Below are 115,343 nucleotides of genomic sequence, written 5' to 3'. Positions count from 1 at the left end.
CCACGCCCTGGGCTACGCCCTGGTGGCCAGCGGCAGCCTGCGGGAAGTGTTCGAGCGCATCGTGCGTTATCACCAGGTGGTCAGCGACGCCCTGGAACTGGCCCTGACCCGGGAAGCGGACCGCTACCGGTTCTTCCTCAAGGTGCCCGAAGGCGCGCCGCAACCGGCCTTCGAAGCCATCGACGCCTTTGCCGCGATCTACGTGCGCACCTGCCGCAACCGCCTGGGCCGTGACTACGCGCCGCTGGCCGTGCAATTGCGGCGCCCGGCCCCGGCGGACCCGAGCCAGTGGCACAAGGTATTCCGCTGCCCGGTGCAGTTCGCCGCTGTGGACGACTGCCTGGAGTTCGGCCTGCACGATTTCGACAGCCATCTGGACGACGCCAACCCGGAGCTGGCCGAGCACAACGAAGCGGTGCTCAAGCGCACCCTCCTGCAACTGCGGCCCCTGACCTGGGAGCGCAAGGTACGCGGGGTGATCGAAGCCCAATTGCCCGAAGGCGAACCTTCGGCCGAGCGAGTGGCCCAGGCCCTGCACCTGAGCCTGCGCAGCCTGCAACGGCACCTGGCGGATGAAGGCACGCGCTTTGACACCCTGCTCAACGAATGCCGGGAAAACCTCGCCCTGCTGCACCTGCGGGACCTGGAATGCTCCCTGAGCGAGATCAGCTACCTGCTGGGCTTTGCCGATGCCAGCAGTTTCAGCCGGGCATTCAAGCGCTGGACCGGGATGACCCCGGGGCAATTTCGCGACGGCCTGCGCTAAGCCCCAGCAGCCTTGTAGCCGCTGCTGAGCCTGCGAAGCTGCGAACGACCGCAACACGGGCGCAAATACTGCAGGCCGCTGAAGGCCTGGCGGCCTTGTCGCAGCCTCGGCAGTGGCTACAGGAGGGGGAAGCCCAGTTCGAATACCGTGGCCTGCTCATCGCTCGTGACCCGCACCTGGCCGCCATGCAGCAGCATGATCGAGTGCACGATGGCCAGCCCCAGGCCCCCGGAGTCCCCCGGCTCGGCTCGGGACGGGTCGACCCGGTAGAAACGGTCGAACAGCCGGGGCAGGTGCTCGGGGGCGATCGCCGGGCCCTGGTTGTGCACCTGCAACCAGCACCAGCCCGCTTCGTCGTGGCGCCGCAGGCGGATCAGCGACCCTGCATCGGCATGACGCACGGCATTGGCCAGAAGGTTGCCCAGGGCCCGTTGCAGCAATTGCTGGTCAGCCCGCAGCTCGCCGGAAAAACCGTTCTCCAGGCGCAACTGGCGGTCGTCGGCCAGGGCTTCGAAGTAGTCGCACAGTTGCGCCCCGACACCGGCCAGTGACAGTACCTGCAGGTCCAGCACCGCATCGGCCTGCTCGGCCCGGGCCAGGAACAGCAGGTTCTCGGCCATGCGCCCCAGGCGCTCGAACTCTTCCATGTTGGAGGCCAGCACTTCCTGGTACTCCGCCGCACTGCGCGGCTGGTTCAAGGCCAGGCCATTGCTGCCCAGGAGGTTGTGCAACGGCGTGCGGATCTCGTGGGCCAGGTCGGCGGAAAATTGCGACAGACGCTCAAAGCTCTCTTCCAGGCGCGCCAGCATGGCGTTCAGGGCCTGCACCGGCTCGTGGAATTCCGCCGGGATGCCGTTGGTGTGCAGGCGCCGGTCGAGGCTGCGCAGGTCGATCTGGCGGGCCGCTTCGCTGAGCTGGCGCAAGGGCTGCAAGCCCCGGCGCAACAGCAGCAGGCCCAGGGCGAAGGCCAGCAAGGCCCCCAGCCCCACCGCCAGGTACAGGCGCAGGCGGTAACTGGCGAGCATCTGCTCGCGCTCGCTGAGAACCTTGCCGGCCACCACGGTCAGGGCTTCGCCCTTGGGCCCCCGGGCCTGGCCCGCCAGCAGCGCCACCGGCACATCGTCCGGCCCCGGCCAGAGGCGGACATCGGTGCGTTGCGGCGCCTGTTGCAGCGCAATGGGGTCGAGCGCGGGCAGGGGCTGCCGGCGCGGGTTGATGTCGATCACCGTCGAGCCATCGGCCCGCAGCACCAGCAGCAGGCTTTCCTGGTTGCCCAGCATGTTCTGGTACAGCCGGGGCCGGGCTTGCAGGGCATCCAGGCTGTCGCTGTCCTGCAGCAGGGCCCGCACCTGTTCCAGGCGGCCGAGCAGGGCCAGGTCGTCGCGGTAGGCGATTTCCCCGGCCAGGGAACGGTAGAGGAACACCCCGATCACGCTGAGCACCAGGGCGCAGACCGCGGCAAAGGCCAGGGCCAGCCGCCAGGCAATGGAACTAGAGCGCTTCATCCGGGGCTTCCAGCTGGTAGCCGACGCCACGCACGGTGTGGATCAGCTTGGGCATGTAGGGGTCGTCGACCTTGGCCCGCAACCTTCGTACCGCCACTTCCACCATGTTGGTGTCGCTGTCGAAATTCAGGTTCCACACCTGGGAGGCGATGAGGGTCCGCGACAGCACTTCGCCCTGGCGGCTGGCCAACAGGTGCAGCAGGGCGAACTCCTTGTTGGTCAGGGCGATGCGCTGGCCGCCACGGCTGACGCGACGGCGCAGCACGTCGATCTCCAGGTCGGCGATGCTGAAGGACTCGGCCTCACGCAGCGGTCCGCGGCGCAGCAGGGTGCGCACCCGGGCCAGTAGCTCGGCAAAGGCGAAGGGCTTGAGCAGGTAGTCGTCGGCGCCCAGTTCCAGGCCGCGGACCCGGTCCTCGATAGCGTCGCGGGCGGTGAGGAACAGCACCGGGGTGGCACCGCGCTGGCGCACCAGTTGCAGCAACTGCCAGCCGTTGAGGCCGGGGAGCATGACGTCGAGGATGATCAGGTCGTACTCCTGCTGCTCGATGAAATAGCGCCCGTCCAGGCCGTTCAGGGCCACGTCCACGGCAAAGCCGGACTCTCCCAGGCCCTTGGCAAGGAAATGGGCGGTCTTGGCTTCGTCTTCAACTACCAGCAAACGCATGGCGCACCTCGGAAATGATCGGCACAGGCTAGGCGCCCGGCGCGCGCTTGCCCATTACAAACTTGTAATCAAGACGACGGAGTTCTGACGGAGTGCGCTGGCTAAGGTGGCCACCGGTCTTTATGGAGCTCGTTCGATGATCTGCAAACCTCTTGTCCTGGGCCTCGGCCTGAGCCTCGCCGGCACGGCCCTGGCGGCGCTCGAACTGCCGCGCCATGCCGAACTGGACCTGGCCGCCGCCCGCCAGTTGGCCGATGCCAGCCTGGCCCAGTGCACCGCGGCGGTATCGGTGCTGGACCGTGGCGGCAACCTGCTGGTGGCGATGCGCGGCGATGGGGTGGGCCCGCACAACGGCCCGGCCAGCCAGCGCAAGGCCTACACCGCGCTGTCGACCAAGACTTCGAGCCGGCTGTTCGCCGAACGGGCGCGCAACAACCCCGAGGCGGCCAATCTCAATACCTTGCCGGAGCTGTTGTTGCTCGGTGGCGGCCTTGCGTTGTTTGCCGGCAAGCAGTTGGTGGGGGCCATCGGGATTGCCGGGGCCGGTGGCGCAGCGCAGGACGAGGCGTGTGCGCTCCAGGCCGCGCAGCGGGTGGGGTTGGCTACCGAGGCCGGGCGTGAGTGATCGTGAAAGCCTGCGCCCGCGTTGCGGTCGTTCGCAGCCTCGCGGGCTCGGCAGCGGCTACAGGTTGTGTTGTTTGTTCAATCGAGGAAGGAGTGGGGCATGAATGTTTTGCGTAATAGTCTGGCGGCCATCGGCCTGTGTGGTTTGTCGAGCCTGGCCCTGGCGGCAGGCAATCCGTTGAGCGTGCACGTGCTGAACCTGGAGAACGGCCTGCCATCGCCGGGGGTCAAGGTGACCCTGGAGCAGCAGGTGGGCCAGGACTGGAAGCCCTTGTCCGAAGGGGTGACCAATGAGCAGGGGCGGATTGCCGAGCTGTTTCCGGCGGGCCGGGCGCTGACGGCCGGCGAGTATCGGGTGGTGTTCAAGACCGGCGAGTACTTCAGGCAAGCCAAGCGCGAGACCTTCTTTCCGGAGATCCCGGTGATCTTCGAGGTCAGGCAGACCGAGCAGCATTACCACATTCCGTTGTTGCTCAGCCCTTATGGGTTCTCGACCTATCGTGGCTCGTAGGAACCGGCTGCCGGCGAAGGCGATCTCGCGGGCCTCTTCGCTGGCAAGCCAGCTCCTACGGGAGGCAGGAACAACGCGGGGGTTTCTGTAGGAGCCGGCTTGCCGGCGAAGGCAATCTCGCGGGCCTCTTCGCTGGCAAGCCAGCTCCTACGGGAGGCAGGGACATCGCGGGGGCTTCTATGGCGAGGTCAGGGCGCGCAGGCGCTCGGTGTCGAGGATTTCGATCTCGCCATAGCTCAGGCGCAGGATGCCCTGGTGCTGCAGCTCCTTGAGGATCTGGTTGGTGGTCTGGCGCGACAGCGAGAGCATCAGCGCCAGTTGTTCCTGGGGCAGTTGCAGCACGCGGCGGGCCTGGGCCACTTCACCGTAGCCGGCGGCCATCGCCAGCAGGCGGCTGGCCACCCGCGCCGGGGCCGGCATCAGGCTCAACTGCTCCAGGTTGATAAAGGCCAGGCGCAGTTTATGGCTCATCAGCAGGGCGAACTGGCGCCAGTATTGCGGCTGCTGCTCCAGTAGTTGCAGCAGGTTCGCCTGCGGCACCTGGAGCAGGGTGCAGGCGCCCTCGGCGTAGGCATCGTGGGTACGGGGCTGGCCGTCGAACAGGCAGATCTCGCCGAACCAGTGGGGCGCTTCCATCAGGCTCAGCAAGGCCTCCTTGCCCTGCTCGCTGACCGCGCCCACCCGCACCGTGCCCTCCAGCACCGCGTACAGCCCGCAGGGCGGATCGCCGCGCCGGAACAGGCACTGCCCCGCCGTCAGCCGGCGCAGGCGCGCACTGTCGAGCAAACTATTCTGTAAGGAAGCCGGCAGGTGGCTGAACCACTGGCCGGTCATCAGGCATTCACGCCACTGGTGCAGGTCCATGAACAGGTCTTTCCCTCAGGGCATCGCAATGATTGTCGCCTAGCTGACAGAGCCGAGCACCGCCGCCGGGCATGATCGAGCCACCCTAACGGAGGAACAACAATGAAAAGCCTCGTTGATCATCTCAGTCAATACGCCGCCTACCATCGCGATCCGCGCAATATCGCCAGCCACTTTATCGGCATTCCGATGATCGTGGTGGCGGTGGCCGTGCTGTTGTCGCGTCCCGCCTGGAGCATGGCCGGGCTGTCGTGGTCGCCGGCGTTGCTGCTGGCCCTGGCCGCGTCAGTGTTCTACCTGCGCCTGGAAGTGCGCCTGGGGGTGCTGATGACGGTGCTGATGGCGCTATCGGTGTGGGCCGGCCAGGTGCTGGCGGCGCAAAGTACCGGGCTCTGGCTGAGCAGCGGCCTGGGCCTGTTCGTGATCGGTTGGGTGATCCAGTTCATCGGCCATTACTACGAGGGCCGCAAGCCGGCCTTCGTCGATGATCTGTCGGGTTTGATCGTCGGTCCGCTGTTCGTGGTGGCCGAACTGGCGTTCCTGCTGGGGCTGCGCCACGACTTGAAACAGGCCATCGAGCAGCGCTCGGGCCCGGTGGCCCTGCGGCACAAGAAAGCCATGATCTGAAGCCCGGGAACGCTTCGGGAATATTGGGCCGGCCCCCGCAGGAGCCGGCTTGCCGGCGAAGAGGCCTTCGAGCCAGGTGCAAACCTGAAGGACGCTTTCGCTGGCAAGCCAGCTCCTACAGCGAGCGTGATGTCGGCGGGGTCAGAGGCTGGCGTGTTTCTGCCAGACCTTGGGCTTGAAGAACAGGGTTTCGCCACGGGCCAGGCCGATCAGGCTGTCGTGGTCCTTCACCACTTCGGCTTCGATCAGTTCGCTCTGCCCTTCCACCTTCAGGGTCACCCGGGTGGTGGCCCCCAGCGGACGGATATCCCGCACTTCGGCGGCGTGGTGGTCCTCCAGTTCGGAACGCGACAGCGACACTTCGTGAGGCCGGAACAACACGTGGTTGTCCTCCCCCAGGTGCAGGCGGTTGGAGTCGCCGAGGAAGTGGTAGACGAAGTCGCTGGCCGGGTTCTCATAGACGTCCCCCGGGGAGCCGATCTGTTCGATCACGCCCTTGTTCATCACCACGATGCGGTCGGCCACTTCCATGGCTTCTTCCTGGTCGTGGGTAACGAATACCGAAGTCAGGTTGATGTCTTCGTGCAGCCGCGCCAGCCAGCGCCGCAGCTCCTTGCGCACCTTGGCGTCGAGGGCGCCGAAGGGTTCGTCCAGCAGCAGCACCTTGGGCTCCACCGCCAGGGCGCGGGCCAGGGCGATACGCTGGCGCTGGCCGCCGGAGAGCTGTTCCGGGTAACGGTCGGAGAGCCAGTCCAGCTGCACCATGTTCAGCAGCTCGTGGACCTTCTCGGCGATCTTGCTCTCGCTGGGGCGCTGGTTCTTCGGCTTCATGCGCAGGCCGAAGGCAACGTTGTCGAACACGCTCATGTGGCGGAACAGGGCGTAGTGCTGGAACACGAAACCGACGTTGCGATCACGCACGTCGTGGCCCGAGACATCCTCGCCGTGGAACACGATGCTGCCTTGGTCCGGGGTTTCCAGCCCGGCGATGATCCGCAGCAGGGTGGTCTTGCCGCAGCCGGACGGGCCCAGCAGGGCCACCAGCTCGCCGCTCTGGATGTCCAGGTTGATGCTGTTCAGGGCCTTGAAGGCGTTGAAGTTCTTGCTGACGTTACGGACTTCGATCGACATGACTTATTCCTCCGCGGCGCTGGCGCGCAGGCGGTTGATTCGGGATTCGCTCCACTGCTTGAGCAGCAGGATGAACAACGCAAGGATCAGCAACAGGCTGGCGACGGCAAAGGCGGCGACGTGGTTGTACTCGTTGTAGAGGATTTCCACGTGCAGCGGCAGGGTGTTGGTGACCCCGCGAATATGCCCGGAAACCACCGACACCGCGCCGAACTCACCCATGGCCCGGGCGGTACACAGCACCACGCCGTAGATCAGGCCCCATTTGATGTTGGGCACGGTGACGTGCCAGAACATCTGCCAGCCATTGGCCCCCAGCAACCTGGCGGCCTCCTCTTCCTGGGTGCCCTGCTCCTGCATCAGCGGGATCAGTTCCCGGGCAACGAAGGGCACGGTGACGAAGATGGTGGCCAGGACAATGCCCGGCAAGGCGAAGACGATCTGGATGTCGTGGTCCGAAAGCCACGGGCCGAACAGGCCCTGGGCGCCGAACATCAGCACATAGACCAGGCCGGCGATCACTGGCGACACCGAGAACGGCAGGTCGATCAGGGTCACCAGGATGCTCTTGCCGCGGAACGAGTACTTGCTCACGCACCAGGCCGCGCTGACCCCGAACACCAGGTTCAGGGGCACCGAGATCAGCACCGCGATCACCGTGAGTTTCAGCGCCGACAGGGCGTCGGGCTCGAAGATCGCATCGAAGAACGCCCCCAGGCCGAGCTTCAGGCCCTGGGACACCACGATGAACAGCGGCAGCAGCAGGAACAGGGCGAAGATCAGCCAGCCGAGGCCGATCAGCAGGCGCCGCGAGGTGGCGCTGCCACGGCGGGCGGCGTTGGCGGAGGACGCGGCGGAAATGGACGATTGGGACATGGTCGCGCCTCCTTAAGGTCGTTCGATGCGCCGCTGCAGCAGGTTGATCAGCAGCAGCAGAATGAAGGAAACCACCAGCATCAGCACGCCGATGGAAGTGGCGCCGGTGTAATCGTACTGGTCGAGCTTGACCATGATCAGCAGGGGCAGGATCTCGGTCTTCATCGGCATGTTGCCGGCGATGAAGATCACCGAACCGTACTCGCCCACGCCGCGGGCAAAGGCCAGGGCAAAACCGGTGAGCCAGGCCGGCAGCAGGGCCGGTACCAGGATATGGCGGAACACCTGCCACGGCTTGGCACCCAGGCAGGCGGCGGCTTCTTCCACTTCACGGGGGATGTCCGCCAGCACCGGCTGCACCGTGCGCACCACGAATGGCAGGGTGACGAAGGTCAGTGCCAGGGTGATGCCCAGGGGGGTGTAGGCGATCTTGAAACCCAGGTCGGTGGCGAACTGCCCCACCAGGCCGGTGGGCGCGTAGAGCGCAGTCAGGGCAATGCCCGCCACGGCGGTGGGCAGGGCGAATGGCAGGTCGATCATGGCATCGATGATCTTGCGCCCGGGGAAGCTGTAGCGCACCAGGACCCAGGCCAGCAGGGTGCCGATGACGCCGTTGATGATGGCCGCATACAACGCGGTACCGAAGCTCAGCTTGAGCGCGGCGAGCACCCGTGGCGCCGAAATGATCGCCCAGAACTGTTCCCAGGTAAGTTGCGCGGCATGCACGAACATCGCCGCCAGGGGGATGAGCACAATCAGGCTGAGGTACACCAAGGTGTAGCCCAGCGTCAGCCCGAAGCCGGGTATGACGGGGGAGATACGACGCGACATAAGAGTCCTTGGTTAACGGAACGGATACGCAAAACCCGCAACTCAATGCGGGCTCTGCCTGGTAGGAGCCGGCTTGCCGGCGAAAGGGCCCGCAAGTCGTGCATTGCCCTCAGGGGCGCCTTCGCTGGCAAGCCAGCCCCTACAACAGGGTTATTGCGCCGTGTAGATCTGGTCGAACACGCCACCGTCATTGAAGAATTTCGGTTGGGCAGTTTTCCAGCCGCCGAAGTCCTTGTCGATAGTTACCAGGTCCAGTTTCGGGAACTGCTGGGCATATTTGGCGGCGATGTCCTTGTCCCGTGGGCGGTAGAAGTTCTTCGCGGCAATTTCCTGGCCGGCCGGGCTGTACAGGTGCTTGAGGTAGGCCTCGGCGATCTGGGTGTTGCCTTTCTTCTCGGCGTTCTTGTCCACCACCGCCACTGGCGGCTCGGCGAGGATCGACAGCGAAGGTACGACGATATCGAACTTGTCGGCGCCGCCGTCTTCCTTGAGGGCCAGGAAAGCTTCGTTTTCCCAGGCCAGCAGCACGTCGCCCTGACCGTTGTTGACGAAGGTGATGGTCGAGCCGCGGGCCCCGGTGTCCAGTACCGGTACGTGCTTGAACAGCTCCTTCACGTATTCCTGAGCTTTGGCCTCACTGCCACCGGCCTTCAGGCCGTAGGCCCAGGCGGCGAGGAAGTTCCAGCGTGCACCACCGGAGGTTTTCGGGTTCGGGGTGATCACCGAGACGTCTTTCTTGATCAGGTCGCCCCAATCCTTGATGCCCTTGGGGTTGCCCTTGCGCACCAGGAACACGATGGTCGAGGTGTAGGGGGTACTGGCATCGGGCAGGCGTTTCTGCCAGTCCGCCGGCAGGGTCTTGCCGAGCTTGGCGATTTCGTCGATGTCACCGGCCAGGGCCAGGGTCACCACGTCGGCGCGCAGTCCGTCGATCACCGCCCGGCCCTGCTTGCCGGAGCCACCGTGGGATTGCTGGATCTTCACGTTGTCGCCCGGGTGGTCCTTCTTCCAGAAGTTCACGAACTCGGCGTTGTAATCCTGGTACAGCTCACGGGTCGGGTCATAGGACACATTGAGCAGCTCATAGTCCTTGGCAACGGCGGAACCGGCGAAAACGGCGCTGGCGAGGGCGGCCAGGGCATAACGGCGAATCGACGACATGGTGAAGCTCCTGAAATTTTTTAAGGTGCTGGCATTTTTCTTATGGCGATTTCAGCCCGCATTCGAAAAGGAACGCTGGGATTCGTGCAGGGGGTCATGGATGACGCCCTCCGGTTGACCAGTCGGGCCTCTCGTTCGCGAGAGGGTGACGCGGTGTTCAGCGAGGTACTTTCAACTCGGTTTGTGGCCGGGCTGCTGCAGACGGAATTTTTCCTTGCGTTCGATCTGCACGACCTGGGCGTTGTGCACGGTGATTTCCACCGCACCGAAGCGCAGGTCGCGCAGTGCGCTTTGAATTTCCCGCAAGATGGTTGCTTCGTCCTGGCCGTCAACGCTACGTAGAGATGCGCTCATGGTGTTGCTCCTGAGTGGGATGTGCCTGGCAGTGGCGGCACTGCTTGCGGCGTGGGAGCAATACTAGATAGGGCCGGATATTCTTAAAAATACTATTTAAGAATGTTTATATAACCAGAAGAAATTATTCGAGCTGACAGCAGCTTAGCCCCAACCCTGTAGCCGCTGCCGAGCTTCAGCGAGGCTGCGCAAAGGCCCCCAGGGCCTTGCCTGGCGCCCTTGCGCCAAACCTCAACACCGCGCCTGCCACGTCGGTATGCCGCCCAAACCGTTCGCAGCCTGCGCCAGCGGCTACAGGGATCAACGGATCTGCGGGGCGTTGCTCCAGACCAGTTGCGCCGCCGGCATCGGCCGGCCGAACCAGTAGCCCTGGCCCAGGTCGCAGGCGTGTTCCAGAAGGAAACGCGCCTGTTCCACCTGCTCGATACCCTCGGCATGCACCTGCATGCCCATGCTCTGGGCCAGGGCAATGATTACCCGGGATATCGCCGCATCGTCCTCGTCGAACGGCAGGCCGGCGACAAAACCCTGGTCGATCTTGAGCTTCTGCACCGGCAGGCGCTTGAGCCGCAGCAGGGAGGAGTAGCCCGTGCCGAAGTCGTCGATGGCCAGGCGAATACCCAGCTCGCGCAAGCGGTGCATCTGCTCCAGGGCCACTTCGGGATCGTCCATCACCGCGCTTTCGGTGACTTCCAGCTCCAGGTAGGCCGGGTCCAGCCCGGTCTCGTGCAGCACCTGGGCCACCTGCTGGTACAGCTCGCTGCGGGCGAACAGGCGGGTCGAGACATTTACCGCGATAAACGACAGCACCACGCCATCGGCCTGCCACTGGCACATCTGCCGGCAAGCCTGCTGCATGACCCAGGCATCGATCTCGGCAATCATCCCGGTGCGCTCGGCAATCGGTATGAACTCCGCCGGCGACACCAGCCCGCGCTCGGGATGCTCCCAGCGCACCAGGGCCTCGACGCCTACCAGGCGGCTGGTCTTGAGGTCGTGCACCGGCTGGTAGTAGACCCGCAGTTCCTGCTGGTCCAGGGCGCGGCGCAGCTCGAAGGCGATTTCCACCCGCTGCTGGGCATGGGCGGTGAGCTCCTCGGTGTACAGGGCGTAACCGTTGCGCCCGGCGCTTTTGGCCTTGAACAGCGCCGCATCGGCGTTGCGCAGCAGTTGGCTGGCACTCAGCGCGTCGCTGGGAAACAGGCTGATACCGATACTGGCGTTGATCACCACCTGCTGCTCGCCAAGCTGGAAGGGCTCCTTGAGGCCGTCGATGATGCGTTGGGCCAGGGCCGCCGCCTGCACCAGTTGCGGGCAGCTTTCGGCCAGCACCGCGAACTCGTCGCCGCCCAGGCGCGCCAGGGTGATGCCCGGGCCGAACATCCCGCCCAGGCGCTCGGCCACCGCCTTGAGCAGTTGGTCGCCGACGTTGTGCCCCAGGCTGTCGTTGATCATCTTGAAGTGGTCCAGATCGATCATCAGCATGGCGCAGCCGCGCTTGTGGATCTGCGCCGAAGCCAGGGCCTGTTCGGCACGGTCGGTGAACAGCAGGCGGTTGGGCAGGTCGGTCAGCGGATCGTGATGGGCCAGGTGAGCCAGCTCGTGCTCGGAATCCTTGATCGCGCTGATGTCGGAAAATACCGCAACGTAATGAGTCAGCTCGCCCTGCTCATCGCGGATCGCGCGGATGGTCTGCCATTGCGGGTAGATCTCGCCGCTCTTGCGCCGATTCCAGATTTCACCGCTCCACTCATCGGTCTTCTGCAACGAGTCGAACATCGATTGATAGAACTGCGCCGAATGATGCCCGGACTTGAACAGGCTCGGCTGGCGGCCCAGCACCTCTTCGCGCTGGTAGCCGGTGATTTCGATGAAGGCGCGGTTGACGTGGACGATCTGCCCCTGGGTATCGCTCACCAGCACCCCTTCGCGGGTGCAGTCGAATACCGCCGCCGCCTGGCGCAGGCGCTCGCGGTCCTTCTGCTGGTGGCGCAGCCAGCGATCGGCCCCCAACACCCGCAGCAGTCGGGCCCGGGCGAAGAAGATCAGCACCGCGCTGACCACCGCCCAGGCATAGCCGCCAACCAGTTGCCAATGGGCCCGATCGGAAAACTCATCGAAGAAACTGCTCAATAAGTAACCACTGAACTGCAACCAGACCAGCGACAACAGCAGATAGAGCAGCGCGGCACGCAAACCATTGCGATAAGAAACCGACATAAGTCCGTCTATTTCCACACGAAAAGTTTGGGATTATAGAGGAAGAAACATTCCGCCACTCTTATCTGAAAGGGCGACTGGTTTTCTCAGTGGGCTTAGTGATAATGCCTGGGCTGTTTTTTTCTTTATCGAGGGCCTTATCGCCTATGTGGTACGAAGGTTTACTTGGCTTGTCCGCCTGGCAACTGGTGGCAGTCACCCTGTTGATGACCCACGTGACCATTGTCGCGGTCACGGTCTATCTGCATCGCTATTCCGCGCACCGTTCCCTGGAACTCAACGCCGGCCTGAAACATTTCTTCCGCTTCTGGCTGTGGCTGACCACGGCGCAGAACACCCGCGAGTGGACCGCCATCCACCGCAAGCACCACGCCAAGTGCGAAACCGCCGACGACCCCCACAGCCCGGTGGTCAAGGGCCTGTCCACCGTGCTGCGCAAGGGCGCCGAGCTGTATCGCGAAGAGGCGAAGAACCCGGAGACCCTGCGCATCTACGGCAAGAACTGCCCGGAAGACTGGATCGAACGCAACCTCTACAGCCGCTACAAGCTGGGCGGCGTGGCGCTGATGGCAGCCATCGACCTGCTGCTGTTCGGCACCATCGGCATCACCATCTGGGCCATCCAGATGATGTGGATTCCGTTCTGGGCCGCCGGGGTCATCAATGGCCTGGGGCATGCGGTGGGCTACCGCAACTTCGAATGCCGCGACGCCGCCACCAACCTGGTGCCCTGGGGCATCATCGTCGGCGGCGAAGAGCTGCACAACAACCACCACACCTACCCCAACTCGGCCAAGCTCTCGGTGAAGAAGTGGGAGTTCGACCTGGGCTGGGCCTGGATCAAGGTCTTCAGCTTCCTGCGTCTGGCCAGGGTCCAGCGCGTGGCGCCCATCGCCCACCGGGTCGAAGGCAAGGGCCACCTGGACATGGACACCGCCATGGCCATCCTCAACAACCGGTTCCAGATCATGGCCCAGTACCGCAAGCTGGTGATCGGCCCGCTGGTGAAACAGGAACTGGCCAAGGTCGATCATTCGGTGCGCCACCAGTTCCACCGCGCCAAGCGCCTGCTGTCCCGGGAAACCAGCCTGCTGGAAGACCGCCACCACCTGCGCATCCAGAGCATGCTGGAGCACAGCCAGGCCTTGAAGGTGATCTACGAGAAGCGTCTGGCCCTGCAGCAGATCTGGGTCAAGACCAGCTCCAACGGCCACGACATGCTCGCGGCCATCAAGGATTGGGTACACGAGGCCGAGGCCAGCGGCATTCAGTCCCTGCGTGATTTCGCCCATCAGCTCAAGACCTATTCCCTGCGCCCCACCACCGCCTGACCCCAGCCCCTCGCCACTCCCGTGGCGAGGGGCTGCCCTTCTGAAATCAAGCCTTGCAGGCCCCTCTCGACCGTCTGGCGGGCGCTCGCGCTATCGCTGTAGCGGCCGGGAACTTAGCGCCCGATCCCCTATCTCAAACAACACTTCGCCACCCAGGCGGGCTTGGTTGTAGCCGCTGCCTAACGGCGCGCGGCACGCCCTTTGAGATCTGTGCCGATGGTCAACAAGAACCCACACACTCCCTCTGCGCTTCCACAGTGGCCCGAAGCCGCGCAAACCCTGATGGCCCTGATGCATGCACAGGGCGAAGTGGCCCGCCTGACCGAACGCGAGCAGCTGTTCAGCTCGCTGCTGGTCAGTGTCAACGCGGTGCTCTGGGCCTTCGACTGGGACAGCCGCCAGGTGCTGTACGTCAGCCCGGCCTATGAACGGATCTTCGGTCGCCCCGCAGGCCTGCTCCTGGCGGACTGCAATCAATGGCGCGACAGCATCTACCCCGATGACCTGGAGTACGCCGAGCGCAGCCTGGCCCAGGTCCTGGAAAAGGGCGCGGTGGAAGATCGCGAATACCGCATCATCGATGCCCAGGGCCAGGTGCGCTGGCTCAGCGACAAATGCTTCATCAACCGCAATGCCGAGCCCGGGCAACGCCTGATCGTGGTCGGCATCGCCGAAGACATCACCGAAAAGAAGCAGCTGGAAACCGAGTTGCAACGCCTGGCCACCACCGACGTGCTGACCCAGAGCAGCAACCGTCGGCACTTCTTCGAATGCGCCAACCGCGAGTTCGAGCAGGCGCGCCTGCAAGGCTCGTCCCTGGCCTTCCTGCTGCTGGATATCGATGACTTCAAAGTGATCAACGACACCTACGGCCACCCCGAAGGCGACATCGTCCTGCAGCGCATCGCCGAAAGCGGGCGCGCGGCCCTGCGTCGCGGCGACCTGTTCGGGCGGATCGGTGGCGAGGAGTTCGCCGCGGTTTTTCCCGGCTGCACCGCGGACATGGCGCGCCAGGTGGCCGAGCGCCTGCAACGGGAGATCCAGCGCCAGAATTTCAGCCACCAGGGCCAGACGTTCACCATCACCGTGAGCCAGGGCCTGACCGGCCTGCTGGCGGAAGACGAAAGCCTGGACAACCTGTTCGCCCGCGCCGACAGCGCCATGTACGAAGCCAAGCGCCAGGGCAAGAACCGCATCATCACCGGATAAACCCGCGACCACTCGCCCGTAGGAGCTGGCTGGCCCGCGAAGGCGCCCGCAAGGCTTGCACAAGACTCGAAGGCCTCTTCGCCGGCCAGCCGGCTCCTACAGTGGTTCAGCCCTTGCGCAGGCGGGTCAGTTCCGGCAGCCCGACCTTCAGCAGCCGCGCGGTCTTGCAGCGCGCGATCTCTTCCACCCCTTCGTGCTCGGTCAGCCGCGCCAGCTGCGCCGCCAGGTTCATCACCAGCGCCTCGCGGGAATACACCCCACCGCCCAACTGGTAGATCGAGGCAATCAGTTCCCGCAGTTCAAGGGGCATGCGCCAGCGGGTCCGCAGCGCCGAGCCGTAGGCCGCGCCAAAGCGCTCCAGGGCATCGCCGATTTCTTCCTGGTCGTCCAGCTCGCCGCCGGCCTGTTTCCACTCCTGCAGGCAACGCAGCAGCGCCAGGTCGCCCAGGCGATGCAGTAGCCCGGCGCAGTAGCAGCGCTCCTGGTCCAGGTCCAGCAGGCGCGCCAGGGTCCGGCCGTATTCCGCGGTATGCAGGGACAGCTCCCAATAGCGCTCGGCATAGTCGGCCAGGGCCGGATCGCTCAGGCGCGCGCTGCGCTTGAGGGTCAGGCCGAGGATCAGGTTCATGCTCTGCCCGGTGCCCAGCCGATGCAGGGCCTGGGACAGGGTCTGCACGCCGTCGCCATGGTGCTGCGCGGCGCTGTTGGCTGCAGCGATCAGCACCGCGGTGACCTGGGGATCGGTGCGGATCTCTTCCTCCAGCACCTTGAGATCCAGGCCTTCGGGGTTGAGGCTGCGCTTGACCGCCAGTTGCACATCGGTGAGCAGCGGCGCGCCGTCGGCCACATCGCGCCGGCGTTCGAGAAAGGGCCACAGGGTCATGCCCGGCGCCAGGGCCGGCACCTCGCAGGAGACTTCCTGGCCGGCGTCCAGCAGCAGGCCCTGCAGGCGCTGGGTCAGCCCCTCCATGTTCAGGGGCTTGGTCAGGTAGGCAGTGGGCGCCAGGGGCAAGGCCTCGCGCACGCTGGCGCTGTCGCTGCGCACGCTCAGCAGGATGAACGGCTGCACCGGGTTGCGCTTGCGCTGGCGCACCGCGCGCAACAGCGACAGGCCATCGATGCCCGGCAGCTCCCAATCGGCAATGATCAGGTCATAGGGTTTGGCGCTCAGCAGGTCCATGGCCTCCTGACCGTCGGCACACAAGTCCAGACGCGCATCACAGCGCACGTTCAACAGCACTTGCTTGAGCAAATCACGAGACCAGGGATCAGCCTCGGCAATCAGCACGCGAGGTACAGCGGGTAAATCAACAGCGGTCATGCAGCACGCTCCCTAGGCAATCCCTTGCACCTTAGTCAATGCACGGGCTTCCATACAGCGCAAATCCCGCTGGAGCCGCCTGAGGACGAAAAAAAACCCGCCGAAGCGGGTTTTTCTGTCGATCAGGTCACAGCGTCATCAGAGTTCAGCGAAGCACTCTTCGATGATGGCCAGGCCTTTGTCCAGCTGCGCATCCGGCGAGGTCAGCGGTACCAGAACCCGCAGAACGTTGCCGTAGGTGCCGCAGGACAGCAGGATCAGCCCCTTGTCGCGAGCCTTGGCCACGACCTGGGCCACGGCAGCGGCGTTCGGCTTGTGGCTGTCGCCATTCTCGAACAGTTCCACCGCGATCATCGCGCCCAGGGCACGCACTTCACCGATCACCGGGTACTTGGCCTGGATGGCCTTGAGGCCGGTCACCAGGCGCTCGCCAACAGCCTTGCAGCGATCCAGCAGGTGCTCTTCCTCGAACACTTCCATCACCGCCAGGGCCGCGGCACAGGCGATCGGGCTACCGGCGTAGGTGCCGCCCAGGCCGCCTGGAGCGATGGCGTCCATGTACTCGGCCTTGCCGCAGACACCGGCCAGCGGGAAGCCGCCGGCGATGGACTTGGCGAAGGTGGTCAGGTCGGCGGTAACGCCCATCTGTTCCATGGCGAAGAAGGTGCCGGTACGGCCAGCGCCGGTCTGCACTTCGTCAGCGATCAGCAGGATGCCGTGCTGGTCGCACAGGGCGCGCAGGCGCTTCATGAACTCTTTGGGCGCGACGTAGAAGCCGCCTTCGCCCTGCACCGGCTCGATGATGATCGCGGCGATATCACGAGGCTCGGCGTCGTTCTTGAAGATGCGCTCGATGCTGGCGATGGAGTCGTCGATGCTCACGCCGTGCAGTTCATTCGGGTACAGCGCGCGGAAGATGCCGCCTGGCATCAGGCCCATGCCGGCCGAGTAAGGCACGACCTTGCCGGTCAGGCCCAGGGTCATCATGGTGCGGCCGTGGTAGGCGCCGGTGAAGGCGATCACGCCGGCGCGGCCAGTGGCGGCACGGGCGATCTTCACGGCGTTCTCTACGGCTTCGGAACCGGTGGTCACCAGCAGGGTTTTCTTGGCGAAATCACCTGGCACCTTGGCGTTGATTTTCTCGCACAGCTCCACGTAAGGCTCGTAGGCCAGGACCTGGAAGCAGGTGTGGGTCAGCTTGTTCAGTTGCTCGGTCACCGCGGCGATGATCTTCGGGTGCACGTGACCGGTGTTCAGTACCGCGATACCGCCGGCGAAGTCGATGAACTCGCGGCCTTCAACGTCGGTGACGGTGGCGTTCTTCGCGCTGTCGGCGAAGATCGGGTGAATCTGGCCAACACCGCGCGGTACAGCGGCTTCACGGCGTTTCATCAAAGATGCGTTGGTCTTGCTCATAGTGTCCTCATTCACCGCTGCGGCAGCGGTGTGATTCAAGGGTTGCGGGGCGGGGAAGCGCCTGCGACAGCATGCGATGATCGACTGTCGGAGCGGTCCCGGGCCACCTTGAAAAGTGCGTTTTTTAAAGCTGCGCAGGGGGACAGCGCTCTCGTGCCCCCGGCGCTTGAAACCGGATCAGATACCCAGGCAGAGGTATTTGATTTCCAGGTAATCCTCGATCCCGTACTTGGAACCTTCACGGCCCAGGCCCGAGGCCTTGATGCCGCCGAACGGCGCCACTTCGTTGGAGATCAGGCCGGTGTTGACCCCGACCATGCCGTATTCCAAGGCCTCGGCCACACGGAACACACGGCCCAGGTCACGGGCATAGAAGTACGAGGCCAGGCCGAACTCGGTGTCGTTGGACATGGCGATGACTTCGGCTTCGTCTTTGAAGCGGAACAGCGGCGCCAGTGGGCCAAAGGTTTCTTCCTTGGCCACGGCTGCATCCTTGGGCACGTTGACCAGGATGGTCGGCTCGAAGAAGTTGCCTTCCATAGACTTGCCGCCGGCCAGCAGGGTCGCGCCTTTTTTCAGGGCGTCGGCGATGTGTTCCTGGACCTTGGCCACGGCTTTTTCGTCGATCAGCGGGCCAGTGGTGGTGCCTTCTTCCAGGCCGTTGCCGATCTTCAGCTTGGCCACTGCTGCCTTCAATTTCTCGGCGAAGGCGTCGTAGACCGAATCCTGGATGTACAGGCGGTTGGCGCAGACGCAGGTCTGGCCGTTGTTGCGGTACTTGGAGATGATCGCGCCTTCGACGGCCTTATCCAGGTCCGCGTCGTCGAACACGATGAACGGCGCGTTGCCGCCCAGCTCCAGGGAGACTTTCTTGATGTCCTTGGCGCATTCGGCCATCAGCTGGCGACCGATCTCGGTGGAGCCAGTGAACGACAGCTTGCGCACGATCGGGTTGCTGGTGAGCTCGCCGCCGATGTCGCCGGCGCTGCCGGTGACCACGCTCAGCACGCCTTTCGGGATGCCGGCACGGTGCGCCAGTTCCACCAGGGCCAGGGCCGAGAACGGGGTTTGCGAAGCGGGCTTGATGACCATGGTGCAACCGGCGGCCAGGGCCGGGCCGGCTTTACGGGTGATCATCGCCGCCGGGAAGTTCCACGGGGTGATGGCCGCGGTCACGCCGATCGGCTGCTTGATCACGATCAGGCGCTTGTCGGGCTGGTGGCCGGGAATCACGTCACCGTAGATGCGCTTGGCTTCTTCGGCGAACCATTCGATGAAGGAGGCGGCGTAGGCGATTTCGCCCTTGGCTTCGGCCAGCGGCTTACCCTGCTCCAGGGTCATCAGGCGACCCAGGTCGTCCTGGTTCTCGATCAGCAATTCATACCAGCGGCGCAGCTTGGTGGCGCGCTCCTTGGCAGTCAGGGCACGCCAGGCCGGCAGGGCCTTGTCGGCGGCCTCGATGGCGCGGCGGGTTTCGGCAGCGCCCATCTTTGGCACGGTACCGAGGATTTCACCGGTAGCGGGGTTGTTGACCTTGATCGTCTGGCCGTTGTCCGCGTCGACCCAAGCTCCATCGATGAAGGCTTGTTGGCGGAACAACTGGGCGTCTTTGAGCTGCATGTCGGCTTCCTTAACAGCACCGCGCATACGCGGGGCGAATTGTGATTGTAGAAAGGCGCCAGGTCAGGAGGAGAGCGCCGGGGCGCTGTCACCAGCCCGTGGCCAGGCTGCCGTCAGGAAAATCGTTCACTGGGTAAAAGCACGAAAAAGTCGCACACAAGAATAGACGTGCGTTTGGGCACCCAGGCAAGAGCGTTTGAAATCTCAAACGAATCCTAGGGTCAACGGGGGTAAAGGACAATAGGCTGTTCGAAAAAAAGAACGTAAAGGCGCCTAGCGGTAAAAAATCCGCTTCAACCTCCCATGCCGCCGGGCAAAAGACAACGCCCCCGCAGCCTATGGCAGGCGGCGGGGGCGCTGGCATGGCGCCTGGGGAACGGTCAGCTACTGAACGACTTGAGCACCGTCAACAGGCTGGTGAGGTTGTCGGCCACACCGCCCTGGGCGACTTTCTCGGTGGCCGACGCACCGGCGGTGGTGTCGACGCTGTAGATCTGCATCACGCCCTGGTTGGTGGCCGCCTGGGCCAGGGTGTTTTGCTGCTGCTGCGCCGAAACCGAGTTCTGGAACAGGATGGCCACGGACTGGCCCATGGACTGGTAGATGGTGCCCATCGACATGGCTGGCGCTTCGGCGACGACCTTGACGTTGGTCTGGGTGACGGCATCGGTGATTTGCGGACTGACTGTGCTCATAAAAACTCCATTTTTTCAGCAGGTAGGTTCAACGGAAAATCAGGCTTTCAGCCATCAGCTCTGAAAGGACTTGAGAACCGTCAGCAGGCTGGTGAGGTTGTCGGAGACCCCGCCCTGGGCGACTTTTTCGGTGGCCGCCGCCCCGGCGGTGGTGTCGACGCTGTAGATCTGCATCACGCCCTGGTTGGTGGCCGCCTGGGCCAGGGTGTTTTGCTGCTGCTGCGCCGAGACCGAGTTCTGGAACAGGATCGCGGTGGCCTGGGCCATGGATTGGTAGATGGTGCCCATCGCCATGGCCGGCGCTTCGGCGACGACCTTGACGTTGGTCTGGGTGACGGCATCGGTGATTTGTTCGTTTACAAGTGGCATGGCTCAACTTCCTTTGTTAGGCACACGGAGCATTCCGTGTCATTGAGTGAACGTGGCAGCCCTGATGCTGTGAAGCGGGGCTTGAACGGCCTTGCGGTTATTTCAGGGGGCCCTTATTGCCCACTGCCGGCGGTCAGTTGCTGGAGGGTGTCTTCGACTTTCTGCGACAGCCCGGCCATCCGCGCCTCGACCGCGGCTTTCACCTCCTGCTGGACCAGGGCGCTGATCATTGCCTTGAGCTGCGGGTCGTCCGCCGGGAAGCTGGCCGGGGACAGTGCCGGCGCCAGCGCCGCCGCGGCGGCTGCAGCGGCGGCGGTCGTCACCAGGCCGGCCCCGGGGGGCGATACCGACAGCGGCTCCTCGGACTCGGCGGCCGCCAGCAATTGGCGCAGCACCAGCTCCCGCGCCTGGGGATCGGCCTTGCCCGCGGCGGCGGAACCGGCCAGTTGATCGATGATCTGCCGGGTGCGCAGCCCATCGGACTGCATCAGCTCCGTGGCCCGCTGCCGCGCCTGATCGACGCTCTGTTGCGCGGCCCTGGACATGTCCAGCGGCTTGTCCTGGGCAAATGCCTCCAGTACCTGGCGCTCGACCTGGGTCAAGGGGCGTTTCAGATACTTCTCGGCAAAGCCGAATATCGTCGCCATCGGGGTCTGCTCTTCATTCGCCATTGCATGCTCCTTACTCAATGAATGACGTTGAAGGGCTGGGCACCGGGTCCGTCGAACTTCAACGCCAGGGGGAAAGCCTGTGTCGCGGTCATGCTCCTGGCCGTGCAGGCCCCGGGCACCTGGCGCGCCCGGGGCGCTTGCTCAGGAGGACGGTGTGCGATTGGCCAGGGTGCTGCTGTACTTGGCGATGCTCTGGTCGATCTTGTCGATGGCCACGCCGGCCGCGTCGGCCTCCATGGCCCCGGCAGCCGCCGCCACCGCTGCCGCCGCGCCCACCAGCAGATCGGTGACCAACGCGCCCAGGGCATCCTCGGCAGCCCCCTTGACGTTCTCTTTGACGATGTTCTCGGTCATCTGCTTGAGCAGCACCGCCTGGGCCGCCAGGGCCAGCTTGCTGACCCCGTCGAAATACCCCGCCGCCGACTGCGCCACCAGGCCGGCGGCCTGGCTGATCATCATGTCCGGCGCTGCTGCGATCTGCGCCGGGGCATAGCTGAAGGTCTGGGCATTGCTGAACTGCACCGCCTGGACAATCTGGCTGTTCAGGGCATCGGTGCTGTCGCTGCTGGGCGTGCCGGCCTGCTTGAGCAGGTGCGCGTTCATCGTCTGCATCATCGAGGGCTGCGCCGGGCCTGCAGGCGATGGCGCAGGATCGGGCGCCGGCGCGCTGGCTGTCGAGGCGGCGTCACCGGCCATCGCCGAGGGTGCCTCAGGCTCGGCGGCTACTGCAGCGGCGCCAGGGTCGGCCGCCGCGCCGGCGCTTTCATCGACCGCGGCTGCGGGTGGGGTTTTCTTCTTGAACCAGGCCATGACGATTCTCCCGGGCGATCAGCCCTACTCGCCGATCGCCATGATCAGCGCCACGGCCTTGGACACCACCGCATTGGAGATCTGGTTGAGCGCCTGCTGGCTGTTGACCGCGTTCTGCAAAGACAAGCCGGCCGAGTGGCTGGCCACCTGGTACAGCGAGGCGATGGCCTGGGCCGGAGCCTCGGCCACGACCTTGACGTTGGTCTGGGTGACGGCATCGGTGATCTGCGAGTTGACCATTGGATCGGGCATACATCTCTCCTTAGATGGAATGGCCCACCGCAGAAGGCGGCGGCACCGGCTACAGCATCGAAAACAGGCTCACTGAACAGGAACGCCCGAGCGAGCCGGCTGTGAAACCTCAGGCCGCATCAACGCAACTGCGCCCGCAACAGCTGCACATACTTGCGCGCCAAGGGCTGGTTCATGCCCAGCTCGGCGGCGATGTGGGGATAGGGCAGGTCGTCGACAAACTTTAGTTCAAACAGGCGGCGCTTCTTCGGCGGCAGTTGCGCCACCCGTCGACTGAGCAGGGCCAGGGTCTCCAGCAATTCCACCTGGTCGAGCACCGACATCTGCGGGGCCTCCAGCTGCTGCAGCGGGTCATCCTCGAGCCCGGCGAAATCCACAAACAGGCGCTGCTCCCGGGCCTGCCGGCGGCAGCTGTCGACAAACACATGATCGAGCACCAGGAACAGAAAGCCCTGGGGATCGCGAATCCGCTCCGGCGAGCGACGAAAGAACAGCAGCGCCTTGATCGCCGTGGCCGCCAGCCACTCTTGGGCACCATCGGCGTTGCCCCGCGCCAACTGCCGGGCGCGGCGCTGCAAACCGGGCAATACCGCCCTCCAGCTGGCTTCGAACAGTTGGTCCGGCAGGCCCGCTTGCAGGCCGCCCGGCATGGAACAGTTCATCTCCTGCACCTCCCTGTGCCCCGTGATTGCACGGTTCTGGCTGCAGGTTGCGCGCAGGTACGAAGAAGCTTCAGCAGGAAAAACTGCCACTACGGCCCGGGTTTCCTGGGGTTGCGACGGACAAGCACCAGCCGATGAAAACCGGCGTGGACGCCCCGAGTCGACATAGGTATGATGTCGCCCGCACTGCACTCGTAGCTCAGCTGGATAGAGTACTGCCCTCCGAAGGCAGGGGTCGTGGGTTCGAATCCCGCCGAGTGCGCCATCTTCAGCGAAAAAGCCCCAGGTCTTACGGCCTGGGGCTTTTTTGTTGATCCGCGATGCAAAACGGCGCGATGCCCGGACGGCACCCCGCACACATGACGGCCCCGGGCTGTCCTGGCGAAGCGCAACTTGCTACATTCGCCGCCCCCGGACAGGAGGTCCCGATGCTGCGCCATCCCCTGCACAATCAACCCTTCGAGCCCCAGATACGCGACTGGGTCACCTGGTTCATGGGCTATGACATGCCCCCGGCCCTGGATGCCGAACTGAACCGCTACAACCCCAATGACCCGGACGACCGCGAATACCTGGTCCGCCACTACGGCCTGATGCGCCACGGTTCCCGGGAGAATTTCCGGCATCGACAGCGGCTGGTGGAGGTGCTGCAAGCGGCCCTGGATGATCCGGACTACGACTTCGAACAGATCTGGGAGCCCATCGAGGACGACTACGAATACGATCAGTGGCCCAGTAACTGGCCAGGGGTGATCGACAACAGCCGGGACCTTTTCCAGCGCCTGCTGAACGCGGCACGGGAGCGCTGGCAGGAAGACCTGGTCCGCGCGCAATTGCCTTCGCTGGCAGAGTGCCGGGCAATCCCGCACCGTGAGCGTTTCGGCGGGGATTGGCTGTTCGGCATCGACAACCCTGAAGCCTGGCGGGCCGAGTTCGATGTGACCGCCACGCCCTATGACCTGGAGACCCAGGGCCCGCAGTTCCAGGGCGAGCAACTGAGCCTGCACCTGAGCGGTGAACTGCCGCGCTTGTCTGTGCCTGCCAGCTGGCCGGTGATCGAGGCGGCGACCCACTGCAGTTTCGTGCTCAAGGTCCAGGGCATCAGCGAACTGGCGGTCAGCGGCACGCGCTTCGACGGGCGCATGCGCACCCAGCTCACTCGCCTGGACCCCGGTTATCACCTGCGCCTGGAAATCGGCTTCGATTGCGTGATCGAATGCGTGGCGTTATCTGTGAGCATCGCCGACGTCAAGGGAACACCCGATGAAAAGCAACTTTGAAGTGGCTCTGGAGCGCGAGGAAGTGCTGCAGTTCTTTCGCGGCCAGGGCCAGTACCTGACACGGGACGGCGATTGGGACGAGCACCTGTACTGCATCAATTGGCCGGGGATCTTCGCCTACCTGCGGGACAACGCCGACGGCGCACAGCAACTGAGTGCCAGCTTCGAGCGCTACGCGTACAGCGTCGAGGAAAGCATTGAGGACTGTTTCGGCCTGCGGGAAAACCTGTTCTGCTACTACTCGACCCGAGCCCGCTGGGCGCCCGAGAGTGTCGACCTGCTGGGGCAATTGCCGGAGCCCTGCCGGCGGCGGATCGTGCAGCGCCTGAGCTGGTATCGCTGGCAAGTGGAAAACCACGCCCGGCTGCTGCCGGAACGGGCTCGGCGCATGACCGCGGACGGTGCCTGCGCCGAGTTCATCGAGTTGCCCGCCACCCCCTACGCCTGAGCGCCGGGGCTGCCGGATCACTCCTCCTCGACGGCGTCGGAGTGCGGGTCCGCCTGATCGTCTTCGTCGTCGGCCTGCTGATCGAGGTCCTCGCCCTCTTCAAGGCCAAAGTCCTTGCGGCTTTCCTTGATGGCCTGGCGCAGCTCCGCGCCCTTGATCGGGCAGTTCAACATTGCAGCAATACGGTCGATGCGGGGTGCCATGACCGGCCTCTCACTTTCTGGAAACTGGGCAGATAGTGCGCGTTTTCCGCTGCGACAGCCAACCCCCGCACCTTATTGACGACGCAAGGCTTGCAGGCGCGCGTCCAGATCCTCCTGTGGATAAGTTTCCTGCAGCTGGAGCAGCAGCTCGGCCGCCGCGCGGTTCTGGCCCTCGTCCCATAGACGCAGCACTGTCTGCAGTTGCTCATTCAATCGCTTGATCGCCCGGGGAGCGACCGGCGCCGACATGCGCTTGGCCAGCTTGCTCGACTCGGCCCTGGGCTTGGCCATCGCAGGTGGCGCTGCATCAGCGGACGCTTCCATCTCCGGCGCCGCGGCAAAACTGCCGACAGGGGCCGCCGGAGCGATGGGCGAAGGGGCAGCCGGCTCAGGGACGCTCAAGGCCCCGGCCAACTCGGCGGAACGTGGCGCCGCCTGGCGTGCCATGGGCGCAGCTGGGGCTGGAGCGGGCGCAGGGACAAAGGCCTGCTCTTGTGGATAGTGCTCCGGGGAAGGCCGCAGCAAACCGATGACCAGCGCCACGCCAAACAGACTGGCAAAAGCCAGTTGATAACGCGGCCGCAGGCAGGCCTGCATCCAGCGTTGCCAGAAGCCGGGCTTGGGCGCCGGGGCTTCGCGGCGGGCAGTGGCCAGGATCAGGGCGTCGAGATGGGCCGGTGGCTCCTGGGTACTGTGTTGGCGGATATGCGCCAGCATCTGCTCTTCGGGGGTTGGGGTCTGTCGGGCGTCAGTCATGTGAGTACCTCCTCGGCCAGGAGCCGACGCAATTTTTTCAACGCATAGCGGAAACGGCTTTTCACCGTTTCCAGGGGAGCCTGGGTCAGGCTGGCGATTTCTGGCAGTTCCAGGTCGCCGTGGGCCCGCAGCAGGAACACCTCGCGCTGGTCTTCGGGCAGGTCCTGCAGGGCGGCTTCGATACGCTGCTGGTCGCGGCACAGGCTCAGTTGCTGTTCGGGGCCGGGGGCTTGGTCGGCTTCACCGTGCAGTTGTTCGTCATAGCTGTCGTGCAACGGGTTGCGCTGGCCGTGCTTGCGCCAGTGGTCGATCAAGCGGTTGCGGGCAATCTGGTACAACCAGGTCCGGAAGCTGGCCCGGCCCTGGGGCTGGCTGGTGCTGCGGATCAGGCTGAGCCAGGTTTCCTGGTAGACCTCATCCGCCAGCTCGGCCTTGCCACACAGGCTCAGCACAAAGCGATACAAGCCCTGGCGATGGCGCTGGTAAAGCACCTCGAAGGCCGCGGGGTCTCCGGCACGGTAACGCGCCAGCAGCGTTTCATCGCTGCTGGCGTCGCTGGTGGATTGGGCAGCAGACATAGGGCGGTTGAACTCCTGTTCACTGCGGGTCTGAGGTCTACTCAAGGCGGCTCTGCACTTGGCTCAAGTCCACGGGCTGCGCCGCCTGGGCTTTCGGCGCCTGAGTTTGCAGGCTTTGCGCCAGCTCCACCAGCTGTACGAACTCGCCTCGCAGGCCGTAAGGGTCGGCACCCTTGGCGCCCTGGGCCAGCTTGACCGTGTCGGCCAGGCTGAAGTTGCCGGTGTAGCGGCCGTCCTTGAGCTGCTGGGAGAACGCCGCCACGGCTGCGGCGAAGCGCAGGTCGGGGCTGGCCGCCGCCAGGCTGCCCGGCTGCTGGGCACTGATGGGCCGTTCGATCAGGCGGCTGCTGCCGCCTTCCGGCGCCTTGTAGCGCAGCCGCAGCATGGCCAGTTCGCCCTGCTTGCCACTCTGTTGCGGCGCCTTGGCCTGGGCATAACGCAGCGGCTCCAGCCAACCCTTCTCGCCAGCCGGGACAATTTCATACAACGCGGTAACCGTATGCCCTGCACCGATTTCCCCGGCGTCGACCTTGTCATTGCTGAAGTCTTCTCGCTTGAGTGCACGGTTCTCATAACCCAGCAGGCGGTATTCGCTGACCTGGGCCGGGTTGAACTCCACTTGCAGCTTCACGTCCTTGGCCACCACCGCCAAGGTCGAGCTGAGCTGGTCCACCAGCACCTTGCGCGCTTCGCGCAGGTTGTCGATGTAGGCGTAGTTGCCGTCACCGGCATCGGCCAGTTGCTCCATCAGGTGCTCGTTGTAGTTGTCCACACCGAACCCCAGGGTGGTCAGGGAGACACCACTCTTGCGCTTCTCGGCGGCCATGGCCTTGAGGCTGTCGAAGTCGCTGACGCCGACGTTGAAGTCGCCGTCGGTGGCCAGCAGGATGCGGTTGATGCCCTTGTCGATAAAACCCTGCTGGGCCATCTGGTAAGCCAGCTGGATACCCGAGGCGCCCGCCGTGGAACCACCCGCGGTGAGCTGGTCGATGGCAGTGCGGATCTTCGCCTTGTCACGACCGGACGTGGGCTCCAGCACCACCCGTGATTCACCGGCGTAGACCACCAGCGACACCCGATCCTGGTCCCGCAGTTGATCCACCAGCAGCTTGAGGGTGCTTTTCACCAGGGGCAGGCCTTCACGGCGATCCATGGAGCCGGAGACATCCACCAGGAACACCAGGTTGGCCGGGGCCAGCTCCGCCACCGCGCGATCCGATGCCTTGATGCCGATGCGCAGCAGGCGGGTATGGGGGTTCCACGGCGACGGCGCCAGCTCGGTGGTCACGCCGAAGGGCGAGCCGTCCGTGGGCAGGGCGTAATCGTAGGGGAAGTAGTTGACCAGTTCCTCCAGGCGCACCGCGCCCTCCGGCGGCAGGCTGCCCTGGTTGAGCAAGCGGCGGACGTTGGCATAGGCACCCGTATCGACGTCGGCGCTGAAGGTCGAGACCGGTGCTTCGGCGACGCTGTGGATCGGGTTGTCCGGCAGTTTCTGGTACTGCTCCCGGGGCTCGTCGCGGTAACCGGCCACCAGCGAATCCCGTGAGCTAATGGGCGCCGGCATCGGCGCTGACAACCTCATGGGATGCACAGCGCGCTTGGCCATGGTGGCATCGGCATGCTGCACCTCGTACTGCGGCAATGCTCCCTGGGTTGACGAGCCGGCAGCGGATTCGGGCTTGGACGACACACCACAGCCGGCAACTGCCAGCAACAGGCCGGCGGCAAAACCCTGGGCGGCCGGACGAAGGAAATGCACGGGAAGGGACATGGGGCTGACCTCGGAAAGAAATGATCCATTCCCCCCTTCAGACGAAGCCCCTGGGCGATTCGGGTTAAGCCTTCGAAAAAAATTTCACTCAGCGGGAATAGCGGCGCACCACACTGCTGTTGCGCAGTACGTGACCGTTGATCTTTTCCAGCAGTTGGGCGCGGGTCAGCCCGGCGGGCAGGGCTTCCGGCGGCAGGTCCAGAGCGTAGATCTGGATGATGTAGTGGTGCGCGCTGTCACCCACCGGCGGGCACGGGCCCATATAGGAAGTACCGTTGCGGCTGTTGAGGCCGGCCAGCCCTTCCAGGTTCGGCTTGTTGCCGGCACCGGCGGGAATCTGCCGGGTGGTGGGCTTGATGCCGTAGTGCACCCAGTGATCCACGCCCTGGCCCTTGGCCCCGTCCGGGTCGTGCATGACGATGGCGTAGCTCAAGGTCCCGGTCGGGCCGGCGGTCCAGTTCAAGGCCGGGGAATTATTGTGCCCGCCACAGCCCTTGGCATCGCTGGCATTGCCCGTAGTGAACAGCCGGTCATCCGAAACCCCGGGAATGTTCAGGGTAAAACGCTCCTGTGCCTGCACGGGCAAGTGCAGGCACAGCAACGCGGCACCAACGGCCAGCCAAGTATTGCGGGAGGCAAAGCGAGACATACGAAAGCACCTTATTTGCGGATGAGGTCAGGGTGAGCACAAGACTATAGCCTGCACGAAAGAGCGCACTCCTTCGCACCAGGCAAGGGAGCAGATTGAGCTTGAGGACGGGGGTAGTTGTAAATGAATATTTCAGACAGGAATCGCAATGGCAACCACCCTCCACGGCCGGCCGGAAAGAGCGGCGGGCCATCCGCCCGCCTCCTGAAATGATGCACAGGCCTCAGTCCCGGTGGGCCTGCATGTACTGGCGCAGCAATTGGTTGATCCGCGTCTGGTAACCCGCGCCCTGGCCCTTGAACCACTCCAGCACATCGGCATCCAGGCGAATGGTCACGGCCTTCTTGCCCGGCAGGTGCACCTCGGCGCGGCGAAAGAAATCGTCATCCAGCTCGGGAATATCAGAAGTATCGATGCCCTCGTCATCGGTTTTCGCCAGGCGATCCCAATCAGTTTTCGATCCGTTGGACATAATATTTAGCCTCCCGCTTAGTGGCTTTTCGCGCCGAGATAATGCGCATCGCTTGGCCTCGCCGCTCGGTATGGACCACCACGCCCACCAGGGTCCTGATCCAACCGAGGCTGATCCAGCGCTCCTCGCCGTAGTCCAGGCGCTCATCGCGCAAGGACAGCACCGGGCCACCGCATCGTTGAAATCGATGCCGTGCTTGAGCATGTTGGCGTGGTTCTTGGCCTCGTCCCATGCAACGTACATAAGCAATTCCGTATTTACAAATGTACATACAGGCTAGCCGACCGTTCGCCAAAAGCGCCCTGGCTAAACACCTGGAAATACAGTCGCAAGCGGGATGGATGTGTACGGAAAAAGCCCTACAACGCTCTCGGAAAAGACGCCACCACACTTGCCTTGCACCCTCGCAAGCCCGCGGCTTATAGTCCGGCCGTCGCCCATATGGCGACCTGGTTTGGCGACCGGAGTAACGAGTACATCGATCCATTAAGCGAGGTGTACTAATGAACCGTTATATATCCCTAACCGGCCACGACTGCCTGATTCCTTCCCTGCTGATCGACACCCAGGCGCCCATCGATGTATTGCACGACGCCGCAGCCTTTCGCATCCGCGCCGCGACCCAACTGCTGGAGAACTTCGCCGCCGAGACCCTGCGCAGCGAACCGGTGCTACTGCAGGAACTGACCCTGGTGTGCAGCATCCTGCTGCGCGATGGCTGTGATCTGCTGGATGTGACATCACGGCGCCTGCAACCGCAGGCCAAACTCTAAACACCCCAGGGCGGCTTCCCGGCCGCCCATTCTTCATAAGGAAATGCCATGCATAAACCCGCAACAGAAATCCCCGAGCGCCAGATCCGCGCGCTCTACGACGCCGACACCATCCGCGTCTACCAGGCCTACTCCGACAGCATCGCCGACGCCGCCCTGGCCCACGGCACCTTCGTCTCCCCACCCTTCAAGATGGAGCGCATGACCTGGATAAAGCCGTCCTTCCTCTGGATGATGTACCGCGCCGGCTGGGGTTTTAAGGACGCCGGACAGACCCGCATCCTGGCCATCGACATCAGCCGCGAAGGCTTCGAATGGGCCCTGGCCAACGGCTGCCTGAGCCATGTCGACGAGTCCATGAGCAAGGAAGAGTGGTTGAAGTTGAAAGACCAGTCGCCGGTGCGGATTCAGTGGGACCCGGAACGGGATCTGTACTTGCGGCCACAGGAACATCGGGCCATTCAGATTGGCCTGAGCAAGGAGGCCGTGCAGTTGTATGTGAACCAGTGGATACAGCGGGTTACCGATATCACGCAGTTGGCGCACTCGATTTATCGACTCATTCGGGAAGGGGACTTGGAGGGGGCCAGCAGACTGCTTCCGCAGGAGCGGGAGTATTCAAGGGAGGTTGATGTATAGCCTGTACTTTCGGAAGTTGCAGCTAAGTTAATAAAAGAACTAACTTATTCACTTTAGAGGCTTAGCAAACAACAATCGCCACCTGATCAATCCCACTTAAAATCAGGTGTGATGGTACATAAAACCCCTGCGTGACCAAGCATTTTCCTGACCCGCGAGACCTCAACAGCCTGCCCGGAGAACAGAAGAAATTGGCCTTTCTGCAGTGCTTTTCTGGACATCAAAAAATTATAACCTGCCACCTCGGATACAACTCGCACATGTGCTTCGCTTTTATAATTACCGCTACAAAAAATTTTATATTCTCGCTCATCGATTTTAATGTCTGAAATATGTGTAGTAACCAAGGACCAGCCACAACCGGAACACCTTAACCCTTGGGTAGAACCCTCGTTAAACACATCGAGCTGTTCTTCACACGATGTACATATTAGAGGAGATACTTCTTTCATCATGGCTTACCAGATTAAAACACTTTGAAAACCGTGGATTACTAGGAAATCATCTACTGCTCAACGGTCACCAGTTCCTTCAAAGAAACACAAAAGTCATCTACCGCTAAAAAATCAATACCAGCCTCGAACCCAAAATATACATTCGAAGATTCTTCGCAACTACTTCCAAGGTTAAATAAAAAACCTATGGAAAAGTATCCATCTTCCATGCTTTCAGCCTCCCCGGCCATGAACCTTATTTGAAAGTCGCTTTCCAAAGGCATATAAACCAGTGACTCATTAACCTGATTAGTAAGCACTGACAATTTATGCCTATAGAAATAATCAACAAGCCTATTTATATCATCAAAATTCAAACTACAAAAGAAATCAGCCGGTAAACAGCCAGAATATTTATCATACCAAATACTGACAATATCGAAGTCAAAAAAACTATCCTTAGCCTTCATATTTTTGACAATAAACTCTAACACTCCCGCCTCTGTCTTAAGTTTAATGCTCATGCTACATCTCACTAAAAAATGCAAAATACATGCATACATATCTCTGTACCACGCGCGATTACACCATAATATATTTTCTTCTTCACTCTAAAAACTCATCACTTACGTGACTCTTACTTAATATATAGCCCACTATGATCCGAAGGCTGACAAACTAGAAAAAACAAACTTGATGCAGGTCACAGCAGAGCTTTTTTTCAAACCTTCTTTCAATCTTGAAAAAATCAAAGACTCAGGAGTTAGTGAAAAATCATCTGAGTCATCATGCAGCCCATGAGCTATCCTTCACCTACAATGATTTTTCGCAACCCAACTAAAGCAGTTCTTATCAACTTAACTTCATAATCCGCATTCAAAGTTATCTTTACGCCTGCCAGCATCGAGCTCAATTTCTCTTTCGGATAAACATCCGCTATTGAATACAACTCTTGGATCACCCTATCAATCAAGCCTACAACTACATCAGCATACTCTTGGCTTTTCAGAAATTTATCTAGCTGCAGATCAATACAACCAGGGCCGCCATACGAAATCGAATCGACCCAAGAATCAAACATATCGTCCAAAGCTTCCGAGCTTACATATTTTCCGGACTCTATTACTAGAAAGCAGGCACTACTCAAGTCCAGATCATGAATCCGCGTAAACTGCCCAGAAAACTCTAAATTCGAATAAGCCAAATCAAACTCTCACTCATTGTAAATATGAAACAGAGCCCTGCCATCTTGGGATTCTTTATTCCGCTCTAATAAACCCAAGCCACCCTACACCAACAACCAGGTAGCTAGTCAGAAGAATTTCAACATCAGCCTCTTCGGAAAACTAGAAATCTCCGATACATAAAGGAAATTTTACAAACTCTTGTCGATGCAACTTAAATATTAGACGATGCATATTTTTTGCTTCCCCAACGTTTCTATGCAGAATTTCCTGCAGACTTGATCCATATTCAGCATATAACACAGCGCCTTCACATACCCTCACTTCCCTCACAAGCTTCCGCGCACCATACTTCAAAAGAACCGAATAGACTCCTTTACTTTTCGCTTCGAAACCAACAACTATTAGTTTCATAAACTACTGCTCAAAAATTAAATGTGAATTCCCTGTCCCTTGAGGCCCTTTCATTTCCATTTTTTGCTAGTCCCTTTACACAGCCCATAAATCATCACACATCCGCAGCTATTCAAACCATCGACTAAAATTCAGCATCCTATTTCATTACCTCCTTCCCAAAGCTGAACAACCACGAGCCTGTTGAGCTCAGCGCATACCCCCCATACTTTCCGTTTCAACATAAGAGCAAGTCCTCTTACAAGAGCTAGACAATGTAACCTCTAAAAAACAAAATAACTTATTTTGCCCTCCTCCTCATAACGCCAAGACTTTATAATACCCTCTTTTGAGATAAGTATTGAGTAGCGACAATCCATAAGCCACGCAATGTAGTAGAGCTTTTCACCTGCCACCTCATCCCAAACCTTATCAAAGGCTGCATTCTTATTGCTGGGCGACCAATATTGATGCAAACAATCTGGCAGACATCTAGGGGGTCAAAAGTGCGACTCAAACGGAGTACCAACCAGCCCATTAGTGACACTAATCCAAGTCGAATAAAATGGTGAAGAGCATCCTATAGCAAATTTCTGCTCTATTCATTTCGGCACCAAATTGACCTTATTAAACAAATCATAAAACCCTGGAAACTCATAAACATCTATGCCAAGCCTTTTCCTTGAAGAAGGATGAGAACACCTGACTGCTACCTATCCAACTCACGTAAACATAAGGAATCATGACCAAAAAAACATTGCAAGACAGCAACTCACACTCAAATACAACAAAACAGTAGAAACTCTCTATTCGTGACAGCCGGACCTCAATTTTTCTTAAATTCCTTATCAGCTCAGATCTCTAACAAATCACCAACAATCCCAGCTTTAATATCGTTGCCGTTTTCATACATCAACATTTTCAAAAAGCCGCGCAAGTCCCACTCGGTTTTTACAACACGTTCCACATTGGAGTCGTAATGATAAACTGCATCATCTCCCATTAAAGTCTGAATAAAATAGTACTGAGTCTCAGAAACCCAGGCTAAGACAAATGGCTTATTCAGAAACTCATAATGCCCGGACTCTTGCATCTGACTCAAGAAGTTAACCTGAAAAAGCAAATGAGTACGTACCCGCCAAGACGGGCGATACAATTGGATAAATGAGTCCCCAATCAACCCTCCATCACTTCGCCCCATTTCAAGTAAAAATGACTGTAGTTGACCACTGATACGGATATCGTAAAGCCTCTTGAGTTTCTCCAACTCATCTAGACTATAGCCTAAGAAAACAATATCACCCTCAAGAACATCTTCACTTATAAAAGATCTAACAAATTCACCAATCATGGGGTAACTCTCGAAGCCCCCTGAAAAAACCTCACATTCCAAAGAAGGTTATTTTCAGAAAAAAATTTACTTGCCACCAAAGACCTACTACACAAAGCTGGTTTGGCCACGAAATTTTCTATACACCATTTGATAAATCACCCAAAGCTAAAGTTGTACTACAGGAACTGTCGCTGGTGTGCAGCATTTTGCTGCGAGATGGGTGTGATTTGACGGATGTGGCAGGGCGACGGATGCAAGGGCAGCTATCCGCATAAGCAGACAGAGACATTATAAGTCCGCCTCCTTTAGTCAACCGCTGCGGGCGCTCTACCAGAGACGCCCGCACTTCAACTCCGGTCTTCCGCATTCGTGGCAGCCTTACCTCGATTTCTCTTAAGTTCCTTATCAGCTCAGCCCCCTAACAAATCACCAACAACCTCAGATTTAATTCAGCATCAATATAGCCGCCGCATGCACACATCATAATTTTCAAAAACCACTTACAACATCACTCTTCTTCATTAGCTCGCGCACGCTGCCCCTTCTCAGGACTAGTCGACAACATCAACATCAAATCCGTCACTATCGCCTTTCTCAAAGCCAAACTTTCTACTCCCATCGGCTTGAAAAACAATAAACCTATCATTAACCACATCAGCCTTATGAAGGTAATCACCGACGGCAACTTCTGTCCCAAAGTTTTCAGCAAGATATTTTGCAAACCCAGCCAGAACCTCATCAACAACTTCAAAATAGCAATAGAATATAGCCAACGTCCTATAACCTACGCCATTGTATTCCAGCCTAATTCCGATAGATTCCTCCCGCTCGATCTCTGACAACTCCCAAAAAGCATCGACACTTAAAACATTCAAATCCGACAACTCAAAAAAAAACGTAAGCGCAGCCGAAACTTCGCTTATATGGAGTTCTTTCCTGATCGACATTTCAAACATTGAAATATTCATTTTCTGCTACTGAATAAGTCTATTAGTTTTTGACGAGAGGCTTCACTCAATCCAGGGTTGCCACCCTTCAACATCCCCTCAAATGCTTTTAGCGCTCCACCTTGAAGGCCACCATTTTTAACCATATCTGTGTAGATTCCAAATTCCGCTTGCGACAACTGCACAAGTCCAGGCCCCGTTCTCGGAAAAATAGTTGAGCTTCCAGGGTGTGTCCCATAGACCCTTCCTGAAGAAGTCAAAATATCCCCACCACTCAGAAGAGTAGCTTTTCCAGAGTTGATCTCCGCAATATCGACTCTCAAATCAATTCCACCTATCGCAACCGTTTTGGGAGTATTTCTATCTCCAGCACCAAATCTTGTAGAGCTGGTTATCGTATCCACACTATGAGACTTAGAAACGCTCACAGGAGCTTCAGGAGTAAAAAAACCATTATTTTTTGGGAGCTTACTATTTCCGCCTACTGCTCTACCAAAAGCGGTAATCATGGCAAACTTTACAAGTTCTTCCTTTGAAGCACCATTATTGAGTAGGTTCGTAACACCATTGATATCTATTGGAGCGAGAACCGAGCTAATCACACCATCCTTAAGAGATAACTCGCGAATTTTTTCGTCACTTAAACCCTGTTTTTTCCACTCGGAAATCTGCTCACTGCTTCTGACTATAGCCAGATACGGGTTGCTGATGGTTCCAATGGGAGTCCAGTCATTTCCGTTGAGGGTGTAAATATTCCCAAGAATCCCGCCCCAACCCGAATTTAATTGCCCTTCTTTCGCACCCTCCATCATGATGCGTGCATATTTCCCAAAAAGGAGATTCAGCTCCTCTTGGCTGAGTCCCCCTGCCTGATACAACGCAACCAGGTTTTCTCCAGACTCTTTTTCTCGCTGCCGGTACTCATTGTGCACCGCACGCTCACAACCACCATCCCCAGCACAAGCAGAAAACTTCTCCTGCAAGTCATTCATACCGCCGATTTTTGCGGCCACCAGTTTTTCATGAAGCGCTACCAAGCTGGTTTCATTCAACTTCTCAACGCCGTACTTATTCGCTAATAAGTTGTTCTCCACAGCATTCTTGCCAGCTCCGGCCCCCGCAATAGCACCCGCGCTATCGCCTTTCGCAATTCCCCCCGCAAGCCCAGCGGCTAACGTCGATAGCGCAGCCACTGTCTGCTTTTGTTCTTCACTGAGGGAGCTGGTATCGCTGGTGCCATACAGCTGCTGGGTGATCAGTCGAGCAGCCAGCTCTCCACCTGCAGCACCTGCAGCGCCCGCTATTGCCGAGTTACCTTGGGCCTGGGCAACGGCAGCTCCCAGCACAGCGTGAGCCATTGTGTTGAGGGCTGGATTGTCACCTGTGGATTTCTTGATCAACTGCGCCAGATACGGTGCCGAGGCGCCAGCCAGGGCAGAGCCGATATCCCCACCGGCCAATCCTTGCAGGGCGGCGGTGACGGCTTGGGCTACTCGCTGGTAATCACCACCCGTACCGTATTTGCCCATGATCTGCTGATAGGCATCAGTAGCAATCAGCTTCGTCTGGTACTTCTCAACCTCCTCTTTGCTGGCATTGCTTCCTGGTCGATAAATACCTTTCTCTTCAAGTTCCTTGCTCGCCTCTTGATCGGCCTTCAACTGCCCCTCGGTCCGAACAATGTCCGTCACCTGAGTGCCAATCTCGCCAATCAGCTGCACCTCTCGCAGGCGCTTCTGCTCCTTCTCCTTGTCGAAGATCGGGCTGATGCTGCCATTGGCGTGTTCGACGTCGCGGCTGAGGGTGGCAACGTCCTGCTTCTGCTGGCCTGGATCACGAATGTCCAAAGTGCCGTTGGAGATTGCCGATGAGGTGGTGCCGCTGGCACTGCCGCCGTGGTTGTAGGCGATCAACATGCCGCTGGGCATGTTGCTGGTGAAGCCATCAGCACCGCCGTTACCGCTGCTGACGCTGGCGCTCTGCATCTGGCTTTTGTATTCGGCCTCGTTCTTGAGATCGCTCCAGCCCAGGGTGCCCGTGCTCAGGCGGTTTTTGTCGGTTTCTGCGGTGCTGGCGATGACGCTGCCATCGAGCTGGGTGTGCTTGCCCACTTCAACCTGATAGCCGCCCTTGCCGGCGAACAACCCGGTCTGTTCCTGCACGCTCTGGTACTTGGAGTCGATCTTGCTCTGGCTGACGCTGACCGAAGCGCTGCCGGTCATCGTGCCGAACGTGAAGCTGGCACCGCCGCTGACATTGCTCTGCTTGGACTTGTAGTCGTCGGTGTCTTGCAGGCTTTGCAGCGTGAGGTCGCGCCCGACCTTGGCCGTGATCTCGTCCGCATTGACTTGCGCACCCTTGAGAACGGCGTCCCGCCCACTGATCAGGCTCGCCTGGTTACCGGCGTCCAGGGTGGTCTCGGTCCAGGTGGTGCCGGTGCCCTTTTCCTTGCCCACACCCTTGTTGCCGTTGGCGAAGATACTCAGGCCTGCGCCGTTGGGGCCAACGCCCAAGCTGACGCCAATGGCACCGCCGCTGCTGCTGTTCTTGCCATCAAGCTTTTGCCGGTTGGCCGCGGCCTCAAGCTGGATGTCACGCTCAGCGGCCAGCAGCACGTTATTGCCCGCCTTGAGTTGGCTGCCTTGCACGCGAATGTCGCCATCTGCCCCAGCGGTACCGCTACCGGCAGCCACAATGGAGAGGTTGTTGCCACTGGTCAGGCTACTGCCCTGACTGACCACCTGCTCCTGAGTCTGCTTGGAACTGGACTGCTGCGAGCCCAGGGAAATGCTGATACCGACGAACTGGCCAATGTTATCGCCGTTCATCCCGCCGCCCTGTTGGGCCGCTTGCCAGGCCTGAACACCAGTCAGGCCAGCCTTGATGCCTTGCAGGGCAGAAAGGCGGCTATCGTCCTCCTCCCTGGCTTGCTTGGTGGTCTGGTACGCGGCGTCGACAGCACTGCCGACGGTTCCGGACAGCGCCAGGGTCAGGCCGCTGGTCTTGGTCTTGGAGGTTTGCTCGCTCTTGTTGTGATTTTCCGCCGCGAGGATGCTGACGTTCTGCCCGACGAGACTGATGTCCTTGCCCGCGATGACGTCGGAACCTTTAAGAGTCAGGTCCTTGCCGGCCTGGATATCGACGTTGCCCAGCACACTGCCAATGGTGCTGGCCTTGGCGTTTTCGGTGGTGCTGGACGAGGTGTTCTGAGCGCTAGTTGAACCCAGGGTGAAACCAATCCCGCCACTGCTCAACAAGCCGGACTTTTTCTCCGATGTCGAATGGCTTTGCTCGTAGGTTTCGGTGGCGCTATCGATCTCGACATTGCGTCCTGCAACCAGGCTGGTGGAGTGGGTGGAGACAATATCGCTGGCGGTCGCGCCAATATCCTGGCCGGCGCGGATGACCACCGTATCACCACTGACGGAAGAGCCCTGTTGAGTGATGGAGTTGCTGCTATCAATCCGTGTTTTTTGGCTGCTGGACAACCCGGAGCTGCTGGTCTTGGTCTTGCGGTAATAGCTGTAGTCGCTGTTTTGCGCGGCGCTCAGATTCACATCACCGCCCGCATAGAGATACGCCTCATCCCCCGCCGTCACCCGACTGGCCGTCAGCGCAAGATCCTCACCGGCCTTGAGCGCCACATTGCCGCCGGCAACCAAGGTGGTGCCCACCTGCTGAACATGATCCTCCTGGCTGGTGACCTTCTTGGTCTTGCTATACGCATGCTGCTCATTGGCCGCTGAAAACAGGCTCAGGTTTTCCGTGGCGGTCATCGCCACATCGCGCTTGGCCTCGATCTGGCTGGCGATGGCCGTGATGTCGCGCCCGGCGCTGATGGCCAGGTCGCGACCGGCCTGCAGGCTGGAGCCGTTCTGGGTCACGCTGAGGTCGTTGTAGCGCACGCCGCGGTCATTGCTGACCACCTGTTCCACAGCGCTCAGGTTGACGTCGCGACCGGCCTTGAGGCTGGTGTCGGCTCCGCTCTTGAGTACGCTGCCGTTGTTGTTGATGTCGCGCCCGGCACTGATCACCAGGCTGTTCGCCGCTTCTACCCGGGCGGCGTTGTCGACGAAGTCGCGCTGCTGGGCGTAGCTGCCGTTGCTGCTCTGGTGCGAGGTCAGGGTGCGCTCGTTGATGACGTCGCCCCAGGTTGCGGCGAGGCTCACGTCACGCCCGGCGACGATGCCGCCGGCCTTGTTCACCAGGTCGTTGCCGGCCAGCAGGTCAAGGCGATTACCGGATTCCACCAGGCCGCTGTTGATCAGGTTCTGCCCGGCCTGGGCCGACAGGTTGTTGGTCGCGCGCAGGGTGCCGACGTTGTTAAGGTCCTGGCCGGCGATCAGGTTGACGTCGTTACCCGCGATCAGGACGCCGTTCGGGGCGAGTCGGTTCTTGGCCTGGGCCAGGTAGAGCACGGGCACCAGCACTTGTTCGCCGTTCACTTCATGGCTTTCCAGCCAGACGATGTCGTGAGTCAGGGCCGCCACCTGCTCGGAGGTCAGGGTCACGCCCACCGACAGGTTGAGCTGTTGCCGGCTCTGGATGGCGTTGTCCATCAGGTACTTGAACAGCTGTTCGTCGCTGTTCTGGCCGTCGATAAAACGCTGGCCGGTACGGGCTTGTACCGCTTGTTGAATCAGCTTCTGCTCGTAGAAGCCATCCCCCAGGCGTTTGGCGCTGTCGTCCGGGTTGTAACCGAGGCTGGACAGCAGGTAGTCCGAGCTCATGAACTGCTTGAGGTCGGTGAGTACCGGGTTGGTTTCTATCAGGTACTTGTGCGGCCGGGTAAGGTTCGCGGCATCCGGCAGGCCGGCGATCTGCGCCGGAGCTGGTGCAGCGCTGCTGCTCTGACCACTGAGGCGGAACAGACCGTTCTGCCCAGCGGGCAGACTAAAGCCAGGCAGGGCCAGGGGGTTGACCTGTTGCTGGGTCAGGTCTGGGGGCAGTTGCGGGTTGAGGCTGATGCGAGTGGCGAAGGCGGTACCCGGTACTTGGGTATCGGTACGCGCACCGCTGCCGACATAGGTGTAACCCGGACGGACCACGCTGCTGTCGAAGCCATTGCCGGCCTTGATGCTCACCGCTCCCCCGGCCTGGATCACTGCGGCATAGCTTTGATCACCACCGGCGAGTTTTTTCGTCGTCCCCAGGCCGACCCACTCACGTTCGGTCATGCCGATAAAACCGGCCAGCGCGCCTTCCAGACCACCCAGGTCATCAGGCGTATAACCCGCACTCTGGAACCAGTATCGGTTGGTGACAGCGTTAGCGACGTTGTACCAGGCACTGGCATTTTTGGTCCGCGCCGACATGAACACCCGGGTGGTTTCGGTCTCGCCGGTTTCCACGCCGCTGTGGGTCAAGTTGTTGACCGTGGCCATCAGGTTGCCGGCCGCGCTGATACTGCTGCTCTGGTTCAGCAGGTCGCCAGCGTTGATATTCAGGTTGACGCCAGCGGCAATGCTCGACGCCGCACTCGCTTCGGTGACTTCGAATTTGTCGCGCTGAACGATCTCCCACACGTGATTGCGTTTGCCGCCACAGTCACCGGCGTTGTAGCCCTCGATGCAGGCGACTTCAGCGATTCTGGCGGTGTAGATGCCGCCGTTGTTGGTGGCCAGCACATCGCGCATGTTCTCAAGGGTGCTGGCTGCAAGCGTCATGGAACCATCGCTTTGCAGGGTGCCGGAACGGTTGGCGATGCGGCTGGCCAGAGCCCCCTGACCATCGCGATCGATCGTCAGATGACCGAGGCTGTAAACGTTGCCGTAGCTGTTGGTCAGGGTGTCGACCCGCAGCCCCATGTCGTCGCCACTGAACACCAGCCCGTGATCGTTGAGCAGGCCGCCGGTGCTCAAGGTCAGGTTCTGGGCAGCGCCAAGGGTGCCCTGATTGTTGATGCCACCCGCGTTGAGCGTGAGCCGGGCCGCAGCGCTCAGGCGCCCTGCGTTGTTCAACTGGCCGAACACCGAGACTGTGGTGTTGCCGCCGCCAGCAATACTGGCACTGTCTGCCAGGTCCACTTGGGCAGCTTTTAGGTCCAGTTGCCCAAAGCTGCTGAGTCGGCCCTTGCTGCTGTAATGACCACTGAGGTCGATATTGACGCCTGCATCACTGCCGATCAGGCCGTCATTGATCCAGTTCACGCCGCTGCCTATCAGGCCATTGCCGGCTAGGAGCTGGCCCGTACGGGCCTGTGTCAGGTGGTTGACGTTGACTGTCAGTTTCCCGGCCTGGATCGAGCTGCTGTTGGTCCAGCGTTCGCCTTCCAGGGTCAGCTGGCCGGCGGTTTTCAGGCGCCCGCCCACATCCTCGAGGTTGGCCATGGACAGGCCGAACAGGCCGTTGCCGCTGTGCAGCACGCTGCCGCCACGGTTGTTGAAGCTGCCAGCGTCGAAGGCCAGGTTTTGGTTGGCGGTTTCCAGAGAGCCATCGCGGTTGTCGAACAATCCTCCGAGCTCCAGCCGTGTATCGCCACCGTCTCCCAGGGCGCGCAATTGGCCGGTCTGATTGTCGAGGCTGGCGGCCTTGATCGTCAGGCTGCTGTCGCTTTCGATGATGCCCTTGTGGTTATTCAGAGCGCCGCTGAGGTCGAAATTAATCTGCTGGCCGGCGATTTGCCCGTTGTTGCCGCTGTTGTCGAAATGGCCGCCGCTAACTTTGACAAGGCCCTTGGCGTAGAGGCCACCGTTGCGGTTATCGAAATCGCCGGTGGTGATCAACGCATCGCCGCTTTGCGCGGAAATCCGCCCGCCGTCGTTGTCTATGCCAGCCAGGGCCTTGAGGGTCAGGCGCTGGGCCTGGGTCACGCCGCCCTGGCGGTTGTTGCTCGGGTCGTAGCCGTTTTTCAGCGCGCCGCGAAGATCGGCGATCATCGAGCCTTGCACGCTAGAAAGCACGCCCCCACGGTTATCCAAGTGGCCGGCGCCGATGTTCAGGTTACCGTTCCTGGCCAGGATGCGACCACTCTGGTTGTCGATGTCGCCGGTGCTCAGGTTCAGAGCGCCTTGGCTCTGCAGGGTGCCCTTGCCATTGGTGAGGCTCCCGGCCTGAACGTGCAGGCCGCCGGTCTGGCTGTAGATCAAGCCATCACCGCTGTTCTGCAGTGCGCCGTCCAGGGTCAGGGTCAGTGGGTCGTTGGCCATCAAGGTCCCACGGTTACGATTGTCCAGGCTGGCAGCGAACAGGCTCAGCAGGCCCTGGCTGGCCATCTGGCCACCCCGATTGTCGATCTGCCCAGCGCGTTCGATGCGCAGCGGGCCGCCGCTGGCCAGCTTGCCGTGGGTATTGCTCAACGCGCCCAACAGATTAAGGGTGACGGCGGTTTTGCCGGTGAAAGTGCCGGTGCCATTGTCCAGGTCGGTGCCGGTAAAGGTCAGGTCACCCGCGGCGTCAAGGGTGCCGCCGTTGTTGCCCAGGGTCATGGCCTGCAGGGTCAGGGTCGCGGCGCTGTCGATGGAGCCGCCCTGGCTGTTGTCCAGCAGGTCGCTGATTTTGAGGCTCTGTGCACCCGCGCTGGAGATCATGCCCTTGAGGCTGTTGTCGAGGCTGGCGGCCTTGACGTCCAGGGCCTGCTGGCTGACCAGGCCACCGCCCTGGCTGTTGTTCAAGGCGTCGCTGAGGGTGACCTCGACACCGCCTTTGAGGCTGGAGACGGTGCCTTTGTTGCTGTTGTTCAAGCCTGTGCCGTTGAGGGTCAGGCCCTGCCAGCCCGACAGCAGCCCGCCCTGGTTGTCCAGCTCAGCGCTGCCGGTGATGGTCAGGGTCTGTTGCGCCAGTACCACGCCGGTGAGGTTGTCCATCCCGGCCAGCACCAGGTTGCTGCTGCCCTGGCTCGACAGCTCGCCGCCGCTGTTGCTCAAGTGGCCCAGGGTGGCATTGAGGGACTGCTGGCTCTTGATCAGGCCGCCCAGGCCGTTACGCACTTGCTCGGCATCGAGTTGCAGGCGCTCGGCGCTCAGCAGCTTGCCCTGACGGCTGTTATCCAGAGCCCCGGCACTGACCGTCACCTGGCGCTGCCCGCTCAGGGTGCCGCCCTGGTTGTCCAGGGTCTGGGCCATGTTCAGGGTCAGGTCGCGACTGGCGACAATGCTCTTGCCGCGGTTGTCGAGATCCCGGGCGTTGAGGCTGATGTCGCCGTTGGCGTTGCGAGAGTTATCGGCATTGACCCCGGCTTCGATGATGCCCTTGTTGGTCAACTGGCCACCGCTGTCGAGGGTGATGCGGTCGCGGGCGGCGAGGGTTTTCTGGCTGCTCAGGTCGCCCCGGGTCTGCACCTTGAGTTCGCTACCGGCGTAGACCCCGCCCTGGGCCTCCAGGCTGCCGGCCTTGATCGCCACCGCGCCCTTCTCGGCAGTGGCGTCCGCCATGCGCAACTGGCCATCGGCGTCCAGTTGGATATCACCGCCACTGGCGATCAACTTGCCGTCGAGCTTCACCCCCACCCCGGCCTCGGTGCCCACCAGTTTGATGGCCCCGGCGTACATGCCGCCCAGGGCTGATGAGTCGATGGCCAGTTGCGGTGCATCCGCCGGGTTGGCGGTGCGGGCCGTGGCGTTCAAGGTCTTGGCGTCGACGTCGTTGGCCCCGGCGATCACCGCCAGGTGCCGGGCCTGGATCTCGGCGTTGATCTTGGCGCTGCGGGTGATGATTTCGAACTGGTCGATATTGCTCGCGTTGAGGCCCGCGCCTTCGATGGCGACGCTGCCCTGGTCCACCTGGTAACGCTGGACCTGGCCGTTCTCGATCACCGGCTTGCCGGTGGTCAGGGTGGCCTTGGGGGTGTTGATGAAGCCGCAGCCGTTGCAGGTCACGCCGTAGGGGTTGGCAACGATGACATGGGCCGCTTGCCCGGCCACTTCGGTGTAGCCCTTGAGCTGGCTGGGGCTGCCGCCGTTGACCTCGTTGAGGATCATATTGGCCGCGCGGCCACCCAGGTTGGAGTTGCCGAGAATGATTCCGCCCAGTTGGGTTTCCTGGGTGCGGCCGGTGGCGTTGTTGAGGATCACCCCCTGCTGGCCGACGTTGTAGTCGCTGAACTTGTTGTGCGACAGGCCGCTGCCATTGGGCGTGGCAATGTTGACGATGGGCACGCCATTGCCGGCCTGTCCCAGTGTTGTACCGCTGCCGTTGACCACGATGCCGTCGGCCATCGCCACCAGCGGCTGCCAGAACATCACGTTGGCCAGGATGAACGCCAGACCGCGTTTGGACAGCCCCCAGAACGAATCCCGCGCTTGCAAGGTGGCGGAAGGCTGGCGGGCCAGAAAGGCGAGTTGGCGAACGTCCATGTCAAAAGCCTCAATGAATCAGTGCAATCAGAGATAGAAATCCAGGCGGAAATGGGTCGGGGTTTCCCGTTCACTCAAGGCTTCGAGACGTTCGAGGGAATGGGCAAAGCTCACGCCGGTGACAAGGTGGTTGCCCATCGGGCGAGTCCAGCGCAGGTGGTTGCGCCAGCAGTAGCCGCTGTCGCCGTTCAGGCTCGGGTCTTTGTAGCCGCGGATGAAGGACTGGGCGCCGAGGTTGAAGGTGGTACCAGGCATCGGCGCGACAGCGGCGCTATGCAGCGCGCTGAACAGCAGCAGGCAGGACAAGGCACAGCACAACCTCATCCCGAGCGTGGAGAGAGACATATCCGATCCTTCGAAAGCGTGACGACAAGAGCTACGAAGGGCGTGACGCTAATAAGCTATTACTGCATCGTCAAATGACTGCCGCAGAATCGCCAATAACAATCAAATCGAACTTTCAAGCAACTTTACGAGATAAAAAACATGCAATTCCATCATGGAGCCGCCCATTTTAAATCTTGAAATATTTAAAGGAAAAATCATCTTAAAGCCTTTTAAATCAAGGCTATAGAGTTTTAAAAAGTTTTAGCAAAAATTTGAGATTGCACACTTAGAAGAGCCAACGCCCGTACGCAAGAACCCTGGCTCTCACTCTCTCGCTACCATTAAAGAACAACTCACCCACAACCACATCCGTAGCGACAAACCCATGCAGAAACCCCAAATAAATCAATAACCCATTGATTTATTTACTGAAAATAGAATCAGACAATTCCCTCTGCAAATTCAGAAGAGCCGTACCCCCCCAGGGCTCATCCCCCCTGGGCAATCAATCTTCTCCTGTCTTCTTGCCTTCATCCCCTTCCGAACGCAGATGGATCACCCGCGGTGGCGGTTCCACCCTCAGCGGCGGGTGCTGCTGGTCTTCGGGAAGAATGCGATAGAACTGCGTGGTGACGTGGCTGATACCGCCTTCCTCGTCGTTGTGCACGATCATGGTGCCGGGCTGGCGCATCTGGGCGAAGGTCGCGTCGTTGAGCTTGAAGGTTTCGCTCAGGCGCTTGTCGTCCACCACGGGTGCCGGCAGCCGCGGCGGGTAGCTCTTGTTGCGACGCTGGCGGTAGCGGGCCCAGGAAATCAGCAGCACCGCATTGAGTACCGCCACCCAGGCATAGAACTGCAGGGTGGTCAGGGCATCGAGCATGCCCGCTTCGATCCGCGGCCCTTCATGGCTGTCCAGCAGCGGAATGAGCCCACGAACCAGCAAGTACAGCAGGCCTACCCAGGCCAGTACGGTGAGGACAACGTCGACGATCACCATGAACGGACGCTGGCGGGTTCGGATGATTTTCATCAGCGCACCTCCTCTTCGTCATCGATGGGTTTGATGCCGCGGTCCGGGCTGACCCAGCGCGCGCGTTTCTGGTGTTCGCCAAACAGCACCCGGGGAAAGCTCACCAGGGTGGTGAACAGGCTGATGAACCAGAACACCAGCGGGTACCAGACCACCCAGAACATGGTTTTCCACAGGTCTTTTTCATAACGGCGGTCGATCAGGATACTCACCGCGAACTGGGTCAGGCAGACCATCGCCAGCACCAGCCCGGTGAAGGCCGGCGGGACGATGGTGTGCACCGCGATGGCCTCGGGCATGACGATGAACTTGCCCAGGGCCCAGAAGATCACCGACAGCAGGAAGGTGAAGGCCCAGCCGGTGGACAGGCAGTAGTCGAACAGCAGGGTCCAGAGGTAGCGGTGGCGCCACTCCCAGATCCCGCGGATGTTCTTGAACAGCACCTCGGCGCCGCCCTGGGCCCAGCGCAGGCGTTGCTTCCACAGGCCGCGCAGGGTCTCCGGCATGAGGATCCAGCACAGCGCCCGCGGCTCGAAGAACACGTACCAGTGGTCCAGTTGCAGCTTCCAGCTGATGTCGATGTCTTCGGTGATCATGTCCGGGCTCCAGTAGCCCACCCGGTGCAGGGCGGTGCGACGGAAGGCGACGATCACCCCGGAGACGGTGAAGACTTTGCCGAACACCCGCTGGGTGCGCTTGATCAGGCCGATGATCGAGGAGAACTCGCCCACCTGGACCCGACCCACCAGGGTCGAACGGGTGCGGATCCGCGGGTTGCCGGTCACGGCGCCCAGGCGCGGGTTGTCCAGCATCGGCGCCACCAGGTAGGCCGCCGTGTTGGGCGCCAGCAGGGCATCGCCGTCGATGCACACCAGGTATTCGCTGTGTGCCGCCACCGCGCCCATGCGCAGGGCCACGGCCTTGCCCTGGTTCTGCGCCAGGTGCAACACCCGCAGGCGCGGGTCCTGGGCGGCAAGGCGGTCCAGCACCTCGGCGGTGTTGTCCTTGGAGCCATCGTTGATGGCGATCACTTCGATGTTCGGGTACTGCTGGGCCAGGGCCGCATGAATGGTGTCGGCGACGTTGTCGCCTTCGTTGTAGCAAGGAATGAGGATGCTGATCAGCGGCTCACCGGCCAGGGGCGGCGGCAGGGTGTCGTCGCTCCACGGCCAGTGGCGCTCCCAGTGCATCCAGTAATACAGGCCGCCGGCGATCCACAGCGCCGACATGAACAAGGGGTAGTAGAAGACGAAGTCCATGAGGAATTCGCCGGTCAGCACGAAGATCAGCCCCAGGGGCACGCCGAGAACGAGCGCCAGGACCACCAGCGCAAAGATACGATCCACCATGATTCAAGGGCTCCATTTGTTGGAGAGCGCGGGCCGCAGAGTCTTCAGGTCCGGTGAGTTCTCGAGGAAGTTGTCCGGGTAGTAGCCGAAATTGGTCGCGCCCTGGCGCTTGAGGCGGCCCATCCAGTCCGCCAGTTGCTGGGCGGAGAGGTCGCTGGCGGGCTTGCGGGCCCAGTCCCGGGCCTGCAGCTCGAACACCGTGCGCTGCAAGGCACCGGGGCGGGCGCGCACCTGGTCCACCAGGGCTTCGAGCCAGGGCCCGGAATGCCGCTGGCTCTGGCCTTCCATCAGCGGCATGGCCATGGGCGCGGTCCAGTCGTAGCTGACCAGGAAATCATCGAGGTTCTGGGCGAACCAGGTTTCACTCTGCGGGTTGATGATCGGCTCGGCGAACAGGTTGCGCGCGGTCTGCACCTGCGGCCCGCGAATCGCCCGGACCTTGGCGGCCAGCTCATGGGTGAAGTCGATCAGGTAGCGGCTCTTGAAGCGGGTCCAGCGCTGCAGGGTGGCCGGATCGTCGCGCAGGGCGGCCATGGAACCCGGCAGGCCCTGGGCCACATAGGCGCGCAAGGCCCCGGGGCTGGCATCTTCGAAATCCGAGAGCACGGCGTCGTCGTGGAACAGAATGCCGTCCACCGACGTCATGCGCGCCACGTCCTCGTAAAGGTCACCGATCTGCCGGCGCACATTGGGGTCGAAGGGCGACAGCCGCTGGTACTGCTTAGGATCGATGGTGCTCTGGCCGGTGGCCGGATCCCAGCGCGTGACCCGGGGCAGCCGGGCGTCCAGGGCGAAGCTGAGCACCGGCATCCAGGCATAGACCTTGACGTGGGCCCGGGTGCGCAACTGCCAGGCGACCCGGTCGAACAGGTCGGCGCGCATCGGCAGGTGCCGGTTGGGGAAATACAGCGACTGCACCAGGCCGTCGCCCTTGGGGTCGGCGAAGGCCTGGAGGAATACGGTGTTGGCCCCCAGGTCGGCCATGCGCTGCACCAGCTTGCCGAGGTTGACCTCCTGCTGCTTGGGATCCGGGTCGTAGACGTTGTCCAGGTCCACGTGCACCACGCGCATGGGTGCGGCGGTCTCGGCGCCGACAATGCTGTTGGAGAAGTGCATGCCGTCCGGGTCCGACACCACCAGGAAACGCGGGCTGCTCATCAGGTTGTCGAGTGTGTCCAGGCCGTCGTCCAGGGTCAGGGCCAGCTTGAAGCCCTGGCTGTCCACCACTTGCAGGGTGGAGCCGTCGGCCGTGCCGTAGGGCCAGACCCAGATCCGCGGGCGATAGCCGGCCACGGCCAGGATCTTGTTCGAGATGGCGGTCACGTCCTGGCGCATCCGCGCCTGGAAATCCGCCTCGCTTTCATAGCGCCCGGAGGCGGCGTCAAAACGGCGGGTCGCCGCCGCCGGCTGCAGGTTGCCCTGAGGGTTGGCAAGAATGCCCAGGTGGCTGTGGTCGGTATGGGCGGCGATTTCCACCAGCCCGGAACGGGAGATTTCCCGGACCTGCGCCCAGGTCAGGAACTGAGAGCGGGGCCGCAGCTCGCCGGCGAAGTTCACCGGCTGGTCGGCCGGGGTGTCGATCCAGGTGCCCACCGGCGCCAGCACCGCAGGCCAGTGATAGCTGCGCAGCACCGGCAACACCCGGGTGTAGAAGCTCGAATAGCCGTCATCGAAGGTCAGCAGGATGGCCTTGGCCGGCAGTTCGGGGCCGCCGTTGCGCGCCGCCAGGATCTGGTCCACGGTCACGGGCCGGTAGCCGTTTTCCCGCAACCAGGCCAGTTGCTCGATCATCCGCTCGGTGCGCACCGCCACCACCCGTTGGTCCGGGTCGCGATCCTCGATGTCGTGGTAGGCAATGCCCAGCACGTGGTTCTTCGGCCAGGGTGCCTCGGTGTTGGGCAACGGCCGTTGCGCCGGGGCGAGAAAGTCGGCGGCGGGCTGGGAACAGGCGCTGAGAACCAGGGCTCCCAGCAGGAGGATGCAACGGTTGATCAGGCGCATCGTCACACTCTTCTCTAGAAGCGATAGGTAAGGTCGACAGCCAGGCGCAGGTCGGTTTCCCGATCGCCGTCGTAAGGCCGGTTGATCACGCTCAGGACTCCGCCGATGTCGAACACGTCGTTCCAGCTGTAGCGCTGGCCGTAGCTGAGCAGCCCCACCGCTCCAGTGGAGTAGCCGCGTTCGCTGTAGGTACCGGCGCCGGCCTGGAACTGTTGGCTCCAGGAGGTCTGATAGCGGTGATAGAGCACGTGGTTGACGGTGACGGTGGGCAGGACGCTGAGGTCCGCCTCGGGGTTGTAGTAGGGGGTGTCTTCCAGGGTGTTGTGGCTGGCGCCCACTTCCAGGCCGAGGTCGACCTGCACTTTCGGCGAGCGGTAGACCCCTTCGCGGCCCGTGAGCAGGGCCTCGAACCGATTGTTGCCGTCGCTGAAGTGCGATGGGCTAAGGGACAGTTTCCACTCGCGGCTTTCATTGGCCCGCCAACGCAGGAAGGCGCTGCCGCCGTTGGCGCTGATATCACTGTTGAGGGCCCGCAGCGGGGTGTTGGCAGAGAGGTAGTCGAGGCTGCCGCCGTATTGCCAGTGATCGTCGATGTCCCGCGCCAGCGACACCCGGGCACCGGTCTTGTCGCCGTAGCCATAGGAATGGTTGGAGACTTCCGCTTCCAGGGTCATGTCGCGGGTGCGCCGCTCGACCCCCAGGACCTGCCAGCGGTGATGGCCGATCCCTTCCGAAAAGTCCCCCATGGCATAGCCGATGCCGCCGAACAGGCGCCAGTCCTCGGCGATCGGCGGCGTGTAAAGCCGGCTTTCGATGCCGAAATCACGGCTGCCGGATACCGCGCCGGCGCCATTGCTGCCACCGCCGTAACTTTTGCCGCCATAGGTCATGACCCGCAGTTCGGCCATGTCGTGCACTTCGCGCTCGCGGGCCAGGCGCTGCACCTGGCGGCTCTCCGGAAAGCGCTCCACCACGTCGTCGGTCAGCGCATCCAGTTGCCGCCATTCCTGCAGGTCCTGGGCCGTATGGCCCTGGGACACTTCCAGGCTGACATCGCGCGGGGCCACACTCTCGGTTTCCTTGAGCAGGCTTTCCGAAAGCCGGGGCCAGTCGCGCACCCGGTACAGATCGGCCTGGGCCAGGCGTACGCTGATGTTGCCCGGGGCCTGCCCCGCCAGGGTCTCCAGGCGCTGCTCGGTGCCCGGCAGGTCAGCCCCGGCCGTGCCGTCGGCACCGGCCTGGGCCGCCAGCAGTTGGGCATCGACCCAGTCGTCATTGGGGTCGCCCACGGTTTGCCCGGTGAGCTGAATTCGCTGCGGCACACTGCCGGCCAGGTCATTGGCGAGTTTCAGCGCCTCTTCCGGGCGTTCACTTTCCAGCAGCGCGTAATACAGCGCGGTGGTGTCTTCCAGGCGGTGGTCGGCATCACCGTCCGGTGCCGAAAACACACGCCGATACAGGTCCGCGGCGATTTCCGGCTGGCGCTGGTCGAGGTAGGAGGCCGCCACCCAGCGCAGGGCATACGGGGGAATGGCCACGCCGGCAGCGGTGAGCTGCTCGTATTCGCTGATCACCTCTGCGGTGCGCGCCCGGGACTTGAGGGCGCCCAGGCGGTCGATGCGCCAGCGGGTCAGGTCGTCCTGGGCTTGAGGGTCCTTGCCCCAGGCGGCGAACAGGGTGTCGTAGTCGGCCAGGGCACGGTCGGCCACCACAAAGCGCTCTTTCTCACTGCGGCTGGCCAGCTCCGAGAGGCGCACCCGTTCGGCGGCGAGGTCGGCCTGGATGCGCCGCTGGATCACCGGGTCGATCAGCCCGGGGTGCTGCCGGGCCAGGCGCAGGGCCGGTTCCGGCAGGCGCGCCCGCTGCAGGGCGTAGATGTATTCGCGGATGACTTCGGGCTTGTCGCCAGCGCGGATAAACGCCTGGTCGTATGCGGCCAGGGCGTCATAAGGCTGGTTGGCGCGGGTCAGCGCGTAGCCCAGGGCCAGGCGCCGGTTCGGGTCATCGGGCTTGGCCGCCACCAGGGCCTTGGCCCGGGCCACGGCTTCGGCCGGCTGGCCGGCATCGGCCTGGGTCAGGGCCAGCCCCAGCTGCAGGTCGGCGTTCTGCGGGTCGCGCTGCAGGGCCAGGCGATAGACCTGGGTGGCGTTGTCCCACTGCTTGAGGTTGCGATAGGCCCGAGCCGTGGCGGCCAGCGCCTGCGCCGGCAGCACCCGGTTGCGGCCCTGGGTCTCGTAGACCTTCACCACCTCGGCATCGAGGCCCGCCCAGCTGGCGATCTGCAGGTGGTCGCTGACCAGCCCGTTGTTCAACCGGTCCGCCGGCACTTGGCGCAAATGGTTCAGCGCCGGGGCGTAGCTGCCGGCCCGAGCCTGGATGATCAACTGGTCATAGGCCGCATCGGCGAACGCCAGGCCCGGCCATAACAGTTGGCTGCACAATGCCAGGCGAAACAGCGGACGAAGGCCGTAGCGGCGAGCGGGATGAACAGTGCGTTGCATTTCGTCAGCATCCTTACGTGGCTAGCCGGAGTTATGCGCCCCGCCCTAACACCCCAGCCCGGACGATCAGAAGATCGACAGAGCGTCTGGGAGAATTCTTCCACGAAGGTTAGTTCAGAATTTGCAGCGCCATATTTATTCAGAGTCAGATTCTGCGGGGCCTGCAGCCGCCCACACCGCCTTGCTCCAGACAGCACAACGCCCGACCTGTGGGCTGCACAGGCCGGGCGTCAGGGGTTGCACAAGAAGGGCCGCGCAAAGCGGCCCGTGCACCTTTACTGCTGGGCGCCTACGCCCCCCAGCTTGCTCATGACCAAACCGATGAACTGCTCAACGGTCATTTTCTGGCCATTGAAGTTCACTTCGTTATTGGCATAGTGCAGGGCCGACACCACGTCATTGCCTTCCAGCTTGGCCAGTTGGGTGGACAGGGCCATGGCACTGAGCATTTCTGCAGTGGCCGCGCTTTGCTCGGCGATCAGCTTGGCATCGGTCTGGCCTTCGGCCTGGGCCTGCAGGGCGGCGATGTCTGCCACCATCGGCTTGGACAGCGACAGCTTGGCATCCAGCTGGCTGACCAGTTGCTTGCCCAGCTCAGCCGGCGGCAGCTCCAGGCTCTGCGGCTTGGCCAGATCCAGGCTCAGGCTGAAACGGCTTTCACCACCGGCGGTCTTGAATGCCAGGCTTTCCAGGGCGATCTGCGGCTTGGCTTCCAGGACCTTGTTCACGGCAGCCCGTACCTTGACCTGCTCGGCGTCGGACATTTGCAGTTCCGGAGCCGGTTCACCCTCGGCAGTGGCCTCGGTGGCGGCCTTCTGATACGGCTGCAGCACGTTCTGGTAGACCTGGACCAGATCGAGCATGCCCTGGCTGTCGAGGCTCTTCATGCTCCAGAGCATCTCGGCCGAACCCACGGTCTTGCCGTCGAAGGCGATTTCGCCCACTCGGTAATCCGCACGGCCCGCCACTGTGCTGCCGGTTTCTTCGCTGAAGGTCTTCTGCTCGAAGTGCTTCAGGGTCAGCACCGACTGCTTGTCGCCGAAGGTGGCCTTCAGGCCGCTGAGCTCCAGGGTGTTCTGGCCCAGGAAGTAGTCGAAGCTGCTTTTCTGCAGGTTGCTGGCCAGGGTCAGGCCGTTGATTTCCAGTTTGAGCGGGGCCTTGTCCGGCGAACTGAGGAACAGGCTCAGGCTGTCCATATAGCCATCGACCTTGGCCTTGCGGCGATTGTCGCCGACGCTGAAAGTGGCATTCAGGCCGGAGAACTTGAGGTTGTTCAGCTCATCCAGGGCCAGTTCCATCGGAGCGAAATCCAGGGTGCCCTCCGCGGACAGGTCATAGCCGACATTGACCACGCCCTTGAACGGTGCAGCACCCTTGGTGGCGGCAAACCACTTGTCGGTCTGCCCGTTGTTCTCCAGCTCGTAATGACTGGACGCCATGACTGGCAGCCACTTGAGGCGGATCAAGCGCGAGAAAGGCAGCGGGCCGTGTTCGATATGGTCGGCGATCATCAGTTCCAGCCCACCGTTGAACACCTCGCCCTGGGTCTTGAGGCGGTAGCGGGCATTGCTGCTGAACACGCCACGCTCCAGGGACACCAGCTCCAGAGTGGCGGTGGCGTCATAGCCGATCAGCGCCGCTTGCAGCTCCTTGTTGCTTTCAATCACCTGCTGCTGCAGGACCCCTTCCAGCTTGGTGCCGGTGTACCAGGCACCGCCGGCACTGATGGCACCTACTGCGACGACGATTCCTAACAGTACGCCTGCTGATTTATTCATGTCTGACCCGATCAATATCCGTTGTTTGAAGGTGTGGTCGTCTTCCCTGAACCCATGACGGGTTGCGGCTCGACTCCGCGTAAAACCGGCGCAGATTACCACTGGCGGCTAGGGCGAGCCCAATCTTTGAATGTGAAAAACCGTGGAGCGCGGGGAGATGGCCCCGGCAGCGGCTGCCGCAAACCGGCAGCCGCCGCTGTTACAGGGCCAGGGGAAGGGGCTTTTAGGAGTATTCGATTTCCAAGGCATCGAGCTGATGATCGAAGCTCTTGAGCCGGGCGCTCCAGGTGTACACCAGGACCTCGAAATCCCGGTCGATCACCGCGCTGTTGCCCCGGGATTCGCCCCGTGGGTCGCAGAAATCCAGCTGGTAGCGCTCCCGCGCCATGGCGGTGGCGACATCCGACAGCTCCCGGGCATTGCTCAGCCAGTGGTGACCGTCCTCGGCTTGCTTGTCCAGCAGCATGCACTGCTTCTTCAGGGCCTCCAGGCTCTTTTCCAGCGGGGTGCCGGTGAGTTCGCCCATGACTTCGGCGAAGGTCCGCCCCGGTTGCCAGTAACTGCCCCAGAAGTAACGGTCGAATACAGTTTCGACCCGGCGCAAGGCCACCTTGGTGTCCCAGATGACCACCAGGGTCTTGCTCTGTTCGAGCTGTTTCTTCTTGATTTTCTGGCCCTGAAAGGAGGCCCAGGCCACCACACCGATGGCCATCACCGCGATCAACGCGCTGGCGCTGTCGAGGAACACCAGGGCCTTGTCGATCTGATGGGCCAGCATGATGCCGTAGAAGTAGGTGGCAGACAGCAGCACCAGGGCGCAGAGCGCGCACCAGAAGCCCGGAGCATAAGGGTTTTTCATTATTGGAATCCCCATGACCATCACATGCTTTGATCGGTTGGAAGGCACGTTGCACAAGGCACTTTTCCAACTGATCAAAGCATAGCAACCGCCTCAGGGTTTCGCGTGCTCCGGGCCTTGCGTTCGTCCGCTTTCCCAACCGCCGCCCAGGGCCAGGAACAGATCGATCTGGCTCATGGCTACCTGGGTGTTGGCCGCCGCCAGTTGCGCGCGCATATCGGTGTAGGTACGGGTGGCCTGCAGGTCGGCGAGGAAGGACGCGCGCCCGGCCTGGAAGAAGCGGTGGGTCTGGTCCGCCGCCAGTTGCGCCGACTGCTCGGCATCCGCCAGGGCATCGCGGCGCTGCAGTTGCGCGCTGTACTGGGCCAGGCCGGTCTGGGTTTCGCGGATGGCGTTGAGCACCACCCCATCGAAATGCGCCAGGGCGCCCTGGCTGGCGGCCTCGGCTTCATGAATGCGCTCGCGGGCGCCATTGGCCGGCACCGTCCAGCTGATCAGCGGGCCGAAGCCCCAGCGATTGGTGGAAGGCTTGCCGAGGTTGTCGAGGATGCCCACGGTGCCGACCGTCGCGCCGATGCTGATATCCGGATACAGGGCCCCGGTGGCCACGCCGATTCGCGCGGTGGCGGCGGCCAGCTGGCGCTCGGCCTGCCGTACGTCGGGGCGGCGCTTGAGCAGCGCCGCGCCATCGCCCACCGGCAAAAGCTGGGTGATATGCGGCAACTGGGCGCAACTGTCAGTGCCGGCGGGCAATTGATCCAGCGGCTTGGCCAGCAGCATCGACAGGCGGAACAGGCCCGATTGGCGCGCCGCCTCATAGCGCGGCAGTTCGGCACGCAGGGATTTGAATTGGGTCTGGGAACGGGTGACCTGGGTTTCGTCGCCGCGCCCCGCATCGCGCAGGCGCTGGGTCAGCTCGGTGCTCTGGGCTTGCAGGCTCAGGGAGTGCTCGGCGATTTCCCGTTCTTCGTTGGCCGCGCAAACCTGGGTGTAGGCCCGCACCACGTCCGCCACCAGGGTGATGCGCGCGGTATCCGCCGCAGCCTGGGTCGCGTCGGCATTGGCCTGGGCCGCCTCGATGCCGCGCTGCAAGGTGCCGAACAGGTCGAACTGGTAGGAGGTGCTGATGGACAGGTTGCCGACGTTGGCCACTGGCACCTTTTCCGGCAGCAGGAAGGCTTCGCCGGATTCCTGCAGGCGCTCGACCCCGGCCTTGACCCCACCGCTCCAGCCACCGGCGGCCTGGGCTTCATCCACCTGGGCACGGGCCCGAGCCAGGTTGGCCGCCGCCACCCGCAGGTCGGTGTTGGAAGCCAGGGCCTGCTGCACCAGCTGGTCCAGGCGCGGGTCCTGGTACAGCCGCCACCAGTCGGCAGGCACCGGCGCCGACACCACGTTGGCGCCCTTGGCGCTCAACTGGCCCTGCAAATCCTTGCGCTGCACCGCAGCATCCCCGGGCACCTGGTAATCCGGCCCGACCATCTGGCAGGCCGAGAGCAGCAGGCCGAGCCCGGCCAGGGCCAAACGCGCGCCGTTGTTCATTGGCCGGGCTCCTGCTTGGCCTGGTCGTCGAGGATCGACACCGTGGCGGTGCGCCCGGCGATCATGCGAAAGTCCGCCGGCACATCGTCGAAGGCGATGCGCACCGGAATCCGTTGCGCCAGGCGCACCCAGCTGAAGGCCGGGTTGACGTTGGGCAACAGGTTGGAGCCGCTGCTGCGATCACGGTCCTCGATCCCGGCGACGATGCTTTCCACATGCCCGCGCAGCCGCGCACGGTCGCCGATCACACGGATATCCACGGCCTGGCCGACATGGATGCCATCGAGCTTGGTCTCTTCGAAATAGCCATCGATGTGGAAGGAGTTGCTGTCCACCACCGACAGCACCGGGCGCCCGGCGGTGACGAATTCCTGGGTGCGCGGTGCACGGTCGTTGACGTAGCCGTCCACCGGGCTGCGTACCACCGAGCGGTCGAGGTTGAGCTGGGCGCTGTCCACCGCCACCTGGGCCTCGGCCAGGGCCGATTGGGCACGGGCCTCGCGGGACTGGCTTTCTTCCAGTTGCTCGCGCGGCACCAGGTTGCCCAGGCCACGGTTGCGCTTGGCCTCGCGCTGGGCCTGGGCCAGGGTTTCCTGGCGGTCGGCCAGGGCCGCCTTGGCCTGGCGCAGGGCCAGCTTGAAGCGGTCCTGGTCGATGCTGAACAGCACCTGGCCGCGCTGCACCAGTTGGTTGTCACGCACCTGCACTTGCTGGATCAGCCCGGACACGTCCGGAGCGATCTGCACGATATCGGCGCGGATATGCCCGTCCCGGGTCCAGGGCGCGAACATGTAGTACATCACCATGCGCCAGACCACCACGACCGCGAAGGTCACCACCAGTAACGTCAGGACCACACGGCCAATGGTCAATAAAGGTTTTTTCATGTCATCAGGTATCGACTGAGAGAGTCCACCGCGCCCAGTAGCAGAGCGTAGAGACCCACGTTGAACAGCGCCCGGTGCCAGACCAGACGATAAAAGTGCAAGCGCGTCAGCACCCCGTGCACCAGCAGGTACAAGCCATAAGTGATGCCCATCAGCACCAGCAGCGTGGGCAGGAACACCCCGCTGATATCCAGATCACCGATCATAGGGGCGCTCCATCGATGCCATGGGGAAGGGGTTCTTCAAGCTCGCCGGTGGCGACGAATTCCACCCCTGGCAACAGCGCCAGGCGCAGGCCGCTGAGGGCGTGCAGCAGGTGCAGGCGGGTTTCGTGGTCGCCTTGCAGGCCCTGGCTGCCGAGGGCGCGGCGGGTACGGTCGAGGGTCATCAACAGCCCGCTGGGGGCCGGCAGGCGTTCGCCGGCCTTGAGGCAGGCCTTGAAGTACTCGCCCACCTCGGCCACCACCTGGCGCAGCAGGCTCTGGGCCACGCCCTGCACCCGCGGTGCGTAGGCCAGCAGGTCCAGCATATTGAGCGCCACGCGCAACTCCCGCAGGGCTATGCCGGTGTCCTGCCCGGTCATGGCCAGGCGCGGCAGGTGCTGCATCAGGCGGTCGAGCATCTGTGCACCCATGTGCCGGTGTTCGGCCAGGGTCGCCGGTTCGCTGAGGCTGACGATGTCGCGCCAGCTGAAGCGGGTCAGGCGCTTGGCCGCCAGTTCGGAGCCGAACGGCCGGGCGATCAGGGTCCAGACAAAGGCGAACAGCAGGCCCATGGGGCCGGCCAGGTTGGAGTTGGCAAAACTCAGGAAGTCCGCGTCGTAGGCGCCCTGGATGCTGATGAAGGACGAGGTGTTGACGATGGTCAGCAGCATGCCGAGGTAGAACCGCGGCTGCACCGTCAGGGTGCCGACGCAAATGAACGGCACGGCAAAGGCCAGCACCAGCATCGGGAAGTCGTGCAGGTTGGGCAGGATCAGGAACAGGTAGAGGCTGGCGAACAGCACCGACATCGCGGTCCAGAAAAAGAACCGGTAGATCTGCGGCGCCGGGTCGTCCATGGAAGCAAAGAAACTGCAGGCCACCGCCGCCAGGATCACGGCGCTGCCGCCGTCGGTCCAGCCCAGGAGAATCCACAGCACCGAGGCGACGATGATCGCCAGGACCGTCGAGCCCGCCGAGTACAGCATCAGCCCACGATCGAGAAACGGCGTCAACCGGCCCAGCCGCCAATGCCGGTAGACCGCGCGCCAGGGCGCCTGGCTTTCACTCTGGATGGCGTGCTGCAGGCTGCGGCAGTCCTGCCACAGGTCGATCCACTCGCCGAGGCGATACAGAGCGTTGGACATCAGCAACTGGCGCCGGTCATCCAGGGCTTCGGGGCTTGGCTGCAAGGCTTCGAGTTCATCGCGCAGGGCCTGCCAGCGTTCCACCGAAGCATCCCGGGCGGTGCCTTGCAGCCATTCATCGGCCTTGGCCAGCAAGGGGGCGAACTGCGCCACCAGCTCCGGGGTACGCCGTTCCAGGGCATACAGGGCATCGTCCAGGGCATCCACCACCGGCAGCAGATTGATCATCCGCCCGCGCAGCTCCTTGGTGTTGCGCACGGTCTGCGGCCGGGCGCCCTCGTGGGGCAACTGGCCGATCATCAGTTCCAGGGTGTTGAAGGTGCCCACCATGGACGCGCGCAGGGCACTGACTTCCTCGGGCTGGACGTTGCGGGCCAGGAAGCGCTGGCTGTAGAGCGCAGCATCGGCGAACCACTTGGCGGCGGAATCGACGAACACCGGGGCCAGCCGCCGGGGCCAGAACATGCTGCCGATCACCGCGGCGCAAACGATGCCGAGGAAGATTTCCTCGGTCCGCGCCTCGGCGACGTCCCAGACCCCCAGGGGGTTGTCCACCACCGGCAGGGCGATCAGCGGCAAGGTGTAGCCGGCCAGCATCAGGGCGTAGTTGTTGGCAGTGCGCAGGTGCATGGACAGGAACAGCAGGATCCCGGTCCACAGGGCGATGATCACCACCAGCAGGTAGGGGCTCTGCACGAACATCGGCACGAACAGCACCGCGGCCGCCGCCCCGAGAAAGGTGCCGATCGCCCGGTACAGGGCCTTGGAACTGGTGGGGCCGACGTAGGGGCTGGAGACGATGTACACCGTGGCCATCGCCCAATACGGACGGGGCATCTGCATCAGCATGGCGATGTACAGGGCGATCATCGACGCGGCGAAGGTACGTACGCCATAGAACCAGTCCCGCGCGGGAGGCATGCCGGTAAAGAAGCCTTTCAAGATGGCAGCACCGGTACATGACTGGCGGACTCGAACGCGCGGATCACCCGCAACGCCGCTTCCAGGTCGGCGCTGCCAATGCCTTCCAGCACTTCATGACGCAGGCGCACCAACTCGCTTTCCACCGCCTGCACCAGCTCGCGACCGGTGTCGGTCAGGCTCAGGCATTTGGCCCGGCGGTCGTGGGGGTCTTCACTGCGGCACACGTAGCCGGCGCTGCACAGTTGATCCAGCAGGCGCACCAGGGACGGGCTTTCCATCCCCGCGGCCTGGGCCACCGTGACCTGGCGCACGCCCTCGCCCAGGCGCCCGATCATCAACAGCGGCACCGCGCAGGCTTCGGAAATGCCGAAGTTGACCAGCGTGGTCTGGCAGATCCGCCGCCAATGCCGGGACGCGACCACCATGCCACTGCTGATATTCATGTGGAGTGATTCAAGGGAGTTGGACACAAGATTGTTCGCACACTGTTAGTTTGCTAACTATCAATATGTCATTGACGGATAAATCCAGTCAAGTTTTGTAACAATTGCCTGAGAGTGAAGATGCACAGCTTGCCAGCGAACCTCAGCGTTTCCTGGCCTGCTCGTAAACGGTTCCACGCTCGCGCTTGCCGACCGCAACCACGCAAACCACGACGCGCTCTTCGATCACTTGATAAACCAATCGGTAGCCCGAAGCCTTGAGTTTAATTTTGTAGCAATCGGGAAGCCCATGCAGGGCATCAGCAGGGATTCGCGGCACCTCAAGCCGTTCGGCGAGCTTTTTCTTGAATTGCTCTCGAAGCGTATGCCCCAACTTGCTCCATTCCTTGTGTGCCGAAGGCAGGAACTCAAGGCTATAAGTCATCCAGACTGACCGGAACGGGCGTCTCATGGCTGCGCTCGCGGATGATTTCGGCCAACTCCAGATCATCCAGGCGTTCCATCAACGCTTCGAAAACCTCGGCCGGAACCATGTAGCCCATGACACGATTGTGATTCAACACCGCCACTGGCCCGCCCTGGGCACCACTCAAGACGGCAGAAGGGTTTTTCTTCAACTCAGATACGCTGACGGCTTTGTCAGCCAGAATACTCTGCATAATCATGACCTCAATTCAGGTCGTGATTCTGGTCTAAATCCTCCATATCAACAACTACAGCTCATCAGCCCCCGCGCCCCTTCCTCAACAACACATCCAACTGATCCACCACCTCGGCCCAATCCGCATCATCGAGCACTTCCGTGCGCAGAAAGTCGGCCTGGCTCTCGCTCCAGAAAAATGCGTCCGCCAGGTGCAGCTCCGGTTTGAGCGGCGAATGGGTGGCGATCAAACGCTCGATGCTCACCGGGTCGTCGGCCAGCCCCAACTGCTTGAACAACGCCGGCAGGCTGTGGGTCGGTGCTTCCATGGTCGGGCTCCTGATCAGTGCGAGACTTCGCAAACCTCGGCGTGGGGCACCAGCTTCAGGTACTGAGCCATGCTCATGTGCACCAGGTTGTGGTGGTTGCCGGCTTCCAGGTAGATGTCTTTCTGCCGGGTCAGCAGCGGGTCGATCACCACGTCCAGCCCATAGGACTCGCCCAGGGCCGGCACCGCGCCGCGCTCGCAGTCGTTGAACAGGTGGGCCAGGGTGCTTTCCCGGGTGACCTGCCATTCGCCGCTGCCGCGCACCTTGCCGAGGTCCAGGTGCCGACTGGCCGGCAACACCGCCATCAGGTAATGGCCGTGGTGATCGTCGAGGATCACCGACTTGGCCACTCGCTCCGCCGGTACCCCCGCCACCCGCGCCGTTTCCAGGCTGCTGGCGGAATGGGGATGGCTCACCAGATCAAACTCGCAAGCGGCTTGTTCCAGGCTGCGCTGCACGGTTCTTGCCATACGCATGATGCACCTCGGTGCCCCGCAAGCGGGGACAGGACTGTGACTCCTGATGCAAGTCTAGGTCGCGCTGCAAGACACAAGGCCTCGAACTTCCGAACGGCACCCTGCGCGTTCATTGCCCGGCACAGGAAGCGCCGGCTGCCGAGCCACAGAGGACAAACAAGCGGGCCCGAGTACCACCCGCGGCGAACTGACCGACTTTGTGCCACCCCTGGGGCAATGGCGCGAATTCCTCGGACTGATCGTCCGACCCCACCAGCCAATAGCGCCCGCTGCCCACTGACAAGGCGCTCAACTGATCCAGGTAGACCTGATCCGGGTGGTCGATCAGGGTGCCGAAGCCGTAGGCGTTCGGCCTGCTGGAGGTGCCTCCCGGCAGCGGCGGCGTATAGAGCATCGGCTGGGCGTCGGTGCGGTTGTAGTAGACGTAGCTCAAGTACCAGAGCATGTCGCTGATAACGATGCGGTCGCCCGCGACGTAGTGCCGGTTGACGTAGTCGACCATCACGCTGATCTGGTCGTTGGCGTCGACATCGATGTTGTTTTTCAGCCCCACCGCTTCCAGCCCCACGAACCCCAGCAGCAACGCCAGCGCCACCAGCCGGGCACTCTTAAGCCAGCGATCGATGAGCACCGCCATGATCATCGGCAAGCCCAAGGCATACGCGGTCAGGTAGCGTTCGATAAACACTGGCGAAGCGAACGACACCGCAAACACCAACAACAACGGCAGCAGGGTGAAACTCGCCAGCAGCCCGCCGAACCTGGCAGGTGCACCATCACGCCAGGCCAGGACGCTACAGACCGCCAGCAACAGCAGCGGCATGCCCACGAACAGCGCACCTGGCAGGTTGTCGCCTTCGTCCTGGATCAGCAATTGCCAGACCATCGCCGGCAGCGAAGACCAGGTGACCACCGGCTCCCAGCCGACATCGCCATTGGCCTTCAGCTCGTCCATGTGCCGCAGCAGGTCCAGCAACTCCGGAACCCAGGGCAGGAACAGCAGCACGATCGCCGCATTCGCCAGCCACCAGGCCGGGCGGGTGACCAGGCGCCCGCCACCCTCGGCGCGCACGCCCGAAACGACCAGGTACAGCCAGTGCGCCAGCACGCAGAACACCGTGAAGTAATGGGTGTAGAAAGCCAGGGTCATCAGCAGCGCGTAGCTCACCAGATGGCCCCGACGCGAGGGCTGGCGCAGCCAGTACACCAGGGCCAGGGTCGCCCCCAGCAGCAACAGGCCGAGCAGCGCATACATGCGCACTTCCTGGCTGTAGCGCACGGCCGTGGGCAGCAGGGCCAGCAGCACACCGGCGAGAATCGCCGCGCGACGGGTCGCCAGCAGCGCCACCAGCCACATGCCGAGCCCTACGGTGACTATCCCTGGCAGCGCGCTGAAGGTGCGAATGGAGAAAATCCCGTCGCCGAACAGTTCAATCCAACCACGCAAGAGCATGAAATACAGCGGCGGATGGACGTCGCGGGCCGCATGAAACCAGATTTCGCTCAGCGAATACTGGCTGAGCACAAGGCTGGAACCTTCGTCGCCCCAGATGGCCGCGGCGGTCAGGTCATAAAAGCGAACGGCCGCAGCCAACAGCAACACCGGCAGCAACCAATACTCCAGCGCCAAGCGCATCAGCCGCTGCACACCTTGCTCCCGAGGCACGACGGCCTGCTCTTGCAAACGCCCGATCAACTCCGGCGCTCTGCGAAAATCCATTCCTTGCTCCCCATAAACTCGCCTGATCTGGTCGCTCAAACCCCGATAGCATCGTCCTTTGCCTGGAAAACCGCAAAGCACAGACGCAAGGGTAAAAAGCCGCTCCTCGAATGCCATGTGCGACTCTTGCCGATAGCCCTCGGGGACGGCGGTACGGGGTCAGGCCCGGCCATCACCGGCAATGGATGAACATAGACCGGAGGACAGCAAAGGCGCGTCACAGAACGGCGGATTTTCTAACCAGCGACGTAGGTGCCAGCCGGCGCCTTCTGTATGATTTTCGCCACACTCGGAACCTGCCCTCATGGCTTTTCTGAATTAAGGACAATTCATGCGCAAGCTTCTGCTCTCGGCATTGACCCTCACCGCCCTGTGCGCCGGCCAGGCGCAGGCCAGCTCGGATGACATCTGCTCGCCGACCTGGTCGCTCTACTCAAATCGCCTGGACGGTTGCAGCAACCTGCCCTTTCTCAGCCCGGGCAACGACAGCCGGGTCAACTTGCGGCTGCTGCTGGCCGACCAGGGCAGCCTGCCCCTGGCACCCCGGGCCCTGACCCAGGATGAGCTGGGCATGGGCTACGGCCCTGTGCCCTTCATGCACTATCGCCTGCACCCGGCGCAGCCCGAACTCGATCCCGACACTGGCAACCCACCCAAGCCAGGCCCCTCGCCCGCCACCGAGCAGCTCGACAGCCTGCTGCAGGCCGTAGGCCTGCGTCGCGATAGCAAGGAAGCCGCCGGGAACGGCTTTCTCTCCGGAGAAGGCAGCCGCTGCCGCAGCAACTCGGACGCCAGTGCCCTGGCTTTTGTGGAGCAGCTCGACCAGGCGCCACTGAGCCCCGAAGAACGCCAGGCCCTGGCCGAGGCCCGGGTGCAACTGCTGGCCAGCTGCGACTGGAACGCCAGCGAAATGAGCAAGCTGCTGCCGGCCAACCTGAACTCGGCAGCGGCCAAGGCGTTCGCCGGCTACCTGCAGGCCGCCGCCGACTTCTACAGCGGCCGCTTCAACGAAGCCGGCAACGGTTTTGCCGCGCTCAAGGACAATCCCCAGCCCTGGCTGGCCGAAACCGCGGCCTACATGAGCCCGCGCACCCTGCTCAACCTGGCCCAGCAGAACGCCTTCGATGAATGGAGCATGGTCAATCTGGAGCATGTGGACAAAGCCGTCCTGCAACAGGCCGGCGCCGGTTTCGAGGCCTACCTGAAGACTTATCCACAGGGCCGCTACGCCGTTTCCGCCAAGGGTCTGATCCGCCGTGTGCACTGGCTGACGGGCGACACCCAGGCCCTGGCCGAGGACTACGCCTGGCAACTGACCCAGGCTCCCGGCACCCCGCGCAACATGCCTCTGGACGACCTGGTGGAAGAAGTCGACTACAAACTGCTGAGCCTGCCCGAAGACCACTTCAAGGCTCCACTGCTGCTGGCGGTCAAGGACCTGATGCGCATGCGCGACGCCCCATCGGCGCCCCTGACCCGGGACGCCCTGCAACAGCAAAAGGCCCTGTTCGCCAGCCAGCCGGCGCTGTTCGACTACCTCCAGGCCGCTTTCAGCCTGTATGTCGAAAAACAACCGGCGGCGGCGCTCAAACAATTGCCCAGCCAAGTGCCGGCGCAACTGGACTACCTGAGCTTCAGCCAGCAGATCCTGCGTGGCCTGGCCCTGCAGGCCCAGCAGGACTGGAAAGGCGCCGAGGCGCTGTGGCTGCAATTGCTGCCCCTGGCCCAGCAACCGCTGCAACGCGAACAGCTGGAACTGGCCCTGGCCTACACCTACGAGCGCAGCGGGCAACTGGCCAAGGTGTTCGCCGACGACTCGCCGATCAAGACTGCCCAGGTGCGCGCCATTCTCCTGCGCCAGGTGGCCTCTCCCCAACTGCTGCGCCAGCAAGCGCAGAAGGCCGAGTCGCCAGCGGAACGCAACGCCGCGCGTTTTATCCTGCTGTACAAGGACCTGACCCGCGGCCAGTACGCGGCCTTCGGCAAAGACTTCGAGCAACTGCCGCCCACCCTGCCCGACGCTAGCCTTGCCGCCAGCCTGGGCTACATCTACCTCGATACCCCGCCGTTGCAGGACTTCCACTGGGATGGCCCACAGCCCGAAGAAGAAAAACCCGACTACCGCTGCCCAAGCCTGTTGGAGACGGCCGCCCTCCTGCAGCGTGACCCGAAAGCTCCGGCCGGGCTGCTCTGCCTCGGCGAGTTCATGCGTTTCAGCGGCTTCGACCGCATGCCCCTGGACACCCCGCCACTGGCCGAGTACCTGGGCGGTACCCAGGACACGTTCCCGGGCAAGCCGTTCTCGCGGCTCGACGGCTATCAGGTGGTGATCAACAACCCCAAGGCCAGCCGTGACGATCGCGCCTACGCGTTGTACCGAGCCATCAACTGCTACGCCTCCTCGGGCCATAACAACTGTGGCGGTGCCGGCGTCGAACCCGCCGTGCGCAAGGCCTGGTTCCGCCAGTTGAAGACCAAGTTGGGGGATACCCAGTGGGCCCAGTCGCTGCGTTACTACTGGTAGGCAAGCGCCTGGGCTATGGCCTGCTGCCGCTGTGGCTGTGCTGGGCAACGCCGGCCAGCGCGGCAGTGGACGCCGCCGACTACGACGCCTTCTGGCTATGGAGCGGGGTCAAGACCCAGCCGGTGCTGGGCCAGGCCAGGACCCTGTACCTCCTCCAGGGCCAGATCAGCCGTTCGCGGCGCCATCCGGCCAGCGGCGTCCAGCTCATCGCCCAGGGCCTGCCAGTGTCGCGTCTGCGCCAGGAGCAGGTGTGGGTGGTCTACCGCGCCCACACCCTGGCCTGGCCCGAACCGCTGTATGACCAGTTGCTGGGCCAGGTCCGGCGTTGGCAGGCCACGGGCACCCAGGTGGTGGGCATCCAGATCGATTTCGACAGCAGCACCCACGACCTGGAGCGCTATGGCCACTTCCTGCGCGACCTGCGCCAACGCCTGCCGGCGCACTACCGCCTGAGCATCACCGGGTTGATGGACTGGGGCAGCAACGCCGACCCGCAAGCCATCGGCCAGCTCAAGGGCGTGGTGGACGAAGTGGTGGTGCAGACCTACCAGGGCCGCCGCAGCATCCCCAACTACGCCAGCTACCTGCCGCGCCTGGACCGCATGGGCCTGCCCTACAAGGTCGGCCTGATTCAGGGCGGTGAATGGCAGGAACCCCAGGCCCTGCGCGACAGCCCCTGGTTCAAGGGCTACGTGGTGTTCTTGCAGAATCCTCAGCCTGAGCCCTGAATCCGGTGCAATAAGTGCTCACAGTAATACCCATCGATGCCCTTGATCCTCGAAGCCTGCTGGGGCAAAACGGTTCCTGCGGAGTTGATATGCCAAGCAGCCATTTGTGATGCCTCTCTCGTCGGACAAGGATTGACCTCGACGAATACAGGCACTAGGCTCGACCTCACAACTCAACCCCGTACGCAGAGATTAAGTTCGCTGGCCGTTGGGGTGAAAAAACCGGCCCAGGCCGGTTTTTTCGTTTCCAGGGAATGGAATAGTGCGCACGGCCTTCTTTGTCGATGGCTACAACCTGTTCTACGGGTTGCTGGCCGACACCCCATTCAAGTGGCTCGACCTGCCCGGGTTGCTGACCCATATCGTGCAGATCGAAAACCCCGCCAGCCGACTGGCCTCGGTGGACTACTTCACTTCTTCAGTCAAACCCCGGCTGGCCACCCGTGGCCGGGCCTCCAAGGAAGCACAAGACACCTACCTGCGCGCCTTGAAGGCGTCCCAGGTCAATGTGCACCTGGGGCGCCATCAGCTTGAACCGGCCAAAGCCCCACGCTTCATCAATAAAGCCGTAGGGGCTTCACGCCAGGACACGGTGGACATCTGGAAACTTGAGGAAAAGGAAACCGACGTCCATCTGGCGATCAGCATGTACCGCCTCGCAGCCAGGCAAGCCCTGCATCCTCCAGATGAACGCATCGAGCAACTGGTGCTGGTCTCGGGAGACACCGATATGGCACCAGCGCTGCGGGCCATTCGCGAAGACTTCCCGGACTTGACCCTTGGCGTGATCCTGCCTCACCGCCCGCAGTATCAGCGCCCGCAACCCGGCTCACTGAAAGCCCAGGCCCACTGAAAGCCCAGGCCCACTGGATGCGCCGGGTCGTCAGCGCAGAGGAACTGTGCAAGCACCAGTTCCCCGAACGAGTGGCGACCCGCAAGGCGCCCGCGATCAAGCCGGACTACTGGTGAGCCCAGCTGCTGCGGCCTTACCAGTCATAAGTCAGGCTCGAGACCATGGTCCGGCCTTCGCCGTAGTAGCAGTCCCAGATGCTGGTGCATTTGGCGACGTAGGTCTTGTCGGTGAGGTTCTTCACGTTCAGCGCCAGCTTCACGCCCTTGAGCTGCAACGGCGACTTTTCAAGGTCGTAGGTCAGGCCGGCGTCGTACACGGTGTAGGAAGGGATCTGGAAGGCGCCGTCGTAGTCGGTGCCGTAGCTGCCCTTGACGTAGCGGGCGCCGACGCCCGCTCCCAGGCCTGCCAGGGGGGTGTCGCCCAGGATGGTGTAGTTGAGCCACAACGCAGCAGTCAGGGGTGGCATGCCCGCCGGGTGGCGACCCTCGCGGCCATCGTTGTCCTTGGTGTACTTGATGTCGTTGCGCGATGCCGAGGCAATCACGTCCAGCGATTCGCTGAGGCTGGCCTTGGCTTCAAGCTCGATACCCCGGGAGCGCACCGCGCCGCTCTGGATACTGAACCCGGGGTTGGCCAGGTCGGTGGTCAGAATGTTCTCCTGGTCCAGCTGATAGGCCGATACCTGGACGAAGCTCTCCTGGCCCGGAGGCTGGAATTTCACCCCCACTTCGTACTGCTTGCCGGTGGAAGGTTCGAACGCGCTGCGCTGGAAGCTGGTGCCGCTCAACGGCAGGAAGGATTCCGAGTAGCTGACAAAGGGCGCCAGCCCGTTGTCGAACAGGTACACCAGCCCCCCGCGCCCGGTGAAGGACTGGTTCTTGACGTTGGTATGGGCCCCACCCAGCGGCGCCTTGTTGTCGGTTTCCGCCCAATCGTTGCGACCGCCCAGCACCAGCACCCACTTCTCGTACTTGATCTGGTCCTGCACGTAGAGGCCGGTCTGGATGATGGTGTTGTCCCACTGGTAAGCGTTGCCGAAATTCAGCGACTGGCCGTAGGTGGGGGTGAACATGTCGAGTATCGGCGGGTTGTAGTCGTACTTGCCGTGGTATTTCGAATTGAAGTGGTAGTAATCCAGCCCCACCAGCACCGTGTGGTTGAACGGCCCGGTGTCGAATTCGGCCTGGGCGATGTTATCCACGCCGAAGACCTTGTTGTGCTGCTTCCAGTCGACCCCGTAGCGGGTCATGTAGCGCTGGTCGTCGAGCCCGGTCTTGGGGTTGGTGACGAACTTGTAGCCGTGCAGCGGCGCACGGTAACGGTCGTCGACGTCGGCATAGCGGGCATTCTGCTTCAGGGTCCAGACATCGTTCAGGCGATGGGAGAACTCGTAGCCCACGACGAACTGGTCACGGTCGTAGGCATTGACCCCGGGCTCGCCGAGAAACAGGTCGCGGTCGATCTTGCCGTTGGGGTTGGCGAACACCGTGCCCACGCTGGGCAGGCCCTGGGCCTCGGGCACGTCGTTGTCCTTCTGGAACTGGGCAAACACCGTCAGTTGGGTGTCGTCATCCGGCCGCCAGGTCAGGCTCGGGGCGATGAACTGACGCTGGCGCTGCACGTAATCGATGGCGTCCTGGCTGTCGCTGGCCAGGCCGGTCAGGCGATAGAGGAACTGCCCCTGCTCATCCAGCGGGCCGCCCAGGTCCAGGGCGATGCTCTTGTGGTCGTAGCTGCCGGCTTCCACTTTCAGCTGATGCACGGGGGTCTCGGTGGGCCGCTTGCTGACCATGTTGACGATCCCGCCCGGCTGGTTCTGCCCGTAGAGCACCGAGGCCGGGCCCTTGAGCACTTCGATGCGCTCCAGGGAATAGGGCTCGATCTGCAGGGCACCACCGGTACTGCCACCGCCATAGGGCAAGTGCAGGCCGTCGAGGTACAGCGGAGTCGGTGAAAAACCACGGGAGGTGGGTTCGTCGAAAATCTTCACCCGGTCGGAAAAGCCGCCGCCGGTCATGCCCGGGGTATAGAGCAGCGCCTCGGTCACGCTCTGGGCACCACGGGCGCTGATTTCCTTGGCGCCGATCACGTTGATGGTCTGCGGAATCTCCACCAGCGCCGAATCGGTCTTGCTGCCGGTGGCGCTGCGCTTGGCCACGATCCCCGGTACTGCGCCCCAGGCATTTTCATCCACTTGGGTGGCGCCGATGCGGGTTGGCCCCAGCTCCAGCGCAGCGCCCTGGGCCACTGGTTGCAGCCCCCAGCTGGCGCCACTCTGGGTGGCTTGCAGGCCGGTCCCCGCAAGGAGCTGGTGCAGCCCTTGCGCCACTTCGTAGCGGCCTTGCAGGCCCTGGCTGTGCTTGCCGGCCGTCATGCTCGCATCCACCGACAGGAGAATCCCCGCCGCACTGGCAAAGCGGTTCAGCACCTGGTCGAGGTTGCCGGGGGCGATCTGGTAGTCGCGGGCCTGGCTCTGGCTGCCCGGCTCGGCCTGGACAATGCCTGGCAGCACGGGTGCCACCGCCAGCAGCGCAACAAAGGCTCGGCGGCGCGCGGTAGCGCCCAGGGTCAAAATGGATGCAGCGGTCTGGTAAGGCATTCCTGAACTCCCCATGAGAATGCGTCTTGATCGGCTTTCATGGGGTATCCCGAACGGCGCGCCGGAATCGACAACCGCCTGACAAAATATTTTTGCATTCAGCCTCGCGGCTTGAGGGTTACCCAGTAGCGGGTCACCGCATGGGCCCGTACCGGTAGCGAGCGCTCCAGGGCGGCGAGCACCGCATCGCTGTCGGCCAGGGGAAAGACCCCGGTCAGCAGCAAGCCCGCCACCTGCTCATCGCAGCGCAGCACCCCTGGCCGATACCGTGACAGCTCAGCGACGAACTGCCCCAGGGGCTGGCGTTCGGCAATCAACCGGCCCTCGCTCCAGCTGCTGGCATTGACCTGGGCCACTTGCCGGGCCGACACCCGGCCGGCGTCGAACCACAGGCGTTCGCCGGCATTGAGTTGCAGGGCCTGTGCATGGCGGGGGCTGATCCGCAGCGCCCCTTCGTAAAGATCGACCCGGGTGCCGCCGTCCAATTCGCGCACGGCGAAACGTGTGCCCAGGGCCTGGATATCGCCGGCGGGGGTTTCCACGATCAGCGGCCGCGACGGGTCATGCCCGCTGGTCAGCAGGATCTCGCCCTGGATCAGGCGGATGCGCCGTTCGCTGGCGCTGAACAGCAGGTCGACGGCGCTGGCGCTGTTGAGGGCCAGGCGGCTGCCGTCGCTCAGGGTCAGGTGGCGTATTTCCCCGGTGGCGCTGCGCTGCCCGGCGAAGGCCGCTCGCCAGGGCTGGCTGTCCTGCACCAGGTAGCCGCTGCCACCGGCCACCAGCAGCAAGCCGAGCAGCTTCAGTGCGGCGCGGCGCTGCTGGTCCGGCGCCTTGGCCAACAGTACATGGGTGCTGTGTTCCGGCACGCCTTGCAGGGTCTGTTGCAGTTGCTGCAGGCGTTGCCAGGCTCGCTGGTGCTCGGGATCGGCCTGCTGCCAGGCGTCGAAGGCGCTGCGCTGCTGCGCGCTCAATTCGCCGCCCCAATGCAGCATCAGCCACTCGCTGGCCTGCTCGACAACGCTGGGGGCAATGGGTGCTTGATGAGGTTTCATTCTGCGTAGAGCACCTGGTAACAGGCCTGGATCGCCCGGGTCATGTACTTCTGCACCGAGCTGACGGAAACCTCCAGGCGCTCGGCAATCTGCGCATAGCCCAGCCCCTCGAACTGCGACATGACAAAGGCCTGGCGCACTTTGTCCGGCATGCGGTCGAGCATGGCGTCGATCTGCATCAGGGTTTCGAGAATCAGCGCGCGGCTTTCCAGGGAGGGGGTCTGCGGCTCCGGCAAGTGGGCGATGCTTTCCAGGTAGGCGCGCTCAATGCGCGCGCGCCGCCATTGGTCGACCACCAGGTTGCGGGCGATCTGCGCCAGGTAGCTGCGGCTTTCCTGCTGCCCGGGAAAACGCCCCGAGAGCAAGAGGCGCAGGAAGGTGTCCTGCGCCACGTCCGCGGCATGCTCGCGATCGCCCAGGCGCTTGCGCAACCAGCCCTGCAACCAGCCGTGATGATCCTGATACAGACGATGGAGTTGAGCGTTGCCGTCAGTGGTGGCTTGCATGAATGAAACTGCGCACATGATTGAGAGCAATTATCATTACACTTTTTTCTCAATCCAGGCAAAACGCTTTTCAACCTGGCTGGCTGGCAGCCTGCAATGGGTAGACCGACTGCCAACCACCCCCCAGCGCCTTGTACAGGCCAACCATGGCCAGGGACACTCCGGCCGAGCTTTCCACCAACTGCTCCTGGGTTGCCAGCAAGGCGCCCTGCACCGTCAGCACGTTGACGAAATCCACCACCCCTTCGATGTACTGCTGCTGTGCCGTGCGCAGGGCGATCTGGTTCTGCCGTACCGCTTCGGCCAGGCTGTCGCGGCGCAACTGGCTGGCGTTGTAGCGGGTCAGTTGGTCGTCGATTTCGTGCCAGGCCCGCAGCACCGTCTGCTGGTAGGCCAGGGCTGCTTCCTGCTGCTGGGCCTCGCGCAACTGGAGCATGCCCCGCAGGCGGCCGCCATCGAACAGCGGCAGGCTGAACTGCGGGCCGATGCCGAACTGCCGCGAACTCCAGGAACCGAAGTCCGCCAGTTGCAGGGCCTGGGAGCCGAAGTTGCCGGACAGGGTAATGCGCGGATAGAAATCGCCCTTGGCCACACCGATGCTGGCCGTGGCTGCATGCAGGCGCGCCTCGGCCTGGCGGATATCCGGACGCCGCTCGGCCAGTTGCGAAGGCAGGCCGATAGCCACCTGGGATGGCGGTTGCGGCACTGGCGCATCGCTGGCCAGTTCCTGGTGCAAGGCCTGGGGTGGCTCCCCCAGCAGCAGGCTCAGGGCATTGATCAGCTGCGCCTGGCGCTGTTGCAGCTCCGGCAGTTGCGCCTCGATGGTGGCAACCTGGGCGGCGGCTTCGGCCACGTCCAGGTCGGTGGCCACGCCGTCGGCCAGGCGCAGTTGCGAGAGTTTCAGGCTGTGCCGGGCGACCTCGAGGTTCTGCTCGGTGACCGCCCGGGTGCTCTGCACGCCGCGCAGTTGGATGTAGTCCTGGGCGGTTTCCGCCAGTACCGACAGCAGCACCCCGCGCCGGTCGTTCTCCGCCACTTCCAGGGTCGCGTCGGCGGCCTCGGTTTCGCGCCGCACCCGGCCCCAGAAATCCAGCTCCCAGGAGGCGGAGAAGCCCGCTTCCCAGAGATTGAAGGCCGATTTTCCGTTGTTCCCCGAAGGGTCGTTCAGGCCCTCGGCACTGTTGCGCTTGCGCCCGTAGCCGCCATTGGCCGAGGTGCTCGGATAGCGTTCGGCAGTAATGACCTGGCGCGCCGCCCGGCTCTGCTGCAAACGGCTGGTGGCCAGTTGCAGGTCGAGGTTATCGCTCAGGACGCGACGGCTCAGGGCCGACAGTTGCGGGTCGTTGAACACCTCCCACCAGCGCTCCTGCATGGCGCTGTCCACCGCCTGGCTGGCAGCGGCCTGGGCCGGGGCGGACCAGGCCTGGACCTGGGTCGCCTGGGGCCTCTGGAAATCCGGGCCGACATTGCACGCGGCCAGGGACAGCAGGCTCAGCGCCAGCAGAGTGCGGAGCCCGTGGGAGCGTCTGTGACGGCTGCGTTCGCGGCTCATCGCTGGGTCACCTCGCGGGCGCTGGTGGCAGAGCTGTGGGTGTCCACGCTGGCTTCCACCGACATGCCCACCCGCAACCGCTCGGCCAACGGCTGGTTGGGTTCCAGAAGGATCTTCACCGGAATGCGCTGCACCACCTTGGTGAAGTTGCCGGTGGCGTTATCCGGCTTCACCGCGGCGAAGGTCACACCGGTGGCCGGGGCCAGGCTTTCCACCCGACCATGCAGGGTCTCGCCGCCCAGGCTGTCGACCCGCACCTCCACCACCTGCCCGGCATGCATGGCGGTGAGCTGGGTTTCCTGGAAGTTGGCCAGTACATAGGCCTGCTGCAGCGGCACCACGGCAAGGATCTTGCTGCCCGGGGTGACATAGGCACCGACCCGCACCGCGCGCTCGCCGACCATGCCGTCCACCGGCGCCACGATGCGCGTGTAGGACAACTCGTAGCTGGCCATTTCCAGGGCCGCCTGGGCACGTTTCAAGCCGCCTTCGGCGGCGTCGCGCTGAGCGGTGAGGATCTCCACCTGCTTGCGCTCCGCCGCCAGGGCTGCGGTGGCGGTGGCCAGCCGGGCGCTGGCCTGGTCGATGCGGGTCCGGGCCTGCTGGGCGTTCTGCACCGTGCCGGCGCCGACCCCGGCCAGGTGGTTGTAGCGGTTCAGTTCATGCTCGGCAAAGGCTCGCTCGGCCTGGGCCGCGCTCAAGGCAGCCTGGGCCTGGGCGATCACCGAACTCTGCCGGTCCAGGGTCGCCCGGGCGTTCTGCAACTGCGCCTTGGCCACCAGGGTCTCGGCATCCGCCGCCTGGGCCGCGGCGCGCAGGTCACGGTCGTCGATCAGCGCCAGCAGTTGCCCGGCCTTGACCTGCTGGTTGTCCTCCACCAGCACTTCCTTGATGAACCCCGCCACGCGCGGGGCCACCAGGGTGTAGTCGGCGGCGATGAAGGCGTCGTTGGTGGTCTGCTCGCCGGCGCGGCCGAACAGCCCCGGCAGCGCCAGGTAGGCCAGCACGCCAAGGGCCGCCACTGCCGCTACCGCAATGGCGATTTTGTGTTTGTTCTGGGTCGTCATGACAAAGGTCTCGTTCAAGTCGGCGCCCGCGGTGGGTAGATCCGCGTCGGCAGCCAGAAAATCAGCAGGATCAGCACAGCGGCCAGCCCTGCCATGCAGTAGTAGAGGTCGGCGGAGGTCAGCACTACGGCCTGCTGGTGCAGGCGCCGGGCCAGGCCGGCGACGCCGTCGTCCACCAGAGGCGAGTTGCCCAGGCTGTCCACCAGCATGGTCGAATGAAAATGCAGGCGGCGGGTGGTCAGCACATCCAGCACACCGGTGGCAATCACCGCCGCCAGGCCTTTCACGGTGTTGAACCACGCCGAGGCAAAAGGCCCTTCCATCGGGGTGATACTGCCGGTGGAAAGCATCAGCAATGGCAGCACTGCCATGGGCTGGCCGAAGATCTGCAGCAGTTGCAGCACGTAGAAGTCGTCACGGATCCAGGCCGAGGTCAGGTGCGTACCGCCCAGACAGGACAGCACGAGCATGCCCAGGCCGATCCCCAGCACCCAGCGGCAATCGACCCAGCGCAGGTTGCACAGTGCTGCCACCAGGGGCAGCGCAAGCAGTTGCGGCAGGGCCATCACCAGCATCACCGGCGCGGTCTGCAACGGCCGGTAGCCCTGGACCTGAGCCAGATAGGCGGACGGGATGATGATCACCGCCGTCAGTACCACCAGCACCCCGGCCAGGGTCAGCAGGGCGAAGGACAGGTTGCGGATGCCGAGCATCTGCAGCTTGAAGAAGGGAATCGGCTGCGACCACTCGTTGATCATGAACAGCACCAGCAGCACCAGGCCGCCGGCCAGCAGCACACAGATCAGCGGCGACTCGAACCAGTCCAGGCGGTTGCCCTGCAGGATACCGATCACCAGCATGCAGATCGCCGGAAAGCCCAGCAGCAGGCCGCGCCAGTTGAACTGCTTGAAACGCTCCAGGCGCAGCGGGTCCTGGGGCAGGCCGTAAGCCACCGCCGCCATCGCCAGTAGGCAAGGCAGCACCACCTGCCAGAACGCCCATTGCCAGCCCACGTACTCGGTCCAGAGTGCCGCCAGGGGCGTGCCCAGGCTAGGACCGAAGGTGGCGGTCAGGGCATAGCCGGCCAGGCCGTAGAGCTTGACGTTGGCCGGCAGGAACCGCAGGGCCACGGTCATCAGCATCGGTGGCAGCGCGCCGCCGGCCAGGCCTTGCAGGGTGCGCAGCAGCAACAGGCTTTCGTAGTTCGGGGCGAAGGGGCACAGCACCCCCAGCAGGGTGAACAGGCCAATGGCACACAGGGTGAAGCGCCGCAGGGAAAAGGTCACCGAACACCAGGGCGCGAAGGCCATGGCCGCCACCGAGGTGGCGGTGTAGCAGGCCACCAGCCAGGTGCCTTCGTCGTAGCCGATGAACAGCGCACCACGAATGTCCGCCAGGGCGATCTTGGTCACCATCTCGTTGAGGCCCGAGACCAGCACCGCCAGCAGCACGCCCACCAGGCCGATGATGATCCGCGGCCCGAACACCGGCGGTGCAATGGCTGCCGGCTTGCTGGCGGCTTCAACCGAAGCAGGCGCAGCGACAGCGAGGGAACTCATGGAAATACTGCTCCAGACAAGAAAACCAGAGCAGTTTATGAACAGCCGATGCTGACGAAAACTGACTTATCGACAGTTTATAAGTGCGCCAGACGCAATGATTAACCCTGTTGACCGTAGGAACTGGCTTGCCAGCGAAGGGGCCCTCAAGACCGCTTTCGCCGGCAAGCCGGCTCCTACGAGGACGTCGGCTGGGCTTCTTGCCAGGTGGCCTGGCAGGAGGTGCGCAGGGTTTCGCGAAACCACTTGTGCGCCGGGTCCTTGTCGTAGCGCGGATGCCAGGCCTGGGTCAAAACCAGGGTCGGCAGGGAAATCGGCAGCACGAACGAACGCAAGCGCAGGCCCAGGCGCGAGACGCTGAGTAGGGTTTCCTGGGGCACCGGCAAAATCAGGTCCGAATCCGGCAGCATGAACATGGCGGCGTGGAAGCTCGGGGCAATCAGCGGCACACGGCGCTCCAGGCCCTGCTCGGCCAGGGCCGCATCGATAGGTCCACGGGCTATGCCCCGGCGAGACATGCTGATATGGGGAAACGCGGCAAAACGCTCGGCGGTGATGTCTTCGTCCAACAGCGGGTGGCCTTCGCGCACCAGGCCGACAAAAGCGGTGGTGAACAGGTTCTGCACCTTGACTTCCGGGGTCAGGGGCCGGGTGTTACTGATCCGCAGGTCGATCCTTCCCTCCCGCAGGGCCTCGTCATCGCCATCGCCTTCGGGCACGAAGCGCAGCTCGCACAAGGGCGCCTGACGCTCCAGGGTATCGATGAGGCGACCGCCATACACGCCGACGAAAAAATCGTTGGCGCGCACGTTGAAGCGCCGCTGCAGGGAACCCAGGTCGACCTTGTCCGCCGAGCGGAACACCAGCGCCGCCTGCTCCACTACATCGCGCACCTGGCTGCGCAGTTCCAGGGCCTTGGGGGTGGGCACCAGGCCCCGTCCGGCACGTACCAGCACCGGGTCGCCGAGGGCGTCGCGGATCCGCGTCAGGGTCCGGCTCATGGCCGCCGGGCTGAGGTTCATGCGCCGCGCCGCGCCCACCACGCTGCCCTCGTCGAGCAGGGCGTCGAGGGCCACCAGAAGGTTCATGTCCGGAAGTTGCATGCTGAGCACTCGTGACTGGTCAGGGATGATCCAGGCGCAATGCTAGCAGGCTTGGCGCCTAGGAAAATGAGGGAGATCAATCCTTACCCGTGAACCCACTAGCCGCGTAGGAGCCGGCTTGCCGGCGAATGGGCCCTCGAACCTTGCATAGCCCTTGAGGACGCTTTCGCTGGCAAGCCAGCTCCTACGGTCGGGGGACTGGCGGACGAGGTAGCTCAGCGCTGCATGCCCCAGCGTTTTACCGTGATCCGCTCCAGGGTGTCGAAGATCAGGTTTTCCACCAGCAGGCCGATGAGGATCACCACTGCCAGCCCGGCAAACACCTTGTCGGTGTACAACTCATTGCGGTTCTGGAAGATGTACCAGCCCAGGCCACCCTTGCCGCTGGTGGCGCCGAACACCAGCTCGGCAGCGATCAGGGTGCGCCAGGCGAAAGCCCAGCCGATCTTCAACCCGGCGAGAATCGACGGCAGCGCCGCCGGGATCAGGATGAACAGCACCAGGCGCAGGCCCTTGAGGCCGTAGTTGCGCCCGGCCATGCGCAGGGTTTCGGAAACCCCGAGAAACCCGGCATAGGTGTTCAAGGCCAAAGCCCAGAGCACCGAATGCACCAGCACGAAGATCAGGCTGTTCTGCCCCAGGCCGAACCACAGCAGCGCCAGGGGCAGCAGGGCAATGGCCGGCAGCGGATTGAACATCGAGGTCAGGGTGCTCAGCAGGTCACGGCCAAGCCGGGTCGAGACCGCCAGAGTGGTCAAGGCAAACGCCAGGACGATGCCGATCAGGTAGCCCTTGAGCAGCACCACCAGGGAAATGCCCACCTTGCCCAGCAATTCGCCGCTGAGCAGGCCCTGGTAAAGAGCGCTGGCAGTTTGCAGAAAACTCGGTAGCAGCAGGTCGTTGTTCTGGTAACGGGCCACGGCTTCCCAGAGCAGCGCCAGCAGGACCAGGATCAGGCTCTTGCGCAACCAGCCTTGTTGCCAGAGGCGCTGCCCCAGGGGCAGCTCGCGCTCCAGGGGCACTTGCAGCAAGGGCTGCAGGACAACTTCGTATTCCTCGCGCGCAGGGGATGAGTGGCTCATCGGGCGTTCCTCGTTCAACGGTGGCCTGACGGCTCAATAAGCGATACGGATATCGGCGAAATCCAGCTCGGTTTCAGTTTCCGGCGATTGGCCTTCATCGAACAGCAAGCGGTGGATGCGCCGCGCGGTCTGCTGAAAAGCCACGCCACCGAGGCTCTGCAGGTCGTACTGGTGGCTGTGGACTTCCGCCCGCACGCGCCCCGGATGAGGCGACAACAGGAGGATGCGATTGCCCACCACCAGCGCTTCCTCGATGGAGTGAGTGACGAACAGCAAGGTGAAGCGCACCTCCTCCCAGAGCCGCAGCAACTCCTCCTGCATCTTGCGCCGGGTCAGGGCGTCGAGGGCGGCGAAAGGTTCGTCCATCAGCAGGATCTTCGGCTGCATGGCCAGGGCGCGAGCGATCGCCACCCGGGCCTTCATGCCACCGGACAGGGTATGCGGATAGGCATCGGCGAAAGCCGCCAGGCCGACTTTCTCCAGGTATTCCAGGGCGCGCTCTTCGGCCTCGCGGCGGCCGAGGGTCTTCGACGCCAGCAGGGGAAACATCACGTTCTGCTTCACGGTTTTCCAGGGGGGCAACTGGTCGAACTCCTGGAACACCACGATACGATCCGGCCCGGGCTGGCTGACGCGCTGGCCTTGCAGGCGAATCTCGCCCTCACAGGGCTGGATGAACCCGGCCACGGCCTTGAGCAGGGTCGACTTGCCGCAGCCAGAAGGCCCCAGCAGGACAAAGCGGTCGGCCGGATCAACCTCGAAACTCACCTGGTGGGTGGCCCGCACCACCCGCTGCGGGGTGCGGTATTCCAGGCTGACTTGTTCCACCGCCAACAGCGCCTGGGCGATGGCAGCGCGATTGCTGGCCGTGTGGCCTGGCAAGGGGGCATTCATGGCGATCAGCTCCCCTGCAACGGTTTGGCATCCTGGAAGAAGTAGTCCTTCCACGACTCGGGCTTGTTCTTGATCGCACCGACCCGGTAGAGGAATTCCGCCAGTGGGTAGGTGTTTTTCGGTGTCACGCTGAACTCGAACTGCGGGTTGTCGATGATCTTCAGCAAGGCGGCGCGGTCGATCTTGGCCTTGGTCACGCGCAGGTAGGTATCGGCGGCTGCGCCCTTGTCGTGCTGGGCGAACTCGGCCGCTTCGGCCAGGGCTTCGACGAAGGCCTTGTAGGTCTTGGGGTTGTCGTTGCGGAATTTCTCGGTGGCGAACAGCACCGTCGGTGAGTTGGGCCCCAGCAGGTCGTAGGTATTGAGCACCACGTGCACATTGGGGTTCTCCAGGGCCTGGTCCTGGAATGGCGGGTTGGAGAAGTGCCCGGTCAGCTCGGTGCCGCCGGCAATCAGCGCGGCGGTGGCGTCCGGGTGGGGAACGGCGATGGTGTACTTGTCCAGGCGATTGAATTCCTTGTCGCCCCATTGCTTGGCGGCGGCGTATTGCAGGAAGCGCGACTGCACCGAGACCCCCACCGCCGGTACCGCAATGCGGTCCTTTTCGGTGAAGTCGGCGATGGTCTTGACCTTGGGATTGTTGCTCACCAGGTAGTAGGGAAAGTTACCCAGGGAGGCTACGGCCTTGACGTTTTGCCGGCCGTGGGTGCGATCCCAGATGGTCAGCAGCGGCCCGACGCCGGCCCCGGCAATGTCGATGGAGCCCGACAGCAGCGCGTCGTTGACCGCCGCGCCGCCGGACAGCTGGGTCCAGTCGACCTTGATGTCGATGCCCTGCTCCTTGCCGTGCTTTTCGATCAGGTTCTGGTCGCGCACCACATTGAGCAGCAGGTAGACGATACCGAACTGTTCAGCGATGCGGATCCCGCCTTCGGCCTGGGCCGGCGCAGGCGCGGCCAGGCTGCCGGCCAGCAGGCTGAAACCCAGGCCGATGGCCGTGGCCAGTCTGCCGAGGCGGGGAATGAAGGGAATGGATAAGGACATGCTGGTTCTCCTGCCGTGCCTGGCTGATCAGTAAGGGGCGTCGCCCTGGATGGTGGTGCGATACAGCCTGCGGCGCAGATGGCTCGGGCAACCGGCGGCCAGGTGGATCAGCGAGCGGTTGTCCCAGAACACCAGGTCGTGGGGCTGCCATTGATGGCGGTAGATGTTGTCCGGCAGCACGCTGTGGGCATACAGCTCGGCCAGCAACTGGGCGCTTTCGTCTTCCGGCAGGCCAACGATGCGGGTGGTGAAGCCTTCGCTGACGAACAACGCCTTGCGGCCGTTTTCCGGGTGAGTGCGCACGACCGGGTGCACCACCTCGGCGACCTGGGCCAGTTGCTCCGGGGTCAGGGTCGGGCGCCAGTTGCCCTCGAACTTGGTCTCGCTGTAGCGCGCCGTATAGGAGTGGGCGGCGCTGCGTCCCTCGACCGCCTTGCGCAGCGCCTCGGGCAAGTTGTCCCAGGCCTGGTGCATGTTGGCGAACAGGGTGTCGCCCCCTTCGGCTGGCAGTTCCTGGGCGTGCAGCATCGAGCCCAGGCTCGGCAGTTCCTTGTAGGAGAGGTCCGAGTGCCAGAACTTGCCGGCGTCCCCCAGGCCGATGGACTGGCCGTTCTCGATGATGTTGGAAACGATGAGGATTTCCGGGTGCCCGGCCAGCAGGAACTGCTTGAGCACATGAATCTGCAACACACCGAAGCGACGGCTGAAGGCAATCTGCTGTTCGGGGCTGATGCGCTGGTCGCGGAACACCACTACGTGATGGTCCAGGTGGGCGCGGTGGATGCGGGCGAAGTCCTGGTCGTTGACTGGCCGGGACAGGTCGAGGCCGACGATCTCGGCGCCTACAGCCCCATTCAAGGGCCGGATTTCGAAAGCTTGTGCGGCAATGGAGGCGGCACTGGCTGATGCAGACATGACTGAAACTCCCGCGCAGGCGCGCCCAGGGCGCGCGCGTCGATCAGAAACTCACGGAGATCCCGTGTGGGTTCATTTCGTGCGGCGCGCCGATTGGTCGGCAGGTACGCAGGGAGTCAACTTTATAGATATAAGAAAACGAATTTAAATACCGTTAGTGAATAACGATATGTTGATTCAACCGATGGACCGCTTGGGGACGGTACGCCGACGAAGGCGCTCTCAAGGCCCCTTCGCTGGCAAGCCAGCTCCTACAAGGCTGGCAGGTGGTTTCTTACATGGATCAGCGTTCGTGCAGGGCTTCGGCGCGGGCGCGGATGATCGGCTTGAGCAGGTAGCTGAGGATGCTTTTCTTGCCGGTGATGATGTCCACCGAGGCCACCATCCCGGGGATGATCAGCAGCGGCTTTTCATCGGTGCCCAAGTGGCTGCGGTCGGTGCGCAGCTTGATCATGTAGTAGGTGGTCTTCTTGTCTTCATCGGTGATGGTATCGGCGCCGATCTGTTCCAGGCGGGCCTTGAGGCCACCGTAGATGGTGTAGTCATAGGCGCTGAACTTGACCACCGCTTCCTGCCCCGGGTGCAGGAAGGCGATGTCCTGGGGACGGATCTTGGCTTCCACCAGCAGGGTGTCGTCCAAGGGGACGATTTCCACCATGTCGCTGCCCGGCTGGATCACCCCGCCGATGGTGTTGACCATCAGCTGCTTGACGATACCGCGTACCGGCGAGGTCACCAGGGTGCGGCTGACCCGGTCTTCCAGGGCCTTGCCGGTGGCGCTGGCCTTGTTCAGTTCGGTGCGCGCTTCGTTGAGCTGGGTCAGGGCCTCGCTGCGGAACTTGCCGCGGGTTTCATCGATCTTGCGCTGCACTTCCTTGATCGCCGATTCGGCGCGAGGGATCGCCAGGGTGGTGGCGTCCAGCTGGCCACGGGTTTCCACCTCGGCACGCTTGAGCCGCAGCACTTCCACCGGCGACACCGCGCCCTGGGCCACCAGCGGCTCGGACATGGCGATTTCCTGGCGCTGCAGGCCCAGTTGCTGGCGGTATTGCGCCTGCTTGGAGGTGAACTCGCGCAGTTCCTGCTGCTTCTGGATCAGCTGTTCCTGGAGGCCACCGATCTCGTCATGCAGTTGCTGGCGACGGCTCTGGTACAGGGATTTCTCACTGGCCGCCTGGCCCGGCGCTTCCTTGACCGCCTCGGCGGGGAAATTCAGCTCGCGTTCATCCACCTCGGCGCTCAGGCGCTCGACCCGCAGCAGCATGGACAGGCGCACGGTCTCGGTCTCGCCGACGTTGGACTGGAAGCGCGTGTCGTCGAGGCGAATCAGCGGCGCGCCGGCTTCGACTATCTGGCCTTCCTTGACGTACAGCTCGGAGACGATGCCGCCTTCCAGGTTCTGGATCTTCTGCAGCTTGGAGGAAGGAATCGCCTTGCCCTCGCCCTTGGTTACCTCGTCGATCACCGCGAAGTTGGCCCACAGCACCAGGAACAGGAAGAACGCGATGATGCCCCAGATGGTCAGGCGGATAACCCGCGGCGCATCTTCGATCAGTGCCTTGTTGACCTCGGGCAGCGGCTGCCCCTGGAGCGAATCGGTGCCTTTGAAATAGCGACGGATCGAGTCCTTGAATCCCGACTTAAGCAACACTGATCTGCCCCTTCTTCAACGCTTCCATCACCACCGCTTTCGGGCCATCGGCCAGGATTTGTCCACGGTCCACCACCAACAGCCGATCCACCAGCGACAGCAACGACGCCCGGTGGGTGACCAGTACCACGGTCTTGCTCTGCACCACCGCCTCCAGGCGCTGTTTCAAGCGCTCTTCGCCGGTGTTGTCCATGGCGCTGGTGGGCTCGTCGAGCAGCAGGATCTGTGGGTTGAGCAACAGCGCGCGAGCCAGGGCGACGTTCTGCCGCTGGCCACCGGAAAGGTTCTGCCCGCGCTCGCCCACCTGCAATTCATAGCCCTGCGGGTGCAGCCTGGCGAACTCATGGACCCCCGCCAGTTCCGCGGCCTGCAGCACCAGTTCGTCCTCGACGTAGCGGGCACCGGAGGTCAGGTTGTCACGCAGGGTACCGGCCAGCAGTTGGATGTCCTGGGGCACGTAGCCGATGTTGTGACGCAGTTCGCTGACGTCGATCTGGCGGATGTCCACACCGTCTACCAGCAGGGCACCGGAGTCCGGCTGGTAGAGCCCCACCAGCAGCTTGGCCAGGGAGCTCTTGCCGGAGCCGCTGCGGCCGATGATGCCGACCTTTTCCCCCGGCTTGATCATCAGGTTGATGTTCTTCAGCGCCGGGTTCTGCTGCCCCGGGTAGGTAAAGCTCAGTTGCCGGCACTCGATGGCGCCCTGCAGCACGCTGCGGCTCAGGGGGCGCTCGTCGAAATTGCGCTCCTGGGGCAGCTCCATCATCTGGTCTACGGAGGTCATGGTGACCCGCGCCTGCTGGTAGCGGGTCAGCAGCCCGGACAGCGAAGCCAGGGGGCTCAGGGCCCGACCGCTGAGCATGTAGCAGGCGATCAGGCCGCCCATGCTGAGGTTGCCGTCGATGATCTGGTACACGCCGAAGATGATCATGATCACCCCGGCCAGTTGCTGGATCAGCAAGGTGATGTTCATCGCCAGGCTGGACAGCATCTTCACCCGCAGCTCAAGCCGGCTGAGGGTGCCGATGGTCTGCTCCCACTGGTACTGGCGCTCGCTCTCGGCGTTGTTGACCTTGACCGCGTCCAGGCCGGCCAGGGTCTCGATCAGGCTCGACTGGCGCTCGGCGCCCAGGGCCATGGTCTTTTCCATGGTCGCCACCAGGGGCTTCTGCAGGGCATAGCCGATGCACAGGGCAATCGGGAAGGCCAGCACCGGAATCCACACCAGATGCCCGCCAAGGATGGCGATCACCAGGAAGATCAGCAGGGTGAACGGCAGGTCGATCAGGCTGGTGAGGGTCAGGGATGCGAGAAAGTCCCGCAGGCTCTGAAACTCATGGATGTTCTGGGCGAAGCTGCCGACCCGTGCCGGGCGGTACTTCATGGCCATGCCGACGATGCGCTCGAACAGCGTGGCGGAAATGATCAGGTCGGTCTTCTTTCCCGCCAGGTCCAGGCACAAGCTGCGCAGGCCCTTGAGGATCAGGTCGAAGATGTAGGCGCCGATGATGCCGATGGACAGCACCCACAGGGTCGAGGTGGCCTGGTTCGGCACCACCCGGTCATAGACGTTCATCACGAACAATGGCGCGGCCATGGCGATGATGTTGATCAGCAGGCTCGCGGCAATGGCGTCGGCATACAGCCAGCGCGAGCGCTTGAGGGTGTCGCGGAACCAGGAACGGGCGCGAGGGATCAGCGACCCGTGGTTGACGTCGAACTTGTGCTGGGGCTGGGCGAAGAACACCTGGCCGCTGTAATCGTCGGCCAGCAACTGGCGGTCGACACAGACTTCGCCGCCATCGCTTTCGCTGAGCAGCAGCCGCGCCTGGTCTTCACCCTGCCAGCCCAGCAGCACCGCGCTGCGACCGTCCTTGAGCAGCAACAGGGCGGGCATGGCGATGGCTGGAATCTGTTCGAGCTTGCGCCGCAGCACCCGGCCCTGCAGCCCGGCCCGGGCCGCGGCCCGGGGCAGCAGCTCGGCGCTCAGGCGCTGGGATGGCAAGGGCAGGCCGGTGGTCAGCATCGCCGCACTGGCGGGCTTCTGGTGCAGGAAGCAGAGGGTCAGCAAACCATCCAGAAGGGGATCGTCATGCATGCCGCGTGGATCATGACTGAGTTGCACACTGACTTCTGATTCCACGCTCGACACTCTTAACTGGCTGGTTGGATGAAATTAGCTCAATTCATCCCGGGCAGCTGGACCTTGGGCTTCACATCGCTTTGCACGACGGAGGCCATAGGTGCCACCACTCCCTGGCTTTTGAGCAACTCGCCCATGGTCGCCTTGATTCGATATTGAGTAAATAACTGAATGTTCTGGATCTCGGCCAGGCGCCGGGAGGCGGTGAACAACTCGTTTTCACTGTCGAGCAAGTCCAGCAGGGTACGTTCACCCAGGCTGAACTGCTTCTGGTAGGCGGTCCGCACGCTGGTGCTGTGATCCACATATTGCTGGGCGATCGGCACCTGGGCGTTGGCGTTGTTCAAGGCGTTCCAGGCCAGGCCCAGTTCCTCGTTCAGCACCCGCAGGGCGTTGTTGCGGATATCCAGCGCCTGGTTGGACTGGTAGGCCTTGGACTCCAGGTCGGCCTTGTTGCTGCCGCCGGCGAACAGGTTGAAGCGCATGCGCAGCATGGCCTGCCATTCATTGTTGTGGCCGTTCTGGCCGTCCAGGTCGTTGTCGGCAGTACGCCCCAGCTCCGCGTCGAAGCGCGGATAGAACGCCGACTTGGCGGCATCGTACTGCTTCTCGGCAGCGACGATATCGGACTCGGCAGAACGCAGGATCGGGCTGTTTTCCAGCATCTGGTGCCGGGCCTCGTCGAGGTTGGCCGGCAACAGCGCCATAAAACTGGCAGGGCGTTCCAGCTGGTCCGGCATTTCTCCGACGGCACTCAGGTAGTTGGTCTGGGCGTCGGCGAGGTTGGTCTGCTCGGTGATCAGGTTGTTGCGGGCCTGGGCCATCCGCGCTTCAGCCTGGTCAAGGTCGGCGCCGCTACCCACGCCTCGCTGGGTGCGCAGTTTGATCTGGTCGTAGATACGCTCGTGATTGCGCAGGTTGTCTTCCGCCAGTTGCACGAATTGACGGCGGGTCAGCACATCCAGATAGACCTGGGCCACGGTCAGGGCCGTGCGCTCGGAGGTGCCCAGCAGGGAGTAGGCGCGGGAGTTGACGGTGGCTTGTTGACGCCCGACTTCGCTGGACGTGGCAAAACCGTCAAAAACCATCTGTTGCAGACGCAAACTTGACTCGCCGCGGTTCAAGGTTTCCCAGTGATTGCTGCCTGTACCCGCACGGGTCGTAGGGTTATCCGTCCCTTCACGACCATAGCCAGCTAACATGTCCACTCGTGGCAGATAGCCACCTTTGGCGGCTTTCAGCTGGTAGTCAGCAGCCAGACGGCTGTTCACGCCGGCTTGGATTTCCGGGTGCACATCCAGTGCTTTCTGCATGGCTTCAGGAAGGGTTTGAGCCTGCACAAAGCTGGCGGCTAAGGCAAAGGGCAGGGCCTTGAACAGATGAAAACGCATGGTAAGAATTTCCCTCGGACAGCGTGTCCAGAATCACGTCAGAACGTGGCACCACATCGATTTATTACAACCAAAACAACCGTCCGTCGGAAAGTTCAAACTAAGAACTGGTTCACATACTTCAAGTCAGGTTACCGCGTGAATATCAATGTGACATTAATTCGGCGATTGTTTAGGATGGCGTCCATAAGGTCAATAGTTTGGCATAAAGTTAATACCCAAAAAATATAGCCAAACTTTTGACGGTAGATCTGTCAATTACCCGTTCCCAATTACACACCTAGTACGTCCTGACTGAGTTGCGGCCCGCGCCCAAGCCGGTACATGGAAGTCGACTGAGCGGTACACCGGAGAGTCCCCAATGAGCAGTGTTGTTGCCATCGTCAAAAGCATTGTCGGCCAAGTTTTCGTGGTTTCCCCGGAAGGGATCCGACGCGTACTCATTGAAGGGGACCGCCTGTTCGTGGGTGACCAGGTAGACACCGGCCCGGCCGGGGCCGTCACCCTGGAGTTGACCGACGGGCGCACTCTGGACCTGGGGCGTGACACCCAGTGGAGCGGTGCCGCACCGGACTCCAGCACGGACCTGGCACAGGCCACCGCTCAGGCCGCCCCTTCGGTGGCAGAACTGCAGCAGGCCATCGCCGCCGGCGCCGACCCGACCACCGACCTGGAAGCCACCGCCGCCGGCCCGACCGCCGCGGGGAATGGCGGCGCGGCCGGTGGTGGCCACAGTTTTGTGCAGTTGGAAGAGACTGCGGGCCGGGTCGACCCGACCATCGGTTTCCCCACCGCTGGCCTGGGGCTGGCCAATTCGACCCAGGACAACACCTTTGGCGGCCTGACCAACAATGGCGGCCTGGGCAATGGCAACGGCAATGGCAGCGGGAGTGACTCCCTGCGCCCGGCCACCCTGACCCTGGGCGCCACCCCAACCATTACCGAAGCCGGTGGCACCCTGGTGTACACCGCGACCCTGACCCAGGCGCCACTTACCGACCTGACTGTGACCCTGTCCAATGGCGCGGTCATCGTCATCAGCGCCGGCCAGACCACTGGCAGCGTGCAGGTGCCCCTGGCGCCCCAGGACAACGTCTATATCGACCCGGGCCAGATCAGCGTCAGCGTGACCGGCACCACCGGCGGTGGCGGCCTGCTGGTAACGGTCAACCCGACCCCGGCGGTCACCCAGGTCACCGACACCATCGACACCACCACCGTCAGCCTGACCGCTGATGCCAGCGTTACCGAGGGCGGGCAGATCACCTACACCGTCACCCTCACCAACCCGGCACAGACTCCGGTGACCATCACCCTGTCCAACGGCTCGGTGATCACTATCGAAGCGGGCAAGTCCAGTGGCTCGATCGACGTCCCGGCGCCAGCCAATGACGTCTACAAGAACGGCGACACCATCGAAGTCGGTATCACCAAGGCTGAAGGCGGCAACTTCGAGAACCTGCAACCCAGCCCAGACAAAGCGGTCACCACCGTGACCGACAGCATCGACGACACCGGCCTGAGCCTGTCGGCCACCGATACCGTGGCCGAGGGTGGCTCCATCGTCTACACCGCCACTCTGACCAACCCTGCTGGCACCCCGGTCACCGTGACCCTGAGCAACGGCGCGGTAATCACCATCGCTGCCGGTGCCACTTCCGGTACTGCCACCGTCGCCGCCCCTGCCGATGATGTCTATAAAGACGCGGGCAAGGTTGAAGTCACCATCACCAAGGCCGATGGCGGCAATTTCGAAAACCTGGTCACCGACCCGGCTCCGGCAGTTACCGACGTCACAGACACTATCGATACTTCGACCGTCAGTCTGACCGCAACACCAAGCGTGGCTGAGGGTGGCATTGTTGTTTACACCGCGTCGGTGACAGCGCCAGTGACCGGTTCGCCGGTCGTCGTCACTCTGTCCAACGGCCAGACCATCACTATTCCGGTTGGCGAAAGCCAGGGCTCGGTAAACTTCACCGCACCCAACGATGCGTTGGCTGGCGGCAGCTCCCTGAGTACCACCATCACTAAGGCCGACGGCGGCAACTACGAGAAGCTGGAGGTCAGCGACAAGCCAGCCGAGACTTCGGTTACCGATACCCCGGACACCACCACTCTGAGCCTGAGCGCGACCGAGTCCGTGGCTGAAGGCGGTTCCATCGTCTACACCGCCACCCTGACTAATGCCGCAGGTACTCCGGTCACCGTGACCCTCTCCAACGGCGCAGTGATCACCATCGCTGCCGGTGCTACCTCAGGCACAGCGACCGTCGCCGCGCCAGCTGATGACGTCTACAAGGACGCCGGCAAGGTCGAGGCAACGATCACCAAAGCCGAGGGTGGCAACTTCGAGAACCTGGAGACCAACCCGACTCCAGCCGTCACCGATGTCACTGACACCATCGATACCAGCACTGTTTCGCTGACAGCTACCCCTAATGTCGCCGAAGGCGGCACTGTGGTTTACACCGCGTCGGTCACCGCCCCCGTGACTGGTTCCCCGGTCGTAGTGACTCTGTCTAATGGCCAGACCATCACCATTCCAGTGGGCGAGTCGTCCGCCAGCGTCAACTTCACCGCGCCAAACGATGCGTTGGCGGGCGGTAGCTCCCTGAGCACCACCATCACCAAGGCGGATGGCGGTAACTACGAGAAGCTGGAAATCAGCGACAAGCCGGCTGAAACCTCGGTCACCGATACTCCTGACACTACAACTCTGAGCCTCTCGGCTACTGAGTCCGTGGCCGAAGGCGGCTCCATCGTCTACACCGCCACATTGACCAATGCAGCTGGCACTCCGGTCACTGTGACCCTGAGCAATGGCGCGGTAATCACCATCGCCGCCGGTGCCACTTCCGGTACTGCCACCGTCGCCGCTCCGGCTGACGATGTGTACAAAGACGCCGGTAAAGTCGAAGCCACCATTACCAAGGCCGAAGGCGGTAACTTCGAGAATCTGGAGACCAATCCAGCCCCGGCGGTGACTGATGTCACTGACACGATCGATACGTCGACTGTCAGTCTGACCGCAACACCAAGCGTGGCTGAGGGTGGCATTGTTGTTTACACCGCGTCGGTGACCGCGCCAGTAACCGGCTCGCCGGTCGTGGTCACTCTGTCCAACGGACAGATCATCACCATTCCGGTGGGCGAGTCGTCCGCCAGCGTCAACTTCACCGCGCCAAACGACGCTCTGGCTGGGGGCAGTTCGCTCAGCACGACCATTACCAAAGCCGACGGTGGCAACTACGAAAAACTGGAAGTCAGCGACAAGCCGGCTGAAACCTCGGTAACTGACACACCAGACACTACAACCCTGAGCCTCTCGGCTACTGAGTCTGTAGCTGAAGGCGGTTCGATCATCTACACCGCCACATTGACCAATGCCGCTGGTACTCCAGTCACCGTGACCCTGAGCAACGGCGCAGTGATCACCATCGCTGCCGGTGCTACCTCGGGTACCGCGACCGTCGCCGCGCCAGCTGATGATGTCTACAAAGACGCTGGTAAAGTCGAAGCCACCATCACTAAAGCCGAAGGCGGTAACTTCGAGAACCTGGAGACCAATCCAGCCCCGGCAGTCACCGACGTCACAGACACGATCGATACGTCGACGGTCAGTCTGACCGCAACACCAAGCGTGGCTGAGGGTGGCATTGTTGTTTACACCGCGTCGGTCACTGCTCCGGTAACCGGCTCGCCAGTGGTGGTGACCCTGTCCAACGGACAGACCATCACCATTCCAGTGGGTGAATCGTCCGGCAGCGTGAACTTCACCGCACCCAACGATGCGTTGGCGGGCGGTAGCTCCCTGAGCACCACCATCACTAAGGCCGACGGCGGCAACTACGAAAAACTGGAAGTCAGCGACAAGCCCGCTGAAACCTCCGTCACCGATACCCCGGACACCACCACTCTGAGCCTGAGCGCTACCGAGTCCGTGGCCGAAGGCGGTTCGATTGTCTACACCGCCACTCTGACCAACGCAGCCGGCACCCCAGTAACCGTGACTCTGTCCAACGGCGCAGTGATCACCATTGCTGCCGGTGCTACCTCGGGCACAGCGACCGTCGCAGCCCCTGCCGATGACGTCTACAAAGACGCTGGTAAAGTCGAAGCCACCATCGCTAAAGCCGAAGGCGGTAACTTCGAGAATCTGGAGACCAATCCGACTCCAGCCGTCACCGATGTCACTGACACCATCGATACCAGCACTGTTTCGCTGACAGCTACCCCTAATGTCGCCGAAGGCGGCACTGTGGTGTACACCGCCTCCGTGACTGCACCAGTAACCGGCTCGCCGGTCGTAGTGACCCTGTCCAACGGTCAGACCATCACCATCCCGGTGGGTGAGTCGTCTGCCAGCGTGAACTTCACCGCGCCAAACGATGCCCTCGCTGGCGGCAGCTCCCTGAGCACCACCATCACCAAGGCGGATGGTGGTAACTACGAGAAATTGGAAATCAGCGATAAGCCCGCTGAAACCTCGGTAACTGACACACCAGACACTACCACCCTGAGCCTCTCGGCTACTGAGTCCGTGGCCGAAGGCGGTTCGATTGTCTACACCGCCACATTGACCAATGCTGCCGGTACTCCGGTCACCGTGACCTTGAGTAACGGTGCCGTGATCACTATTGCTGCCGGTGCCACCACGGGTACCACCACCGTGGCCGCACCTGCCGATGACGTCTACAAGGACGCCGGTAAAGTCGAAGCCACTATTACCAAGGCCGAAGGCGGCAACTTCGAGAACCTGGAGACCAATCCAGCGCCAGCGGTGACTGATGTCACTGACACCATCGACACTTCGACTGTCAGTCTGACTGCAACACCAAGCGTCGCCGAAGGCGGCACTGTGGTGTACACCGCCTCCGTGACTGCGCCAGTGACCGGTTCGCCGGTAGTCGTCACTCTGTCCAACGGCCAGACCATCACCATCCCGGTGGGTGAGTCGTCCGCCAGCGTCAACTTCACCGCACCCAACGATGCCCTCGCTGGCGGCAGCTCCCTGAGCACTACCATCACCAAGGCGGATGGCGGTAACTACGAGAAGTTGGAAATCAGCGACAAGCCAGCCGAGACTTCGGTTACCGATACCCCTGACACCACCACTCTGAGCCTGAGCGCTACCGAGTCCGTGGCCGAAGGTGGTTCGATTGTCTACACCGCCACATTGACCAATGCTGCCGGTACTCCGGTCACCGTGACCTTGAGTAACGGTGCCGTGATCACTATTGCTGCCGGTGCCACCACGGGTACCACCACCGTGGCCGCACCTGCCGATGACGTCTACAAGGACGCCGGTAAAGTCGAAGCCACTATTACCAAGGCCGAAGGCGGCAACTTCGAGAACCTGGAGACCAATCCAGCGCCAGCGGTGACTGATGTCACTGACACCATCGACACTTCGACTGTCAGTCTGACTGCAACACCAAGCGTCGCCGAAGGCGGCACTGTGGTGTACACCGCCTCCGTGACTGCGCCAGTGACCGGTTCGCCGGTAGTCGTCACTCTGTCCAACGGCCAGACCATCACCATTCCAGTAGGCGAAAGCCAGGGCTCGGTGAACTTCACCGCACCCAACGATGCGTTGGCTGGTGGTAGTTCCCTGAGCACCACCATCACCAAGGCGGACGGCGGTAACTACGAGAAGCTGGAGGTCAGCGACAAGCCCGCTGAAACCTCGGTAACTGACACACCAGACACTACCACCCTGAGCCTTTCGGCTACTGAGTCCGTGGCCGAAGGCGGTTCGATTGTCTACACCGCCACTCTGACCAACGCAGCCGGCACCCCAGTAACCGTGACTCTGTCCAACGGCGCAGTGATCACCATTGCTGCCGGTGCTACCTCGGGCACAGCGACCGTCGCAGCCCCTGCCGATGACGTCTACAAAGACGCCGGCAAGGTCGAAGCCACTATTACCAAAGCCGAGGGTGGCAACTTCGAGAACCTGGAGACCAACCCGGCTCCAGCCGTCACCGATGTTACCGATACCATCGATACTTCGACGGTCAGCCTGACCGCAACACCAAGCGTGGCTGAGGGTGGCATTGTTGTTTACACCGCGTCGGTGACAGCGCCAGTAACCGGCTCGCCGGTCGTGGTGACTCTGTCCAACGGTCAGACCATCACCATTCCAGTGGGTGAGTCGTCCGCCAGCGTCAACTTCACCGCGCCAAACGACGCTCTGGCTGGGGGCAGTTCGCTCAGCACGACCATTACCAAAGCCGACGGTGGCAACTACGAAAAACTGGAAGTCAGCGACAAGCCGGCTGAAACCTCGGTCACCGATACTCCTGACACTACAACTCTGAGCCTCTCGGCTACTGAGTCCGTGGCCGAAGGCGGCTCCATCGTCTACACCGCCACATTGACCAATGCAGCTGGCACTCCGGTCACTGTGACCCTGAGCAATGGCGCGGTAATCACCATCGCCGCCGGTGCCACTTCCGGTACTGCCACCGTCGCCGCTCCGGCTGACGATGTGTACAAAGACGCCGGTAAAGTCGAAGCCACCATTACCAAGGCCGAAGGCGGTAACTTCGAGAACCTGGAGACCAATCCAGCCCCGGCGGTGACTGATGTCACTGACACGATCGATACGTCGACTGTCAGTCTGACCGCAACTCCAAGCGTGGCTGAGGGTGGCATTGTTGTTTACACCGCGTCGGTGACCGCGCCAGTAACCGGCTCGCCGGTCGTGGTCACTCTGTCCAACGGACAGATCATCACCATTCCGGTGGGCGAGTCGTCCGCCAGCGTCAACTTCACCGCGCCAAACGACGCTCTGGCTGGGGGCAGTTCGCTCAGCACGACCATTACCAAAGCCGACGGTGGCAACTACGAAAAACTGGAAGTCAGCGACAAGCCCGCTGAAACCTCCGTCACCGATACCCCGGACACCACCACTCTGAGCCTCTCGGCTACTGAGTCCGTGGCCGAGGGCGGTTCCATCGTCTACACCGCCACATTGACCAATGCCGCTGGTACTCCGGTCACTGTGACCCTGAGCAACGGCGCGGTAATCACCATCGCCGCAGGCGCTACTTCCGGTACTGCCACCGTTGCCGCTCCGGCTGACGACGTGTACAAAGACGCCGGTAAAGTCGAAGCCACCATTACCAAGGCCGAAGGCGGCAACTTCGAGAACCTGGAGACCAACCCGACTCCAGCCGTCACCGATGTTACCGATACCATCGATACGTCGACCGTCAGCCTGACCGCAACTCCAAGCGTGGCTGAGGGTGGCATTGTTGTTTACACCGCGTCGGTGACAGCGCCAGTAACCGGCTCGCCGGTCGTAGTGACCCTATCCAACGGTCAGACCATCACCATTCCGGTGGGTGAGTCGTCCGCCAGCGTGAACTTCACCGCGCCAAACGATGCCCTCGCTGGCGGTAGCTCCCTGAGCACCACCATTACCAAGGCGGATGGCGGTAATTACGAGAAGCTAGAGGTCAGCGACAAGCCCGCTGAAACCTCCGTCACCGATACCCCGGACACTACAACCCTGAGCCTCTCGGCTACTGAGTCTGTGGCTGAAGGTGGTTCGATCATCTACACCGCAACCCTGACCAACGCTGCCGGTACTCCGGTCACCGTGACCTTGAGTAACGGTGCCGTGATCACTATTGCTGCCGGTGCCACTTCGGGCACGGCAACTGTCGCCGCGCCAGCCGATGACGTCTACAAGGACGCCGGCAAGGTCGAGGCAACGATCACCAAAGCCGAGGGTGGCAACTTCGAGCACCTGGAGACAAATCCAGCGCCAGCGGTGACTGATGTCACTGACACGATCGACACGTCGACTGTCAGTCTGACCGCTACACCAAGCGTGGCTGAGGGTGGCATTGTTGTTTACACCGCGTCGGTGACAGCGCCAGTGACCGGTTCGCCGGTAGTCGTCACTCTGTCCAACGGCCAGACCATCACCATCCCGGTGGGTGAGTCGTCTGGCAGCGTGAATTTCACCGCACCAAACGATGCGTTGGCGGGCGGCAGTTCGCTCAGCACGACCATTACCAAAGCCGACGGTGGTAACTACGAGAAGCTGGAAATCAGCGACAAGCCGGCTGAAACCAGCGTGACCGATACCCCGGACACCACTACCCTGAGCCTGAGCGCTACCGAGTCCGTGGCCGAGGGCGGTTCCATCGTCTACACCGCAACCCTGACCAACGCTGCCGGTACTCCGGTCACCGTGACCTTGAGTAACGGTGCCGTAATCACGATTGCTGCCGGTGCCACTTCGGGCACGGCAACTGTCGCCGCGCCAGCTGATGACGTCTACAAAGACGCCGGCAAGGTCGAAGCGACTATTACCAAGGCCGAAGGCGGCAACTTCGAGCACCTGGAAACCAATCCAGCTCCAGCAGTCACCGACGTTACTGACACCATCGACACCAGCACCGTTTCCCTGACTGCCACGCCGAGCGTGGCTGAGGGTGGCATTGTTGTTTACACCGCTTCGGTGACAGCACCAGTGACTGGCTCACCAGTGGTCGTCACTCTGTCTAACGGACAGACCATCACCATCCCGGTGGGTGAGTCGTCCGCCAGCGTGAACTTCACCGCGCCCAACGATGCTCTGGCTGGTGGCAGTTCGCTCAGCACCACCATTACCAAAGCCGACGGTGGTAACTACGAGAAGCTGGAGGTCAGCGACAAGCCGGCTGAAACCTCGGTAACTGACACACCAGACACGACCACCCTGAGCCTCTCGGCTACTGAGTCTGTGGCTGAAGGTGGTTTGATTGTCTACACCGCGACCCTGACCAATGCTGCGGGTACACCTGTTACTGTCACGCTCTCTAACGGCGCGGTGATCACCATCGCCGCTGGCGCTACTTCCGGTACTGCCACCGTCGCCGCTCCGGCTGACGACGTCTACAAAGACGCCGGCAAAGTCGAGGCAACGATTACCAAGGCTGAAGGTGGCAATTTCGAGCACCTGGAGACCAACCCGACTCCAGCTGTGACTGATGTCACTGACACCATCGACACCAGCACCGTTTCCCTGACTGCCACGCCGAGCGTGGCTGAGGGTGGCATTGTTGTTTACACCGCTTCGGTCACTGCTCCGGTAACCGGCTCGCCTGTGGTGGTGACTCTGTCTAACGGACAGACCATTACCATCCCAGTGGGCGAATCCTCCGGTAGCGTGAATTTCACCGCTCCAAACGATGCGTTGGCGGGCGGCAGCTCCCTGAGCACCACCATTACCAAGGCGGACGGCGGTAACTACGAGAAGCTGGAAGTTAGCGACAAGCCAGCCGAGACTTCGGTCACCGATACTCCGGACACCACCACTCTGAGCCTGAGTGCTACCGAGTCCGTGGCCGAAGGCGGCTCCATCGTTTACACCGCAACCCTGACCAATGCCGCTGGCACGCCAGTGACCGTGACCCTGAGCAACGGTGCAGTGATCACTATCGCTGCTGGTGCTACCTCGGGCACAGCGACCGTCGCCGCTCCGGCCGATGACGTCTACAAAGATGCGGGCAAGGTCGAAGCCACCATTACCAAGGCGGAGGGTGGCAATTTCGAGCACCTTGAGACCAATCCAGCGCCAGCCGTCACCGATGTGACCGACACCATCGACAACTCCACCGTATCGCTCAAGGCCACGCCTTCGGCGGCCGAAGGCGGCAATGTCACCTACACCGCTACCGTCACTGCGCCAGTGACCGGCTCGCCTGTAGTCGTGACCCTGGCCAATGGCGAGAAGATCACCATCCCGGTCGGCGAAACCACCGGTTCGGTGAGCATCAGCGCACCGAACGATGTGCTGGTCGGCCATACCCCGCTGACCAACTCCATCACCAATGTCAGCGGTGGTAACTACGAGAATCTGGTCGCCGACAAGACTCCGGTCAGCACCACCGTGACCGATACGGTCGACACCACCAGCGTCAGCCTGACTGCCACTGGCACCGTCGCTGAAGGTGGCCAGATCACCTACACCGCCACCCTGACCAACGCCGCCGGCACTCCGGTGACCGTGACTCTGAGCAACGGCGCGGTAATCACCATCGCCGCCGGCGCCACTACCGGCACCACCACCGTCGCGGCTCCAGCCGATGACGTGTACAAGGACGCCGGCAAGGTCGAAGCCACCATCACCAAGGCCGAGGGCGGCAATTTCGAGAAGCTGGTGCCGAACACCACGCCGGCCGTGACTGACGTTACCGATACCATCGACAACTCCACCGTGTCGCTCAAGGCCACGCCTTCGGCGGCCGAAGGTGGCAACGTCACCTACACCGCTACCGTCACTGCTCCAGTGACCGGCTCACCTGTAGTCGTGACCCTGGCCAATGGCGAGAAGATCACCATCCCGGTCGGCGAAACCACTGGTTCGGTAAGCATCAGTGCGCCTAACGATGTGCTGGTCGGCCATACCCCGCTGACCAACTCCATCACCAATGTCAGCGGCGGTAACTACGAGAACCTGATCGCCGACAAGACTCCGGTCAGCACCACCGTGACCGACACCGTCGACACCACCAGCGTCAGCCTGACTGCCACTGGCACCGTCGCTGAAGGCGGCCAGATCATCTACACCGCCACATTGACCAACGCCGCCGGCACTCCGGTGACCGTGACCCTGAGCAACGGCGCGGTAATCACCATCGCCGCCGGCGCCACTACCGGCACCACCACCGTCGCGGCTCCAGCCGATGACGTGTACAAGGACGCCGGCAAGGTCGAAGCCACCATCACCAAGGCCGAGGGCGGCAATTTCGAGAAGCTGGTGCCGAACACCACGCCGGCCGTGACTGACGTTACCGATACCATCGACAACTCCACCGTGTCGCTCAAGGCCACGCCTTCGGCGGCCGAAGGTGGCAACGTCACCTACACCGCTACCGTCACTGCTCCAGTGACCGGCTCACCTGTAGTCGTGACCCTGGCCAATGGCGAGAAGATCACCATCCCGGTCGGCGAAACCACTGGTTCGGTAAGCATCAGTGCGCCTAACGATGTGCTGGTCGGCCATACCCCGCTGACCAACTCCATCACCAATGTCAGCGGCGGTAACTACGAGAACCTGGTCGCCGACAAGACTCCGGTCAGCACCACCGTGACCGATACCGTCGACACCACCAGCGTCAGCCTGACTGCCACTGGCACCGTCGCTGAGGGCGGCCAGATCACCTACACCGCCACACTGACCAACGCCGCCGGTACTCCGGTGACCGTGACCCTGTCCAACGGTTCGGTGATCCATATCGAGGCCGGAAAAACCACCGGGACGGTCACCGTTGCGGCGCCGGCAGACGACGTCTACATCGACGCAGGCAAGGTCAACGCCACCATCACCAACGCCACTGGCGGCAACTTCGAGAAGCTGGTCACGGACACCACGCCAGCGGTGACCAACGTCACCGATACACTGGACACCACTTCGGTGGGTATCAGCGGCAGCGCCTCGGTCACCGAAGGCCAGACCGCCAGCTACACCGTGAGCCTGACTCACCCGGCGCAGACCGAAGTCACCCTGAAGATCAGCTACAGCGGCACCGCCACCGACGGTTCGGACTTCAGCGGCGTGTACACCGTGAAGATCCCGGCCGGCGCCAGCAGCGCCACCTTCAACGTCGCCACCATTGACGACAAGATCACCGAAGGCACCGAGAATTTCACGGTCAAGATCGACTCGGCCACTGGCGGCAACTTCGAGAACCTGGTGGTGGGCAGCAACAACAGCGTCACTACCTCGATCATCGATAACGACGCTCCGCCGGTCATCGACCTGGATGCCAACAACTCCAGCGGTGCTACCGGGGCCGACTACAAGGTCACCTTCACCGAAGGCACCACAGGCCCCGGCGTGTCGATCGCCGACACCGACCTGAGCATCACCGACCCGGACAGCACCCTGCTCACCGGCGCCACCATCGTGCTGACCAACCGCCAGCCGGGGGACTCGCTGAACCTGGGCAACAGCGTCAACGGCATCACCATCAATGCCAACAGCAAGGACGGTTCGATCACCCTGACCCTGTCGGGCAGCGCGACGCTGGCCGACTACATGCAGCAGATCAAGAACATCACCTTCACCAACAACAGTGAAGACCCGAGCACCACGCCACGGACCATCACCGTGACCGTGACCGACGGCGGCAACTACTCCAACGTCGCCACTACCACGGTCAACGTGGTGGCGGTGAACGACGCCCCAACTGCCACTGGCGGCGCCGTGACCGGCAACGAAGACACCCCGCTGGCACTGACCTGGTCGAACTTCGGCGTCAGCGACGTCGACAGCCCGGCGTCCAGCCTCGGCGTGAAGATCACCCAACTGCCCAGCGACGGCAAACTGCAATACCTGGACGGTTCGACCTGGAAGGATGTGGCCAACAACCAGACCTTCAGCAAGGCCGATATCGATGCCGGAAAACTGCGCTTCACACCGGACGCCAACGAATCCGGAACCAATGGCTACGGCGGCAACGGCGTGGGCAACCAGCAGGCCGATTACGCCCAGATCAAGTTCCAGCCAACCGACGGCCAGGCCCTGGGCAACACCGGCACGGTGACCGTCGACATCACCCCGGTAGCCGATGCACCGACCCTGAGCGTGGCCGGCAACAGCGTGAATTCGGTGGGCCTGCTCAAGGAAGTCTGGACCAACCTCAGCGGCCTTGGCACCGACGGCAGCGGCGCTTCCGCCAGCACTCTGAAATCGGTGATCGACGCTGCCGGCACACCCAACAGCAGCAGCCTGGCGACCAACGTCCAGTCCGACGGCAACATCACGCCGGGCACCGCGTCGAAGACCTCAGGCCTGATCTACCTGGAAGCAGGCAAGGCCTATACCTTCTCCGGCACCGGCGACGACAGCCTGCTGGTGACCATCGGCGGCAAGAACGTGGCCAGCACCACCTGGGGCGCGGGCGGTAACCTCAACGGTACTTTCACCCCGACCACCAGCGGCTACTACACCATCGATATCTACCACCACAACCAGAGCGGCCCGGGCTCCTACGACGTCAACCTCTCGGTCAACGGCGGGGCTGCGGTGGACCTGAGCAACGCCGGCGTGCCGCTGTACACCGGCGTCACCGACCTGACCAACGCCGGAGTCTCGGTGTCCGACCTGCACGGCACCAACGGCGAAGGCTACTACGACGGCTACAAGCTCAACGAGGGCGGCGAAGGCGGCAGCGTGCATCTGTCGAAGATCACCACCGGCCTGACCGATACCGACGGCTCGGAAACCCTCAGCGTGAAGATCAGCGGCATTCCGGCAGGCTCGGTGCTCAGCGATGGCGCCGGGCACACCTTCACCGCCACCGCGACTTCCGGTGAAGCCAACGTCACCGGCTGGAACCTGGGCAACCTGACGGTCACGCCGCCGCCGTACTACAACGGCACCTTCAACCTGAACGTGACCTCGACCTCCACCGAGTCCCTGGGCGGCTCTGCCAGCACTTCGGCGCAGATCCCGGTCAAGGTCTACCCGGCGGTCTACAACTCGGTGGTCGCCACCTCCGGCGACGACACCGTTACCGGCACCGATGGCAACGACATCGTGGTTGCCGACATCGGCGGCCTGACCGTGGTCCCGGGCACCAACTACAACATCGCCTTCATGGTGGACAGCTCGGGCAGCATGAGCAGCGCCTCGATCACCGCGGCCAAGAACTCCCTGACCTCGGTGTTCAATACCCTGAAGAACAGCATCGGCGGCAGCAGCTCGGGGACGGTGAACATCTTCCTCGCCGACTTCGATACCCAGGTCAACAAGTCGGTGTCGGTTAACCTCAACGACCCGACCGCCCTGGCCCAGCTCAAGGCGGTGCTGGACTCGATGACGTCCGGCGGCGGTACCAACTACGAAGACGTGTTCAAGGCCACGGCCAACTTCTTCCAGAGCAGCCAGGCCACCGGCAACAGCAACGCCACCAACCTGACCTACTTCATCACCGACGGTAAGCCGACCTACTACCAGAGCGGCGAGCAGACCAACCCGACGCTGTACGGCAACGTGCGCCTCGACGATGTGGTGACCACCAGCAACTACAAGCTGGGGGATACCTTCGGCAAGTACCTCGACAACTCTCACTACCTGAGCGTCGCCAGCGACGGCACGACAATCCTGCAGACCAACAATGGCTGGGGCTGGAGCAGCAAGACCCTGGGCACCCTGCACGCCCAGGGCGACGGTACCTACGAGCTGTCGAACCTGGCCGGCTCCGGCAGCAGCACCGACTACTACACCACCACCAACTCCAACAGCGGCTTTGCCCTGCTCAGCGGCCTGTCGAACGTCGAAGCCATCGGCATCAACAGTGGTGTCAGCCTCAACGACCTCAAGCCTTACGACAGCGACGGCAAGCCGCAGACCAACATCGACCCGAACGACCTGGCCAACTCGATCATCGGCCACACCGAAGCGACCATGCCGGGGGCCGACAAGGTCAGCGGCGGCGACGGCAACGACATCCTGTTCGGCGACCTGGTGAGCTTCAACGGCGTCGCAGGCGAGGGCTACCAGGCCATGCAGGCCTATGTGGCCAAGCAGACCGGGGTCGACGTGAGCAAGGTCACCACCAGCAACGTGCACCAGTACATCACCGAGCACTACACCGAGTTCGATGTGTCTGGCAGCCACGACGGCAACGACACTCTGCTGGGCGGTGCCGGCAATGACATTCTCTTCGGCCAGGGCGGCAACGACCTGCTGGACGGCGGCAAGGGCAATGACATCCTGCTGGGGGGACCGGCAACGACACCCTGATCGGTGGCCAGGGCAACGATATCCTGATCGGCGGTTCGGGTGCCGACACCTTCGTCTGGAAGGCCGGCGACACCGGCAACGACGTGATCAAGGACTTCAAGGCCAGCGAAGGCGACCGCATCGACCTGCGTGACTTGCTGCAGGGCGAGAGCGCCAGCACCATCGACAACTTCCTCAAGATCACCACCGTGGACGGGGTCTCGACCCTGCAGGTCAGCTCCGAGGGCAAGCTCAACGCCGCCGGGGGCCTGGCCAACGCCGACGTGACGATCAAGCTGGAAGGCAACAACTGGTCCAACGCCAACATCAATTCGTTGATCGCCGGCAGCGACCCGACCATCAAGATCGATCACAACAACAGCTGACCGGTCCCTAGCGGCCACCCCCGGGGTGGTCGCCGGGCCCCGGCAGGCAGCCCGCGGCGTGACGAGCGCCGCGGCGCACCGCATACTCGCGCTCTGAATGCTGCGTTGGCCTATGCTGCTGCCTGCCTGACGCCGGAAACACATGCCTGAGGGATTCGCCATGTTCTACGTGCAACGCGATGCACAGGGCCAGCTGATTCGCGTGGAAGCCGCCGCTTACGCCGAGGCCACCGAGACGCTGCCCGCCGACCACCACGAGATCCAGACCTGGTACGCCAACGAGGCGGTGGAAGTCAGTCTCAAGCAACTCAAGCAAAGCGACCTGGAAATGATCCGGGTGCTGGACGACCTGATCCAGCTCCTGACCCTCAAGGGCGTGATCCGCATCACCGACCTGCCGGCCGCGGCCCAGGCCAAGCTGATGGATCGCACCCAGGCCCGCGAGGCGCTGGGCGGTTTGAGCCGGTTGATCAATGACGATGAAACCGGATTGATCTGAACCCTTTTCGCCAGCCGACTCCTACTGTAGGAGCCGGCTTGCCGGCGAAAGCGGTTTAAAGGCCTGTAAGCAGGACCGCCGGCGAAAGCGGTTTCAACCCCAGGGAGCCGGCTCGCCGAACAGCTGGCCCTGCACCCCGTACAAGCCCATCTCGCGAATCACCTGCAGCTCGCCCTCGGTCTCGACCCGTTCGGCAATCAGCGGCAGGTCGATGCTGTGGGCCGCGCGCTGGATGGCTTCGATAAACAGGCGCTTGTCGCTTTCCTGATCGATGTCGCGGATGTAGCTGCCATCGATCTTCAGGTACGCCAGCCCCAGGCGCGCCAGGTTGCCGATCATGCTGAAGCGCCCACCGAAGCGTTGCAGGCTGAGGGAGAAACCCAGCTCGCGCAGGCGCCGGGTCAGCTGTTCCAGCATGGCCTGCTCGGGTAATTGCTCTTCACCGATCTCCAGGGTCAGGCGCGGGCCCAGGTCGGAATGCTGGCGCAGGATCTCGAACACCCGATTCAGGGCGTGCGGGTCCGCCAGGGTCGCCGCCGACAGGTTCAGCGCCAGGCAGTCTTCGTGGCTCGCCATCTGTCTCAGCACCTGTTCGAGCATCAGCAGATCCAGGCGCGAGGTCCAGCCGAAACGCTCCAGCCACGGCAGGAAACGCCCGGCCGGAATGGTCTGGCCCTGTTCATCCAGCAGCCGCGACAGCACTTTGTAGTGCAGCACCAGGTGGGTGTCCCGAGCGGCCACCACCGGCTGGAAGTACAGCTGGAAGTGCTGCTCCGACAGCGCCCGGTCCAACAGCCGGTGCCAGGCATGGTGGTCATCCCCAACCTGGGCACTGGCGCCTTGATCGAGGCAGGCCCAGCTGGTGTCACCCTGGGCTTCGGCCTGGGCCAGAGCCTGGTCGCCGAGGCTCAGCACCGCTTGCGGCGAATCACCGTGAGCAAACGCCGCCAGGCCGATGGAGGCCACTGAGGCAACATCGGTGGCGCCGGTGGCGTGCAGGTTGCCCAGGGCACTGTCCAGGCTCTGGGCCAGCTGGATGGCTTCCTCACGCACCAGCCCCGGCGCCAGCACCGCGAACTCGCCACCACGGACCCGGGTGACCAGGTTGTGGGTTTCCGGGTACTTGTCGCACTCGCGCAGCAGTTGTTCACCCACCGCCTTGAGCAACTGGTCGGTACGCTGGCCGCCCAGGCGCTGGTTCAGCCCGGCCAGGTCCTTGACCCGCAACAGCAACAGGTAGCCGGAACTGGCCTGCTCGGGGTTGCTTACGCGGGCGTGCAGCTGCATTTCGAAATAACGCCGGTTGGCCAGCCCGGTCAGGCTGTCCTGATAGGACTCGGTGCGCAGTTTCTCGCTGCGCTCGGCCTGCTCCTGGAACAGCGCCTTGAGCTTCTCGACCATCTGGTTCATGGCCTGCACCACCCGCCGCAGCTCCGGAGTCCGGGGCAATTGCGGCAGGCTGAGGAATTCACGACGGGCAATGGCGTGGGACTGCTGGACCATGTAGTCCAACGGCTTGAGCTGGCGCCGCAGCAGCAGGGCGCCGAGCACCGCGCTCACCGCACCGCAGATCAACAGCCAGCCCAGGCTGCCCAGGGCACTTTGCCAGAGCTTGGCCACGGCGAACATCGGGTGGCTGAGCACCTCGACCCGAGCCGCCTGTTCCCAGCCGCGGCTGACGATGGCATCGCCACCCGCCGGTTCCAGGCCGATCAGGCTGACAAACCACTGGGGCACGTTGCCGACTTCCGGGATGCCGCTGCGCTCGACAAGGGTCTTGTCGGTGGCCAGGTCCACCACCCGGATACTGGCGTAGTAGCCACTGTCGAAGATCGAGCTGACCATCAGCTCGACCATCGCCGGGTCGTCGATGTTCGGCGTCAGCGACAGCGCCAGGGCAGTGGCGGCATCCTGGGCATGGGAGCGCAGCTGATTGACATACTGGGTGCGCGAGCTTTCCAGGCTGACCATGAAGCTGCCGCTGAAGGCGACCACCAGGAACACACAGATTGCGATCAACAGTTGTTTGAACAAAGACATCTGAGCTCGTGCTCCTAGTTAGTCGTCTCGACCGGAAAACCTTCGGCCTGCATTTTTTTCAACACGTCCTGCCAACGGGACAGGCGCTTGGTGTCGCCCACCCGCTTGTTGCCTTTGGCCCCCGGTAGCCACAGACCCTCGGCATTGAAGGAGTACACCGGCAACAGGTCGGTACGCTCGCTGGCCGGGCGGATCGAGTCTTCCAGGCTGTCGAGCACCAGAGGCATGGCCTCCGGGCTGGAATAGTAGGTCAAGACCATGTGCGCACGGTTCTGGCGCAGGGCCTTGACGTAGGTGATGCGCAGTTTGTCACTGGAAACCCCGAGGTGGCGCAGGCTGAAATACTTGGCGATCGCGTAGTCCTCGCAATCGCCGGCGCCCTTCCACAATGCCTCGATCGGCGTTTCCCAATAATCCACCTGGTGCCACAGGTCGATGTCTTCCACGTAGCGCATGTTCTTGTTGAAGAACAGGTTGACCACCTTCAACTGTTCGCGCTCGGGCACCTGCTTTTGCGTGGCCAGCAGGTGCTGCCAGGCATCGATGCGCGGCTGCCCTTCGCCCAGCGGACCGTAGAGCGCCGTGGCACGGCGGCTGATCAGGGAGAAATCCCAGTCGGCGTGCAGGCTGCCCAGCAGTGCGCCGGCCAGCAGCAATGCCGCGCAGAACCAGCGCAGGGTCCGAGAAAGAGCTAAACGTGCCGCCAATGCAATGCGTCCATGGGAGCTGTCGTAAATCGGCTGATGGTGAAGGCTGGCCCGGCAAAAAACAATGGCACCTTACAATCACCAGCCGCCGGAAAAGAGCCGGCGCGAAACATTCAGAGCATAGCCGCAAGCCGCGTTCCGGCGACCGACAGCAACCGCCCGCCCGGCCCGGCACACACGTGCCTTCACGGACGACAGGCACTATGTTAGAAACCATCCGCAGACTGCGACGCCCTCTTCAGGCTGCCTCTGGCCGGCGCAGTGCCGGCCCACTTGCTTAAGGAAAAGCTGTGTACACCGACACCCGACAATGGACGCTGGTGATCAAACCCGGGCAAGCCACCCGGATCCGCCTGATCTGCTTTCCCCAGGCCGGGGCGGCAGCCGAGCAAATGCGGGTCTGGTCCAGTGGCCTGGCCGATCATATCGAGCTGGTGGTGCTCAACCTGCCGGGGCACGGTCCGCGCCGTGACGAAGCGCCCTGCGACAACTGGCCCAGCCTGCTGGAAAACACCTTCACCGCCCTCGACCCCTGGCTCGGCGAGCCCCATGCGCTGTTCGGCCACGGCCTGGGCGCGCTGCTGGCCTACGAGACCAGCAAGCATGCCCAGGAACGCTTTCCCCAGCAGACCCGCCACCTGTTCGTCTCCGGCTGTCGCAGCCCGGATAGCCTGCCGCGCCGGCCCTTGCTCCACTCCCTGCCCATCGCCGCGTTTCGCGAGGCGATCCTGACCCTCGGCGCCAGCCCCCTGGAGATGCCCCGCGGGCAGAACGACCTGCAATCCTACGAACGCCTGCTGCGCAACGGCCTGAAGCTTTTCGAAACCTGGTACGACACCTCCAGCGGTTGCCTGGATGTGCCGTTGACGGCCTTCTACGGCAGCGAGGACCCGCTGGCCACGGCCAACCTCATGCTCAACTGGCGCGAGTTCACCGGCCGCGAGTTCGAGCTGATCGAAGTGGCCGGCAATCACTTCTTCATCAAGTCCCAGCGCCAGCGCCTGTTGCAGGTGATCAATACTCACCTGGGGCTGCTGGGCGACCACCCGGCCTGATCGGTACCCATGAAAAAGCCCGCCCTGCCGTGAGGCGGGAGCGGGCTTGAAAGTGACGCGAAACCTCAGATCTTGAAGCTGTCCACCAGCTGCTTCAGGCGGCTGGCCTGCTGCGACAGGGCATCGCAATCCTTCAGGGTTTCGTTGAGGTTGGCCACGCCCTGCTGGTTCAGCAGGTTGATCTGGTTGATGTCGACATTGAGGGTCTCCACCACGGCCGTCTGCTCTTCGGTCGCCGCCGCCACCGACTGGTTCATGCCATCGATCTCGCCGATCCGCTGAGTCACGCTGACCAGCCGCGCACCGGCCTGGTTGGCCACTTCGACGCTCTCTTCGCTGGACGCCTGGCTGGCGTTCATGGTCGACACCGCTTCACGGGAGCCGACCTGCAAGGAGGTGATCATCTTGTGGATCTCTTCCGCCGACTCCTGGGTACGATGAGCCAGGTTGCGCACCTCGTCGGCCACCACGGCGAAGCCACGACCGGCTTCGCCGGCACGGGCCGCTTCGATGGCCGCGTTGAGGGCCAGCAAGTTGGTCTGCTGGGAGATGCCCTTGATCACGTCGAGAATGTGCCCGATGTTGTCGGTGCTGGCGTTCAGGGTCTCGATCTGGGTGCAGGACAGGCTGATCTTCTGCGACAGCTCGGTCATGGCCTGGATGGTCTGTTCCACCACTTGGCGACCGTCGTCGGCCTGTTCGCTGGCGCCACTGGCGTGCTGCGAGGCATCGGCGGCGTTACGGGCGATTTCCTGGGTTGCGGCCCCCAGTTCGTTGATCGCGGCGGCCACGCTGTTGGTGCGGGCGCTCTGCTCGTCGGAACCGATGATCGAAGCGTTGGACGAAGCCATCACGCGCTGGGACAGGTCGTGTACCTGGCGCGTGGCCGAGGACACTTCGGAAATCGAGGCATGGATCCGCTCGACGAACTGGTTGAACGAGCTGCCCAGTTCGCCGAATTCGTCCTTGCTCTCCACCACCAGGCGCCGGGTCAGGTCGCCCTCGCCCTGGGCGATGTCCTGCATCGCACGGCCCATGGTGATCAGTGGGCGCATCAACACCTGGATCAGCAGGGTCAGCAGTACGGCGATCACCGCCACGGCGATAAACATCGCGATCAAGGCAGAAGTACGGAATTGGCTCAGCGGTGCGTAGGCCTTGTCCTTGTCGATGGACAGACCGATGTACCACTCGGCATTCGGCAAGCCGGTCACCGGGGTGAAGGAGAGGATGCGCTCCTGTTTGTTCAGGACCACTTCCTGGTTGCCGTTTTCGATCCGTACGTTGGCGCCGGGGTAGATGTCCTTGAGGTTCTTCATCACCTGGTCCTTGTCCGGGCTGACGATCACCTGACCGTCGGCACTGACCAGGAAGGCGTGGCCCAGGCCACCGAAATCCACCGAGTTGATGATCTTCACCAGGGTTTCCAGGCTCAGGTCGCCACCAACCACGCCCAGCAGTTCACCCTGCTTTTTCACCGGCATGGCGATGGTCACCACCAGGCCACCGACAGCCGCCATGTAGGGCGGGGTCAGCATGGTCTTGTCGGCGGCGACGGCCTGCTTGTACCAGGGGCGCTGACGCGGGTCGTAGCCGTCGGGCATCTTCGCGTCAGGGCGCTGGGTGAAGGTGCCGTTGGCCTGGCCGACGTAGGTGAACTGGAAGTTCGAGGTAAAGGCCGGTTGGTCCACCAGCCCTGGGAAATCTGCGTTCTGACCTTGGTGAGCAACGTTCTGCGCGAGGTTCTCGAGCACCAGGATCCGCCCGCTCATCCAGTTCTGCACACTGCTGGAGGTGAGCTCACCGGCCTGCTGGATAGAGGATTCGAGGTTCTGTCGGATGGTGTTTCGCTGCAGGTAGTCGTTGTACAAGGTGAACAACGCAAAAGCCAGAACCACTACGCCGGAGGCGGCCAAAAGGATTTTATGGCTGAACTTGAGATTCATTTCATGGGACTTCTTATGCCGAAAGTGGGGATGCGTCCGTAATGCAACATTCCATGTAACAGCGCAGGCGATGTTCTCTGACCGCTCTACTTTGGTGCACGCATGTCTTATCAGTCTTTCGGCAAGAATCTGCGAACCCTTAGAGATTTTTCTGAATTACTCGCCTGAATTTGCCTAATCCCGCCGAACGGTGTTCCAGAGCATCCGTGGCACATTTTCAGATGACCGACAGTGCGCTGCTTATTGCCAAATCGATAAAGCCTCAATGACAATGCGACTAATTATCATTAGTGACACTCAGGCAGTCCGCGTCCATGTCATCACCCGAGTTCGCCGTACAGACGCTCTACAGCCATCACCATGGCTGGCTCAACAGCTGGCTGCGCCAGCGCCTGGGCAATGCCGCGGATGCTGCCGACCTGGCTCAGGACACCTTCGTACGCCTGCTGCAGAAAACTGAACGTCTGGAACTCAAGGCCCCCCGGGCTTTTTTACGCACCATCGCCCGGGGGCTGGTAATCGATCACTGGCGCCGCGAGGAAATCGAACGTGCCTATCTGGAAACCATCGCCCACTTGCCCGAAGCCCAAACACCCGGCGCTGAAGCTCGGGCGTTGATTCTGGAGCTGCTGGAAAGCATTGCGCGGATGCTTGAAGGGCTGAAGCCGAAAGTACGTCAGGCTTTTCTCCTGGCTCAGTGCGAGGAACTTACCCACAAGCAGATTGCTCAGCAGATGGGCCTATCCCTGCGTACCGTCGAGCGTTATGTCGCCCAGGCGCTCTACCATTGCTACCTGCTGCGCTACGAGAGCTGAAGCCTGTGGATAACTTCCCCGTCAGCCTGCCGCTCAAGCCCAATCCCGATCACCTGGTGGTCAAGCAAGCAATCAACTGGTTGCTGCGCCTGCGCAACAACGGTGCCAACCCCAAGCTGCAGCAACAGTGCGATCTGTGGCGGGCGGCGCACCAGGAGCACGAACTGGCCTGGCAGCGGGTGCAATCGTTGCAGCAGGAACTCACGGCCAACCTGCGTTCGGTGCCGGGGGCTCAGGTGGCCTTGCATACCCTGGAACACAGCAGTCAGCGCCTGGGCCGGCGCCAGGCCCTGAAACTGCTCAGTGGCGCCCTGCTCCTGGGCTCCAGTGCCTGGGTCGGCAAGGATCTGCTGGGCTGGCAACAATGGAACGCAGACTTTGCCACCGCCGTCGGCGAGCAGCGAGGCTTCCAGTTGCCCGATGGCACCCGCCTGGAACTCAATACCGACAGCGCGGCGGACCTCAACTTCAATGCCGAGCAGCGCCTGATCAAACTGCGCCGGGGCGAGATCATGGTGTCCTGTGGAGCCGATCACGGCCCTGCCCGCCCGCTGCTGGTGGAGAGCCGCCACGCCCTGCTGGAAGGCTTCGACGCCCGCTTCGTGGTGCGCGTGGAGGAACGCTGCACGCGCCTGAGCGTGACCCACGGCAGCGTGGCCATTCATGCGCCGCACACCGCCGACGGCCGTAGCGCCCGGGTGGAAGCAGGTCAGAGCTATCAGATCAGCCATGGCCTGGCCGAACCTGCGGCCCCCCTGGCGATGGACGTCGGCGCCTGGGCCGATGGCCTGATCGTTACGCGCAACATGCGCCTGGACGACTTCCTCCAGGAGGTCGGCCGCTATCGCCATGGCTATCTGGGCTGCTCGGCAGCGGTTGGCAATCTGCGCCTTTCAGGTGTGTTCCGCCTGGAAGACACCGACAAGTTGCTGGCCATCCTGCCCCAGACCCTGCCAGTGCAGTTGCGCTACCGCACCCGTTGGTGGGTGACCTTGGGGCCAGTGGCTTGAAATTCACTGGGGTGATTTTTTTTGGCGGGTTTTGCCAGGACGTCCGGCTTAGTCAGTAAGCACTTCAATCTGCTTCCTGCGACTTCAACGGAACCTACCATGACTCTGCGCGACACCCGCCCAAGCTCACCCTGCGCCCGCCCCTTGCGCCAAGCCATCCGCGCCGCCCTGCTGTGCTCCAGCATCGGCCTCGGCACAGTGGCGCCCCAGGTGCTGGCCGCCGCTAGCGCTGTTGATGCCCCGCGTCACAGCTACAGCGTGGCCCCGGGCAACCTCGGCGATGCCCTCAACCAGTTCGCCCGGCAGGCCGGGATCACCCTGTCCACCACCCCGGCCCTGACCCAGGGCAGGCAGTCCCCCGGGCTCCAGGGCGACTACTCCATTCCCCAAGGCCTGAACCAGCTGCTGCGGGGTTCGGGACTGGAGGCGGTCAGCCAGGACGGCGGCAACTACGTACTGCGGCCCCTGCCCCAGGGCAGCGCCCTGACCCTGCCCGCCACTGAGGTCAAGGGCTTCGCCCTGGGCAACGCATTGGGCAGCATGGAGGGCTACAACGCGACGCACAGTCAGATCGCCACCAAGACCAGTACCGCGTTGCTGGAGACCTCGCAAAGCGTCTCGGTGGTCACCCGTGAACAGATCGACGACCAGGGCGCGCAAACCGTCGCCCAGACCATGCGCTACACCCCCGGCGTGCTGACCAATCCCTATGGCGCCACCCATCGCTACGACTATGTAGCGATGCGCGGCTTCAACGATGGTTCGGTGGACAACATCTACCTCGATGGCCTCAAGTCCATGGGTGACAGCGGCACCTACAGCAGCATGCAGGTCGACCCCTACTTCCTCGAACGGGTGGATATTCTCAAGGGCCCCTCATCGGTGCTTTATGGCCGCAGTTCCCCTGGCGGCCTGGTGGCCCTGACCAGCAAAAAGCCTCTCTACGAGCCCTATCACCAGATTCAGGCAACCGTGGGCACCCAGGGCAAACAGGGCCTGGGGTTCGACTTCAGCGGCCCGCTCGATGACGACAAGCGCGTTGCCTATCGGTTGATCGGCCTGACGGACAAGTCCGACACTCAGTTCGACCACGCGAAGGAAAAACGCTTCGCCCTGTCGCCGACCCTGAGTATCGACTTCAGTGAAGACACCTCCCTGACGCTCCAGGCCTATTTGCAGAATGACCCCGATGGCGGCTACCACGGCGGCATGCCGGCCAACGGCACCCTGAACCAGCGCAATGGCCAGCGCATTTCCGAGCATTTCTTCGAGGGCGAGCCGGGCGTGGATGGCTACAAGCGCGATCAACAGTCCTTCGGCTATCAGTTCGAGCATCGTTTCAACGACACCTTCACCGCCCGCCAGAACTTCCGCTACCTGGACTCCAAGGTGAAGCTCGACCAGGTCTATGCCTATGGCTGGACCAATGCCGCCAGCAATGACCTGAACCGCTATTACTCGGGTGGAGATGAGAAGCTCCACTCCTTCATCGTCGATAACATGCTGCAGGCCGAATTCCTCACTGGCGAGGTCAAGCACACCTTACTGCTGGGAGCCGACTATCAACGGCGCAAGACCGTGGTCGACTGGGACCAGGGAACGCTGCAACCGATCAATGCGTTCAACCCGGTCTATGGCAACTCGACGATCAACTACTACAGCCACACCAGCTATTTGCGGCGCCTGGAACAGACCGGCGTGTACTTGCAGGACCTGATCGAGCTGGACAAATGGCGCTTCTCTCTCGGGCTGCGCCAGGACTGGGTGGAAACCTCGGATGAAAACCGCCTGGCTGAAGCCCAGCGCCCACTGGGCACCGAAATCAGCGACAAACGCACCAAGCTCACTGGGCGTGCGGGCGCGCTCTATCTGTTCGATAACGGTCTGGCGCCTTACGTCAGCTATTCCGAGTCATTCAACCCCAACTCCTACGCAGACAGCGCAGGCAATCCGCTGCCACCTACCGACGGCACTCAATGGGAAGTCGGGCTGAAATATCAGCCACCAGGTACGGACAACTTGTTCACTGCCTCGTTGTTCCGCATCGACCAGGAGAACCTGGCGTCGAAGCTGCCCCAGGAAAACTTCTATCGTGCGGTGGGTGCTGTTCGCTCCCAGGGGCTGGAGCTGGAAGCCCACATGCAGCTGACCGACAACCTGAAACTGCTGGGCAGCTATACCTTCACCGACATCCAGTATTCGAAGTCGATGACCAGCACCCTGAGCAGCGCCACCAACCTCATCGAGAACAAGGGCAACTCGCCTACTCAGGCACCGCGGCAGATGGCGTCGCTGTGGGCCGACTACAAGTTCGACAGCGCGGCGCTGGATGGCCTGCGCCTGGGCGGCGGTGTGCGCTATGTGGGCTACAGCTGGGCCGATGCCGAGAACACCATGAAGGTACCGGCCTACACGCTCTTCGATGCCTCCATCGGCTATGACCTGGGCAAGCTGGGCCTCAAGGGAGTGGATGTACGGCTCAATGCCAACAACCTGACCAATGAGTCCTACGTCGCCTCCTGTGCAAGCTTGAGCTACTGCTACCTGGGCGAAGAGCGCAATGTCGCCGCCACGGTGAGCTACCAGTTCTGATCTAGGTTGACGCCAACAAAGCCAGCGCCTGTCAGAAGCCGCTGGCTTTGTCGTCTCTACGGGAAAATGTCATGCGCGCCATTCTGGTTCTATTGCACCGCTACATGGGCCTGGCCACCGCAGTGTTCCTGCTGCTGGCCGGGCTGACCGGGAGTGTCCTGGCCTTTCATCACGAGCTGGATGAGTGGCTCAACCCCGAGTTCTATCACACGCCTGGCAAGGGGCCGGTGCTGGCCCCCGGCGCACTGGTGGATAGCGTTCAGGCCGAGCACCCGAGGCTGCAGGTCTGGTACATGGAATATCCACAAGAAGCCGGGCATGCCGCGCTGCTGGCAGCGGTGCCACGCACCGACCCGGCCACCGGCCAACCGTATACCGAGCGCAATCAAGTATTTTACTTGGACCCGGTTACGGCCCATCAGCAGGGGCAGCGCTTTTGGGGCGCCTGCTGCTTCCAGCGGCAGAACCTGGTGCCTTTTCTGCTGGAGTTCCACTACAACCTGAGCCTGCCCGGCAATTGGGGGTTGTGGTTGATGGGGCTGGTGGCCATTGCCTGGGTCATCGACTGTTTTGTTGCCTTGCTGCTGACCCTGCCTCGTGGACGGCCGTTCTGGCACAAGTGGGCCACGGCCTGGAAGATCAAGGGCGGCCATGCCTATCGGCTCAACTTCGACCTGCATCGCGCCGCAGGCTTGTGGTTATGGCTGCTCCTGCTGCCGATCGCCATCAGTAGCGTGGCCATGAACCTGCCGAGCCAGGTGTTCAAACCCGTGGTGTCATTGCTCTCGTCCATCGAACCCAGCGTCTATGAAGCTCGGGGACGAGTACCGGCGGCAGAGCTGGGGATAACCCGGCTGACTTATCAACAGGCCTATGAACGGGCTCTGGAAGAGGGGCAGCGGCTGGGCTTGAAGGAGACGATTGGTGAGTTGTATTACAGCTTTGAATACAACTTCTATGGAGCAGGTTTTGGTCGGCATGACAGCCAGGCCCATGGTAAGTCCTGGCTGTTCTTCCACGGTACGGATGGGCGCTTGCTGGGGCAGGAGATAGCGGGGCAAGGCACCCTCGGAGAGCGCTTCTACCGACTGCAACTCCCCATACATGGAGGCAGGATCATCGGTACCACGGGGCAGGTGATCATTGCTCTATTGGGCGTTCTGATTGCCGTGCTGGCACTGACCGGCATCTATATCTGGTGGCGTAAGTTAATCGCCCGTAGAAGCAGCAAGATGCGTAAGAACAGGGCGTAAGAGGCAAGCAAGTGTGATCTTGATGGCTGCTTACTCGATGCTGATAAAGCCCTGAATCCACCCTGTAATCTGCTTCTGCTACACAGCCCAGGCTTTATAGCGCATAAAAACAAAACCCCTGTCTGCGTGAACAGACAGGGGTTTTGGAATTTGATCTTGACGATGACCTACTCTCACATGGGGAAACCCCACACTACCATCGGCGATGCATCGTTTCACTTCTGAGTTCGGGATGGGATCAGGTGGTTCCAACGCTCTATGGTCGTCAAGAAATTCTGTGGCCGATCCGTTCAACTTGAAAGTAGAACGTGCCAGCAAAATCAGTAACTTCTATATAAAGACAAAACCCCAACTGCATGTGCAGTTGGGGTTTCGGAATTTAATCTTGACGATGACCTACTCTCACATGGGGAAACCCCACACTACCATCGGCGATGCATCGTTTCACTTCTGAGTTCGGGATGGGATCAGGTGGTTCCAACGCTCTATGGTCGTCAAGAAATTCGGTAGCCAGTCCGTTGCTTGTGCAACGTCCCAGCGAATGGGTATGTAATAGATTTGTGTGTTCGCAAACTTTCGGTTTGTATCGTCTTCACACACCGCAACTCGCTTCTTAAGCAAATTGCTTGGGTGTTATATGGTCAAGCCTCACGGGCAATTAGTATTGGTTAGCTCAACGCCTCACAGCGCTTACACACCCAACCTATCAACGTCGTAGTCTTCGACGGCCCTTTAGGGAACTCAAGGTTCCAGTGAGATCTCATCTTGAGGCAAGTTTCCCGCTTAGATGCTTTCAGCGGTTATCTTTTCCGAACATAGCTACCCGGCAATGCCACTGGCGTGACAACCGGAACACCAGAGGTTCGTCCACTCCGGTCCTCTCGTACTAGGAGCAGCCCCTCTCAAATCTCAAACGTCCACGGCAGATAGGGACCGAACTGTCTCACGACGTTCTAAACCCAGCTCGCGTACCACTTTAAATGGCGAACAGCCATACCCTTGGGACCGGCTTCAGCCCCAGGATGTGATGAGCCGACATCGAGGTGCCAAACACCGCCGTCGATATGAACTCTTGGGCGGTATCAGCCTGTTATCCCCGGAGTACCTTTTATCCGTTGAGCGATGGCCCTTCCATACAGAACCACCGGATCACTAAGACCTACTTTCGTACCTGCTCGACGTGTCTGTCTCGCAGTCAAGCGCGCTTTTGCCTTTATACTCTACGACCGATTTCCGACCGGTCTGAGCGCACCTTCGTACTCCTCCGTTACTCTTTAGGAGGAGACCGCCCCAGTCAAACTACCCACCATACACTGTCCTCGATCCGGATAACGGACCTGAGTTAGAACCTCAAAGTTGCCAGGGTGGTATTTCAAGGATGGCTCCACGCAAACTGGCGTTCACGCTTCAAAGCCTCCCACCTATCCTACACAAGCAAATTCAAAGTCCAGTGCAAAGCTATAGTAAAGGTTCACGGGGTCTTTCCGTCTAGCCGCGGATACACTGCATCTTCACAGCGATTTCAATTTCACTGAGTCTCGGGTGGAGACAGCGCCGCCATCGTTACGCCATTCGTGCAGGTCGGAACTTACCCGACAAGGAATTTCGCTACCTTAGGACCGTTATAGTTACGGCCGCCGTTTACCGGGGCTTCGATCAAGAGCTTCGCGTTAGCTAACCCCATCAATTAACCTTCCGGCACCGGGCAGGCGTCACACCCTATACGTCCACTTTCGTGTTTGCAGAGTGCTGTGTTTTTAATAAACAGTCGCAGCGGCCTGGTATCTTCGACCGGCATGAGCTTACGGAGCAAGTCCTTCACCCTCACCGGCGCACCTTCTCCCGAAGTTACGGTGCCATTTTGCCTAGTTCCTTCACCCGAGTTCTCTCAAGCGCCTTGGTATTCTCTACCCAACCACCTGTGTCGGTTTGGGGTACGGTTCCTAGTTATCTGAAGCTTAGAAGCTTTTCTTGGAAGCATGGCATCAACCACTTCGTCACCTAAAAGGTAACTCGTCATCAGCTCTCGGCCTTAGAACCCCGGATTTACCTAAGATTCCAGCCTACCACCTTAAACTTGGACAACCAACGCCAAGCTGGCCTAGCCTTCTCCGTCCCTCCATCGCAATAACTAGAAGTACAGGAATATTAACCTGTTTTCCATCGACTACGCTTTTCAGCCTCGCCTTAGGGACCGACTAACCCTGCGTCGATTAACGTTGCGCAGGAAACCTTGGTCTTTCGGCGTGGGTGTTTTTCACACCCATTGTCGTTACTCATGTCAGCATTCGCACTTCTGATACCTCCAGCAAGCTTCTCAACTCACCTTCACAGGCTTACAGAACGCTCCTCTACCGCATCACTTACGTGATACCCGTAGCTTCGGTGTATGGTTTGAGCCCCGTTACATCTTCCGCGCAGGCCGACTCGACTAGTGAGCTATTACGCTTTCTTTAAAGGGTGGCTGCTTCTAAGCCAACCTCCTAGCTGTCTAAGCCTTCCCACATCGTTTCCCACTTAACCATAACTTTGGGACCTTAGCTGACGGTCTGGGTTGTTTCCCTTTTCACGACGGACGTTAGCACCCGCCGTGTGTCTCCCATGCTCGGCACTTGTAGGTATTCGGAGTTTGCATCGGTTTGGTAAGTCGGGATGACCCCCTAGCCGAAACAGTGCTCTACCCCCTACAGTGATACATGAGGCGCTACCTAAATAGCTTTCGAGGAGAACCAGCTATCTCCGAGCTTGATTAGCCTTTCACTCCGATCCACAGGTCATCCGCTAACTTTTCAACGGTAGTCGGTTCGGTCCTCCAGTCAGTGTTACCTAACCTTCAACCTGCCCATGGATAGATCGCCCGGTTTCGGGTCTATTCCCAGCGACTAGACGCCCTATTAAGACTCGCTTTCGCTACGCCTCCCCTATTCGGTTAAGCTTGCCACTGAAAATAAGTCGCTGACCCATTATACAAAAGGTACGCAGTCACAGAACAAAGTCTGCTCCCACTGCTTGTACGCATACGGTTTCAGGATCTATTTCACTCCCCTCTCCGGGGTTCTTTTCGCCTTTCCCTCACGGTACTAGTTCACTATCGGTCAGTCAGTAGTATTTAGCCTTGGAGGATGGTCCCCCCATATTCAGACAAGGTTTCTCGTGCCCCGTCCTACTCGATTTCATGACTAAGAGATTTTCGCGTACAGGGCTATCACCCACTATGGCCGCACTTTCCAGAGCGTTCCGCTAATCTCAAAGCCACTTAAGGGCTAGTCCCCGTTCGCTCGCCACTACTAAGGGAATCTCGGTTGATTTCTTTTCCTCAGGGTACTTAGATGTTTCAGTTCCCCTGGTTCGCCTCTTGCACCTATGTATTCAGTACAAGATAACCATCTTATGATGGCTGGGTTCCCCCATTCAGAGATCTCCGGATCAAAGTCTGTTTGCCGACTCCCCGAAGCTTATCGCAGGCTACCACGTCTTTCATCGCCTCTGACTGCCAAGGCATCCACCGTATGCGCTTCTTCACTTGACCATATAACCCCAAGCAATCTGGTTATACTATGAAGACGACATTCGCCGAAAATTTGCATTCTTAATTAAAAGAGAACTCACAAATTTTACCTTAGCCTGATCCGTTACCAGTGAAAGTAACGTTCAGTCTATCTTTCTATCACATACCCAAATTTTTAAAGAACGATCTAATCAAAAGACTAGAAATCAACATTCAAAGTGAATGCTCATTTCTAAGCTTTCAGAAGCAGTTTATGGTGGAGCCAAGCGGGATCGAACCGCTGACCTCCTGCGTGCAAGGCAGGCGCTCTCCCAGCTGAGCTATGGCCCCATAACA

Annotated in this window: 81 protein-coding genes, 2 tRNA genes, 3 rRNA genes and 4 pseudogenes (1 of these 90 only partly in view); 21 read left to right on the top strand and 69 right to left on the bottom strand. The window is 62.2% G+C overall.

The window, feature by feature from the left end:
• Positions 1 to 766, top strand: the 3' portion of a protein-coding gene (locus tag KI242_RS01070; protein ID WP_011058582.1) for an AraC family transcriptional regulator. Its footprint begins 239 nt before the window's first position; the window shows 766 of its 1,005 coding nt (coding positions 240-1,005); the start codon falls outside the window, past its left edge; the stop codon is at positions 764 to 766.
• Positions 767 to 882: 116 nt separating this feature from the next.
• Here KI242_RS01070 and KI242_RS01065 read toward each other — a convergent pair whose 3' ends face one another.
• On the bottom strand, positions 883 to 2,271 hold the full coding sequence (locus tag KI242_RS01065; protein ID WP_015633713.1) for a heavy metal sensor histidine kinase: 1,389 nt from the start codon (positions 2,269 to 2,271) through the stop codon (positions 883 to 885).
• Positions 2,258 to 2,938 carry a heavy metal response regulator transcription factor gene (locus KI242_RS01060; protein WP_011058580.1) on the bottom strand — a complete coding sequence of 227 codons (681 nt, stop codon included), beginning with the start codon at positions 2,936 to 2,938 and terminating at the stop codon, positions 2,258 to 2,260. Before KI242_RS01060 ends, KI242_RS01065 begins: the two co-directional genes overlap by 14 nt.
• A gap of 136 nt (positions 2,939 to 3,074) precedes the next feature.
• Here KI242_RS01060 and KI242_RS01055 point away from each other — a divergent pair, with 136 nt between their 5' ends.
• Together KI242_RS01055 and uraH are read left to right on the top strand one after the other, a co-directional pair.
• Positions 3,075 to 3,563 carry a heme-binding protein gene (locus tag KI242_RS01055; protein WP_015633712.1) on the top strand — a complete coding sequence of 163 codons (489 nt, stop codon included), beginning with the start codon at positions 3,075 to 3,077 and terminating at the stop codon, positions 3,561 to 3,563.
• 99 nt (positions 3,564 to 3,662) lie between these two features.
• Complete coding sequence (uraH, locus tag KI242_RS01050; RefSeq protein WP_011058578.1) at positions 3,663 to 4,073, top strand: hydroxyisourate hydrolase; 411 nt, start codon at positions 3,663 to 3,665, stop codon at positions 4,071 to 4,073.
• Between the two features lie 177 nt (positions 4,074 to 4,250).
• Here uraH and KI242_RS01045 read toward each other — a convergent pair whose 3' ends face one another.
• Positions 4,251 to 4,937, bottom strand: coding sequence for a Crp/Fnr family transcriptional regulator (locus KI242_RS01045; RefSeq protein ID WP_011058577.1), 687 nt, complete (start codon positions 4,935 to 4,937; stop codon positions 4,251 to 4,253).
• A gap of 102 nt (positions 4,938 to 5,039) precedes the next feature.
• Here KI242_RS01045 and KI242_RS01040 point away from each other — a divergent pair, with 102 nt between their 5' ends.
• Positions 5,040 to 5,564 carry an Mpo1-like protein gene (locus tag KI242_RS01040; RefSeq protein ID WP_011058576.1) on the top strand — a complete coding sequence of 175 codons (525 nt, stop codon included), beginning with the start codon at positions 5,040 to 5,042 and terminating at the stop codon, positions 5,562 to 5,564.
• A 141-nt stretch (positions 5,565 to 5,705) separates the two neighbouring features.
• On the opposite strand, the gene KI242_RS01035 is transcribed toward KI242_RS01040, so the two are convergent.
• The 6 genes from KI242_RS01035 to dibA all read right to left on the bottom strand — a co-directional run bounded on the left by KI242_RS01035 (position 5,706) and on the right by dibA (position 12,137).
• Positions 5,706 to 6,695 carry a sulfate ABC transporter ATP-binding protein gene (locus KI242_RS01035; protein WP_015633709.1) on the bottom strand — a complete coding sequence of 330 codons (990 nt, stop codon included), beginning with the start codon at positions 6,693 to 6,695 and terminating at the stop codon, positions 5,706 to 5,708.
• Positions 6,696 to 6,698: 3 nt separating this feature from the next.
• Positions 6,699 to 7,571 carry a sulfate ABC transporter permease subunit CysW gene (gene cysW / locus KI242_RS01030; protein ID WP_011058574.1) on the bottom strand — a complete coding sequence of 291 codons (873 nt, stop codon included), beginning with the start codon at positions 7,569 to 7,571 and terminating at the stop codon, positions 6,699 to 6,701.
• Between the two features lie 12 nt (positions 7,572 to 7,583).
• Positions 7,584 to 8,402 (bottom strand): sulfate ABC transporter permease subunit CysT, encoded by an 819-nt coding sequence (gene cysT / locus KI242_RS01025; RefSeq protein WP_011058573.1) that lies wholly within the window; start codon positions 8,400 to 8,402, stop codon positions 7,584 to 7,586.
• 150 nt (positions 8,403 to 8,552) lie between these two features.
• Positions 8,553 to 9,563, bottom strand: coding sequence for a sulfate ABC transporter substrate-binding protein (locus KI242_RS01020; RefSeq protein ID WP_011058572.1), 1,011 nt, complete (start codon positions 9,561 to 9,563; stop codon positions 8,553 to 8,555).
• A gap of 171 nt (positions 9,564 to 9,734) precedes the next feature.
• On the bottom strand, positions 9,735 to 9,917 hold the full coding sequence (gene oscA, locus KI242_RS01015; protein ID WP_011058571.1) for a sulfur starvation response protein OscA: 183 nt from the start codon (positions 9,915 to 9,917) through the stop codon (positions 9,735 to 9,737).
• Positions 9,918 to 10,217: 300 nt separating this feature from the next.
• Entirely contained in the window at positions 10,218 to 12,137 is a 1,920-nt protein-coding gene (dibA, locus tag KI242_RS01010) for a phosphodiesterase DibA (RefSeq protein ID WP_011058570.1), read from the bottom strand.
• A 146-nt stretch (positions 12,138 to 12,283) separates the two neighbouring features.
• Between dibA and desA the strand changes: the two genes are divergently transcribed.
• Together desA and KI242_RS01000 are read left to right on the top strand one after the other, a co-directional pair.
• The gene (gene desA / locus KI242_RS01005; RefSeq protein WP_011058569.1) at positions 12,284 to 13,468 is read left to right on the top strand and encodes a delta-9 fatty acid desaturase DesA; all 1,185 of its coding nucleotides are present in this window, start codon (positions 12,284 to 12,286) and stop codon (positions 13,466 to 13,468) included.
• Positions 13,469 to 13,684: 216 nt separating this feature from the next.
• On the top strand, positions 13,685 to 14,677 hold the full coding sequence (locus KI242_RS01000; RefSeq protein WP_011058568.1) for a sensor domain-containing diguanylate cyclase: 993 nt from the start codon (positions 13,685 to 13,687) through the stop codon (positions 14,675 to 14,677).
• A 106-nt stretch (positions 14,678 to 14,783) separates the two neighbouring features.
• On the opposite strand, the gene KI242_RS00995 is transcribed toward KI242_RS01000, so the two are convergent.
• From KI242_RS00995 to KI242_RS00955, 9 genes are all read right to left on the bottom strand, one after another.
• The gene (locus KI242_RS00995; protein WP_011058567.1) at positions 14,784 to 15,998 is read right to left on the bottom strand and encodes a response regulator; all 1,215 of its coding nucleotides are present in this window, start codon (positions 15,996 to 15,998) and stop codon (positions 14,784 to 14,786) included.
• Positions 15,999 to 16,136: 138 nt separating this feature from the next.
• Complete coding sequence (gabT, locus tag KI242_RS00990) at positions 16,137 to 17,414, bottom strand: 4-aminobutyrate--2-oxoglutarate transaminase (RefSeq protein WP_011058566.1); 1,278 nt, start codon at positions 17,412 to 17,414, stop codon at positions 16,137 to 16,139.
• A 177-nt stretch (positions 17,415 to 17,591) separates the two neighbouring features.
• The gene (gene gabD / locus KI242_RS00985; RefSeq protein WP_011058565.1) at positions 17,592 to 19,034 is read right to left on the bottom strand and encodes an NADP-dependent succinate-semialdehyde dehydrogenase; all 1,443 of its coding nucleotides are present in this window, start codon (positions 19,032 to 19,034) and stop codon (positions 17,592 to 17,594) included.
• A gap of 380 nt (positions 19,035 to 19,414) precedes the next feature.
• Positions 19,415 to 19,729, bottom strand: coding sequence for a RebB family R body protein (locus tag KI242_RS00980; protein WP_011058564.1), 315 nt, complete (start codon positions 19,727 to 19,729; stop codon positions 19,415 to 19,417).
• 54 nt (positions 19,730 to 19,783) lie between these two features.
• The gene (locus tag KI242_RS00975) at positions 19,784 to 20,098 is read right to left on the bottom strand and encodes a RebB family R body protein (protein WP_011058563.1); all 315 of its coding nucleotides are present in this window, start codon (positions 20,096 to 20,098) and stop codon (positions 19,784 to 19,786) included.
• Between the two features lie 113 nt (positions 20,099 to 20,211).
• Positions 20,212 to 20,769 (bottom strand): hypothetical protein, encoded by a 558-nt coding sequence (locus KI242_RS00970; protein WP_015633707.1) that lies wholly within the window; start codon positions 20,767 to 20,769, stop codon positions 20,212 to 20,214.
• A gap of 141 nt (positions 20,770 to 20,910) precedes the next feature.
• Positions 20,911 to 21,579, bottom strand: coding sequence for a hypothetical protein (locus KI242_RS00965; RefSeq protein WP_212805839.1), 669 nt, complete (start codon positions 21,577 to 21,579; stop codon positions 20,911 to 20,913).
• A 24-nt stretch (positions 21,580 to 21,603) separates the two neighbouring features.
• Positions 21,604 to 21,831, bottom strand: coding sequence for a RebB family R body protein (locus KI242_RS00960; protein ID WP_011058560.1), 228 nt, complete (start codon positions 21,829 to 21,831; stop codon positions 21,604 to 21,606).
• 119 nt (positions 21,832 to 21,950) lie between these two features.
• Positions 21,951 to 22,493, bottom strand: a complete 543-nt coding sequence (locus tag KI242_RS00955) for a sigma-70 family RNA polymerase sigma factor (RefSeq protein WP_072443737.1) — start codon at positions 22,491 to 22,493, stop codon at positions 21,951 to 21,953.
• 188 nt (positions 22,494 to 22,681) lie between these two features.
• Between KI242_RS00955 and KI242_RS00950 the strand changes: the two genes are divergently transcribed.
• From KI242_RS00950 to KI242_RS00940, 3 genes are all read left to right on the top strand, one after another.
• Positions 22,682 to 22,758, top strand: a tRNA-Arg gene (locus KI242_RS00950).
• A 163-nt stretch (positions 22,759 to 22,921) separates the two neighbouring features.
• Positions 22,922 to 23,773 (top strand): hypothetical protein, encoded by an 852-nt coding sequence (locus KI242_RS00945; RefSeq protein ID WP_011058558.1) that lies wholly within the window; start codon positions 22,922 to 22,924, stop codon positions 23,771 to 23,773.
• Positions 23,757 to 24,221 carry a hypothetical protein gene (locus KI242_RS00940; RefSeq protein WP_011058557.1) on the top strand — a complete coding sequence of 155 codons (465 nt, stop codon included), beginning with the start codon at positions 23,757 to 23,759 and terminating at the stop codon, positions 24,219 to 24,221. The genes KI242_RS00945 and KI242_RS00940 overlap by 17 nt, the downstream gene beginning before the upstream one ends.
• 17 nt (positions 24,222 to 24,238) lie before the next feature.
• Here KI242_RS00940 and KI242_RS00935 read toward each other — a convergent pair whose 3' ends face one another.
• The 7 genes and pseudogenes from KI242_RS00935 to KI242_RS00905 all read right to left on the bottom strand — a co-directional run bounded on the left by KI242_RS00935 (position 24,239) and on the right by KI242_RS00905 (position 28,893).
• Entirely contained in the window at positions 24,239 to 24,424 is a 186-nt protein-coding gene (locus KI242_RS00935) for a hypothetical protein (protein WP_015633704.1), read from the bottom strand.
• 72 nt (positions 24,425 to 24,496) lie between these two features.
• Positions 24,497 to 25,180, bottom strand: a complete 684-nt coding sequence (locus KI242_RS00930) for a hypothetical protein (protein WP_065364754.1) — start codon at positions 25,178 to 25,180, stop codon at positions 24,497 to 24,499.
• Complete coding sequence (locus tag KI242_RS00925) at positions 25,177 to 25,758, bottom strand: RNA polymerase sigma factor (protein ID WP_011058554.1); 582 nt, start codon at positions 25,756 to 25,758, stop codon at positions 25,177 to 25,179. Before KI242_RS00925 ends, KI242_RS00930 begins: the two co-directional genes overlap by 4 nt.
• 37 nt (positions 25,759 to 25,795) lie before the next feature.
• Complete coding sequence (locus KI242_RS00920; protein ID WP_015633702.1) at positions 25,796 to 27,529, bottom strand: VWA domain-containing protein; 1,734 nt, start codon at positions 27,527 to 27,529, stop codon at positions 25,796 to 25,798.
• An 88-nt stretch (positions 27,530 to 27,617) separates the two neighbouring features.
• Complete coding sequence (locus KI242_RS00915) at positions 27,618 to 28,178, bottom strand: YbhB/YbcL family Raf kinase inhibitor-like protein (RefSeq protein WP_011058553.1); 561 nt, start codon at positions 28,176 to 28,178, stop codon at positions 27,618 to 27,620.
• 223 nt (positions 28,179 to 28,401) lie between these two features.
• Positions 28,402 to 28,650, bottom strand: a complete 249-nt coding sequence (locus tag KI242_RS00910) for a BrnA antitoxin family protein (protein ID WP_103407933.1) — start codon at positions 28,648 to 28,650, stop codon at positions 28,402 to 28,404.
• A pseudogene (locus tag KI242_RS00905) lies at positions 28,628 to 28,893 on the bottom strand (BrnT family toxin). Before KI242_RS00905 ends, KI242_RS00910 begins: the two are co-directional and overlap by 23 nt.
• A 260-nt stretch (positions 28,894 to 29,153) precedes the next feature.
• On the opposite strand from KI242_RS00905, the gene KI242_RS00900 reads away from it, so the two are divergent.
• Both KI242_RS00900 and KI242_RS00895 read left to right on the top strand, forming a co-directional pair.
• A complete protein-coding gene (locus tag KI242_RS00900; RefSeq protein ID WP_072452194.1) occupies positions 29,154 to 29,423 on the top strand; it encodes a hypothetical protein in 270 nt (89 codons plus the stop codon).
• A 48-nt stretch (positions 29,424 to 29,471) separates the two neighbouring features.
• Positions 29,472 to 30,062 (top strand): DUF4291 domain-containing protein, encoded by a 591-nt coding sequence (locus KI242_RS00895; protein WP_212805838.1) that lies wholly within the window; start codon positions 29,472 to 29,474, stop codon positions 30,060 to 30,062.
• 86 nt (positions 30,063 to 30,148) lie between these two features.
• Here KI242_RS00895 and KI242_RS00890 read toward each other — a convergent pair whose 3' ends face one another.
• From KI242_RS00890 to KI242_RS00780, 23 genes and pseudogenes are all read right to left on the bottom strand, one after another.
• Entirely contained in the window at positions 30,149 to 30,514 is a 366-nt protein-coding gene (locus KI242_RS00890; protein ID WP_141679917.1) for a hypothetical protein, read from the bottom strand.
• 53 nt (positions 30,515 to 30,567) lie between these two features.
• Positions 30,568 to 31,020 carry a hypothetical protein gene (locus KI242_RS00885; RefSeq protein ID WP_183000614.1) on the bottom strand — a complete coding sequence of 151 codons (453 nt, stop codon included), beginning with the start codon at positions 31,018 to 31,020 and terminating at the stop codon, positions 30,568 to 30,570.
• 278 nt (positions 31,021 to 31,298) lie between these two features.
• The gene (locus tag KI242_RS00880) at positions 31,299 to 31,700 is read right to left on the bottom strand and encodes a hypothetical protein (RefSeq protein WP_212805837.1); all 402 of its coding nucleotides are present in this window, start codon (positions 31,698 to 31,700) and stop codon (positions 31,299 to 31,301) included.
• Between the two features lie 1,226 nt (positions 31,701 to 32,926).
• Positions 32,927 to 33,424 (bottom strand): SMI1/KNR4 family protein, encoded by a 498-nt coding sequence (locus KI242_RS00875; protein ID WP_212805836.1) that lies wholly within the window; start codon positions 33,422 to 33,424, stop codon positions 32,927 to 32,929.
• A 533-nt stretch (positions 33,425 to 33,957) separates the two neighbouring features.
• Positions 33,958 to 34,374: a hypothetical protein gene (locus KI242_RS00870; RefSeq protein ID WP_212805835.1), complete on the bottom strand. Its 417-nt coding sequence runs from the start codon at positions 34,372 to 34,374 to the stop codon at positions 33,958 to 33,960.
• Entirely contained in the window at positions 34,371 to 43,646 is a 9,276-nt protein-coding gene (locus tag KI242_RS00865; protein ID WP_244868160.1) for a hemagglutinin repeat-containing protein, read from the bottom strand. The genes KI242_RS00870 and KI242_RS00865 overlap by 4 nt, the downstream gene beginning before the upstream one ends.
• Before the next feature lie 27 nt (positions 43,647 to 43,673).
• A pseudogene (locus KI242_RS00860) lies at positions 43,674 to 43,889 on the bottom strand (ShlB/FhaC/HecB family hemolysin secretion/activation protein); the annotation flags it as partial.
• A gap of 589 nt (positions 43,890 to 44,478) precedes the next feature.
• A complete protein-coding gene (pgaD, locus tag KI242_RS00855) occupies positions 44,479 to 45,003 on the bottom strand; it encodes a poly-beta-1,6-N-acetyl-D-glucosamine biosynthesis protein PgaD (RefSeq protein WP_011058546.1) in 525 nt (174 codons plus the stop codon).
• Positions 45,003 to 46,352, bottom strand: a complete 1,350-nt coding sequence (gene pgaC / locus KI242_RS00850; protein ID WP_019093523.1) for a poly-beta-1,6-N-acetyl-D-glucosamine synthase — start codon at positions 46,350 to 46,352, stop codon at positions 45,003 to 45,005. Before pgaC ends, pgaD begins: the two co-directional genes overlap by 1 nt.
• A gap of 3 nt (positions 46,353 to 46,355) precedes the next feature.
• The gene (gene pgaB / locus KI242_RS00845; protein ID WP_053148390.1) at positions 46,356 to 48,353 is read right to left on the bottom strand and encodes a poly-beta-1,6-N-acetyl-D-glucosamine N-deacetylase PgaB; all 1,998 of its coding nucleotides are present in this window, start codon (positions 48,351 to 48,353) and stop codon (positions 46,356 to 46,358) included.
• Between the two features lie 14 nt (positions 48,354 to 48,367).
• Complete coding sequence (pgaA, locus tag KI242_RS00840; protein ID WP_212805834.1) at positions 48,368 to 50,854, bottom strand: poly-beta-1,6 N-acetyl-D-glucosamine export porin PgaA; 2,487 nt, start codon at positions 50,852 to 50,854, stop codon at positions 48,368 to 48,370.
• A gap of 275 nt (positions 50,855 to 51,129) precedes the next feature.
• Complete coding sequence (locus tag KI242_RS00835; RefSeq protein ID WP_123473138.1) at positions 51,130 to 52,632, bottom strand: YdgA family protein; 1,503 nt, start codon at positions 52,630 to 52,632, stop codon at positions 51,130 to 51,132.
• Positions 52,633 to 52,855: 223 nt separating this feature from the next.
• Entirely contained in the window at positions 52,856 to 53,491 is a 636-nt protein-coding gene (locus tag KI242_RS00830; protein WP_015633693.1) for a hypothetical protein, read from the bottom strand.
• A 93-nt stretch (positions 53,492 to 53,584) separates the two neighbouring features.
• Positions 53,585 to 55,033 (bottom strand): efflux transporter outer membrane subunit, encoded by a 1,449-nt coding sequence (locus KI242_RS00825; RefSeq protein WP_011058540.1) that lies wholly within the window; start codon positions 55,031 to 55,033, stop codon positions 53,585 to 53,587.
• Positions 55,030 to 55,920: an HlyD family secretion protein gene (locus tag KI242_RS00820; RefSeq protein ID WP_011058539.1), complete on the bottom strand. Its 891-nt coding sequence runs from the start codon at positions 55,918 to 55,920 to the stop codon at positions 55,030 to 55,032. Before KI242_RS00820 ends, KI242_RS00825 begins: the two co-directional genes overlap by 4 nt.
• Complete coding sequence (locus tag KI242_RS00815; protein ID WP_011058538.1) at positions 55,917 to 56,126, bottom strand: DUF1656 domain-containing protein; 210 nt, start codon at positions 56,124 to 56,126, stop codon at positions 55,917 to 55,919. The genes KI242_RS00820 and KI242_RS00815 overlap by 4 nt, the downstream gene beginning before the upstream one ends.
• Positions 56,123 to 58,210, bottom strand: coding sequence for an FUSC family protein (locus KI242_RS00810; protein WP_041751900.1), 2,088 nt, complete (start codon positions 58,208 to 58,210; stop codon positions 56,123 to 56,125). The genes KI242_RS00815 and KI242_RS00810 overlap by 4 nt, the downstream gene beginning before the upstream one ends.
• The gene (locus KI242_RS00805; protein WP_011058536.1) at positions 58,207 to 58,635 is read right to left on the bottom strand and encodes a MarR family transcriptional regulator; all 429 of its coding nucleotides are present in this window, start codon (positions 58,633 to 58,635) and stop codon (positions 58,207 to 58,209) included. Before KI242_RS00805 ends, KI242_RS00810 begins: the two co-directional genes overlap by 4 nt.
• Before the next feature lie 142 nt (positions 58,636 to 58,777).
• Entirely contained in the window at positions 58,778 to 59,059 is a 282-nt protein-coding gene (locus KI242_RS00800; protein WP_103740982.1) for a type II toxin-antitoxin system RelE/ParE family toxin, read from the bottom strand.
• Complete coding sequence (locus tag KI242_RS00795) at positions 59,049 to 59,294, bottom strand: type II toxin-antitoxin system Phd/YefM family antitoxin (protein WP_011058534.1); 246 nt, start codon at positions 59,292 to 59,294, stop codon at positions 59,049 to 59,051. The genes KI242_RS00800 and KI242_RS00795 overlap by 11 nt, the downstream gene beginning before the upstream one ends.
• Positions 59,295 to 59,358: 64 nt before the next feature.
• On the bottom strand, positions 59,359 to 59,604 hold the full coding sequence (locus KI242_RS00790) for a DUF2789 domain-containing protein (protein ID WP_212805833.1): 246 nt from the start codon (positions 59,602 to 59,604) through the stop codon (positions 59,359 to 59,361).
• Positions 59,605 to 59,618: 14 nt separating this feature from the next.
• Positions 59,619 to 60,080 carry a YbaK/EbsC family protein gene (locus KI242_RS00785; RefSeq protein WP_011058532.1) on the bottom strand — a complete coding sequence of 154 codons (462 nt, stop codon included), beginning with the start codon at positions 60,078 to 60,080 and terminating at the stop codon, positions 59,619 to 59,621.
• Positions 60,081 to 60,189: 109 nt separating this feature from the next.
• Positions 60,190 to 61,800, bottom strand: coding sequence for a glycosyltransferase family 39 protein (locus KI242_RS00780; RefSeq protein ID WP_212805832.1), 1,611 nt, complete (start codon positions 61,798 to 61,800; stop codon positions 60,190 to 60,192).
• A gap of 331 nt (positions 61,801 to 62,131) precedes the next feature.
• Between KI242_RS00780 and KI242_RS00775 the strand changes: the two genes are divergently transcribed.
• The 3 genes and pseudogenes from KI242_RS00775 (at position 62,132) to KI242_RS00765 (ending at position 66,021) form a co-directional block, all read left to right on the top strand.
• A complete protein-coding gene (locus KI242_RS00775; protein WP_212805831.1) occupies positions 62,132 to 64,324 on the top strand; it encodes an outer membrane assembly lipoprotein YfiO in 2,193 nt (730 codons plus the stop codon).
• Positions 64,294 to 65,052 (top strand): DUF3142 domain-containing protein, encoded by a 759-nt coding sequence (locus tag KI242_RS00770; RefSeq protein WP_015633686.1) that lies wholly within the window; start codon positions 64,294 to 64,296, stop codon positions 65,050 to 65,052. Before KI242_RS00775 ends, KI242_RS00770 begins: the two co-directional genes overlap by 31 nt.
• A 262-nt stretch (positions 65,053 to 65,314) precedes the next feature.
• A pseudogene (locus KI242_RS00765) lies at positions 65,315 to 66,021 on the top strand (NYN domain-containing protein).
• Positions 66,022 to 66,038: 17 nt separating this feature from the next.
• On the opposite strand, the gene KI242_RS00760 reads toward KI242_RS00765, so the two are convergent.
• The 14 genes from KI242_RS00760 to KI242_RS00695 form a co-directional block, all read right to left on the bottom strand.
• The gene (locus tag KI242_RS00760) at positions 66,039 to 68,504 is read right to left on the bottom strand and encodes a TonB-dependent siderophore receptor (RefSeq protein ID WP_053148377.1); all 2,466 of its coding nucleotides are present in this window, start codon (positions 68,502 to 68,504) and stop codon (positions 66,039 to 66,041) included.
• 98 nt (positions 68,505 to 68,602) lie between these two features.
• A complete protein-coding gene (locus KI242_RS00755; protein WP_212805830.1) occupies positions 68,603 to 69,556 on the bottom strand; it encodes a FecR family protein in 954 nt (317 codons plus the stop codon).
• On the bottom strand, positions 69,553 to 70,062 hold the full coding sequence (locus KI242_RS00750) for a sigma-70 family RNA polymerase sigma factor (protein ID WP_011058526.1): 510 nt from the start codon (positions 70,060 to 70,062) through the stop codon (positions 69,553 to 69,555). The genes KI242_RS00755 and KI242_RS00750 overlap by 4 nt, the downstream gene beginning before the upstream one ends.
• Positions 70,063 to 70,132: 70 nt before the next feature.
• Positions 70,133 to 71,614, bottom strand: coding sequence for an efflux transporter outer membrane subunit (locus KI242_RS00745; RefSeq protein WP_015633681.1), 1,482 nt, complete (start codon positions 71,612 to 71,614; stop codon positions 70,133 to 70,135).
• The gene (locus KI242_RS00740; protein WP_011058524.1) at positions 71,611 to 72,681 is read right to left on the bottom strand and encodes an HlyD family secretion protein; all 1,071 of its coding nucleotides are present in this window, start codon (positions 72,679 to 72,681) and stop codon (positions 71,611 to 71,613) included. The genes KI242_RS00745 and KI242_RS00740 overlap by 4 nt, the downstream gene beginning before the upstream one ends.
• Before the next feature lie 14 nt (positions 72,682 to 72,695).
• Entirely contained in the window at positions 72,696 to 74,240 is a 1,545-nt protein-coding gene (locus tag KI242_RS00735) for an MFS transporter (protein ID WP_011058523.1), read from the bottom strand.
• 176 nt (positions 74,241 to 74,416) lie between these two features.
• A complete protein-coding gene (locus KI242_RS00730) occupies positions 74,417 to 75,343 on the bottom strand; it encodes a LysR family transcriptional regulator (protein ID WP_011058522.1) in 927 nt (308 codons plus the stop codon).
• Positions 75,344 to 75,558: 215 nt separating this feature from the next.
• Complete coding sequence (locus KI242_RS00725) at positions 75,559 to 76,425, bottom strand: ABC transporter permease (protein ID WP_011058521.1); 867 nt, start codon at positions 76,423 to 76,425, stop codon at positions 75,559 to 75,561.
• A gap of 33 nt (positions 76,426 to 76,458) precedes the next feature.
• On the bottom strand, positions 76,459 to 77,319 hold the full coding sequence (locus tag KI242_RS00720; RefSeq protein WP_041115052.1) for an ABC transporter ATP-binding protein: 861 nt from the start codon (positions 77,317 to 77,319) through the stop codon (positions 76,459 to 76,461).
• Positions 77,320 to 77,324: 5 nt separating this feature from the next.
• A complete protein-coding gene (locus KI242_RS00715; RefSeq protein ID WP_185070180.1) occupies positions 77,325 to 78,350 on the bottom strand; it encodes an ABC transporter substrate-binding protein in 1,026 nt (341 codons plus the stop codon).
• A 39-nt stretch (positions 78,351 to 78,389) separates the two neighbouring features.
• The gene (locus KI242_RS00710) at positions 78,390 to 79,277 is read right to left on the bottom strand and encodes a TauD/TfdA family dioxygenase (protein WP_123473145.1); all 888 of its coding nucleotides are present in this window, start codon (positions 79,275 to 79,277) and stop codon (positions 78,390 to 78,392) included.
• A 283-nt stretch (positions 79,278 to 79,560) separates the two neighbouring features.
• Positions 79,561 to 80,928: an HlyD family type I secretion periplasmic adaptor subunit gene (locus tag KI242_RS00705; protein WP_011058517.1), complete on the bottom strand. Its 1,368-nt coding sequence runs from the start codon at positions 80,926 to 80,928 to the stop codon at positions 79,561 to 79,563.
• Positions 80,918 to 83,071, bottom strand: a complete 2,154-nt coding sequence (locus KI242_RS00700) for a type I secretion system permease/ATPase (RefSeq protein ID WP_011058516.1) — start codon at positions 83,069 to 83,071, stop codon at positions 80,918 to 80,920. The genes KI242_RS00705 and KI242_RS00700 overlap by 11 nt, the downstream gene beginning before the upstream one ends.
• A gap of 38 nt (positions 83,072 to 83,109) precedes the next feature.
• The gene (locus tag KI242_RS00695) at positions 83,110 to 84,462 is read right to left on the bottom strand and encodes a TolC family outer membrane protein (RefSeq protein ID WP_011058515.1); all 1,353 of its coding nucleotides are present in this window, start codon (positions 84,460 to 84,462) and stop codon (positions 83,110 to 83,112) included.
• Between the two features lie 361 nt (positions 84,463 to 84,823).
• Between KI242_RS00695 and KI242_RS00690 the strand changes: the two are divergent.
• Together KI242_RS00690 and KI242_RS00685 are read left to right on the top strand one after the other, a co-directional pair.
• Positions 84,824 to 99,582, top strand: a pseudogene (locus KI242_RS00690) (retention module-containing protein).
• 160 nt (positions 99,583 to 99,742) lie between these two features.
• The gene (locus KI242_RS00685) at positions 99,743 to 100,081 is read left to right on the top strand and encodes a hypothetical protein (protein ID WP_011058513.1); all 339 of its coding nucleotides are present in this window, start codon (positions 99,743 to 99,745) and stop codon (positions 100,079 to 100,081) included.
• Positions 100,082 to 100,174: 93 nt separating this feature from the next.
• Here KI242_RS00685 and lapD read toward each other — a convergent pair whose 3' ends face one another.
• Together lapD and lapG are read right to left on the bottom strand one after the other, a co-directional pair.
• Complete coding sequence (gene lapD / locus KI242_RS00680; protein ID WP_053155799.1) at positions 100,175 to 102,121, bottom strand: cyclic di-GMP receptor LapD; 1,947 nt, start codon at positions 102,119 to 102,121, stop codon at positions 100,175 to 100,177.
• A gap of 14 nt (positions 102,122 to 102,135) precedes the next feature.
• Entirely contained in the window at positions 102,136 to 102,828 is a 693-nt protein-coding gene (gene lapG, locus KI242_RS00675) for a cysteine protease LapG (protein ID WP_011058511.1), read from the bottom strand.
• A 290-nt stretch (positions 102,829 to 103,118) separates the two neighbouring features.
• On the opposite strand from lapG, the gene KI242_RS00670 reads away from it, so the two are divergent.
• Positions 103,119 to 103,883: an alpha/beta fold hydrolase gene (locus KI242_RS00670; protein ID WP_011058510.1), complete on the top strand. Its 765-nt coding sequence runs from the start codon at positions 103,119 to 103,121 to the stop codon at positions 103,881 to 103,883.
• A gap of 65 nt (positions 103,884 to 103,948) precedes the next feature.
• On the opposite strand, the gene KI242_RS00665 is transcribed toward KI242_RS00670, so the two are convergent.
• On the bottom strand, positions 103,949 to 105,829 hold the full coding sequence (locus KI242_RS00665; protein ID WP_011058509.1) for a methyl-accepting chemotaxis protein: 1,881 nt from the start codon (positions 105,827 to 105,829) through the stop codon (positions 103,949 to 103,951).
• A 314-nt stretch (positions 105,830 to 106,143) separates the two neighbouring features.
• On the opposite strand from KI242_RS00665, the gene KI242_RS00660 reads away from it, so the two are divergent.
• From KI242_RS00660 to KI242_RS00645, 4 genes are all read left to right on the top strand, one after another.
• Entirely contained in the window at positions 106,144 to 106,644 is a 501-nt protein-coding gene (locus tag KI242_RS00660; RefSeq protein WP_053148356.1) for a sigma-70 family RNA polymerase sigma factor, read from the top strand.
• A 5-nt stretch (positions 106,645 to 106,649) separates the two neighbouring features.
• A complete protein-coding gene (locus KI242_RS00655) occupies positions 106,650 to 107,654 on the top strand; it encodes a FecR family protein (RefSeq protein WP_212805829.1) in 1,005 nt (334 codons plus the stop codon).
• A 99-nt stretch (positions 107,655 to 107,753) separates the two neighbouring features.
• A complete protein-coding gene (locus KI242_RS00650) occupies positions 107,754 to 110,246 on the top strand; it encodes a TonB-dependent siderophore receptor (RefSeq protein ID WP_212805828.1) in 2,493 nt (830 codons plus the stop codon).
• 71 nt (positions 110,247 to 110,317) lie between these two features.
• Complete coding sequence (locus KI242_RS00645; RefSeq protein ID WP_152685855.1) at positions 110,318 to 111,499, top strand: PepSY domain-containing protein; 1,182 nt, start codon at positions 110,318 to 110,320, stop codon at positions 111,497 to 111,499.
• A gap of 154 nt (positions 111,500 to 111,653) precedes the next feature.
• Here KI242_RS00645 and rrf (KI242_RS00640) read toward each other — a convergent pair.
• From rrf (KI242_RS00640) to KI242_RS00625, 4 genes are all read right to left on the bottom strand, one after another.
• Positions 111,654 to 111,769 (bottom strand): 5S ribosomal RNA (gene rrf / locus KI242_RS00640).
• Positions 111,770 to 111,882: 113 nt separating this feature from the next.
• Positions 111,883 to 111,998, bottom strand: a 5S ribosomal RNA gene (rrf, locus tag KI242_RS00635).
• Between the two features lie 138 nt (positions 111,999 to 112,136).
• Positions 112,137 to 115,028 (bottom strand): 23S ribosomal RNA (locus KI242_RS00630).
• 233 nt (positions 115,029 to 115,261) lie between these two features.
• A tRNA-Ala gene (locus tag KI242_RS00625) sits at positions 115,262 to 115,337 on the bottom strand.
• Positions 115,338 to 115,343: the final 6 nt, after the last annotated feature.

It is taken from the genome of Pseudomonas sp. Eqa60 (genome assembly GCF_018326405.1).
Taxonomy (GTDB): Bacteria; Pseudomonadota; Gammaproteobacteria; order Pseudomonadales; family Pseudomonadaceae; genus Aquipseudomonas; species Aquipseudomonas protegens.
The sequence above is the reverse complement of the archived record's forward strand: the minus strand, read 5'-3'. Positions and strand labels throughout refer to the sequence as shown.

Bases quoted from the DNA above. Each gene is read 5' to 3' on its own strand.
- KI242_RS01065 (WP_015633713.1), bottom strand. From the start codon at position 2,271: ATGAAGCGCTCTAGTTCCATTGCCTGGCGGCTGGCCCTGGCCTTTGCC.
- KI242_RS01060 (WP_011058580.1), bottom strand. From the start codon at position 2,938: ATGCGTTTGCTGGTAGTTGAAGACGAAGCCAAGACCGCCCATTTCCTT.
- KI242_RS01055 (WP_015633712.1), top strand. From the start codon at position 3,075: ATGATCTGCAAACCTCTTGTCCTGGGCCTCGGCCTGAGCCTCGCCGGC.
- uraH (WP_011058578.1), top strand. From the start codon at position 3,663: ATGAATGTTTTGCGTAATAGTCTGGCGGCCATCGGCCTGTGTGGTTTG.
- KI242_RS01045 (WP_011058577.1), bottom strand. From the start codon at position 4,937: ATGGACCTGCACCAGTGGCGTGAATGCCTGATGACCGGCCAGTGGTTC.
- KI242_RS01040 (WP_011058576.1), top strand. From the start codon at position 5,040: ATGAAAAGCCTCGTTGATCATCTCAGTCAATACGCCGCCTACCATCGC.
- KI242_RS01035 (WP_015633709.1), bottom strand. From the start codon at position 6,695: ATGTCGATCGAAGTCCGTAACGTCAGCAAGAACTTCAACGCCTTCAAG.
- cysW (WP_011058574.1), bottom strand. From the start codon at position 7,571: ATGTCCCAATCGTCCATTTCCGCCGCGTCCTCCGCCAACGCCGCCCGC.
- cysT (WP_011058573.1), bottom strand. From the start codon at position 8,402: ATGTCGCGTCGTATCTCCCCCGTCATACCCGGCTTCGGGCTGACGCTG.
- KI242_RS01020 (WP_011058572.1), bottom strand. From the start codon at position 9,563: ATGTCGTCGATTCGCCGTTATGCCCTGGCCGCCCTCGCCAGCGCCGTT.
- oscA (WP_011058571.1), bottom strand. From the start codon at position 9,917: ATGAGCGCATCTCTACGTAGCGTTGACGGCCAGGACGAAGCAACCATC.
- dibA (WP_011058570.1), bottom strand. From the start codon at position 12,137: ATGTCGGTTTCTTATCGCAATGGTTTGCGTGCCGCGCTGCTCTATCTG.
- desA (WP_011058569.1), top strand. From the start codon at position 12,284: ATGTGGTACGAAGGTTTACTTGGCTTGTCCGCCTGGCAACTGGTGGCA.
- KI242_RS01000 (WP_011058568.1), top strand. From the start codon at position 13,685: ATGGTCAACAAGAACCCACACACTCCCTCTGCGCTTCCACAGTGGCCC.
- KI242_RS00995 (WP_011058567.1), bottom strand. From the start codon at position 15,998: ATGACCGCTGTTGATTTACCCGCTGTACCTCGCGTGCTGATTGCCGAG.
- gabT (WP_011058566.1), bottom strand. From the start codon at position 17,414: ATGAGCAAGACCAACGCATCTTTGATGAAACGCCGTGAAGCCGCTGTA.
- gabD (WP_011058565.1), bottom strand. From the start codon at position 19,034: ATGCAGCTCAAAGACGCCCAGTTGTTCCGCCAACAAGCCTTCATCGAT.
- KI242_RS00980 (WP_011058564.1), bottom strand. From the start codon at position 19,729: ATGAGCACAGTCAGTCCGCAAATCACCGATGCCGTCACCCAGACCAAC.
- KI242_RS00975 (WP_011058563.1), bottom strand. From the start codon at position 20,098: ATGCCACTTGTAAACGAACAAATCACCGATGCCGTCACCCAGACCAAC.
- KI242_RS00970 (WP_015633707.1), bottom strand. From the start codon at position 20,769: ATGGCGAATGAAGAGCAGACCCCGATGGCGACGATATTCGGCTTTGCC.
- KI242_RS00965 (WP_212805839.1), bottom strand. From the start codon at position 21,579: ATGGCCTGGTTCAAGAAGAAAACCCCACCCGCAGCCGCGGTCGATGAA.
- KI242_RS00960 (WP_011058560.1), bottom strand. From the start codon at position 21,831: ATGCCCGATCCAATGGTCAACTCGCAGATCACCGATGCCGTCACCCAG.
- KI242_RS00955 (WP_072443737.1), bottom strand. From the start codon at position 22,493: ATGAACTGTTCCATGCCGGGCGGCCTGCAAGCGGGCCTGCCGGACCAA.
- KI242_RS00945 (WP_011058558.1), top strand. From the start codon at position 22,922: ATGCTGCGCCATCCCCTGCACAATCAACCCTTCGAGCCCCAGATACGC.
- KI242_RS00940 (WP_011058557.1), top strand. From the start codon at position 23,757: ATGAAAAGCAACTTTGAAGTGGCTCTGGAGCGCGAGGAAGTGCTGCAG.
- KI242_RS00935 (WP_015633704.1), bottom strand. From the start codon at position 24,424: ATGGCACCCCGCATCGACCGTATTGCTGCAATGTTGAACTGCCCGATC.
- KI242_RS00930 (WP_065364754.1), bottom strand. From the start codon at position 25,180: ATGACTGACGCCCGACAGACCCCAACCCCCGAAGAGCAGATGCTGGCG.
- KI242_RS00925 (WP_011058554.1), bottom strand. From the start codon at position 25,758: ATGTCTGCTGCCCAATCCACCAGCGACGCCAGCAGCGATGAAACGCTG.
- KI242_RS00920 (WP_015633702.1), bottom strand. From the start codon at position 27,529: ATGTCCCTTCCCGTGCATTTCCTTCGTCCGGCCGCCCAGGGTTTTGCC.
- KI242_RS00915 (WP_011058553.1), bottom strand. From the start codon at position 28,178: ATGTCTCGCTTTGCCTCCCGCAATACTTGGCTGGCCGTTGGTGCCGCG.
- KI242_RS00910 (WP_103407933.1), bottom strand. From the start codon at position 28,650: ATGTCCAACGGATCGAAAACTGATTGGGATCGCCTGGCGAAAACCGAT.
- KI242_RS00900 (WP_072452194.1), top strand. From the start codon at position 29,154: ATGAACCGTTATATATCCCTAACCGGCCACGACTGCCTGATTCCTTCC.
- KI242_RS00895 (WP_212805838.1), top strand. From the start codon at position 29,472: ATGCATAAACCCGCAACAGAAATCCCCGAGCGCCAGATCCGCGCGCTC.
- KI242_RS00890 (WP_141679917.1), bottom strand. From the start codon at position 30,514: ATGAAAGAAGTATCTCCTCTAATATGTACATCGTGTGAAGAACAGCTC.
- KI242_RS00885 (WP_183000614.1), bottom strand. From the start codon at position 31,020: ATGAGCATTAAACTTAAGACAGAGGCGGGAGTGTTAGAGTTTATTGTC.
- KI242_RS00875 (WP_212805836.1), bottom strand. From the start codon at position 33,424: ATGATTGGTGAATTTGTTAGATCTTTTATAAGTGAAGATGTTCTTGAG.
- KI242_RS00870 (WP_212805835.1), bottom strand. From the start codon at position 34,374: ATGAATATTTCAATGTTTGAAATGTCGATCAGGAAAGAACTCCATATA.
- KI242_RS00865 (WP_244868160.1), bottom strand. From the start codon at position 43,646: ATGGACGTTCGCCAACTCGCCTTTCTGGCCCGCCAGCCTTCCGCCACC.
- pgaD (WP_011058546.1), bottom strand. From the start codon at position 45,003: ATGAAAATCATCCGAACCCGCCAGCGTCCGTTCATGGTGATCGTCGAC.
- pgaC (WP_019093523.1), bottom strand. From the start codon at position 46,352: ATGGTGGATCGTATCTTTGCGCTGGTGGTCCTGGCGCTCGTTCTCGGC.
- pgaB (WP_053148390.1), bottom strand. From the start codon at position 48,353: ATGCGCCTGATCAACCGTTGCATCCTCCTGCTGGGAGCCCTGGTTCTC.
- pgaA (WP_212805834.1), bottom strand. From the start codon at position 50,854: ATGCAACGCACTGTTCATCCCGCTCGCCGCTACGGCCTTCGTCCGCTG.
- KI242_RS00835 (WP_123473138.1), bottom strand. From the start codon at position 52,632: ATGAATAAATCAGCAGGCGTACTGTTAGGAATCGTCGTCGCAGTAGGT.
- KI242_RS00830 (WP_015633693.1), bottom strand. From the start codon at position 53,491: ATGAAAAACCCTTATGCTCCGGGCTTCTGGTGCGCGCTCTGCGCCCTG.
- KI242_RS00825 (WP_011058540.1), bottom strand. From the start codon at position 55,033: ATGAACAACGGCGCGCGTTTGGCCCTGGCCGGGCTCGGCCTGCTGCTC.
- KI242_RS00820 (WP_011058539.1), bottom strand. From the start codon at position 55,920: ATGAAAAAACCTTTATTGACCATTGGCCGTGTGGTCCTGACGTTACTG.
- KI242_RS00815 (WP_011058538.1), bottom strand. From the start codon at position 56,126: ATGATCGGTGATCTGGATATCAGCGGGGTGTTCCTGCCCACGCTGCTG.
- KI242_RS00805 (WP_011058536.1), bottom strand. From the start codon at position 58,635: ATGAATATCAGCAGTGGCATGGTGGTCGCGTCCCGGCATTGGCGGCGG.
- KI242_RS00800 (WP_103740982.1), bottom strand. From the start codon at position 59,059: ATGACTTATAGCCTTGAGTTCCTGCCTTCGGCACACAAGGAATGGAGC.
- KI242_RS00795 (WP_011058534.1), bottom strand. From the start codon at position 59,294: ATGCAGAGTATTCTGGCTGACAAAGCCGTCAGCGTATCTGAGTTGAAG.
- KI242_RS00790 (WP_212805833.1), bottom strand. From the start codon at position 59,604: ATGGAAGCACCGACCCACAGCCTGCCGGCGTTGTTCAAGCAGTTGGGG.
- KI242_RS00785 (WP_011058532.1), bottom strand. From the start codon at position 60,080: ATGCGTATGGCAAGAACCGTGCAGCGCAGCCTGGAACAAGCCGCTTGC.
- KI242_RS00780 (WP_212805832.1), bottom strand. From the start codon at position 61,800: ATGGATTTTCGCAGAGCGCCGGAGTTGATCGGGCGTTTGCAAGAGCAG.
- KI242_RS00775 (WP_212805831.1), top strand. From the start codon at position 62,132: ATGCGCAAGCTTCTGCTCTCGGCATTGACCCTCACCGCCCTGTGCGCC.
- KI242_RS00760 (WP_053148377.1), bottom strand. From the start codon at position 68,504: ATGCCTTACCAGACCGCTGCATCCATTTTGACCCTGGGCGCTACCGCG.
- KI242_RS00755 (WP_212805830.1), bottom strand. From the start codon at position 69,556: ATGAAACCTCATCAAGCACCCATTGCCCCCAGCGTTGTCGAGCAGGCC.
- KI242_RS00750 (WP_011058526.1), bottom strand. From the start codon at position 70,062: ATGCAAGCCACCACTGACGGCAACGCTCAACTCCATCGTCTGTATCAG.
- KI242_RS00745 (WP_015633681.1), bottom strand. From the start codon at position 71,614: ATGAGCCGCGAACGCAGCCGTCACAGACGCTCCCACGGGCTCCGCACT.
- KI242_RS00740 (WP_011058524.1), bottom strand. From the start codon at position 72,681: ATGACGACCCAGAACAAACACAAAATCGCCATTGCGGTAGCGGCAGTG.
- KI242_RS00735 (WP_011058523.1), bottom strand. From the start codon at position 74,240: ATGAGTTCCCTCGCTGTCGCTGCGCCTGCTTCGGTTGAAGCCGCCAGC.
- KI242_RS00730 (WP_011058522.1), bottom strand. From the start codon at position 75,343: ATGCAACTTCCGGACATGAACCTTCTGGTGGCCCTCGACGCCCTGCTC.
- KI242_RS00725 (WP_011058521.1), bottom strand. From the start codon at position 76,425: ATGAGCCACTCATCCCCTGCGCGCGAGGAATACGAAGTTGTCCTGCAG.
- KI242_RS00720 (WP_041115052.1), bottom strand. From the start codon at position 77,319: ATGAATGCCCCCTTGCCAGGCCACACGGCCAGCAATCGCGCTGCCATC.
- KI242_RS00710 (WP_123473145.1), bottom strand. From the start codon at position 79,277: ATGTCTGCATCAGCCAGTGCCGCCTCCATTGCCGCACAAGCTTTCGAA.
- KI242_RS00695 (WP_011058515.1), bottom strand. From the start codon at position 84,462: ATGCGTTTTCATCTGTTCAAGGCCCTGCCCTTTGCCTTAGCCGCCAGC.
- KI242_RS00685 (WP_011058513.1), top strand. From the start codon at position 99,743: ATGTTCTACGTGCAACGCGATGCACAGGGCCAGCTGATTCGCGTGGAA.
- lapD (WP_053155799.1), bottom strand. From the start codon at position 102,121: ATGTCTTTGTTCAAACAACTGTTGATCGCAATCTGTGTGTTCCTGGTG.
- KI242_RS00665 (WP_011058509.1), bottom strand. From the start codon at position 105,829: ATGAATCTCAAGTTCAGCCATAAAATCCTTTTGGCCGCCTCCGGCGTA.
- KI242_RS00660 (WP_053148356.1), top strand. From the start codon at position 106,144: ATGTCATCACCCGAGTTCGCCGTACAGACGCTCTACAGCCATCACCAT.
- KI242_RS00650 (WP_212805828.1), top strand. From the start codon at position 107,754: ATGACTCTGCGCGACACCCGCCCAAGCTCACCCTGCGCCCGCCCCTTG.
- KI242_RS00645 (WP_152685855.1), top strand. From the start codon at position 110,318: ATGCGCGCCATTCTGGTTCTATTGCACCGCTACATGGGCCTGGCCACC.